We start from the raw sequence: 115,343 nt of genomic DNA on the forward strand, positions 1-115,343 counted from the left end.
CGGCGCTCATTACGGTGATCGGCATCTGCAGCCTCTACATCACCTATTATGGCGATACCAAAGAGCAGTATTTCCAGGCTGGGAACAAGCTGACGCAGTTGCTGGATCAGCTGAAGAGCATGTCTGCCCGGTGCAAATCCAACCACCAGTTCACCTCCGCCGATCAAGCCGAACTAGATCAAATCACCACCGATTTCCGCTCAGCCTGTCAGAGGAAGCACATCCTGTTCTCGGGCTGGCTTGCTCACAAGAAATTCTTCTGGGATCAACAGGTCGACTGGATCGCTGAGCACCGTGAGTTTTCGTTTTTCAGGGACAAGATCCCGTTTTCAGTTTACGCGCTAATCGTGGTGATTCTGATCGCTTTTGCCGGCGGGTCATGGCTTGCAGCGCATCCAGATCTTCTGCTCTCCCTAAAGGACGTCTGCACCCATGAGTAAAGAGCTTTTCGAGCAGTTTCGTAGAAACCTGGCGGTTAAGAATGCCGACGAGATCTCCAAAAGCTACCGGCAGATCACCGAGAAGCTGAACGGGAAATACTACGATAGCACCTCAGACATCCTCCACTGCCGCCAGGTAGGTTCGTACGGTCGCCATACCGCCGTCCACGGCGTAAGCGATCTGGACATGGCATTCGTGCTGCCGTGGTCGGAGTATGATCGCTTTCAGCGTTACGAAAACAACAAACAGTCGGCATTGCTCGGTGAGATACGCCTCGCCCTGAAGGAGCGCTTTCCGAACCATGAGGTCAGGGCTCAGCAGCAGGTAGTGTCGATCAACTTCACGGACTACGTGGTCGAGGTGCTACCTGCATTCGAGCATGAGGATGGCAGCTACACCTATCCGGATGCGAATGACGGAGGCAGCTGGGAAACCTGCAACCCGGTCGCTGAAATCGATGAGATCAACACGCTAAACCAGGCCAAAAACCATAACCTCAAGCGTCTGTGCAAAATGGTGCGGGCCTGGAAGAACGACCATGGCGTGCCGCTAAAAGGGATGATGATCGACACCCTCTGCTACCAATTCCTCAAGAGCACCGCGGACTACGACGCCAAGTCCTATTCCGCTTACGGCGAAATGACTCGGGATTTCTTCGCATACCTGGTGGATATTGACGAGGTCAAGGAGCAATGGCGTGCTCCTGGAAGCGGCTCGATCATCACGAAGTCAGGTAACTTCCACCCCAAAGCCAAGAAGGCCCTGAGGCGTTTACAGGAGGCTTTGGACGATGCTGAGGTAGCCCATGAGCGATGGAGTACCGTCTTTGGCGAACATTTCCCAGAGTATGTCGAGCAGGAAAAGAAGCAGGCAATAGCGGAAAATCGGGTCAAAAATGGCGAACAGTTCATTGGCCGCAAATTCAGTCTCGACATCCAGTACACCCTTCGTATCGATTGTTCGGTCAAAAATGAGGGTGACCGGCTTCGCAACCTCATGTCACGCGTTATTACCTACCGGATCCCGAAACAGCGTGAGCTGACATTCTGGGTAGCCGAGATCGATGTGCCGCCACCTTATAAAATCTACTGGAAGGTGAAGAATCTCGGCCCGGAGGCCATCGAGCGGAACATGATTCGCGGGGAAATCCGTATCGACAGCGGCCACCATCAAATCACCGAGCACTCCACCTTCCAAGGCGATCATTACGTGGAATGCTATGCGGTGAAAGACAACGTGTGCGTTGCCCGCAGCCGAATCATCGTGCCGATATGAGTACTGTCGAAGTGTTTCAGGAGATAGTCCGCACTTACGCAACTTTTTGCGACGAAGCTACAAAGCATCGGTAAAAAACAATGCCATACGCTATAGGCGAGGGAGGCAGCTTTGAAGCAATATGCAGCGAATAGCGTCGACGAGTTAAACCAGCTCATTGGGAGCTTCGGTGAGGATATTTTGTTTCGTGGCCAGACCTCCCATTACGGTGAGGTGGGAGCCCCCTCCATAGGAACGTCCTTCGACAGGAAGGGGTGCATACCGAGCGAAATGCTCAAGTGGTGTCGCTACTCCCAAGGCGTGTTGGATGCCTACATCGCCCAGCACCGATCAGACTTTGCCTACCAGCAGGCCCTCCTTCAGCACTACGGGTGGCATTCGTTTTACGTCGATTGCACTTCAAGTGCAGCCGTAGCTGCATGGTTCGCCAGCCACAAATACAGTGAAGCAACCACGCTGGAGCTGTGCGAGGACTGTGACGAGGTGGCGGTGATGGTCAGAAAGCGCATGGCCCGCTATGCACCTGTGATCGGCACTGGCCATCTGTATGTGCTCAGTAAGCAGGCCGCTAATCATGTAGGCCTGGTCAACTTGGCTACGTTGACGGTTGAGGGCTACAGGCCGCGCACCGTGGCTCAGTCAGCTTGGCTTCTCGGCCCTCTGCACAATCCGATTCCACAGAATTGCTATCTCGCACAAATCACTGTCCCGAGCGACGTTCTGCAGGCGTATGCCGCTGCCCGTGGCTTAACCGACACGAACACGCTCTTTCCCTCTCCCGCAGACGATCCGATCTTAAGATCACTGCTGGGCTTACCGTGGGAGGAGATCAAGTTTGAAGCAAGCCTCAAAAATCTGCCTGCGTTCAAGCGAGCACTGGAGCTTCCGGAATACCATCCAAGCTCAGTGAAAATCGCAAGTGCGCAAACGGCGTTCTATCGTGGTGCAAGGATTCTGGATACCCAGGGTTCGATTGATGGTAACCCTCACAGTGGAATCTTCGTCGAAATCCCGGACATGGTGCTCTATGGCTCAGCCGACCCGAGCACCCCCCTTCGCTTCCCTGAGATCGAGAAGCTAATCAACGAGAATGGCACGATAGCATTCGAAGCAGACACGTTGATCAAGCATCCAACCCTCGATCACCTGACGCTCTACCAGAAGGGCGTCGGCGTCATACCTCGCGGGCCCGACCTATTTGAGGTTTGTGAACTCACCGTCAACCACCCAGGGCTCCGACTGAGCGGCGCCGGCTTCATCACGGGCTGGACATATCGGAGGCAGGCAAGCGGAGTGTGGACACGGGAAGCTCAGACCACAGATTGCTCATGCGGCAATCCCATCGTCCATGCACAGCACATCAGCGCACTGCACATCGCCGAAGAGTTCCTGAAAGATCCCAAAGGCTTCGATTGACGAAGCTCGCGCACTCAGCCGTGCCGATCACTTAGGAGCACGGACGGCTAGCCTCGACGAATGTCGAGATGAATCTCGACTCATCGCTGTAACCGACTCACTACGCTATCCTGATCGAACTCGCAGCCGCTTCCAAGATCCTCAATCAGATGGGTTTGAGGTTCATCTTGGCTTCAAAAATCAGCAGATCGCTTTCCTCGTTGTTGATCATCATGTTGACTAGGCGAGGGCTCACTTCGATCTCGCCGCCAAGCGTCGCACGCACAGTTTCGGGGTACCGTTCGAGCATCAGATCCGCTAGGCCATGGCTGTAGCCATCGCGGATGAGCTTGATCTTCGTGTCATCCGCAGTACCGTATTTGATGAGTTTGTAGAAGCCTGGATCCAGGGCACCTACCCCATTCAGCACCTCGACGAACTTGAAAATCTTGTTGTCGAAGAAATCGTCCTCGTCCTTGAGACGGACGATTGCCAGGTTAATACGCTCGCCGTCATCCTTTTGGGAGATTCTTACCCAGTTCTCGTACTTGCTGTCGCGATATTTGGTATCACCCCATTTACCCACGAATACGTGATCGCTATGGCTAGTCTCGACCAGCTTTTTCCAGTACGCGAGCGTCTGTCGGATCGTCTGCTTGACGCTGAGTTTCTTCAGCTTCCAATCCAGGATCATGGCGTAGAAATTCCGGGCAGGCTCTTGCTTGAGACGCACCAGGTCGCTGTACTCTCGGCTGTCGTCGAAGTGATCGACGAACGATTTGGAGATCGCAAGCATCAGCCTGTCAACGGTATTGATGACGCCGTTCGCCTCGATGCCTCGTCTGATCTTCCGTTCAATAGCCTCCTCCTCTGAGAACACGTCAATTTCACTGACACTGTTCGCGATGAGGAGCTTGCCCACCTGAGTGGTAACGTACCGACACTCTCGATCTTTAACCACGCCAGGATGCAGATTCTCAAGACGAGCCACGGCGTCGTCGTAGAGAACCGACACCTTCCCATCGATGATCTTGGTGGCTTCAAGCAGAACGTTGCTGACAGTGTCCTTGACCACCTTTGAGACGTTGACGGATTTATCGTAGAAAGTCTCAAGCGCTGCATTGTCGCGTGTGTAGCCATTTACGCCCAACAGGTAGATGCTGGACTCCAGCTTTCTCAACGCAGCCTTAGCTCCAGGCGCAAAGACCTCACTGAACCGGTTGACGCGTCCGACCAGGTTCTTGAATTGAGATGGCGTCAGCTTTTGCTTCCCTTTGAAAAAATCAAAAACGAAGAGTCGTTCGATCGGCAGGTTCACCCCTTCCAGAAGCGTGGAGTTGCAGACCAGAAACCTCATCTGCTTGGAGCTACTGAAGAGGTTCTCCAAGTAAAGACGGATGGTGTCAGGGATCGAACCATGGTGGTACATAACCCCTTTGCGCAGGCAGCCGATCAGTTTGTAGCGTCGGTCAAAAAGCTCTCCTAGCTCGGCACAGGCCGTCTGGATCAGCGGACAATCTACGGGCGGCAGCACGGCTGCCAGTTCAACCGCAAATGACTCAATGCTTTTCTTCCTGTTGCCGTAAACGATGTTTTTGGACAGTGCTTCGCCTTTGATGAGCTCGAAGCAGTTGGCATACCTCCGATCGAACTCCATCCAGTCATTCAGGAAATGGTCATAGAGCTTGAGCTTCGTCTGGCCCCTCCCTGCCCTAAAATCCCTGATGTAGAAGCGCTCAGACTTGATGTACTCGTCGATCTTGAATCCGCTCGGGATCATGTCCAGGAAGCGCACACGGACGTTGAGTTCATCGCATAGGAAGGGAGTCAGGAACTTGAATGATGTTTCCGGATTACGAGCCCCCAGGATGCACAGCATGGCAGCCAGTAACTCACTTCTGCGGTCGCTCTGCAGCAGGTTGTGGGCCTCGTCGACGAAGACCATATCGAAGCTCAGCCCGGCGTTCTCGTTCAAGAGCCTGTTGAGCCGCTCCTGGGTCAGGACAAATGCCCTGTTCTTTCGCTCAACCGAATACATCTCGGGGTGGGTCACCACCTTGCCCAACCCCTCAATGTCCGCGTAGATCAACCGTTTTTTCGTCTGGGCCAGCAGAGCCTTAGAAGGCACGAGGATCAGGATCCGCTGCCCTGGATTTTCCCTCACCGATTGGATGATGAGCTCAGATTTACCGTAACTGGTCGGAGCAACCACGACTGACGACTTACGGTACTCCGACTGAACGAATGTCCGCAGGGCATCTTGTTGCTCAGTCAGCACGATGCCTTGATCACGGAAGGTATCGATGTAGCTGCCCACGATGTTTCGGATGAACGACTCGCTGCGGTGATCATCCTCCGGAAAGTAGCTGCTGATTACTGCTGAGACAGGGTGCAGACCACTGTTGAGTGCTACATCGTACAGCGCCTGGTACTGACCCGAAGCGTTACCGTAAAACAGGATAATGCGGTAGCCGAGACGCCGAATTTCGAGGCTCTTGTGGTTAAGGAGCAGCACGGCGATCGCCAAAAGTTTCACAATCTCTGTGTTACCCAGTTCGTCTCCCTTGAGGAGTTGGAAATACAGATCCTTGAACTTGGTGTTGCCCAGTTTCCTGATAGTCAGCTCTTCCATGCTACTGCTCCGCCTCCTGCCTCAAAAACTCTTCCAGCTTTTCCATGGTGCCTTTGTGGAGGGACAGCACCCACACCGTTTTGAACACAGCTTCAGCTACCAGCTTGGTGGTGAAATTTGACACAGTATTTTCGGCGATAGCCTGGGACACTTCGCTGAACAGGGCAGAGACCAGAAACACATTGTTGTCCGAAGCACTCGCCCCGTCTTCTTCAGCCAAATCACCTTCCATCTCCAAGATCTCAATAACCGAGTCCCGGTAATTAGCTTTGTTGTGGATCGCATTTTTCGCAGCATTGATCGCGTTGAGCCAGTGATTGAGCTCCGGCTCAGCCAAACGCCTCTTGAGGTCATCCCGAGCCAAACGCAATTGCGCACTTGTGGCCGAGCAAGAAGTCTTGTCTGCCCCTCTGCCGCCCGACTTGACCTCGGTGATCCAGACGTTGTTGGTTGAGGTCTCGTATAGGAGGAGATCGAAGCCCTTCCGGATACTCTTCTCTTCCATATTGAAGAACGGGGAGACCACATCGAAGTTGGGGAAGAGCTTCAGAATGATGACGTGAGACAGGAGCTCACCCAGCATACCAATCCGGGTTTCCCAAGTTTTCTTGGAATAGCGCTCGTTCCAGAAGTGCTTAATCGTCGCAGGGTATTTGTAGATCGCCCTGTCCTTGCTGGCCTGATCAGCACCATGGCAGATACGGGTGAGGTTTTCCCTCAGCGCGAGCTTAAGCTCATCAGAAAAATTCTCGACACAACACAGCGCATACTGGTCTACCTGCTTGAAGCTCACGCCATCCATAACACTTCCTACAAACACTAAACCGCAGAATCCTCTTGCGGTTGCTGCGCGCGATCAATGATCCCGCCCTGAATAAGGGTAGGCACCAGCTGAGCAGCCGTGCGCGCGAGTGAGATCTAGTCAGGGATGACCGATAGCGGCACTGTGCCAGCGTTACCGCAAGTTAGCGTGATTGACGGGACCGGTAAACAAGATCGGAGACTATTTTTGGTGCAAATCGTCGGAGTTTGCGTAACAGCTGTATAAATATCCAATTGTTCGTAGGTCAATCAGCGTCGGACTGAAAGATACGCAGCACTGTAGACAGCCCCATCCAACGCCGCTGGTCATTCCCGACTGAGAGGTAGGCAGCGTGAGCCACTCCCCCGCACTTATGAACTACTGAAAGCCATCTGAATCCATCTGGCTCTGTCGGAAATCGCCACTCGCGAACCTGATGCACTGGGGCAAAATTGGGGGCACATTTGAATTTTTTCCGCCTGAAAATACCTTCCTAGAGCCAAGTCAAAATGTTTTTCGGATATAACGACCTTGACTGTATTTACAGGCTTGGGATTCATCAAGCTTTCCGACGGGCTCAGCATCAACCTCAATCACGTAAGGACGGCATCCATAGCTCTAGCAATTAGGTTAATGCGTGTGATCGCGGCCCGAGCTTCCATCACCAGGAAGTTGATAGCCCCCATCGAAAAGAACCTCCGCCGTGGGAAGCATGTGCTATCCGATGACTCTACCGGAGTCTGAGCGACTGTCCGGATCACCTCACCAGCAATAGAAAGCTCCGCGCTCCCTACAGCCGTAACCCTAAGCTTGCCTTGCGGAATGTCCAGATAGGCAACCCACTGATGAATGTCTTCGCATCTTCAGACTCTCGAACGCCATCTGAGACGGCATACCGAGATCCACGATATCCGTGGGAGTAAATGTGGGAGTAATTTTCAGATATGAAAAAGCCGAACTGATTAGAGTTCGGCTAAGTCATTGAATTAAATGGTCGGGACGGAGTGATTCGAACACTCGACCTCTAGCACCCCATGCGAGGGGTAGATTAATTCCATGTTTATCCGCCGGCCGTATCTGCCGAACGCATAAAAAACCCGGCACGAAGCCGGGTGATTACCCGCCCCTCAAAAACACAGCCCCCAAATGAGAGGGATGGAGAGCTGATAAGAGAACGCGGGAACGGAATATTGCCAAATGGTGTCTTCCTGCGCAATAGAATCCTCTAGCCGACCAACTCCGAAACATCAGGCGACGTGTGTAGTCCACGCATTCAGGAGTAGCGCTAGATGACCCCAAGGAAGCAGCCACATTCGTTATCACCGCACGAGACAGCACCTCAGCTTGAGCCTAGGGCACTGCAAACGATCCGCGCGGTTACATCGAAATTCTCCTTAGTAAGCACATCGATTGGCGCGCGACCTTTTAATCGCTCATGAGGTTTACAAAGAGCGCCATAAAGCCTCCACCCATCAACATCCGGAAACCGCGCTAACGCAGCAAGTACCAACTTGTGCCGCAGTGGATCAAGCTGCCAATCAGGAATGCGCTGACCGCGATTCCCAAGGCTCAGAGACAGCAGGTGCCGAGCCTTGATATCGCGGTTGATCTGATCTCGGGATTTGCCTGCCAGCTTGGCGAAGACAAGCAGCGGCAGACTACTCGAAGCTTCATAAGTGGCGAGCATCTCGGCGCGCTGACGTTGTATGTCTGATACCTGGGGTTCGCGCAGCTGTCCAGTCTGCGTTGGAGCAGGTAGGACAGGTGGATGCTGAGCCGCATTAAGGACCGGTTCGTTGCTGATGGACATTGTGGAGACTGGGACGGTCGTCGCGGGGGAGCCGCTGTTGTACAGAACGGCGTTTGCGTTCGCGTTTTCCAACGAAGGTAACGAAGCTGCCCCCTCTAAACGAATAGTCAGCGGAGAACTTGCCGCTTTTAGCTGGCCCTGCCCCCATAGATCCAGACGGTTCGCCCAATCCTGCATCATGGTCCGGCGCTGCTCGACGTACTCCGCGTGGTTGTAAGCCGCACTCACCTTATCCGGATCAGCATGAGAAAGCTGAGCATCCACCCACACCTTCGGGTAGCCGATCTCGTTCAGCGCCGTCGAGATCGTCGCCCTCATCCCATGACCCGTGAGTTGATCGGCGTACCCCATCCGGCGTAACGCGCCGTTCAGCGTGTTTTCGCTGATGCGCTTGCTCAGGTCGCTTCGATGCGCAAACAAGTAGCGCTGTGCGGGGACAACCTGGTCCAGCAAGTGACGCACGATCTCCAGCGCCTGAACCGACAGCGGGACAATGTACGGCGGCACATTTTGAATCTGCTTACCTGGCTTCCGCATCGCTAGCTGGAGTTGTTTCACCACTTCCGCCGGTATGACCCACAAGCGCTTCTCCAGATCGAACTGGTCTGGTGTCGCCAACCGCAACTCGCCCGTGCGGACACCGGTCAGCAGCAACAACCGAAGGCCAAGCCGCGTTTGGCTGGCGCCACCGTAATTTCGAAGAGCAACCATCAATCCTGGGAGCTCGTCCATTCGGAGAAATGGATTGTGCGTAACAGGAGGTTTGGGAAGTGCGACCACATCAAGGTCTGAAGCCGGGTTGTGTTCCAGTCCCTCGATTTTCACCAGCGCATAGCGGAACAATTGGTTGAACCAGGTCCGGCATTTTTCGGCGGTCGTTAAGGCCTTGCGCTGTTCGATCCTGCTCAGTAAATCTAGCAGATCGTGACGATTGATATCGTAGATAGACCGCCCGCCCAGGCTGGGCAGGACGTCTTTATTGAAGATTCTCAATATCTGCGAGAGCGTGCTTTGACGCCCTTCCTTCAGGCTCAGCCTGCGGAACTCCACCCACTGATTGAACACCGCCTCGAAGGTGTGCTCCTTCGCAGCATGAACAGCAAGCCGCTGTTGTTTGCGATGCTCATAGGGATTGATGCCTTGGGCAACCAAGGTACGGGCTTCATCACGACGGGTACGGGCTTCTTTAAGCCCAATTTGGGGATAACTACCGAGGGACATGCGCTTCTGCTTGCCCGCCCAGTAGTAGCGGAAGAGCCAGACTTTGCCGCCTCTGGCCGTCACATTGAGTGTGAGACCATCACTGTCGCCGAGGGTGTAGTCATTACCGGTGATTCGGGCGTGCCGAACTGTCATTTCTGAGAGTGCCATCGCGAGCTCCTGAACAGAGTCAGGGCCAGATGCTCGTCTCGTTGCGCAAACTGCTCCAGCAACAAACCGATTCAGTGCTCGTCAGAATTCTGGACTCAATTCTGGACTTAAACGCACCGGATAGTGCTGGATTTCAGTGGTTCCCGCTGGAACGAAAAAAGGGCCTAAAGGCCCTGATTTCAATCACTTACAGAATTCAGTGGAACTCTGTAGCGCAATATTTGGAGCGGGAAACGAGACTCGAACTCGCGACCCCGACCTTGGCAAGGTCGTGCTCTACCAACTGAGCTATTCCCGCGTCTTGGTGTGGCGCATTCTATAGATTCAGATTACGCCGTCAACCCTTTGATTCAAAAAAGTTTTATTTCGGGTCCACGTCAGTCCGCAGATGCGGCCAGGCGGCGCGCAGGTATTGGACCATCGACCACAACGTCAGCCCAGCGGAAACCAGCAGCAGTGCGTAACCCAGCAGCACCCAGAAGCTGAAGTCCGACGGGTTGGCCAGCAGGATCACCAGCGCGAGCATCTGCGCGGCGGTTTTCCATTTGCCGAGGTTCGACACGGCGACCTGGGCACGGGCGCCCAGCTCGGCCATCCATTCCCGGAGTGCCGAGACGACGATTTCGCGGCCAATGATCACCGCCGCCGGCAAGGTCAGCCAGAGGTTGCCATGTTCCTGCACCAGCAGCACCAGGGCCACCGCGACCATCAGCTTGTCGGCCACCGGATCGAGGAACGCGCCGAAGGGCGTGCTCTGCTCCAGGCGTCGGGCCAGGTAACCATCCAGCCAGTCCGTCGCGGCGGCGAAGGCGAAGACCGAGGCGGAGGCCACGTAGCTCCAGTGGTACGGCAAATAGAACAGCAATATGAAGATCGGGATGAGCAGGACGCGTAGAACGGTAATCAGGTTTGGGATATTCATCGGCACAACTGGCTACGAGGTTGACGGGCATTCTACTCGCTATGCAGGTTTGCATAAATCGACTCTGCGAGCTTTTTACTGATACCGGGTGCTTTGGCTATCTCCTCGATGCTGGCACGAGACAGTTCCTGCAATCCACCAAAATGTTTCAACAAGTCGCGACGGCGCGTCGGGCCGACGCCTGCCACACCTTCAAGTGTAGACGTACGGCGCGTCTTGCCACGGCGGGCACGGTGTCCGGTGATGGCGAAACGGTGGGCTTCGTCGCGAATCTGTTGGATCAGGTGCAGCGCTGGCGAATCGCCCTTGAGGGTGAATTCATGGGCGGCATCGTTCAGGTACAAGGTCTCGAAACCGGCCTTGCGTGTCGCGCCCTTGGCCACGCCGAGCAGGATCAGGTCGGGAACCATCAACTCATTGAGCACATCGCGGGCCATGGACAACTGGCCCTTGCCGCCGTCCACCAGGAGGATATCCGGCAACTTGCCCTCCCCGTCCTTCAGCTTGCCGAAGCGCCGCATCAGCGCCTGGTGCATCGCCGCGTAGTCATCGCCCGGTGTGACGCCTTCGATGTTGTAACGGCGGTAGTCGGACTTGATCGGGCCTTCGGGACCGAACACCACGCAGGAGGCCACGGTCGCCTCGCCGCTGGAATGGCTGATGTCGTAGCACTCCAGGCGTTGCGGTGGCTCATCCAGATTGAGGACATCGGCCAGGGCATCGAACCGCGCGGCCACGTGTTGACGGTTGGCCAGGCGCGCGCCCAGGGCCTGTTCGGCGTTGGTCACGGCCAGTTGCTGCCAACGGGCACGGGTGCCGCGAACGCGGTGGCTGATGGTCAGTTCACGACCGCGGAGCTTGTCGATGGCTTCGATCAGGGCCGGGAAATCTTCATGGACCACGTTGACGATCAACTCGGCCGGCAAGTCCCGTTCCGGACTGCTGATGTAGTACTGGCCCAGGAAAGCCGCCATGACCTCGGCCACGTCTTCCTCGATACCCACTTGGGGAAAGAAGTTCTTGCTGCCCAGCACACGACCACCGCGCACGCTGATCAAATGCACGCAGGCGCCGCCCGGGTTGATGAACGCCGCGATCACATCGACATCGCCGCTGCCGCCTTCCATGCTTTGCTGGTCCTGCACACGGCGCAACAGGCCAATCTGGTCGCGCAGCTCGGCGGCGCGTTCGAATTCAAGGTTGACCGCCGCGTCCTCCATGGCTGCCGACAGCTCGTCGGTCAGTGCATTGCTGCGACCCTCCAGGAACATCACCGAGTGACGCACGTCCTCGGCGTAGACCTGGGGCTCGACAAACCCCACGCAAGGCGCCTTGCAGCGCTTGATCTGATACTGCAGGCAGGGCCGGGTGCGGTTCTTGTAGTAGCTGTCTTCACACTGGCGAACGAAGAAGGTCTTCTGCAGCAGGCTGAGGCTTTCACGAATCGCCCCGGCGCTGGGATAAGGGCCGAAATACCTGCCCTTGGCCTTCTTGGCACCCCGATGAATGCTCAGGCGCGGAAACGCCCCGTCGGACAGAAACACGTAGGGGTAGGATTTGTCGTCGCGCAGCAGGATGTTGTACGGCGGGCGCCATTCCTTGATCAGCGTCTGTTCGAGCAGCAGGGCCTCGGTTTCATTGGCGGTGATCGTCGTTTCGATTTGCGCGATGCGCCCCACCAGGGCAGAGGTCTTCGGGGCCAGGCCGGTCTTGCGAAAGTAGCTGGCCAGGCGTTTCTTGAGGTTCTTGGCCTTGCCGACATAAAGCAGGCGCGCCTCGCTGTCGAACATGCGGTACACGCCGGGACGACCGCTGCAGGTGGAGAGGAACGCGCCGGGATCAAACAATTCAGTCATTTTCAGGCGCTGGCATCGACCATGCCGTGGCGCACCGCCAACAGTGTCAATTCGACGTCACTGCTGATCGAAAGCTTCTCGAAGATACGGTAACGGTAGGTGTTGACGGTCTTGGGGGACAGGCACAGCTTGTCGGAGATGATCTGTACCTTCTGGCAACCGACAATCATCAGGGCAATCTGGATTTCCCGTTCCGACAGCGCATCGAAAGGCGAATCGTTGGTCGGCTGGAACGACTTGATCGCCAACTGCTGGGCGATTTGCGGGCTGATGTAGCGTTGCCCGGCAAAAACCAGACGAATGGCCTGGACCATTTCGTTCAAGCCAGCGCCCTTGGTGAGGTAGCCCGCCGCGCCCGCTTGCAACAGCCGGGTGGGGAATGGGTCCTCTTCGCAGACGGTTACCGCGACCACCTTGATGTCCGGGTGACTGCGCAGCAGCTTGCGCGTGGCTTCAAGGCCGCCGATGCCAGGCATCTTGACGTCCATCAATACCACGTCGGGTTTCAATTCACGTGCCTTGATCAGGGACTCTTCCCCGGATTCAGCCTGACCAACTACCTGCAGGCCGTCGATGTCAGCCAGCATTCGTGTAATGCCCGTACGGACGAGATCATGGTCATCGACCACTAACACCCTAATCAAGCAGACACCTCACGATTTGGTCTTATTTGGGTTGCACAACACCTTAGCAAAAAGCATCCGGCAGACCTAGCGCAAAGGGACAGATAAAAGTTACAACGCATCTTTAATCGGCACGACATCCGAGGCGTCAAGCACCGATGTCTCGCTGCATCCTCAGGAAACACTCGTCCTCGCCCACGACACGCAGGCCCATGCGTTCGTATAACGCCCTGGCGGGATTGTCCTTGAACACCGTCAGGCGCAGCGCCGGGCGCCGTTCCAGCGCCACCAGGCCCCAAACCTGTCCGATCGTCCAGGTACCGGCGCCCTGCCCGCGGAACGCCTCGTTTATCTGCAGCTCACGGATATACAACGCCCGGGCATCCCGACTGAGGCTGACAAAGCCCAGCGCCTGGCCTTCACGACTGATTATCCAGTTCTGGCGAATGATCCAGGCCAGGTCGAACGCTTCGTCCTGCCAGAGCAAATCATGCCTGAGGTAATAAGGAAGCATGTTGTCGCAGGTCAGTTGCCGGGCGAAGTCGATGTCCCCGTTCGTTGCAGCACGCCACTCGAAGCTCATGAAGACCTCATTGAAGCGCTGTCACCGGCACGACTTGCCCGGCCCAGCCGTTGACGGCGCGGCGGGCAATCACCAACGACTCGCCCGTACCCGGCGCCGCCGCGAGCAGCGAACCGTCCGGGCCCCAGATGGCACTGCGGCCAGCCGACTCCCAGCCTCCGGTGACGCCGCCATGATTAGCCATCAGCACGGTCATGGCATGCTCCCGGGCATAGCCTTGCAGCAACGTCGTATCGGGCACGTAGCCACCCTCGGTGATCAACACCCCTGCTGCATAGAGCGTAGCGCCCTGCCCGGCTGCCGCAGCCGCATGACTGGCGTGGGAAAAATCGGCACACACCGCCAGCGCGATGCGATCCTGCCCCATTGTCAGCGTCGAGCCACCGTGACCTGGGGCGAAGGCGACTTCTTCCCCCGGGTGCAGATGCTGCTTGCTGTAGACCCCGAGGGAGCCGTCGGCACCGAGGACCAACGCGCCGATCAACACCGGAGCGTCGGCCGACAGCCGAATGGGCATGCCCACCACGGCGGTCAGGCCGAGCGCTTGCGCCAGGTCACGCAGCGGTTGCAGTACGGCATCCTCCGGCAGGATCGCCAGCTCCGCCGCCAGGCTGCGTTCGTAGCCGGTGAGCGACAGTTCAGGGAATACCAGCAACTGCACCCCCTGCTCAGCGGCAGCCTGCATGAAACGCTGATGACGCGCGAGGTTGGCGCGAAGGTCTCCCGCGACGGAAATCGACTGGGCGGCGGCGAAGACTGGAGCGGTCATGGGTCATCCCTGGGAGGCGTTGCAAACCTGAAGTTTGTCATAAAGCCCAGCGGACTCAAGCCAAGGCGAACAATTGCATACCCTCGATAGAATTTTCTGATTGAACCGCCGCCCTGCCCTCTAGTAAGCTCAGGGCCATTCATCGGAGACAGACCATGTTCAACGCCCTCTCACCGCTAGACACCGCCAGCGCCCCGCGCTCGGTTGCGGCTGCCCGGGCGAACAGCGTTCAAACTCCGGTCAGCTTTTATTTTGGGTATTGGTTTAGCCACTGGCGCGCCTGATACCCAACCGGCGCCCACTTTAAAACGGGTCGCCTGCCAGAGTTTTCCAAACCCCCGGTCGGCCTCCCGACCGGGGGTTTTGTTTTTCCGGCCCCATACATTTGCAGCACCAGACAACTTGAGGATTGAGCCATGAACTACGCCACTTATTACCGTTACGACAGTTTTTCCGCCTGGCGATTTACCAGCCACCGCTCGGGACAGCCTGCCGCCTCCGATCGGTCACCTACCGGTGGCAAGCCTCAATTGCGGGCCCATACGGCCAATTGTCGAACACCCCACTAGGACCGGCGCGGGAACGAACCCGCTGCCCGTCCAGGAAGCCAGATCATGAATTCGTCCGTCTCTGCTTTGCCGCTGTCCACGCTCAACCCTGCCAACGAAGCCCTGACCCTGCGTCTGCCGAGTTCGTTGCAACTCAAGCATCAATTGCCGCTCAGCACCGCGTTGAGCCACCAAGTGAGCGCCCATCGCCAGGCCATCCGCGCGATCCTCAACGGCGAAGATGCCCGCCTGCTGGTCATCGTCGGCCCCTGCTCGATCCATGACCCCAAATCCGCCCTCGAATATGCCGCCAACCTGGCTCGCGTAGCCCACGAAGTGAGCGACAGCATGTTCTTGGTCATGCGCGCCTACGTGGAAAAGCCCCGCACGACTGTGGGTTGGAAAGGCCTGGCCTACGATCCCGGCCTGGATGGCAGCGACGACATGGCCGCCGGCCTGACCTTGTCCCGGGAGTTGATGCGCGAAATGCTGCAACTGGGCCTGCCCGTCGCCACCGAACTGCTGCAACCCATGGCCGCCAGTTACTTCGATGACCTGCTCAGTTGGGTCGCCATTGGCGCTCGCACCACCGAATCGCAGATCCACCGGGAGATGGCCAGCGGGCTGGGCATGCCGGTGGGGTTCAAGAACGGCACGGACGGCGGGGTCGGCATTGCCTGCGACGCCATGCGCTCCGCCGCCCACCCCCATCGGCATTTCGGTGTCGATAGCCAGGGCCATCCGGCGATCATCCAGACCCCAGGCAACCCCGACACCCACCTGGTGCTGCGCGGCGGCCATCGCGGACCGAACTATGACCGCCAGAGCGTCACGCAGATACACAGCGACCTGACCCGCCTCAAGATACCCGCCCGGATCATGGTGGACTGCAGCCACGCCAACAGCGGCAAGGACCCGCTGCGTCAGCCGCAGGTGTTCGATGACGTGCTGGAACAACGGCTGCAAGGGAACCGCTCCCTGATCGGCATGATGCTCGAAAGCCACCTGTTCGAAGGCTGCCAGCCACTGGGCCCGTCGATGCGCTACGGCGTCTCGGTCACCGATGGCTGCCTGGGCTGGGAGTCCACCGAGCAGCTGTTGCGCGAGGCTCATCGCCGGTTGCAATTGCCCGCCTGAGGTCCCGAACCCACCTGCCCCTGGAACCAGGGGCAAGTGGAGCTCTTTGTGGGAGCGAGCTTGCTCGCGATGGCGTCAGTTCAGCCAGCCTTGGGTTGCCTGACACACTGTCATCGCGAGCAAGCTCACTCCCACCAGGGTTGCCCGGGACTGGCCTCAGCCTGACGCGCTGGAACGCACCCGGACCGTCACCCACTCGGAGCGCTGGCTGACGTCCTCCAGGCGTTCGACCTGATAGAACACGCTCACCGACCTGTCGCGCTGGTCCTGCCAGTAACTTGCGGGAATCACGAACATGAGCGGTTTACCTGCCGTGGCCTCGGTGATTTCGCGCTCAAGCACATAAGCGGAGTTGCCATTGCACTGCAACCAGACCAACTCGCCCGCCTCAAGCCCGGGATCATCGATGACAATCGTCACCCCCTCTTGCAGGTCGTCGACCTCCAGCCAGCCGTCGTTCATCTCCCGAATCTGAAGGGCCTTCAAGGCCAGGCGCTGCAACGGGCCGATGTGCAACGACAAGGGCTCAGCCCGACGCACCGAGTGTCCACGCCTGACGACATAGGTCAGGGCCAGGTCGTGTCCAGAATGGGGCGCGATCAGCGAATGATCGATCCAGAGCGATACCTCACGACCCACCGCATGGGCTTCTATGTCCAGCACATCGCGCCACAGCGCTTTGAAATCCTTGCTGGCAGTCAGGATCAACCGATCGCCGACCGCCATCCTGGCGTAGGGCCGAATGCTCACCCACGTTCCTTCGGACACCCGACTCGGATCGAGGCTGCCCCTCACCGCATCGTTGGCAACGGCTGGCAGCAGTTGCGGCGATGCATCGCCGATCTCCAGTTGCAGGTGTTCCGAAAACAGTGTGGCCGGCAACCGCTTGCCCGTCACCTGATAGGAGATCTCCAGCGAGCCGCCGTCCAACTCGGCGATATGCGGTTCGCGCACGACGAACACGACGTCTCGCCCCACTTGCCGCTCCGTGACGAACCCGGCCACTTCATACCGGTAGGGTTCGCCATCGTTGTTGAGGCCGTGCCAACGCAGCACCACTTCATCCCCGCAGGTCATCATGGGATAAGGCTTGACGGTCACCACGGCGTTGCGCCAGGCGGGGTTGATCACCCCGTCCCTGGCCGCTGCCAGGACCGGTGGCGGCAGCCTTGTTGCTGGGGTTGAACGGGATCGTTGAAGCGATGGATAGGTGATCATGTACAGGCTCCAGTCCTTGGATGAAGGCACCGTTTGAATAACGGCGCCCGGCGGAACCATTAAAACCCGCTCGCACCAACCCCGCAGCCAGACAACACGACAGCGCGAGTGGTCCTTGGCGCTCAAACCTGTAGCCGCAAACGACAGCGGTTATAGGAGGCCTCCTACATCCTCAAGTACCGCCGGGTTAGCTCCCATTCTTCCCACTTTTTTTATTCCGGTTTCTCTGGATCAGGGCGGTTTCTTCCTACACCGCACACGATGAGCCTGCATTAGAGTGAAGTCGCAAATTAAAGGTGAACCTCTTCGAAAAAGGTACGAACATGCAACGGAATGCAACCACTCAATTTCCCATCCTCTTGGTTCATGGGTTGTTCGGGTTTGACCAGATCGGCGGCTTCGAACTTTTCCATGGCATCAAACAGGCCCTGCGCGCAGGCGGTGCCCGGGTGTTCATCCCGCACTTGTCGGCCACCCACTCCAACGAAGCCAGGGGCGAACAACTGCTGGTTCAGATCGATCGGGTCCTGGCCGGCACCGGCACCACCCGGGTCAATCTGATCGGCCACAGCCAGGGTGCGCTGGCCGCCCGGTATGCCGCCGCGCTGGCACCCGACAGCGTGGCTTCGGTCACCTCGGTCAGCGGCCCCAACCATGGTTCCGAACTGGCCGACTTCCTGCGCAAGGCCCTCACGCCCGGACGGCTGCCAGGGCACGTGGCAAGGGGCGTCGCCACGCTGTTCGCCGATTTCATCTCGCTGCTGGACGCCCAGGCGCAGCTATCGCCGGCCGCTGTCGCCGCGCTGTCGGCGCTGACCACTGAGGGCGTGGGCGCCTTTAATGACAAGTATCCACAGGGCCTGCCGAAGCACTGGGGCGGGAACGGTCCGGACCGGGTCAACGGCGTGCGCTACTACTCATGGAGCGGCACGTTGCCAGAGGCGACGGATAAAGAACGGGAGCCTTTGCAGGTTTTCTGCCGCGCCTTTTCCGAATACTTCATCACCGAAGCCGGGCAGAACGATGGCCTGGTCGGGCGTTTCAGCTCGCACCTGGGCAAGGTCATCCGCTCCGACTACCCCATGGACCACCTGGAGGCGATCAGCCCGGGAGGCGGCAAGGCATGCAAGGGAACGGACCCCACAGAGCTTTACCTGCGCCACGCCGAGCGCCTGCGCAAAGCCGGCCTTTGATCGCCAGGTCCAAGGTTTTGACGCAATTTTGACAACACCCCGTCAGTGAATCCGGTAGGCTCAACACCTTTAAACACATCGAAAGGAATTTGCCCCATGGCCAAAGCCACTGCCCGCCACATCCTGGTTGCCACCGAAGACAAGTGCAACGAACTCAAGGCCCAGATCGAAGCCGGTGCCGACTTCGCCGAAGTGGCCAAGGCCAACTCCTCCTGCCCATCCAGCCGTCAAGGCGGCGACCTGGGTTCGTTCGGCCCGGGCCAGATGGTCAAGGAATTCGACACCGTGGTGTTCAGCGCACCGATCAATACCGTCCAAGGCCCGGTCAAGACCCAGTTCGGCTACCACCTGCTGGAAGTCACCAGCCGCCAGGACTGATGGCCCCTTGTGGGAGCAAGGCTTGCCCGCGATGAAACGATAACGCGGTTTAGCTGTTGGACCGCGGCGCGGCCATCGCGGGCAAGCCTTGCTCCCACAGACCTTGTTTCCCACAGGTTTTGTTCCCACCTGGCAGGAACAATCCCCTCGCTACAGGGGACTGGCGATTAAGGCGCCGCTCGCGTACAAATCGTGTCATCGATCACCCGGCTCTAAGGCTGACAATGCGACTGGCGTTCCCTTCACTGCTATTGATTGCCGTGGTCCTGCTGACAGGCGCCGCCGGCGTCGATGCAGCACCGCAACATGCCCTGACCGTCTATGGCGAACCCGCCAAATATGCCGAAGGCTTCGGCCACTTCGCCTACGCCAACCCCCAGGCTCCAAAAGGTGGGACCATGCGCCGCTCGGCCGTGGAGATTGGCCACTTCGACCACATCCTGCCCTACATCGACAAAGGCATCGGCGTCAGCCAGATCGATGGGATGCTCTACTCGCCACTGGCCCAGCGCTCGCTGGATGAACCCTATACCGTCTATGGCCTGGTGGCGCAGAAGATGGAGCGTGCCGACGATGGCCTGTCCCTGCGCTTCTACCTCAACCCCAAGGCCCGCTTCGCCGATGGCAAGCCCATCACCGCACAAGACGTGCGCTACAGCTTCGAGCTGTTGATGACCCAAGGCAGCCTGCGCTATCGCACCCAGTTCGCGGCGGTCAAGGACGTCGTGGTCGAGGACGAGCGCACCGTACGCTTCAACTTCAAGAACAACGAAAGCCGTACCCTGCCCCTGGACATCGCCACCCTGCCGGTCTTTCCCGAACATTGGTGGAAGACGCGCGACTTCGCCAACGGCGGCGGCTACGAGGCGCCACTGGGCAGTGGCCCCTACCGGGTGAGCAAAGTCGATTCCGGGCGCAGCATCACGTTCGAGCGCAATGCCGATTGGTGGGGCAAGGATTTGCCGGTCAGTCGCGGGCTCTACAATTTCGACCATTTCAGCATCGAGTATTTTGGCGACACTGACGTCGCCCGCCAGGTGCTGCGCGGCGGCGCCTATGACTACAATCGCGAATTCTCCGCCACCGGCTATTCCATCGGCTACGACGGCCCGGCCCTGCAGGACGGCCGCCTGCAAAAGGCCCACCTGGCCAAAGAGGCGCCCCAGAGCGCCCAGGGCTTTGTCTTCAACCTGCAAAAACCGCAGTTCCAGGACCGCCGCGTGCGCCAGGCCCTGGCCATGCTCTGGGATTTCGAATGGAGCAACCGCCAGATGATGCGCAACGTCTATGTGCGTCAGCAGAGTTACTTCTCCAACACTGACCTCGCCGCCCGAAAACTGCCCGATGCCGGCGAGCTGGCGATCCTGGAGCCGCTGCGCGGGCAGATTCCCGACGAAGTCTTCACCCAGGTCTTCCAGGCCCCGAAAACCGATGGCAGCGGCGTGATCCGCGACAAACAATTGCAAGCCCTGGCCCTGTTGGAACAGGCCGGCTGGAAACCCGACGGCGACCGCCTGGTGAACGCCGAGGGCGAACCGCTGAGCTTCACGTTCCTGAACAGCCAGAACGGTATCGACCGCCTGCTGCTGCCCTACAAACGTACCCTGGCGCAAATCGGCATCGACATGAGCATTCGCCGCATCGACGCCTCCCAGTACGTCAATCGCCTGATGAGTCGCGACTACGACATGATCATCACCGGCTACCCCGTCAGCACCTCGCCGGGCATGGAACTCTACAACTACTTCGGTTCGGCGGCCGCCAACGATCCGGGGGCCAACAACTACATGGCCTTGAAGAACCCGGCGGTGGACGCGCTGATCGACGGCCTGGTCAAGGCCAGCACCCAAGCCGACATGCTGCGCCATGCCCACGCCCTGGACCGGGTGCTGCAATGGAATTACTACTGGATCCCCAACTATTACCCGCCGGGCAGCTCGACCGTGTGGTGGAACCGCTTCGGCATGCCCAAGGTTCAGGCCAGCAATGACGAAGCCATCGAAAGCTGGTGGGAAGTGAGCACCACACCGTTGACCAACGAACAAATGCGCGCCGAACGCATCAGGCGCGGCACACCTGGAGGGCCGCATTGATGTGGGCTTATATCGCGCGGCGCCTGCTGCTGATCATTCCCACACTGGTGATTATCCTGCTGGTGAACTTCGTCATCGTGCAGGCCGCACCCGGCGGGCCGGTGGAACAGGCCATCGCCCACCTGCAAGGCATCGGCGGCAGCAGCGTCGGCGGTTCGGGCAGTGAGATGAGCGGCAGTTCCCGCGCCAGTCGCGGCCTGGACCCGCAACTGATCAAGGACATCGAGAAACAATACGGCTTCGATAAACCGGCCCACGAGCGCCTGTGGCTGATGCTCAGCAGCTATGCACGCCTCGACTTCGGCAAGAGCTTCTTCCGCGGCGCCACGGTCACCGACCTGATCCTGGAAAAGATGCCGGTGACCATTTCCCTCGGACTCTGGGCGACCTTGATCACCTACCTGGTGTCGATTCCCCTGGGCATTCGCAAGGCCGTGCGCCACGGCTCGGCATTCGACGTGTGGAGCAGCACCGCGATCATCATTGGCTACGCCATGCCGGCGTTCCTCTTCGCGATGTTCCTGATCGTGGTATTCGCCGGCGGCACCTCGCTGAACTGGTTTCCGGTGCGCGGGCTGGTGTCGGACAACTTCGAGTCGCTGTCGACGCTGGGCAAGATCGCCGATTATTTCTGGCACCTGGTGCTGCCGGTCACCTCGCTGGTGATCGGCGGCTTCGCCACCCTGACGATCCTGACCAAGAACTCGTTCCTCAATGAAATCACCCGCCAGTACGTGGTCACGGCGCGGGCCAAGGGCATGAGCGAACGGCGGGTGCTCTACGGTCACGTGTTCCGCAATGCGATGCTGCTGGTGGTCTCCGGTATTCCCCAGGCGTTCATCAGCGTGTTCTTTGCCGGCTCCTTGCTGATCGAGGTGATCTTTTCCCTCGACGGGCTGGGCCGCATGAGCTACGAGGCCGCGGTGTCCCGGGATTATCCGGTGGTGTTCGGCTCGTTGTTCATCTTCACGCTGTTCGGCCTGCTGATCAAACTCATCGGCGACCTCTGCTACACCCTGGTGGACCCGCGCATCGACTTCGCCGCGAGGAACGCCTGATGTTCAAGCTTTCCCCCTTGGGCCGCCGACGCTTCGAGCGCTTCAGGAAAAACCGCCGGGGCTGGTGGTCGTTGTGGCTGTTCATCGGCCTGTTCATCCTGAGCCTGGGCGGCGAGTTGATCGCCAATGACAAGCCACTGGTGGTGAGCTACCAGGGCTCGCTGTATTTCCCGGTATTCAAGCGCCACACCGAGCAGGAATTTGGCGGGCAACTGCCGTTCCAGGCCGACTACCGCAGCAGCTACGTGCAGAACCTGATCCACAAGGACGGCGGCTGGCTGTGGTTTCCACCGATCCCGTTCAGCGACGACACCCCCAACTACGACCTCAACCAGCCGGCCCCGAGCCCTCCCTCGGCGGTGAACTGGCTGGGCACCGATGACCAGTCTCGGGACGTGCTGGCCCGGGTGATCTTCGGCGCCCGGGTGTCGATCCTGTTCGCCCTGGCCCTGACCGCCATCAGTGCGCTGATCGGTATCGCCGCCGGTGCGTTACAGGGGTATTACGGCGGCTGGGTGGATCTGCTCGGGCAGCGCCTGCTGGAAGTCTGGTCCGGCCTGCCAGTGCTCTACCTGTTGATCATCCTGTCCGGCTTCGTCGAGCCGAACTTCTGGTGGCTGCTGGGGATCATGGCGCTGTTTTCCTGGCTGGCCCTGGTGGACGTGGTCCGCGCCGAGTTCCTGCGCGGGCGCAACCTGGAGTACGTCAAGGCGGCCAGGGCCCTGGGGCTCAGTGATCGCAAGGTGATCGTGCGGCATATCCTGCCCAACGCGATGAACGCCACCTTGAGCTACCTGCCCTTCATCCTCACCGGGGCGATCTCCACCCTCACCGCCCTGGATTTTCTTGGCTTCGGCATGCCGGCCGGCAGCGCCTCCCTGGGCGAGTTGATCGCCCAGGGCAAACAGAACCTGCAAGCGCCATGGCTGGGGCTGACGGCGTTTTTCACCCTGGCCCTGATTCTTTCCCTGTTGGTGTTTATCGGCGAAGCGTTGCGAGACGCGTTCGACCCACGCTCTTGAAAACAACCATGAAGCGGAACCTTGAGATGAGCGACAACCTGATCGAAATCCGCGACCTGAGCGTGGCCTTCAACGACCAAACGGTGGTGCGCAACCTGTGCCTGGACATCCGCCCCGGCGAATGCCTGGCCCTGGTGGGCGAGTCGGGCTCCGGCAAGTCGGTGACGGCCCATTCGATCCTGCAATTGCTGCCCGAGACCGGCACCCGCACCACCGGCAGCATTCGCTATCGCGGCCAGGAACTGCTGGGCGCCGAGGCCAAGACCCTGCGGGAGTTGCGCGGCAACCGCATCGCCATGATCTTCCAGGAACCGATGACCTCGCTGAACCCGCTGCACAGCGTCGAAAAGCAGATCGGTGAAACCCTGATGCTGCACCGGGGCCAGGGCGGCAAGGCGGCGCGCCAGCGCATTCTGGAGCTGCTGGCCCTGGTGGGCATTCAGAAACCCGCCGAGCGGCTCAAGGCCTACCCCCATCAACTGTCCGGGGGCCAGCGGCAACGGGTGATGATCGCCATGGCCCTGGCCTGCGAGCCGGAGCTGTTGATCGCCGACGAACCGACCACCGCGCTGGACGTGACCGTGCAACGAAAGATCCTGCTGTTGCTCAAGTCCTTGCAGCAACGGCTCGGCATGTCCTTGCTGCTGATCAGTCACGACCTCAACCTGGTGCGCAGCATCGCCCAACGGGTGTGTGTGATGAAGGCCGGGGAAATCGTCGAGCAGGCGCCTTGCGAAACCCTGTTCAGCGCACCGAAACATCCCTACAGCTGCGAGCTGCTGCACGCCGAACCGGAAGGCGAAGCCCTGCCCCGGGACGAGCGCGAAGACGTGCTGCAGGTGCGGGACCTGCGCGTCAGCTTTGCCCTGGGCGGCGGGCTGTTCCGGCGCAAGGAATACCTGCGCGCCGTGGACGGTATCAGCCTGAGCATCCAGCGCGGCAAGACCCTGGGCATCGTCGGCGAATCCGGCTCAGGCAAGTCCACCCTCGGCCAGGCGATCCTGCGGCTGATCGAGTCCGAAGGCAGCATCCACTTCCAGGGCCAGGCCCTCGAGCAGTTATCCCACAAGGCATTGCGGCCATGGCGCAGGAAGATGCAGGTGGTGTTCCAGGACCCGTTCGGCAGCCTCAGCCCGCGAATGTCGGTGCAGCAGATCATCAGCGAAGGCCTGGAGGTGCACAGCCCGTCCAGCCCTGAAGAATGCGAAGCCCAGGTGATCCAGGCGCTCAAGGAAGTCGGCCTCGATCCACAGAGCCGCCACCGCTACCCCCATGAGTTTTCCGGCGGCCAGCGCCAACGCATCGCCATCGCCCGGGCCCTGGTGCTCAAGCCGGCCCTGATCCTGTTGGACGAACCGACCTCGGCCCTGGACCGTACCGTGCAGAAGCAAGTGGTCGCGCTGCTGCGTCAGCTCCAGGAAAAACACGGCCTGACCTACCTGTTCATCAGCCATGACCTCGCGGTGGTCCGCGCCCTGGCTCACGACATGATCGTGATCAAGGATGGCAAGGTGGTCGAGCAAGGCGCCAGTCATGACGTGTTCGACTCGCCCCGGCATCCCTATACCAAGGAGTTGTTGGCGGCGGCGCATCCGGGGTGGGCATAATGCAGTGCATGACCTGGCTCCGTATCGCGCCCATCGCGAGCAAGCTCGCTCCCACAGTGGTCTGCATCGCGCCGAATATAGAGTCCGGGCGGCATTTCGACGATGACGGCCTGACAGGCACTACCTAATCCGGACCCGACCATGAACCCCACGGAAAGCCTCAAGGATTACAAGCGCGTGCGCACGCTGGCGATCCGTTCGTTGTTCGAGATCATCGAGCAGTCCAGCGAAGGCACGGTGATTGTCGACCGTGACGCGAATATCGTCTGGATGAACGAACGCTACGCCCGCCGTTTCGGCCTGAACTCGGCGCAGGAAGCCATTGGCCGGGCGTGCGAGAGCGTGATTCCCAGCAGCCTGTTGCGCGAAGTGGTGCGCACCGGGCGCCCGATCCTGCTGGACATGCAGGACACGCCCAAGGAGCCGCTGGTGGTGATGCGCCTGCCGATCCACGACAGCGCGGGCGCGGTGATCGGTGCCATCGGCTTTGCCTTGTTCGATGAATTGCACAGCCTGTCGCCGATGCTCAAGCGCTACCTGAGCATGCAGGAAGAACTGGCCTCCACCCGCTCATTGCTACGGGCGCGGCAAACCAAGTACAACTTCGCCCATTTCATTGGCACCAGCAGCGCCGGCCTTGAGGTCAAGCGCCGTGCCCGACGCAGCGCCAGCGCCGATTCGCCGGTGCTGCTGCTGGGCGAAACCGGCACCGGCAAGGAACTGCTGGCCCAGGCCATCCACAGCGCTTCGCCGCGGGCGCACAAGGCGTTCGTCAGCATCAACAGCGCGGCGATTCCTGAATCGCTGCTGGAGGCCGAGTTCTTCGGCACCGCCCCCGGGGCCTTTACCGGGGCCGACCGCAAAGGCCGTGCCGGCAAACTGCAGATTGCCCAGGGCGGCACGCTGTTCCTCGACGAGATCGGCGACATGCCGCTGCCGCTGCAAAGCAAACTGCTGCGTGTGCTCCAGGAAAAAGAGTACGAACCGGTGGGCTCCAACGAGGTGTTGCAAAGCGACGTGCGAATCATCGCCGCCACCTCCATGGACCTGGAAGCGGCGATCAAGCGCGGAGAGTTCCGCGCCGACCTGTATTACCGCCTCAACGTATTGCCGATCCAGGTCCCACCGTTGCGCGAACGCCTCGATGACCTGCCAGCCCTGAGCGAGGCGATCCTGGAAGAGTTGCGCAGCCAGCACGAACTGAACCCCGCCGCCCTCGACCTGCTGCGGCAACACGCCTGGCCGGGCAACATCCGCGAGCTGCGCAATGTGCTGGAACGGGCCGCGCTGCTCAGCGATGACCTGATGCTCACGGCGGCGGACATCCGCGCCGCCATCGGGACCTTCATGCCGGTGACGCGCCCGGCGGACGTGAGCTACGAACCCCTGCCCCAGGAAACCTTCAGCCAGGCCCGGGCGCGCTTCGACCGACAATTGATCGAAACCACCCTCGCGCAATGCGGCGGCAAAGTGGTGGAAGCGGCCGAGCGGTTGGGGCTGGGGAGATCGACGTTGTACAAGAAGATGGTGGCGTTGGGGATTGCCGAGTCTCAATAGAGAGACTTCATTCTCAAAATATAGACTGCCGGTTTTGGAGCGCTTTGCGCTCCATCGCGAGCAAGCTCGCTCCCACAGTTGACCGCGTAACTCAAGAACCTGTGGGAGCGAGCTCGCTCGCGATGAGGCCAGCCCATCCCCTAAAAATCTCAAAACAGAGACAAAACCCTCACTCCCGCCCTACAAAATAAAACAATTTCCTTATATTTCAGCCAGTTACACACCTGGCACAAAACTCGCTAAAGCCTCTCCCACAGCGTCACCACAACAATAACAATCCAGGAGACACACCATGAGTGTGATCATTGCCTTGGCAGCTCTCGCGCTGCTGATGGTTGCCGCCTACCGTGGCTACAGCGTTATCCTCTTTGCCCCCATCGCCGCCCTCGGTGCCGTCCTGCTCACCGACCCTTCCGCCGTCGCCCCCGCATTCACCGGGGTGTTCATGGAGAAAATGGTCGGCTTCATCAAACTGTATTTCCCGGTGTTCCTGCTCGGCGCGGTGTTCGGCAAGCTGATCGAGCTGTCGGGGTTCTCCCGCTCCATCGTCGCCGCGGCGATTCGCTTGCTGGGGACGCGCCAGGCCATGCTGGTGATCGTGCTGGTCTGCGCCTTGCTGACCTATGGCGGCGTGTCGCTGTTTGTCGTGGTGTTCGCGGTGTACCCGTTCGCCGCCGAGATGTTCCGCCAGAGCAATATCCCCAAGCGTCTGATCCCGGCCACCATCGCCCTCGGCGCATTCTCCTTCACCATGGACGCCCTGCCCGGCACGCCGCAGATCCAGAACATCATCCCCAGCACGTTCTTCAACACCACCGCCTGGGCCGCACCGTGGCTGGGGGTGATCGGTACAATCTTCGTGTTCAGCCTCGGCATGCTGTTTTTGCAACGCCAGCGCAACAAGGCCCAGAGTGTGGGCGAAGGCTACGGCACCGAGTTGCGCAACGAGCCGGAAACCGCCGAAGACATCAAGCTGCCGAACCCGTGGATCGCCGTTTCGCCACTGCTGGCGGTGGGCATCATGAACCTGCTGTTTACCCAGTGGATCCCACAGTGGTACGGCAAGACCCACAGCCTGGCGCTGCCGGGCATGGCCACACCGGTGACCAGCGACATCGCCAAGCTCACCGCGATCTGGGCAGTGCAGGCGGCGTTGCTGGTGGGCATCATCATGGTCTTGCTGTTCGGCTTCCGGGCCATTCGCAGCAAACTGGCCGAAGGCAGCAAGAGTGCCGTGGGCGGTGCGTTGCTGGCGGCGATGAACACCGCTTCGGAATACGGCTTCGGCGCGGTCATCGCCTCCTTGCCGGGCTTCCTGGTGCTGGCCGACTGGCTCAAGAACATTCCCAACCCGCTGGTCAACGAAGCGGTGACGGTCACGCTGCTGGCGGGCATCACCGGCTCCGCCTCGGGCGGCATGAGCATCGCCTTGGCGGCGATGTCTGAAAGCTTTATCAGCGCCGCCCACGCCGCCAACATTCCCCTGGAAGTACTGCACCGGGTGGCCGCCATGGCCAGCGGCGGCATGGACACCCTGCCCCACAATGGCGCGGTGATTACCCTGCTGGCGGTGACCGGGCTGACCCACCGCGAAGCCTACAAAGACATTTTCTGCATTACGCTGATCAAGACCCTCGCGGTGTTCTTCGTGATCGCTGTGTTCTACGCCACTGGCATTGTGTGAGGTTCCCATGACAACTGCTCTTTCGGGCAAGACCGCCCTGGTCACCGGTTCTACCAGCGGCATCGGCCTGGGCATCGCCCTGAGCCTGGCCAAGGCCGGCGCCAACCTGATCCTCAACGGCTTCGGCGATGCCTCGGCGGTGATCGCCGAGGTCAAACAATTCGGCGGCAAGGTCGGTCATCATCCGGCCGATGTCAGCGACCCGGCGCAAATCGCCGACATGCTCGCCTACGCCGAGCGCGAGTTCGGCGGCGTGGACATCCTGGTGAACAACGCCGGGATCCAGCACGTGGCCGCCGTGGAGGACTTTCCGGTGGAGCGCTGGGACTCGATCATTGCCATCAACCTGTCCTCGGTGTTCCACGCCACGCGCCTGAGCCTGCCAGGCATGCGGGCCAAGGGCTGGGGCCGGATCGTCAACATCGCCTCGGTGCATGGCCAGGTTGGCTCGGTGGGCAAGGCGGCGTATGTCGCGGCCAAGCATGGGGTGATCGGCCTGACCAAGGTGGTCGGCCTGGAAACCGCCACCAGCAACGTGACCTGCAACGCCATCTGCCCGGGCTGGGTGCTGACACCACTGGTGCAAAAACAGATCGACGACCGCATCGCCGCCGGCGTTGACCCGCAACAGGCGCAGCATGATCTGCTGGCCGAGAAACAACCGTCCCTGGAATTCGTCACCCCGCCGCAACTGGGGGAGCTGGTGCTGTTCCTGTGCAGCGAAGCCGGCAGCCAGGTGCGGGGCGCGGCGTGGAATATCGATGGTGGGTGGTTGGCCCAGTAACACCACCTTCCTCTGGCGAACGCGTTTCGTGTGGCGAGGGAGCTTGCTCCCGCTGGACTGCGAAGCAGGCCCAACAGGCGGCCGCTACGCAGCCGAGCGGGAGCAAGCTCCCTCGCCACAGAAGCTGTTCTCGCCATAAGTAACGCCTTGTGCTGCAATGTTTACAAGCCCGAAAAAACAAGAGGCCCCCCATGTCCGACCTCCTCTGGCAACCCAGCCCCGAACGCATCGCCCAGTCGCGCATGAACGCCTTTCGCCGGTTCGTCAACGCGCGGCATCACCTGCAACTGAACGACTACCCCACCCTGCACGCCTGGAGCATCGACCAGCGCGAGGCCTTCTGGCAGGCCATCGTCGACTTCTTCGAGATCCGCTTTCACCACGCTCCCGACGCGGTACTGGTGGAAGGTGCGCAAATGCCCAGCGCCCAGTGGTTCCCTGGCGCCACGCTGAACTTCGCCGAACACCTGCTGCGCCGCCGCGATGACGCCGTCGCGGTGGTGGCACTGGGCGAAAACGGCGGCCAGGAACAACTGACCTGGGCCGAACTCGCCGCCCATGTCGCCGGCCTGCAGAAAAGCCTGCAAGCCGCTGGCGTCACCCGGGGCGACCGGGTCGCCGCCTGCATGCCCAACACCTGGCAGACGTTGGTGGGCATGCTCGCCAGCACCAGCCTGGGCGCCATCTGGTCGTGCTCGTCACCGGACTTCGGCACCCAGGGCGTCATCGACCGGTTCGGCCAGATCGAGCCCAAGGTGCTGATCACCTGCGCCGGTTATCGCTACGCCGGCAAGGTCATCGACCAGCGGGCCAAGGTCAATGAAATCCTCGAACGGCTGCCGTCGCTGCAACAACTGATCGTGTTGCCTTATGCCCAGCCTGACGCCCGCCTCGAGGACTTCAAGACCCCGGCCGCGATCGCGTTGTGGAACGACTTTTATCAACGCGGTGGCGAACCGGCATTCGTCAGCGTTCCGTTCGACCACCCGCTGTACATCCTGTACTCCAGCGGCACCACCGGCGTGCCGAAGTGCATCGTCCACGGCACCGGTGGCGTGTTGCTGCAACACGTCAAGGAACATGGCCTGCACGTCGACCTCGGCCCCGAGGATCGGCTGTTCTACTACACGACCTGCGGCTGGATGATGTGGAACTGGCTGGTATCGGCCCTCGCCGTGGGTAGCGCGGTGGTGCTCTACGATGGCTCGCCGTTCCACCCCGGCCCCGAGCGCTTGCTGGACCTGATCGATCAGCAGCGCATCAGCGTCTTCGGCACCAGCCCCAAATTCCTCGCCGCCCTGGAAAGCGAAGGCCTCAAGCCCCGGCAGACGCACCGCTTGGACAGCCTGAAAACCCTCCTGTCCACCGGTTCGGCGCTGGCCCCCCATAGCTACGACTACGTGTACCGGGACGTCAAACCCGACGTCTGCCTCGCCTCGATGTCCGGCGGCACCGACATCGTCTCCTGCTTCGTCAACGGCAACCCACTGTCCCCGGTGCGCCGGGGCGAAATGCAGGGCAAGAGCCTGGGCATGGCCGTGCAGGTCTGGAACGAGGCCGGCAACCCGGTCATCGGGGAAAAAGGCGAGCTGGTGTGCACTCGGCATTTCCCGGCGATGCCCATTGGTTTATGGAACGACCCTCGGCAGGAAAAACTCCGCGCGTCCTACTTCGCCCAGTTCCCCGGGGTGTGGGCCCAAGGCGACTACGCCGAGGAACTGCCCCACGGTGGCCTGTTGATCCATGGGCGCTCCGACGCCGTGCTCAACCCTGGCGGCGTGCGCATCGGCACGGCAGAGATCTATCGGCAGGTGGAAAAGGTCGAGCAGGTGCTGGACAGCATTGCCATCGGCCAGCAATGGCAGGGCGATGTCCGGGTGGTGCTGTTCGTGCGCCTGCGCGATGGCGTGACGCTGGATCAAGCCCTGGAACAACGGATTCGCCAGGTCATCCGGACCCACACCACACCACGGCATGTGCCGGCGAAGATCCTCGCGGTCAGTGATATTCCGCGGACCATCAGCGGCAAGGTGGTGGAGTTGGCGGTGCGCAACGTGGTGCATGGCGAGGTGGTGAAGAACACCGATGCCTTGGCCAACCCCGAGGCGTTGGAGCAGTTTAGGGACCGGCCGGAGCTTGCGAGCTGACCGTGAGGGCCTCATCGCGAGCAAGCTCGCTCCCACAGTGGATCTCCGGTGACTGGCAGACCCCATGTGGGAACGAGTTCGCTCGCGATGAACGATAACCCGATCAATCCATAAGCCCCCACTCACCCGCTGCCGGATCGGCCGGTGGCGCCACCGCCCCCGACTCGGTATGCAGCTTCAAACGCAACCGCAGGTTGTTCGCCGAATCGGCATTTTTCAGCGCCTCCTCCTCGTCGATGGCGCCTTCGACCACCAGGTTGAACAAGGCCTGGTCAAAGGTTTGCATGCCCAGTTCCTCTGACTTTTCCATGATGCCCTTGAGCTCGCCAAGCTCGTTGCGCCGGATCAGGTCGGCCACCGTGGGCGAACCCAGCATGACTTCCACCGCCGCCCGCCGCTGGCCGGTACGGGTGCGCACCAGGCGTTGGGAAACGAACGCCTTGAGGTTGTTGCCCAGGTCGTTCAACAACTGCGGCCGGCGCTCTTCCGGAAAGAAATTGATCACCCGGTCCAGGGCCTGGTTGGCGTTATGGGCATGCAAGGTGGAAATCACCAAGTGCCCGGTGTCGGCAAACGACAGGGCATGCTCCATGGTTTCCCGATCGCGGATTTCGCCGATCAGCACCACGTCCGGCGCCTGGCGCAAAGTGTTTTTCAGGGCCGCATGAAAACTGCGGGTGTCGACACCGACTTCCCGTTGGTTGATGATGGATTTCTTGTGCCGATGGATATACTCCACCGGGTCCTCGATGGTGATGATGTGGCCGCTGCTGTTGCGATTGCGGTAATCGATCAGCGCCGCCAGGGAAGTCGACTTGCCCGAACCTGTCGCGCCGACGAACAGCATCAACCCCTGTTTCTGCATGATGCTGTCCAACAGCACCCGGGGCAGTTTCAGGTCTTCGAAGCGCGGGATGTCCAGCTTGACGTTGCGGATCACCATGGAGACGTCATTGCGCTGCTTGAAGACATTGACCCGGAACCGCCCGACGCCGGCCAGGGAGATCGCCAGGTTCATTTCCAGTTCCCGATCGAACTCAAGGCGCTGTTCGGCGTCCATCAAAGACTCGGCGAGCCGGGCAATGTCGCCGACCTTGAAGGCCTCGTTACCCAAGGGCTTGAGCACGCCCTCGAAACGCGCGCACGGCGGTGCCCCCGTAGACATGTAAAGATCGGAACCATTCTGGCTCGCCAGGATTCGCAACAACGGATCGATTTCCATGGACTGAAACTTCCGCGAGACATCAATGAAACAAGTTGAGCCGAACATGAAACCCTTCAGACCCGCCCGCACTTACTTTCCTCAAAGGATAGTAGACGCCGTGGTACAGACACGACAGCCAGGGATTGCGTGATGAACGCGACACCCGCCGGCAATGATGCCCAGCGCCTGGTCAGCCAGGTGGACTGGGCCCAGACCCCATTGGGCACTGCCCGAAACTGGCCCCAGAGTCTGCGCACCGCCGTGGACATCGTGCTCCATTCGCCGATGCCGATGGCCTTGCTGTGGGGCGCGCAGCTGACCCATCTCTACAACGACGCCTTCGGCCGACTGAGCGGTGACAAGCACCCCCGGGCGTTCGGCCAGCCGACCCATGCAGCATGGCCCGAACTCAAAGGGGCAACCCAAGGGATTTACCACCGCGTGTTGCAAGGCCAGACGCACACCTGCCGCGACCAGCACTGGCACGTGCCCTTCGCTGGTCGCCTCTGCGATGTCTGGCTGGATCTGACCTACAGCCCGGTGCATGACGAAAGCGGCAGCGTCGCCGGCATCCTGGTCACCGCCATCGAGACCAGCGAACGCCGCCGCCTGGCCATGGAATTCGAACGGCGCTCCGAGGCCAGCCTCAAGGCCCAGCACGAAAGCGAAGAGCGCCTGCAACTGGCCCTGGCCGCCGCCGACGCGCTGGGCACCTGGGATTGGGACATCAGCGAAGACCGCTTCATTGCCGACGCCCATTTCGCCCTGCTGCATGGCGTCGACCCGAACCTGTCGCGCCAGCTGCCCATCAGCGCCTACCTCGAAGGCGTGCATCCCGAAGACCGGGCGATGGTTGCCCGCAGCATCAAGCACTGCATTACCCATGGCACCGAATACGCCGAAGAGTACCGGCTGTTGCAGCCCAACGATGAATTACGCTGGGTGTACGTGCGCGGCCGTTGCTACAAGGACCGCCACGGCCGACCCAAGCGTTTTCTGGGCGCGGCCCTGGACCTGACCGAACGCAAGCGCACCGAGCAAGCCCTGCGCCAGAGCCAGACCGAGCTGCAGTTGATCATCAACGCCATGCCGATCCTCATCAGCTACGCGGACCGCGAAGAGCGCTTCCGGCTTAACAACAGCGCCTACCTGGACTGGTACGGCCTGACCCCGCAGGAGCTCTACGGCAAGACCATCCGCGAAGTGCTCGGCGAAGAGGCCTATGCCGCCCGCGCCCAACAGATCGCCGATGCCCTGGCCGGCAAGCCGTGCAGCTTCACCTTGCAGATGGACCATCGCGACGGTCGCCCGCGCCATGCACTGATCAACTACTTGCCTCGCCACGGGACGGACGGGGCGGTGAACGGTTTCTACATCTTCGTGATCGACGAGACCGAGAGCCGGAAAACCGAGGAAGCCCTGCGCAACCTCAACGAAACACTGGAGGAACGGGTCATCGCCCGGACCCGGCAACTGGCCGAAGCCAACCATCGCCTGCAAAGCGAGATGTTCGAACGCGAGCGCGCCGAAGAAGCCCTGCGCCATGCGCAGAAAATGGAGGCCGTGGGCCAACTCACCGGCGGCATTGCCCATGACTTCAACAACATGCTCACCGGCATCCTCGGCAGCCTCGACCTGATGCAACGCTACATCGCCGCCGGCCGCACCGCCGAGATCGGGCGCTTCACCGAAGCGGCGGTGTCCTCGGCCAACCGCGCCGCGGCCCTGACTCATCGGCTGCTGGCGTTTTCCCGCCGCCAGTCCCTGGACCGCAAGCCGCTGGACGCCAACGAGCTGGTGCGTTCGCTCGAAGACCTGCTGAGCCGGACCACCGGCGATCACATCGTGCTGCGGCTGCAACTGACCCCCGAGCTGTGGCCGGTCAGCACCGATGCCAGCCAGTTGGAAAACGCCCTGCTCAACCTGGTGATCAACGCCCGGGATGCCATGCCCGACGGCGGCGAATTGATCGTCGAAACCGCCAACGTCTATCTGGACGGCACTGACATCAATACCCTCGAACCGGTCAAGGTCGGCGACTACGTGATGATCGCGGTCAGCGACAACGGCAGCGGCATGACCCCCGCCGTGCTGGCCAAGGCCTTCGACCCGTTCTTCACCACCAAGCCCATCGGCCAGGGCACCGGCCTGGGCTTGTCGATGATCTACGGGTTTGCCCAACAGTCGGGTGGACACCTCAACCTGGACAGCGTGCCGGGCCAGGGCACACGGGTGCAGTTGTACCTGCCGCGCTTGCACGTTGCGCCGGCCCAACAACCCGCCACCGCGGAGACGGTCGACGTACCGCCGGCCATCGCCGGGGAAACCGTGTTGCTGGTGGAAGATGAACCGGCGGTGCGCATGCTGGTGCTCGACCTGTTGAAGACCTTGGGCTACACCGCCCTGGAAGCCCAGGACGCCATGACGGCCCTGCCCCTGCTGGAATCGGAGCAGCGCATCGACCTGCTGGTGACCGACGTCGGGCTGCCGGGCATGAATGGCCGGCAACTGGCGGAAATCGCCCGCCAGCACCGCCCAGGGCTGAAAGTGCTGTTCATGACCGGTTACGCGCAGAAAGCCGCCGAGCGCCAGGGGTTCCTCGACCAGGGCATGGACATGGTCGCCAAGCCCTTCACCCTCGATCTGCTGGCCAACAAGATTCGGACGATGATCAACCATGACAGCTGACTTGAGGCATAATCGCCGCCCCGTCGCACCGTTCAGGTCACCGCTGCAATGAAAGCCCAAGCCCGCCATATCCTGGTGAAAACCGCCGAAGAAGCCGAACAGCTCAAGCAACGCATCGCCAAGGGCGAAGCCTTCGATGTGCTGGCCAAGAAATACTCCACCTGCCCCTCGGGCAAACGCGGCGGCGACCTGGGCGAAGTGCGGCCGGGGCAGATGGTCGGTGCGATCGATGCGGTGATCTTCAAGAAGCCTTTGCGGGTGGTACATGGGCCGATCAAGAGCAAGTTCGGCTATCACCTGGTGCAGGTGTTCTACCGGGATTGAAACCGAGCCTGTGGGAGCGAGCTTGCTCGCGATGGCGACGACACAGTCAACATTTCTGCAAGCTGACCCAGCGCTATCGCGAGCAAGCTCGCTCCCACAGGTTTTGTGCCCACTTATTATTTTGGCATCAACGCCCCCGGCACCTGGATCACCCGGCTCGCCAACAGATGCCCCGACTCGGCCGCCTCCGCCGGAGTACCCCCCAGCAAGCGGCTCGCCAGGTACGCGGCACTGAATGAATCCCCCGCCGCCGTGGTGTCCACCACACGCTCGACCCGTTGGGCGGGAATCTCATAAGACTCGCCATCGCAACGAATCAGGCAGGCCTCGGCACCGCGCTTGAGCACCACCTCGGGCGTGCCGAGCTGCCCATAGGCGGCGAATACCGCGTCAGTGTCCGCATATCCGAACAGTGCCTGCTCGTCTTCCACCGTCAACAGCGCCAATTCCACGTAAGGCAGGACGCTGCGATACGCCGCCCGCGCCGCCTCGATCGAGGCCCAGAGTCTTGGCCGGTAATTATTGTCGAACACCACCTGGGCCCCGCGTCGACGGGCTTCGACCAGGGTTTCGATGAGCCTGGCGCGCCCCTGCTCACCGAGCACCGCCAGGGTCACGCCGCTGAAATACAGCACATCGTAATCCGGCAATGCCGCCAGGATCGGCGCGGCGGCCGGGGTGGTAAAACACTCGCGCACCGCCGCCTCGTTGCGCCAGTAGAGGAATCGCCGCTCGCCCGCCGCATCGGTCTGGATGCAATACAGACCCGGCAGGCGTCCAGGCAAGCGCTGGACCCGTTGCAGACCGATGTTTTCTTCGGCCCAGCACTCACACATGGCATCGCTGAAACTGTCGTCGCCCAAGGCGGTGACGTAATCCACCGCGCCTCTGTTGCCCAAGGCGCGGGACAGGTACACCGCAGTGTTCAGGGTATCGCCGCCGAAGCTTTGCAGCAGGCTGCCGTCGGCGCGTTGTTGCAGTTCGATCATGCATTCGCCGATCAGGGCGATGCGGGGTTTCTGGGTGGGATTGCTCATAGGTGATCCTGATATTTTGGTGGTGTCTGGAAGGTCGCTAATCGCGGGCAAGCCTTGCTCCCACAGGGGATCTTGGGCAAACACCAACTTTGTGTTCACAGTCGATCCGTGTGGGAGCAAGGCTTGCCCGCGATGGCCACAACCTGGTCCAACGACTAGAAGCAAGTCTCCATGCTCTCGACCACCCGCAACTGCTCATCCACCAGGCACCCCACCCGCCACTTGTCGAACGTCAGGCACGGGTGTGAAGTACCAAACGCAATGATGTCGCCCACACGCAGCTCAACCCCGGCCGCCACACTCATGAACGCATGCTGGTCCATCACCGCCGTCACCTTGCAACCGCTGACATCGTCACCCGGTACCGAATCCGATCCGGGCGTGTAGCGCTTGAGCGGCACCGGCAATCCGGCGTCGTAGGCCACGTCGCGCTTGCCCAGGGCGATCACCGCGAAGCCCGGCTCCGGCAGCGATTGCACATGAGCCCAGACTTCCAGGGCCGGACGCAGGCCTTCGTGCAGGTCGCTGCGGCGCTCCAGCACGCAGCACTGGGCTTCCTTGTAGATGCCATGGTCATGGGCCACGTAACTGCCGGGACGCAGCACGCTGAGGAAACGCCCGTGGGCATTCTGGGCTTCGAAGGATTCGGCGATCAGGTCGTACCAGGCCGAACCCGAGGCGGTGATGATCGGCTTGTCGATGGCAAAGGCATCGTCGTCCTGCAACTGCACCGCCAGCCGTACCAACGATGCCGCGAATGCGCGGATGCCACTGATGGCGTGGTCGCCATGGATCACCCCTTCGTAGCCTTCGATACCGGTCAACGCCAGCGCCGGTTGACTGCGAATCGCCTCGGCCAGGGCCAACACCTCGGCCTCGGTCCGGCAGCCGCACCGACCACCGACCACGCCGTACTCGATCATCACGTTCAGCTTCATACCGCGCGAGGCGAAGAACGCCCCCAGGTCCGCGACGTTGTCCGGATGATCGACCATGCAATGGAATTCGAACGCCGGGTCGGCCAGCAGATCGGCGATCAGCGCCATGTTTGGCGTGCCCACCAGTTGGTTGGCCATCAGCACTCGACGAACGCCGTGGGCGTAAGCGGCACGGGTCTGCACGGCGGTGGCGAGGGTCAGGCCCCAGGCACCGGCATCGAGCTGGCGTCGAAACAGCGCCGGGGTCATGCTGGTCTTGCCGTGGGGCGCCAGTTCGGCACCACTGTCGGTGACGAACGCTTGCATCCAGCGAATGTTGTGCTCCAGCGCCGCGCGGTGCAGCACCAACGCCGGCAGGCTGACGTCCTTGAGCAGATGAGCACCGACGGTGGCCGCACCCTTCTCTACGCCAGCATTGGGAATGACAGAAGACATGTTCGTACTCCTCGCACGCGGCCGCTCGCAGCCGCAGTTATCTATTCATTGATGCGCCGGGCCAGGTTGTTGGCGCTTTCGATCAGCACCCGGCGGTAGTCGGCGTAATTGTTCTTGGCGTCGGCCCGAGGGGCGACGATGCACAGGGTGGCGATGGCCACGCCGCCGGGGTCTTTGACCGGTGCGGCGAAGCAGTGGGTGAAGGTGTCGGCGACGCTGTCGAAAGAGAAGAACCCATCGAGGCCGGCCTGGCGGATTTCCCCGAGGAATTGCTCCAGGGGCAAGCGCTCGCCGTCCGGCAAAATGAAGTCGTCGGGGTCGATCAGGTCGACGATCTGTTGGTCGCTCAAATGCGCCAGCAACAGGCGCCCGGACGCCGTCCACGGGATTGGCGCGTTTTCACCGATGTCCGATGAAATGCGGAAATGCCGCTCGCCTTCCTTCATCAGCGCGACGGTGTATTTACGCCCGTTGAGCAGGCACATCTGCGCCGTTTCGCGGGTCTGGCGCACGATCTCCTGCAAGGCCTGGTCAGCCTCGCGGCTCAGGTCGAAATGCCGCAGGTGCGCCTGCCCGAGGAAATACAACTGGCGCCCCAGGTAGACGTGACCGTCCTTGCCCACCGGCTCGAGGATGCGGCGCTCCAGCAGCGACGCCACCAGTTCATAGACCGTGGACTTGGGGCTGCCGATGCCGCTGGCGATATCGTTCGGGCGCAGCGGCTGGCCGATTTCCTTGAGGAAATCGAGGATATCGAACGCCCGATCCAGTCCCCGGGCCCGGCGTTTGATGGTGTCTTCGGTCATGTCTCTGGTTCCTGAATTCAATCGTAGGTGCATGTTTTTCATTGTGACGAAAATGCTTTTGTGGCGAGGGAGCTTGCTCCCGCTCGGCTGCGCAGCAGTCGCTTGTCACTTATCGGGCCTGCTTCGCAGGCCAGCGGGAGCAAGCTCCCTCGCCACGATAGGCGTGCTCATCAAGATGAATCAAACAGGCCTTGAAGGACAGTCCTACACCGAATCAGGCCTTTTTCTTGTAGGCCACACAATCGATCTCGACCTTGCAATCGACCATCATGCTCGCCTGCACGCAGGCCCTGGCCGGGGCGTGTTCAGGACTGAAGTACTCGCCGAACACCTTGTTGAAACTCCAGAAATCCCGCGGGTCATCCAACCACACGCCGCAGCGCACCACGTCCTTGAGCTCATAACCGGCCTCTTCGAGAATGGCGACCAGGTTCTTCATGGTCTGGTGGGTCTGCTCGACGATCCCGCCGACAATGATCTCGCCATTCACCGCCGGTACCTGGCCGGACACATGCAGCCAGCCATCGGCCTCCACGGCGCGGGCGAATGGCCGTGGCTGGCCGCCGCCTGCGGAGCTGCCGGTGCCGTAGCGCGTAATGCTCATGGGTGTTTCTCCTTACTGAATAAAATTAAAAACGGGTGTTCTTGAGGAATTCCGCCAACCGCGGCGATTGCGGCCGCTCGAACAGTTCCTTCGGTGGACCCTGCTCTTCGATGCGCCCTTGGTTCATGAACACGATCTTGTCGGAGACCTCGAAGGCAAAGCGCATTTCGTGGGTCACCAGCAGCATGGTCATGCCGTCCTCGGCCAGGCCCTTGATCACGTTCAACACCTCGCCGACCAGCTCCGGGTCCAGGGCCGAAGTCACTTCGTCGAACAGCATCAGGCTGGGGTTCATGGCAATCGCCCGGGCAATCGCCACGCGCTGCTGCTGGCCACCGGACAACTGGCCGGGAAAGTGATCGCGCCGTTCCAGCAGACCGACCCGCTCCAGCCATTTCTCGGCCAGGGCCACCGCTTCGTCCTTGGGCAGTTTTTTCACTTTCAGCAAGCCCAGGGTGACGTTCTGCAACGCGGTCAGGTGGGGAAACAGGTTGAATTGCTGGAAGGCCATTCCGGTCATGGCACGGTGCCGGGCGATGAGCTTCTCGGGGTGGCGCACACGCTTGCCGTCGATGTCGTCATAGCCAATGGACTCGCCGTCGAGCACAATCTGCCCGCCCTGGAATTCTTCGAGCATGTTGACGCAGCGCAGCAGCGTGGTCTTGCCCGAACCGCTGGAGCCGATCAGCGTGACCACGTTGCCGCGCTGCATGCTCAGGTCCACGCCCTTGAGCACTTCCAGCGGGCCGTATTGTTTGCGCAGGCCGCGAATGTCCAACAGCGGTTGAGTGTTGGAAGGAGTCGAAATATCAGTCATGGCAAGGCCACCCGCTTTTCAATGTGTCGCCCGAGCAATTCGATGGCGTAATTGATGATGAAAAAGAGAAACCCGGCGAACAGGTAAAACTCCAGGGTCATGAAGGTCCGGGCGATGATCTGCTGGGTGCTGAGCAGCAGTTCGGCGACGCCGATCACCGACAACAGGGTCGAGGCCTTGACAATCTCGGTAGAGGAATTGACCCAGGTCGGCAGGATCTGCCGCAACGCCTGGGGCAACAGCACATAGCCCAGCGACTGGTAGAACGTCAGGCCGATGGCCTGGCTCGCTTCCATCTGCCCACGGGGCAGCGCCTGCAAGGCACCACGCACGATCTCGGCCACATGGGAGCCGCAGAACAGCGTCAGGCCCAGCACGCCGGCCTGGAATGCGCCGATCTGCCAGCCCAGGGCCGGGGCCATGTAGAAGCAGGCCAGCACCAGCACGAACACCGGCGTGCCGCGGATCAGGTCGACGTAAAAGCGAAACGGCGCGCGCATCCAGGTCCGGCCATAGGTCAGCACCAGGCCGGCGACCAGGCCGATCAGCGTGCCCAACACAATCGCCAACAGCGAACACTGCACACTGGTCAGGAAACCGGCCCACAGGGTGTCCCGGGCGACCCATAACTCATGCAACCAACTGGGTGATTCGTACATGGGAGACTCCTAACGGCGGATCGCCAGGCGCTGCTCGAAATACCGCAGCACCATGGCAATGAGGTAACAGGCCGCGACATACAGGGCCGTGGTCACCAGCCAGGTTTCGATCACCCGGTAGCTCTCCACGTTGATCTTGCGGGCGTAATAGGTCAGCTCCGGCACGGCGATCGCCGCCGCCAGGGAGGTGTCCTTGAACAGCGAAATGAAGTTGTTCGACAAGGCCGGCAACACGTTGCGCAGCATCACCGGCACGGTGACGTAGGCCTTCACCTGCCACTCGCCCAGGCCGATGGCCAGCCCCGCTTCCCGCTGCCCCTTGTGAATGCTCAACAGCCCGCCGCGGAACACTTCGGTCAGGTAGGCCCCGGCGTACAACGAGAGGGTGATGACGAACGACGGCAGCTTGTCCAGGCGGATGCCCAGGCTCGGCAAGGCGAAGTAGATCAACAGGATCAACACCAGGATCGGTGTATTGCGGATCACCGTGACATACACCGACGCCAGCACCCGCAGGACCCGATGTTTGCTGAGCAGCGCGAACGCCATGGCCAGGCCGATCACGCAACCGATGGCGATCGACACCAGCGCCAGGGAAAGCCCCAGGCCCAGTCCCGCCAGCAAGGTGTCGAAATCGCGCCAGACGGCGGCAAAGTTCAACTGATAATTCATGGTCGGCAGTACCTTCGACGAAGCGCCCGCAAGGGGCGCCCCGGGCTCACAGGGTCATTTGAATTCAACGGGGAAACCAATCGCCGGCGACGGCAGCTCGACGCCGAACCACTGCTTGAACGACGCCGCGTAGGTAGGGAATTCCACGCCGGTCATGGCTTCATGCAAGGTGGTGTTGACGAAGTTCAGCCAGTCCTGGTCGCCGCGCTTGACCGCACAGGCGTAGGTTTGCGGGCTCCAGGCATAGGCCGGGCTGCGGTAGCGCCCAGGGTTCTGCACCATCAGGTACTTGACCGAGGACTGGTCGGTGGCGGCAGCATCGGCGCGTCCGGAGTTCACCGCCTGGTACATCAAATCGACGCTGTCGTACTGGTCGACCTTGGCCTTGGGCAGCGCCTGGTGCACCAATTCTTCGGCGTAGACGTTCTGCAGCACCGCCACGGTGACGTCATCGCCCGCGGCCTTGAGGTCTTCGATTTCCTTGTACTTGCTGTTGGCCGGCAGCAGCAGGCCGACGCCTTCGCGGTAGTACGGCAGGGTGAACGCCACTTGCTGGGCGCGACTGGCAGTGACGGTGATGAACTGGCAGCTCATGTCGACCTTGTCGGTCAGCAGGTTGGGAATCCGCGCATCGGACGACTGCACCACGAACTCGACCTTCTCCGGGTCATTGAACAGGCCCTTGGCAACCATGCGCGCGATATCGATATCAAAGCCCTGCAACTTGCCATCCGCTCCCTGGAAGTGCCACGGCGCATTGGTACTGCCCGTGCCCACGATCAATTTCCCCCGCTGCAGCACGCTGTCCAGCTTGCTGTCGGCCGCCTGGGCGACACCCATGGCAGCCGTCGTGGCCGCGAAGAGAAAAACACACGCTTTGAACAAGGAAGGTCGGCGTTGCATGGCAAGCACTCCAGAATGAGTTTATTCCGCTATACCGGAACATGGTATGTAACAACGGAATAGACAGCAGAAAGTGTGCCACAGGCTTGGAGCGCATGGGTGAGAAAAATGGAAAGTCAGGGAAATCAGGGAGATGGGAAAAACAGAGGCAATGGATGGGGGCTTGGAACCGTGCCGAGATTGCTACCGTTGGCCACGGCGAGCGGGTAACAAGGCCCCATGCCGGGTACTCGGCGCACCTGGCGCACTGAAACGGAGCCACCTGGAGTTATAAATGGATACCCGTGGGAGCGAGCTTGCTCGCGATAGCGGTGTATCAGTCAATGTTGATGTTGACTGACCTGACGCTATCGCGAGCAAGCTCGCTCCCACTGTTCGGCGGTGTGCCTGGTCTATTTGCGCTTGTAGCTCTTGCTGCCGCCAGGTGTGAGGCAATAGACCCCGCCCCGGGGGCCGACGCAGTAATTGCCACTGCCGCATTGGCAACCGTCGGCGGACTTGAGCAGCGACTGCGGGCGCGCCTCGTTCCGAAGCCCCAGCACAGCGGAACAGGACTTCTTCGAAGCACTGATGGAGCCGTCGTTGCAGAGGAAGGTATCGCCGTCACATCCGGCAATACCGCCCTTGCGCCCGGAACACGGTTGATTGGCAGCAAAGGTCGAAGTGCCCAGGGCCAACAACAGGATCGCGACACAGGTGCGAAGTAAAGCGGACGTTCCGTGATAGCGTTTCATGACAGCTTCCTGGCTGATAGATGGCCCTATGCTAGCACCTGATCATCTGCTGCGCCTAACGCCCGCAAAACCTCACCCTGGACAACATCCGCAAATCGCCCTCGCGGTAATAGTCATCACTCCAGCTGTCATCCACTGCCAGTGGCCTGACCTGCTTGAGGGCGAGTTTTTTCGCGAAGTAACGAAAGCGGTAATGCTCATAGAAACGCAGCAGTTCCAGCCCGTAGCGGTCGGCCAGGTCGGTATTGCCCTGAATGATCAGGTAGTTCTCGTCGTTGCCGCTGCTGGCGGCGGCACTGAGGTTGTGGCTGCCGCTGAGGATGGTCGGCGTGTCACTGGTGAAGTCGGTGACGATGGCTTTGGTGTGCACCAGTAGATTGCCCTTCTGGCCTTTCATGTTTTCCCGCAGCCAGCCTTCCAGACCGGTGTTGAGCAACGCGGTGGCGGCGAATTCGGCGGTGCGGTCGGCATGAAAGCCGGTGATGCGGCTCTTGGTGTTTTGCAGGCCGTAGCGCAACACGTCGTCATTGGGCTGGCCGAGCAAGGCGTCGAGGATGCGGTCGGGCAACACAAAGGCGGTGACGAACAACAGGTCCTTTCGCGCCCCCTTGATGATGTCGACGAAGCGATCCAGATCGCCCTCCCCGGTGCGTGGCGAGAACCCGGCGAACAACGCTTCTTGCGGGGCCATGGCATTGTTCAGGGTCAGCCACTGGCGAGTGGCATCGACGTCCTGGGGCGTTGCCCAGATTTGCTCGAATACCTGGGAATAGCTGCTGCTGATCCGCGGGTCGTCCAGCACATGCACGACGTTGGCCTGGCGGTAGACACCGTTGGCGGTGAAGTTGGTGCTGCCGCACAGCACGGCTTCAGGTTGCAATGAGCCGCTGGCCTCCACCTTGCTCAGCACCATGAACTTGTTATGGAAAATGTTGTGGGTGATCCGCCCACGTTTGTTGGCCGCCGGCATGTTCTCGAGGCTGGCTTCGTTGCGCGCCGTGGTGTCGTCTCCCGGCTCGGCGTGATACAGCACCCGCACCCGGGCGCCGCGAGCGTGAGCGGCAGTCACCGCGTCGACGATCACCGGCAATTCGTATTCATAGATGGCGACGTCCAAGGCCCAGCGGGCATCCAGCGCCCGGTCGATGAAACCGGTCAAGCGACCCAGCAAGCCGTTTTCCAACCAGCGACGTGGTGCGTCGGGCCAGTCATCGATGGACAGGTGCTTGTTGGCATTGAGCAACGCGTCCACTTCGGGAAACTTGCGCTGGAACGCCTGGCTGGCGGCCACGGCACGGTTGAAGATGACCCGCTGGTCGACCGGCTGCCCGTCGTCGCTGGTGACGGTGACGGCCAGGGATTCGCCCAATTGCGGCGAATCGGGGCTGCCATAGGCCAGGTGCACGCGATAGTGGATCGTCACGCCGGGGTTGACGGCGTAGTCGGCCCAGCGAAATTTCTGCAGGGGCGCCTTGTCGCTGGGGGTGGCGTGGAACTGGGGAAAGGTGTGGGCCTTGTCGGGGAACGTCAGGCTGTTGAACAGGAACAGCCAGGGCTTGTCCCCCTGCTGTTTCTCGATGGCAAAACCCAGCAAGCCCTTGCGCCGGGGTTCGGCCAGGTCCATGGCGAGCAGCACGCCGTTGGTGCCGGCATAGGCCTTGACCCGAAAATCGTCCTGGGCGTTGGTGACGAGTACGCGCATGGTTCACTCCTGTGAGGGGCTGCTTGAGCATAGTGCAGTGATGCGGGTCAGGTGGGCAGGTCATGGGAACCGAGGGGATGCCATCGCGAGCAAGCTCGCTCCCACAGGGGGCCGGGTGTTCATCATTCATGTGTTCACAAAACAGTGTGGGAGCGAGCTTGCTCGCGATGGGGCCCTGACAGTCACAGAACCTTTCAATCAGCCTCATCGATATGCCGATACTCAGCCCCCAACCGCCCCGCCAACTGCCGGGCCCGGCCCAGGCGAATCGGGCCTCTTTCGATGTCGATCAACAGGCACGGGCAATCCAGGGAGGGCAGTGACAGTCCCTCCTTGACACGCCCATCGGTCATCACCAACACCCGCTGCTGCTCCGCCGGATAACGCCTGCGCCGCGCCACCAGCCAGCGCCCGGCCTCGTTCAGCGCCGCCAGCAACGGCGTTCCACCACCGGCGCCCAGGCCATCGAGCCAGTCGCGCAGGCCCGCCGAGGCCTTGAGCCCTTGCACCTGCCAGTTCGGCTGCGTGCCGCTGGCCGTCAACAGCGCCAGGCGGGCCCGCTGCCGGTAGGCGTCATCGAACAGTTGCGCCAACAAGCCTTTGCCGTCACTCAAGGCGCGATGACGACGGGTCGAGGCCGACGCATCGACGATGACCAGCCACAGCTCATGGGGCGCCCGATGCCGAGCGTGCCAGCGCAAGTCTGCATGCCGCTGTGGCCGGCCATTGAGCAACGTTCCCGGCCAGTTCACCGCACCGCTGGCCGCCGCTTTACTGCGGCCCTGGCGTCCCTGCGCCAACGTTCCTGCACGGGGTCTGGCATTCGCCCCCGCCGTTGAACGAGGGCGAATGCCTAGGGCTTTTTTGGCCAGCTCGGCACATCGCGCCGGGCCCCGGTTGGCAACGCCCGGGCAGGCAGGTCGCCCCATTGGCCTTGGCCTTCATTGGGTTCAGTGGTTTTTCCCGCCCCCGTCCCGGTCGGCGCCTGGGACGGTGCCGAATGCCCGCGGCGCCGATGACGCAAGGCAAACTCGGCGACCGCATCGATGTCTTCATCGCTAATGGCATCCGCCCCACGCCAGGCGGCGTGGGCCCGGGCCGCCCGCAGCCAGACCAGGTCGGCGCGCAAGCCATCGACCCCGGCGGCAAAACAGCGCTCGGTGATCTGCGCCAGCGTCGCATCATCCAAGGCGATCCCAGCCAAACGGTCGCGCGCCCGCTGGCAACGTTCGCGCAACTGCCGCTGGGCCGTCTCCCACTCCGCGCAGAAGACCGCCGGATCACTGTCGAAATCCAACCGCCGCCGGATGATCTGGCCGCGTTCAGCCGGTGCGGTGTGACCGTCGAGGGCAACGTTCAGGCCGAAACGGTCGAGCAACTGCGGGCGCAGCTCGCCCTCTTCCGGGTTCATGGTGCCGATCAGCACAAAGCGCGCCGGATGCCGATGGGAAATGCCGTCGCGCTCGATCAGGTTGGTGCCACTGGCGGCCACATCGAGCAGCAGGTCCACCAGGTGATCGGGCAGCAGGTTCACTTCATCGACATACAGCACACCACCATCGGCCTTGGCCAGCACGCCGGGAGAAAATTGCGCGCGCCCCTCTCCCAGGGCCACATCCAGATCGAGGGTGCCCACCAGCCGCTCTTCGGTGGCACCGAGGGGCAAGGTGACGAACTGACCGCTGGCCAGCAGGTCCGCCAGGCCCCGGGCCAAGGTGGACTTGGCCATGCCCCGTGGGCCCTCGATCAGCACACCGCCGATTTTCGGGTCGATCGCGGCCAGGCACAGGGCCAGTTTCAGGTCATCAGCGCCGACCACGGCGGAGAGTGGGAAATGGGAGGTATGGGTCATGCTGAAGGCCTCATGGATGTGCGGGGTTGCCCTGTGGCGAGGGAGCTTGCTCCCGCTGGGGCGCGCAGCGGCCCCCAGAACCTGAGGTCCCAGTGCCCTTCCAGAACGACGACTGCTGCGCAGCCGAGCGGGAGCAAGCTCCCTCGCCACAAGTGCGCGTCTGTTGTGCTCATTTCAGCCATCCTCCTCGATGTCCAACAACAAATTCTCCAACGCCTCGCGATACTCCCCCGGGTCCTGCCACATCCCCCGCTGCTGCGCTTCGAGCATGCGCTCGGTCATGTCCCGCAGGGCGTCGGGGTTGTGCTGGCGGACGAAATCCCGGGTGTCCGGATCGAGCAGGTAGGCATCGGCCAGCAAAGCGTACTGGTGATCGTCGATCAGCTGCGTGGTGGCGTCGAAGGCGAACAGGTTGTCCACCGTCGCCGCCAGTTCGAACGCGCCTTTATAGCCGTGGCGCTTGACCCCGTCGATCCACTTCGGATTGGCCGCGCGGGAACGGATGACGCGGTTGAGTTCTTCTTTCAGGGTACGGATCCTGGGCAGGTCCGGCTGACTGTGATCGCCGTGATAGCTGGCCGCGGCTTCCCCGCTGAGGGTCTCCACCGCTGCCAGCATGCCGCCCTGGAACTGGTAGTAATCATTGGAATCGAGCAGGTCGTGCTCGCGGTTGTCCTGGTTCTGCAGCACCGCTTGCACCTGGCTCAGGCGTTGGGAGAACTGCTCCCGGGCCGCGGTGCCTTCATCGCTGCCGCCGTAAGCGTAGCCACCCCAGTTCAGGTACACCTCGGCCAAGTCTTCGCGGCTCTGCCACAAGCGACCGTCGATCGCACCCTGCACACCCGCGCCATAGGCACCGGGCTTGGCACCGAAAATCCGCCAGCCGGCCTGGCGCGCCGCGTCTTGAGGCTCAAGGCCCGATGCCAGCAACGCTTCGCGCTCACCACGCACCTTGGCCGCCAAGGGGTTCAGGTCGTCCGGTTCATCGAGGGCGGCGACAGCCTGCACGGCGGCATCGAACAGGCGGATCAGGTTGGCGAAGGCGTCCCGGAAGAACCCGGACACCCGCAGCGTCACATCGACCCGCGGCCGGTCCAGCAGGCTCAGCGGCAGGATCTCGAAGTCATCGACTCGCTGGCTGCCGGTGGCCCACACCGGACGCACACCCATCAGCGCCATGGCCTGGGCAATATCATCACCGCCAGTACGCATGGTGGCGGTGCCCCACACCGACAGGCCGAGCTGGCGCAGGTGATCACCGTGGTCCTGCAAGTGACGTTCAAGGATCAGGTTCGCCGACTGGAAACCGATGCGCCACGCCGTGGTGGTGGGCAGGTTGCGCACGTCCACCGAGAAGAAATTGCGCCCGGTGGGCAACACATCCAGGCGCCCGCGACTCGGCGCACCGCTGGGGCCGGCCGGCACGAAGCGCCCGCTCAAGGCATCGAGCAGGCCATGCATTTCCGCCGGACCGCAGGCGTCCAGGCGTGGCGCCACGACGGCTCGCAGGTTTTCAATGATGCCGCCCACCACCTCCCAACCCGGCGCGTCGAGCTGCTCAACCGCGCCGTCCAACGCCTGCTCGATCAACTGCGCGGCGAACAGCTCCAGGCGCTCGCGGGTATCGCCGGCGCTGCGCCAGGGCTCGGCGCTGATCCGGCGCAATGCCTCGGGACAGTCGCCCATCCAGGGTTCGGCCAGGGCGCAATCCAGCGGATCGAAGCCCAGCCCGAACGCCTTCGCCAGCGCCCGCAGCAGGCTCGACTGCGCACCCTTGCCGTCGCCCCGGGGAATGCGCAGCAACGCCAGCAGGGTGTCGATGCGCAGTCGTCCGCTGGGCGATTCGCCAAAAATGTGCAGGCCGTCGCGGATCTGCGACTCCTTCAAGTCGCACAGGTACGTGTCCAGGCGTGGCAGCCAGATCGCGGCGTCAGCATCGCTGTCGAGGCCGGCATCCAGTTGCAGCTCGCGGTCGATGTGGGTCTCGCGCACCAGGTTGAGGATGTCCCGTTGCAGTTCCCGGGCGCGGCGCGGATCGAGCAATTGCGCCTCGTAGTATTCGTCGGCCAGCAGCTCGAGGTTACGCAGCGGTCCGTAGGTTTCGGCCCGGGTCAGCGGCGGCATCAAGTGGTCGATGATCACCGCCTGGGTGCGACGCTTGGCCTGGGCGCCCTCGCCCGGGTCGTTGACGATGAACGGGTAGATGTTCGGCAATGGCCCCAACAGCACGTCCGGCCAGCAATTTTCCGAGAGCCCGACACCTTTGCCCGGCAGCCATTCGAGGTTGCCGTGCTTGCCGACGTGGATCACCCCGTGGACGCCGTAGGTGTGGCGCAACCAGAAATAAAACGCCAGGTAACCGTGGGGCGGCACCAGGTCCGGGTCGTGGTACACCGCACTCGGGTCGACCTGATAACCACGGGCCGGCTGGATGCCGACGAAGGTCAGGCCCAAGCGCAGGCCGGCGACCATCAGGCGGCCATCGCGGAACATCGGATCCTGCTCGGGCGAGCCCCAGCGCGCCAGCACCGCTTGGCGATTGGCCTCGGGCAGCGCGTCGAACATGGCCAGGTAGGCATCCAGGGCCAGGCTCTGGTGACACGGACGCAGGTCGAGGCTGTCCAGGTCGTTACTGACCCCGCCGAGCAATTGCTGGATCAACGCAGTGCCGCTCGCCGGCAGTTCGGCCGGCAGTGGATAGCCCTCGGCCTGCATGGCCCGCAGGATATTCAAGGCCGCCGCTGGCGTATCCAGGCCGACGCCATTGCCGATGCGTCCGTCCCGGGTCGGGTAGTTGGCGAGGATCAGCGCCACACGCTTCTGCCCATTGGGCAGGCGCGCCAGGGTGGTCCAACGTTGGGCCAGCTCGGCGACAAAATCCATGCGTTCGGGTACGGCGCGGTAGCAGACCACGTCGCTCTGGCTGCGCTCACTGCGCCAGGCCAGGTCCTTGAAACTGATGGGGCGGCTGATGATCCGCCCGTCCAGCTCCGGCAAGGCAATGTGCATCGCCAGATCCCGTGGCCCCAGGCCCTGCTCGCTGGCGCGCCAGCCCGGTTCGTTGTCCTGGGCGCAAATGGCCTGGATCACCGGGATATTGCGGCGAAACGGTCGCAAGTGCGGGGCTTCGGGGCTGGATTGAGCGAAGCCGGTGGTATTGAGGATCACCCCCGCTTCCACTTCATCCAACCAGTCCTCCACCCGCGCCAGGCAACCGGGCTCCTTGAGGCTCGCCACGGCAATCGGCAACGGATTGAGCCCCGCCGCTTGCAGGCGCTGGCAAAACACGTCGATGAACGCGGTGTTCGCCGCTTGCAAGTGGGAACGATAAAACAGCACCGCCGCCACCGGTTGCCCGGCGTTCCACTCGGCTTGCCAATCGCCGAGGCTGGCGCTGGTTTTCTTCGGGTGATAGATCGCCGTGCGCGGCAGGGTCTGCGGCTCGGCCCACGGATAATCGCGGCCGAACCATTGACTGCCGAGGTTGTGAAACAGGTCCAGGGCATTGCCCAGGCCGCCCTGGCGCAAAAACTGCCAGAGCCGGTCGCGGTCCTCGACGGCCACGTTGCTCAGGTCACTGAGCTCCGGGTCCGGTCGATCATCCCCCGGCACCAGGATCAGCTTCACCCCGCGCCCGGCCAGGTCCATCAGGCGCTCGATGCCGTAGCGCCAATAGCCAATGCCGCCGTGCAGCGACAGCAGGATAACCTTGGCGTGGCGCAGCACGTCTTCGAAATACAGATCCACCGAGGCGTGGTTCTGCACCTGCATCGGGTTGGCGAGGCGAAACTCCGGATAATCGCCCGGCAATTGCTTCGCCGCTTCGGCCAGCAGCGCCAGGCTGGAGTCGCCGCTGCACAGGATCACCAGTTCGGCGGGGGTTTGCCCCAGGTCGGCAATGTTGTCATCCGACACGAAACCGCCGGGCTGGGTCCTGAGCAGGTGCATGGCTTAGGCGCTGAGGGCGGCGCGCAACTGCGCTTCAAGCAGCGCAGCGTCCAGCGCCTGGCCGATCAGCACCAGACGGGTGACCCGCGCTTCCTCGGCGCCCCACTGGCGGTCGAAATGTTTGTCGAAACGCGTGCCAACGCCCTGGATCAGCAGGCGCATCGGCTTGTTCGGGATCGCCGCGAAACCCTTGACCCGCAGCACACCGTGCTGGACCACCAGTTGCGTCAGCGCGTCCAGCAACAGGCTTTCGTCGGCCTGGGGCAGCTCGATGGAGATGGAATCGAAGGCGTCGTGATCGTGGTCGTCATCGTCGCCATCGTGGTGATGGTCGTGATGGCTGTGGCGGCCGTCGATGTGCTCTTCGGAACCGGCGCCCAGGCCGATCAACACGTCCAGCGGCAGGCGACCGCTGCTGGCTTCGATGACCTTGACCGCCGGCGGCAACTCTTCGGCGACTTCCAGGCGAACCTTGGCCAGGTCTTCAGGGCTGATCAGGTCGGCTTTGTTGAGGATCACCAGGTCAGCGCTGGCCAGTTGGTCGGCGAACAGTTCGTGCAGCGGCGATTCGTGGTCCAGGTTCGGATCGAGTTTGCGCTGGGCATCGACCTGGTCGGGGAAGGCGGCGAAGGTGCCGGCGGCCACGGCCGGGCTGTCGACCACAGTGATCACCGCATCGACGGTGCAGGCGCTGCGGATTTCCGGCCATTGAAAGGCCTGGACCAACGGCTTGGGCAAAGCCAGGCCGGAGGTTTCGATCAGGATATGGTCGAGGTCGCCACGCCGGGCCACCAGCTCGCGCATCACCGGGAAGAATTCTTCCTGCACCGTGCAGCACAGGCAGCCGTTGGCCAGTTCGTAGACGCGGCCGTTGGCTTCTTCTTCGGTGCAACCGATGGCGCACTGCTTGAGGATCTCGCCGTCGATACCCAGCTCGCCAAACTCGTTGACGATCACGGCGATGCGCCGGCCTTGGGCGTTGTCGAGCATGTGCCGCAGCAAAGTGGTCTTACCCGAGCCGAGAAAGCCGGTGACGATGGTGACGGGGAGTTTGGCCAGTGTTTTCATCGGATGCCCTTTGGCAAGGTGGCGGGCAAACGGGACGACAACCGCAGGCACAGGTGTGCACGGAAGATTTCGCCACCGGATCACCCCGCCCGGTTGTAGTGAGAATCTGTCTCGAGGCAGGTCTCCTGGCTGACGGCGGGCCAGTCTTTCGACTGGCAATGGCTGCGCCTTCCCGTGCGCCTTTGGTAAAAGGGCATGCACAGTGGCCTTGCAGAAACCTCACCGTTCACAGTTGCGGGGGCAGCCGCGGCTTGGACCGCGTTCCCTTCTTAGCTTCGGCGCAGGCCGAAGAACCTCGAAGGCGCAAGGCTACGCAGGGTGTGGGGGCGGGTCAATCTCCGCAAGTGAGTTCTGCGGTGTCTTTGCCGCCGCCATCGCGAGCAAGCTCGCTCCCACAGGGGGCTGTGGGATCCAATGTGGGAGCGAGCTTGCTCGCGATGGGCTGCGCAGCGGCCCCCTGTGCATTGACGGCCCCGCCCCACCCATGCTCTCCTGTGCGCCTAGTTACGGGTGCCCTTCACAGGGTGAAACGGGAAACCGGTGAATCGTGTGCTTTACTCCAAAGCCACGTCAGTCCGGTGCTGCCCCCGCAACGGTAAGCGAGCGAAGCGTCTGAACCACTGTGTCTGCCCTGCTACAAGGGCGCATGGGAAGGTGACGCTTGCAGGCAAGGCCCAGCCCCTGCCCCTCGCGAGCCCGGAGACCGGCCCATGACTCAAGCATCAACAAACCCGCGGTGGGCGGGCGCTGTTCGAACCTTGGCGATCTTTCGCCCGGGGTCTCATTGCGCTCGCATCCCCACGGAACAAAAACAGAGGGAAGCGCCATGTCGACCATCAGCAGCACCGCCCGCACCGCCAGCAGCACCACCACCCTGAGCCAACGCCTGAGCGCCGCGATCCTGGCTTCGATCCTGGGCGCGGGGCTGGTCTATTTCGCCGGTTTCTCCCACATCGAAGCGGTGCACAACGCCGCCCACGATACCCGCCACAGCGCCGCCTTCCCCTGCCATTGAGAACTGACGACATGATCAAGCGTATCGCGCAGACCGCCGGTTTCAGCGGCTTGCTGGCCGCCCTGCTGCTGACCCTGTTGCAGAGTTTCTGGGTATCGCCGCTGATTCTCCAGGCGGAAACCTTCGAGAAGGCCCCGGCGACCGAGGTCCATGAGCACACCGACGGTGTGGCCCACACCCATGATGCCGAGGCCTGGGAACCGGAAGATGGCTGGCAGCGCGTGCTGTCCACCACCGGCGGCAACCTGGTGGTCGCCGTGGGTTTTGCCCTGATGCTAGCGGGCCTGTACACCTTGCGCACACCGACTCGCACCTCCCAGGGTCTGCTCTGGGGCCTGGCCGGTTATGCCACTTTCGTCCTGGCACCCACCCTCGGCCTGCCCCCGGAATTGCCCGGCACCGCAGCGGCCGACCTGGCCCAGCGGCAGATGTGGTGGATCGGCACCGCGGCCTCGACGGCGGTGGGCATTGCCCTGATTGCCTTCGGCCGGCATTGGCTGCTCAAGCTGCTGGGCGTGGCGACGTTGCTGGTGCCCCACGTTATCGGTGCGCCGCAGCCCGAAGTCCACTCGATGCTGGCGCCCGAAGCGCTGGAAAGCCAGTTCAAGATCGCCTCGCAGGTGACCAACGTCGCCTTCTGGCTGGCCCTGGGCCTGATCAGCGCCTGGCTGTTTCGCCGTGACGGCCAAGCCCACCACGACGCATGAGCACCGGGTCGATCCTGGTGATCGGCTTGGGCTGCCAGCGCGGATGCCCCGCCAGCACGCTGCGGGCCTTGCTCGAACAGACGTTGCTGGCCCACGGCATCGAACTTCAACAGGTACGGGCCCTGGCCAGTATCGACCTCAAGCGTGACGAGCCCGGGCTGCTGGAGCTGGCCGGGCAACTGGCCTTGCCGCTGACCTGCTTCAGTGCCGAACAGTTGGCCGGTTACGAGCGGCGGCTCAGCCATCGTTCCGAGATCGCCTTCGCGCAAACCGGTTGCTACGGCATCGCCGAAAGCGCCGCCCTGGCCTTGGCCGATCAATTGGGCACGACGCCCGCAACCCTGCTGATTCCCCGTCAAACAGGCCCCATGAGCACGTTGGCATTGGCGGTCGTGGCGTAAATCCCGATAATCGCCGCCCAGGATCATGAGCGATCTTCATCTGGGCGACGCTCACCCACCTTTCACAGGAGCCGGTCATGACCGTGTACTTCATCGGCGCCGGCCCCGGCGACCCGGACCTCATCACGGTCAAAGGCCAGCGACTGATCCGCCAGTGCGCGGTGATCATCTACGCCGGCTCGCTGGTGCCAACCGCCGTCCTCGAAGGCCATTGTGCCGAACAGGTGATCAACAGCGCCGAGCTGCATCTGGAACAGATCATCGAATTGATCAGCAGCGCCCATCTCAAGGGCCAGGACGTGGCCCGGGTGCACTCCGGCGACCCGAGCCTGTACGGCGCCATCGGCGAACAGATTCGTTGCCTGCGGGAACTGGACATCCCTTTCGAAATCATCCCGGGCGTGACCGCGACCTCAGCCTGCGCCGCCCTGCTGGGTGCCGAACTGACCTTGCCGGACATCTCCCAGAGCCTGATCCTCACCCGTTACGCCGATAAATCCCCGATGCCCGCTGGGGAAGAACTGGGCAACCTGGCACAGCACGGGACGACCATGGCGATTCACCTGGGGGTCAATCACCTGGAAAAGATCGTCGACGAACTGCGGCCCCACTACGGCGCGGATTGCCCGATTGCGGTGATCCACCGGGCGACATGGCCGGATCAGGACTGGGTGCTGGGGACGCTGGCAGATATTGCCGAAAAGGTGCAAGCCAAGGGTTTCCGCCGAACGGCGCTGATCCTGGTGGGGCGTGTGCTGGGCAATGACGTGTTCAGCGAATCGTCGCTGTACCGCGCCGGACATGCGCATCTCTACCGGCCCTGACTCGCCAGAGAATCCACCTGGATCCCCCTATAGGGGCGAACCAGTGGGAGCAAGGCTTGCCCGCGAAGGCGTCGCCTCGGTCTATCAACTACACCGAGGTGTTTGCATCGCGGGCAAGCCTTGCTCCCACAAGCTCGCTCCTACAGGTTACAAACTGATCGCAAGATGGTATCGCCACAATCAGTAGTAGGCGTTTTCTTTCTGCGTATGGTCGGTCACGTCGCGCACGCCCTTGAGCTCTGGAATACGCTCGAGCAAGGTGCGCTCGATGCCTTCCTTCAAGGTCACGTCAGCCTGGCCGCAGCCCTGGCAGCCGCCGCCGAACTGGAGCACGGCGATGCCGTCTTCCACCACGTCGATCAGCGAAACCTGGCCGCCGTGGCTGGCCAGCCCCGGGTTGATCTCGGTTTGCAGGTAGTAATTGATGCGCTCGTTGACCGGGCTGTCGGCGTTGACCATCGGCACCTTGGCGTTCGGTGCCTTGATGGTCAGCTGGCCGCCCATGCGGTCGGTGGCGTAGTCGACTACCGCATCGTCCAGGAAGGCTTCGCTGAACGAGTCGATGTACGCGGTGAAGCTCTTGAGCCCCAACGCGGTGTCTTCGGGTTTTTCTTCTCCCGGCTTGCAGTAGGCAATGCACGTCTCTGCGTACTGGGTGCCGGGCTGGGTGATGAAGATGCGGATCCCGATACCCGGGGTGTTCTGCTTGGACAGCAGGTCGGCCAGGTAATCGTGGGCGGCATCGGTAATGGTAATGGCGGTCATGGAAACTCCTCGCAGGCTTGACGGCAGTTTACGCCAATCATCGCGCCGGACAAAGTCCTAGTATTTTTGTCAGGAAAGCGTCCGACGGCACGGGGTTTGCCGCCGGACAGGCCGATCAGAGGTTCTGGTAGCGATTCATGTCCAGCACACCGCTTTCCACGGGCTCCGTTTCCTGGATGTACTGGCTCAGGTCATGGAAGTAATACCAGAACTGCGGGTGACTGCGGCGAATCCCCCAGCGCTCGACAATCCGCTCGAACGCCGGCTCATCCTGGGCACGTTCCATGGCCTCGACGAATGCCGGCACTTGCCCGGCCGGAATGTTGAACATGAAGTTCGGATAGCTGCTGAGCACGCCCGGGTAGACCGTCAGCGTGTCCAGCCCCGGCTGATAGCGCGTTTCCTCGCCCAGCAGGAACGCCACGTTGCTGTGGGCCCGGTTGCGCAGCAGGCTGTAGACCTCACGTTGGCCGCTGGCGGTTTCGATGCGCAACAGGGTCGCTTCCGGCAGTTGGTCGATCACCTTGAGCCCCGCCGCTGGGCGCGACACCAGCCGACTGAGGGCCTGCTCGGCGTTTTGCAGCGCCGGGTCGATGTTCGGGCGCGAGCAGTAGGCACCGTCGCAGCGGTTGATCGGATCGGGATGCGCGTTCAGATCGCCATAACGGACCAGCAGTTGCTGGGCGAAATCAGCCTTGGGGTCGCGTTCGTCAAGCTTGAGGGCGGTCGGCTTGTCATCGTCGATGGCCTCATAATCGAGCCACATCTTGAATTTGCCACCGGCCTGGTACCAGTCGTCGAGGTAGCCTTCCCGGGAGTCGGCCGGCATCAGGCGCAGGAAGTTCTGCTCCGCACCGTTGCGGATCAAATCGAAATACAACCGGGTCTGGGCCTGGTGGGAGACGTTGCCGAACACGTCGAAATTCACCGCCAACTGATAATAGGTACGCTCCAGCAACGGGAAGTCGAACAGCCACATCGTCTGCGGCACCTCCCCGATCAGCCCCTTGGTGACCGAAGCGCTGTCGAAATGCCGGAAAATGCTCAGCAACGCGTTGTCGTTGCCGGCCCATAGCGTCGACCAGCTCGGTGCCGGCAGCTCGGCATAGTTGTCGCGGCGCAAGGCTTCGTACTCGTTGCGCTTGTCACGGTAATCGAGCCACAGGCTGAGGACGCTGCCCACATCGTCGTTCTGCCCCGGCATCGCCAACAGCGGTGTGGCCTGGCCGCGGTAGTTCGGGTCGGTGATGTACAGATCGTGTTCAGGGGCCTGGAACAGCGCCCAGAAATTGTCGCGGATCACGTCCGTGGCGATCTGGCCCCGGCACACCGGCCCGCGGATGAACGTCCGCACGAAATACTCGGCGTTATCGAGCATGAATTGGTAACGGGCCTGGGCCGGAATCGCTTCGAAGGTGGAAAACGGGTTGGCCCGGCGCTCCGGACCGTAGCCCGGCAACGCGGTGACCTGCCACTTGCCGCTGTAGAACAGGCTCTTGATCCGCGCCATCTTCGCCGCGCTCAAGCCGTAGGTGATGTGGGTCTTGTGCACGATCACCCCTTGCACCGGCCAGAGCCGATAATAGACGCGGGTGCCAGGATCGTCGTTCGGACGGCGGGTGTTGATCAGGTCAATGGGCTGGCCGGTGGGCGTACGCGAACGCACCCATTGGAAGAAATGCCCCGGCTCGCCGTCCTTGAAATAGATATGCGCCAGGAACCAGTGTTCGAACAACCAGCGCCCCACCAGGCTTTCCCGGGCGCCGGGGGCGTTGAGCAGGTTTTCCCACTGCACCACTTGCAAGGCTTCGGCGGCGCTCGGGGCCAAGGCCTGCTGGTCGATCGGGGCGCCGGCGGCCAGCCAGCGCTGCAGGGTCTGGTATTGCTGGTCGGTCAGGCCGGTGACCGCCAGCGGCATGCCTTCGCGGGGATGCGCAGCGGCGTATTCGTCGAACTGCCCCGGCATCGGGCAGGTGTTGTCACGGTTGAGCCCAAGCACGATGTCTTCCGGCAATTTGGCGTTGGGCTGCAATGGCGTACGGTGCCCCAGTTCCAGCATCCGCGCCATCAACGCCGCCTGGCTGCCCTGGGCATCGAGCACCGAATAGAAACCTTTGCGCTGCCAGGCCCGCTGGCCGGAGGCATCGTAGAACAGACGGGTCGGTTCGGCCGCCTGGCGTCGCTCGCCGTCATACACCGACAGCTTGCTCGCCCCCCGTGCCGCCCCTTCGCCGCTGCCCAGGTTCAATTGGCAGGCGGAGTCGTAGCAGGCATGACAGGCCACGCATTTTTCCGTGAAGATCGGCTGGATGTCGCGGGTGTAGGAGATCGCCGGAACGGGATCCCCGGCGGCTGCGCTAAAAGACAACGACAGCAGCAGACTGCCGAATAAGACGCGGTACGGCATGTCTCGGGTCCCTAAGAGATAGTCCGGCGATTCTACCGGGCCAACATCGCCTTGCAAACATGAGCGATATTCATGCAAAAGCCCCTCATGATCAAATCCTGCGCAGGTTTGCTATCATCCCGGCCTTCGTAATGGTCTTTTTTTCCAGGTAGTCCTATGTCCGATCGCAGCGCTCGCCTTTATCTTCTCCAGCAAGCCCTCAAGGAACGCATCCTGATCCTCGACGGCGGCATGGGCACGATGATCCAGAGCTACAAGCTGGAAGAACAGGACTACCGCGGCAAGCGTTTTGCCGACTGGCCGAGCGACGTCAAGGGCAACAACGATTTGCTGGTGCTCAGCCGTCCCGACGTGATCGGTGCCATTGAAAAAGCCTACCTGGATGCCGGCGCCGATATCCTGGAAACCAATACCTTCAACGCCACCCAGGTGTCCCAGGCCGACTACGGCATGCAGGGCCTGGCCTACGAGCTGAACCTGGAAGGCGCACGCCTGGCCCGCCAGGTGGCTGACGCCAAGACCCTGGAAACCCCGGACAAGCCGCGCTTCGTCGCCGGCGTGCTCGGCCCGACCAGCCGCACCTGCTCGCTGTCGCCGGACGTGAACAACCCCGGCTACCGCAACGTGACCTTCGACGAACTGGTGGAGAACTACACCGAAGCCACCAAGGGCCTGATTGAAGGCGGCGCGGACCTGATCCTGATCGAGACCATCTTCGACACGCTGAACGCCAAGGCGGCGATCTTTGCCGTGCAAGGGGTCTACGAAGAACTGGGCGTCGAACTGCCGATCATGATCTCCGGCACCATCACTGACGCCTCCGGCCGCACCCTCTCCGGCCAGACCACCGAAGCCTTCTGGAACTCGGTGGCCCACGCCAAGCCGATCTCCGTGGGCCTGAACTGCGCCCTCGGTGCCAGCGAACTGCGCCCGTACCTGGAAGAGCTGTCGAACAAGGCCAGCACCCACGTATCGGCCCACCCCAACGCCGGCCTGCCCAACGAGTTCGGCGAATACGACGAACTCCCGGCCGAGACGGCCAAGGTCATCGAAGAGTTCGCCCAGAGCGGCTTCCTGAACATTGTCGGCGGTTGCTGCGGCACCACCCCGGCGCACATCGAAGCCATCGCCAAGGCCGTGGCCGGCTACGCGCCGCGACCGATTCCAGAGATCCCGCGGGCTTGCCGCCTGTCGGGCCTGGAACCGTTCACCATCGATCGCAGCTCCTTGTTCGTCAACGTCGGCGAGCGGACCAACATCACCGGCTCCGCCAAGTTCGCCCGGTTGATCCGCGAGGACAACTACACCGAAGCGTTGGAAGTGGCCCTGCAGCAGGTCGAGGCCGGCGCCCAGGTGATCGACATCAACATGGACGAGGGCATGCTCGATTCGAAGAAGGCCATGGTGACCTTCCTCAATCTGATTGCCGGCGAACCGGACATTTCCCGCGTGCCGATCATGATCGACTCCTCCAAGTGGGAAGTGATCGAAGCCGGCCTCAAGTGCATCCAGGGCAAGGGCATCGTCAACTCCATCAGCATGAAGGAAGGCGTCGAGCAGTTCATCCACCACGCCAAGCTGTGCAAGCGCTACGGTGCCGCCGTGGTAGTGATGGCGTTCGACGAAGCCGGCCAGGCCGACACCGAGGCGCGCAAGAAGGAAATCTGCAAGCGTTCCTACGACATCCTGGTCAATGAAGTCGGCTTCCCGCCGGAAGACATCATCTTCGACCCGAACATCTTCGCCGTCGCCACCGGTATCGAAGAACACAACAACTATGCCGTGGACTTCATCAACGCCTGCGCCTACATCCGCGACGAACTGCCGTACGCGCTGACCTCGGGCGGCGTGTCCAACGTGTCGTTCTCGTTCCGTGGCAACAACCCGGTGCGCGAGGCGATCCACTCGGTGTTCCTGCTGTATGCGATCCGCGCGGGCCTGACCATGGGCATCGTCAACGCCGGCCAACTGGAGATCTACGACCAGATCCCGGCGGAACTGCGTGACGCAGTGGAAGACGTGATCCTCAACCGCACCCCCGAAGGCACCGACGCCCTGCTCGCCATCGCCGACAAGTACAAGGGCGACGGCAGCGTCAAGGAAGCGGAAACCGAAGAATGGCGCGGCTGGGAAGTGAACAAGCGCCTGGAGCATGCGCTGGTCAAGGGCATCACCACCCACATCGTCGAAGACACCGAAGAGTCGCGACTGTCGTTCACCCGGCCGATCGAGGTCATTGAAGGCCCGCTGATGGCTGGCATGAACATCGTCGGCGACCTGTTTGGTGCCGGCAAAATGTTCCTGCCCCAAGTGGTCAAGTCCGCCCGTGTGATGAAGCAGGCCGTGGCCCACCTGATTCCGTTCATCGAGGCGGAAAAAGGCGACAAGCCGGAAGCCAAGGGCAAGATCCTGATGGCCACGGTCAAGGGCGACGTCCATGACATCGGCAAGAACATCGTCGGCGTGGTGCTCGGTTGCAACGGCTATGACATCGTCGACCTGGGCGTGATGGTGCCAGCGGAGAAGATCCTGCAGGTGGCCAAGGAGCAGAAATGCGACATCATCGGCCTGTCCGGCCTGATCACCCCGTCCCTGGATGAGATGGTGCATGTGGCGCGAGAGATGCAGCGCCAGGACTTCCATCTGCCGCTGATGATCGGTGGCGCCACCACCTCCAAGGCCCACACGGCGGTGAAGATCGAACCCAAGTACAGCAATGACGCGGTGATCTACGTCACCGACGCCTCCCGCGCCGTGGGCGTGGCGACCCAGTTGCTGTCCAAGGAACTCAAGCCGGCGTTCGTCGAGAAAACCCGCCAGGACTACATCGAGGTACGCGAGCGCACGGCCAACCGCAGCGCCCGCACCGAGCGCCTGAGCTACCCCGCGGCCGTGGCCAAGAAGCCACAGTTCGACTGGAGCAGCTACCAGCCGGTCAAGCCGACCTTCACCGGCGCCAAGGTGCTGGACAACATCGACTTGAACGTCCTGGCCGAATACATCGACTGGACACCGTTCTTCATCTCCTGGGACCTGGCCGGCAAATACCCGCGCATCCTCACCGACGAAGTGGTCGGCGAAGCCGCCACCGCGCTGTATGCCGATGCCCGGGCGATGCTGCGCAAGCTGATCGACGAGAAACTCATCAGCGCCCGCGCCGTGTTCGGCTTCTGGCCGGCCAACCAGGTGCATGACGACGACCTGGAAGTCTACGGCGACGATGGCAAGCCACTGGCGCGCCTGCATCACTTGCGCCAGCAGATCATCAAGACCGACGGCAAGCCGAACTTTTCCCTGGCCGACTTCGTCGCGCCCAAGGACAGCGGCGTGACCGACTACGTGGGCGGCTTCATCACCACCGCCGGCATCGGCGCCGAAGAAGTCGCCAAGGCCTACCAGGAGGCCGGTGACGACTACAACTCGATCATGGTCAAGGCCCTGGCCGACCGCCTGGCCGAAGCCTGCGCCGAATGGCTGCACCAGCAGGTGCGCAAGGAGCATTGGGGTTATGCCCGGGACGAGAGCCTGGACAACGAGGCGCTGATCAAGGAGCAGTACACCGGCATCCGCCCTGCCCCCGGCTACCCGGCCTGCCCGGATCACACCGAGAAGGCTACCTTGTTCCGCCTGCTCGATCCCGAGGCCAGCGAACTGAAAGCCGGCCGCAGTGGCGTGTTCCTCACCGAACACTACGCCATGTTCCCGGCGGCAGCGGTCAGCGGCTGGTATTTCGCCCATCCCCAGGCGCAATACTTCGCCGTGGGCAAGATCGACAAGGACCAGGTCCAGAGCTACACCGCGCGCAAGGGCCAGGATTTGAGCGTGACTGAGCGTTGGCTGGCGCCGAACCTGGGCTACGACAACTAAGCGCCCTCAAAAGATCGCAGGCTTCGCCAGTTCCTACAGGGTTTTGTGTGTTCCCGTAGGCGCTGGCGAAGCCTGCGATCTTTTTTTGTCTATGCTTGTCCCACACACATGGCAGACGAGGGATTTATGGACGATCCAGTCGACAACAAGCCGCCGACCCTGTTGCAGATGATGCACAGCGTGCTGGCCGCCGCCTTCGGCGTGCAGAGTGGCAAAAACCGCGCCCGGGATTTCACCCACGGCAAGCCGAGTCACTTCGTGATATTGGGGATCGCGTTCACGGTGATTTTCGCCTTGACGCTGTTTGGCATCGTCAAGCTGGTGGTGCACCTGGCGGGGTTGTAACGTTCTCCAACACAACACATGACCCTGTGGGAGCGAGCTTGCTCGCGATGACGGTGCACCAGTCGACATCAATCCGACTGAACCACCGCTATCGCGAGCAAGCTCGCTCCCACAGGTTTTTCATCGCCAGGGATAAACCGTTTATTGGTGACTGACCCAGAACACTGCAGTGCCCACCACCAGGATAATCAGGAACAAAATGGCCCAGGCATCAACAGTACTGTCGCTTTTCCTTGCTTTGGTCGGATTGCTCATTGCATCGCCTCTTGTCGGTTTTGTAGGTGATTGCATAGGGACTCGACCACAGTTAAGACGATGATTGCCCGTACGACAAATGTGGGTTAGGCAATAATGAATCTCATTAGTCGATTTGGTTCTTTACATATACTCAAACATCACTTTTGCGCATAACTCAAAACAGGTATCTTGCACCGGCTCCTCTAGGAGTGCGCGGCCGTGCGCGCAGAATTGCCGAGGCAGAACCCGATTTCAGCGAGCCAACATGCAGCTGTTTCTGATCGGCCCAAGCCTGAGACCGAGACTTATATGTACGTATATGACGAGTACGATCAGCGAATCATCGAGGACCGCGTCAAGCAGTTCCGTGATCAGACCCGACGCTATCTGGCAGGCGAGCTGAGCGAAGAAGAATTCCGCCCTCTGCGCTTGCAGAATGGCCTGTATATCCAGCGCTTCGCCCCGATGCTGCGCGTGGCTGTGCCTTATGGCCAGCTGACTTCGCGCCAGGTGCGCAAGCTGGCGCAAATTGCCCGTGACTATGACAAGGGCTATGCCCACATCAGTACGCGGCAGAACGTCCAGTACAACTGGCCGGCCCTGGAAGATGTGCCCGAGATCCTGGCCGAGCTGGCCACCGTGCAGATGCACGCGATCCAGACCAGCGGCAACTGCCTGCGCAACGTCACCACCGACCAGTTCGCCGGTGTCGCGGCCGACGAGTTGATCGACCCGCGGCCATGGTGCGAAATCGTTCGCCAGTGGACGACGTTCCACCCGGAGTTCGCCTACCTGCCGCGCAAGTTCAAGATCGCCATCAACGGCTCGAGTTCGGACCGTGCGGCTATCGAAGTCCACGACATCGGCCTGGAGACGGTCTACAACGCAGCCGGCGAACTGGGCTTCCGTGTGCTCGTGGGCGGCGGCCTGGGGCGTACCCCGGTGGTTGGCGCGTTCATCAACGAGTTCCTGCCGTGGCAGGACCTGCTGAGCTACCTCGACGCCATCCTGCGGGTGTACAACCGCTACGGCCGTCGTGACAACAAGTACAAGGCGCGGATCAAGATCCTGGTCAAGGCCCTGACGCCTGAAGTGTTCGCCGAGAAGGTCGAAGCCGAGATGGCTCACCTGCGTGGCGGCCAGACGACCCTGACCGAAGCCGAAGTCCACCGTGTGGCCAAGCATTTCGTCGATCCAGACTACAAGGCCCTGAGCAATCAGGACGCCGAACTGGCAGCCCTGGACAAGGAACACCCGGGCTTCGCCCGCTGGCGCACCCGCAACACCCTGGCCCACAAGAAGCCGGGTTATGTCGCGGTGACCCTGTCCCTGAAACCCACCGGTGTGGCACCGGGCGACATCACCGACAAGCAACTGGACGCCGTGGCCGACCTGGCCGAGCGCTACAGCTTCGGCCAGCTGCGCACCTCCCACGAGCAGAACATCATCCTGGCGGACGTTGAACAGAGCCAGTTGTTCACCCTGTGGGGCGAGCTGCGCGAACAAGGTTTCGCCACCCCGAACATCGGCCTGCTGACCGACATGATCTGCTGCCCGGGCGGCGACTTCTGCTCCCTGGCCAACGCCAAGTCGATCCCTATCGCCGAATCGATCCAGCGCCGTTTCGATGACCTGGACTACCTGTTCGACATCGGCGAGCTGGACCTGAACATTTCCGGCTGCATGAACGCCTGTGGTCACCACCACGTCGGCCACATCGGCATCCTGGGCGTGGACAAGAAAGGCGAAGAGTTCTATCAGGTCTCCCTGGGCGGCAGCGGCAGCCGCGACGCCAGCCTGGGCAAGATCCTCGGCCCGTCGTTTGCCCAGGATGACATGCCTGACGTGATCGAGAAGCTGATCGACGTGTACATCGAACAACGTACCGCGGACGAGCGCTTCATCGACACTTACCAACGTATTGGCATCGACCTCTTCAAGGAACGCGTCTATGCAGCGAATCATTAAGAACAACGAGGTCATCGACGAAACCTGGCACCTGTTGCCCAAGGACGCGACCCTCGATGGCATCTCCAACTGCGACGACCTGATCGTGCCACTGGCCCTGTGGCGCGATCATGCCCATGCCCTCAAGGCCCGCGACGGCGGCCTGGGTGTGTGGCTGGACGCCGACGAGGAAGCGGAAGAAATCGGTGATGACGCCAACCAGTTGCAAGTCATCGCCCTGAACTTCCCGGCCTTCACCGACGGGCGCAGCTACTCCAACGCCCGCCTGCTGCGTGACCGTTATGGTTTCAAGGGTGAATTGCGGGCGATTGGCGACGTGCTGCGCGACCAGCTGTTCTACATGCGCCGCTGCGGTTTCGACGCCTTTGCCTTGCGCGCCGACAAAGACCCGTACGAAGCCCTCGAAAGCCTCAAGGACTTCTCGGTGACCTACCAGGCTGCCACTGACGAACCGCTGCCACTGTTCCGTCGTCGCTGAAGCAGCCCCATGAAAAAGCCCTGATCCGGGTGTGCCGGTTCAGGGCTTTTTTTGTTTTCGGTGCCTTGATCCACCTCACTCCCACAAAGGGATAGCGGTGAACCCGAAGCTTCAGCCCGCCTCAGAACCCCTGTGGGAGCGAGCTTGCTCGCGATAGCGCTGGGTCAGCTTGCATCCATGTTGAATGTGCCGCCGCTATCGCGAGCAAGCTCGCTCCCACAGGGGGTAGGCATTATTCCTGCGATTACCAGAACCGCTGCTGGGTCAGGCGGCTCCACCAACTGAGCAGCACGCGATCCACCGAACCGCTGGCCGCCATGCCAATGCGCTCCTGCAGGCTTTTGCGTTCAGCGTAGTGCAGGTGGTACAGCTCGGCACCCTTGGCCCGTTCGGCCAGGTACTCGTCGCTGGTTTTCAGCTCGTCCACCAGATGCTTGCTCAACGCCGCGACACCCAGCCAGACTTCACCCGTAGCCACTTCATCGATGGCCAGTTGCGGGCGATAGTTGGACACGAAGTTCTTGAACAGTTCATGGGTGATGTCCAGGTCTTCCTGGAACTTCTCCCGGCCCTTCTCGGTATTTTCGCCGAACACCGTCAACGTGCGTTTGTATTCGCCGGCCGTCAACACTTCGAAATCGATGTCATGTTTCTTCAGCAGACGGTTGACGTTGGGCAATTGCGCGACGACGCCAATGGAGCCCAGGATCGCAAAGGGGGCGCTGATGATCTTCTCGCCGATGCACGCCATCATGTAGCCGCCGCTGGCCGCCACCTTGTCGATGCAGACGGTCAGCGGCACGCCGGCCTGACGGATCCGCGCCAGTTGCGACGAGGCCAGGCCATAGCTGTGGACCATGCCGCCGCCACTTTCCAGGCGCAGCACCACTTCATCCTTCGGCGTTGCCAGGGTCAGCAGCGCGGTGATTTCATGACGCAGGCTCTCGGTGGCCGAGGCCTTGATGTCACCGTCGAAGTCCAGCACGAACACCCGGGGCTTGGCCGCCGGTTTGTCCTTGTTTTTCTTCCCGGCCTTTTCAGCCTTGCCTTCGGCCTTGCGCAAGGCCTTGAGCTGATCCTTGTCCAGCAACGTCTGTTCCAGGCGCTCGCGCAACCCCTTGTAGAAATCGTTGAGTTTGCTCACCTGCAACTGGCCGGCCGACTTGCGCCGCCCCTTGCTGCGCAGCGCAGCAAAACTGGCCAGCACCACCAGGATGGCGATCACCAGCGTCACGGTCTTGGCCAGGAAACCGGCGTACTCGATGAAAAACTCCACAGCAACTCCTTAAATGCAATGCGCCACTGAACGCAGGCGCGTGACAGCCCCAGCATACCCATGCGCCTGCGTCGCGACCAGCCAAGAAACCTATGGTTACCTTGACGCGAGCCAGGCAGGACAGGGCTGCAACGGGCATTTCAAACAAGCGTATGTTTTTTCATTGACAGCTCACCGCCATCCCCATAACCTCGCCAAACCTTCAACGTACCGGGATGACGCGGACGTGGGCAGTATCTATCTAATTCGACATGGCCAGGCCTCCTTTGGTGCGGACGACTACGATGTCCTTTCGCCCAATGGCGTACGCCAGGCGCAAGTGCTCGGCGACCACCTCGCCGAGCTCGGTGTCGTATTCGACCGCTGCCTCTCGGGTGACCTGCGGCGCCAACAGGATACCGCCGCCGGTGCGCTGGGCCAGATGTCCGCCGCCGGCATGCCGGTCCCCGAATTGGAAATCGACCCGGCGTTCAACGAGTTCGATGCCGACGCGGTCATTCGCGCCCTGTTGCCGGACATGCTCCCCCAGGAACCCGAGGCGTTGCATATCCTGCGCAACGCCGCGCAGAACCGCGCCGAATTCCAGCGTATCTTCGTGCTGATCGTCGAGCGCTGGCTGAGCGGCCAGTATGACCCGCCCGGTCTCGAAAGCTGGCTGGGTTTCGTCGAGCGGGTCCAGGCCGGCCTGCAGCGCATCCTGGAGCAAGCCGACAACACCCACAAGATCGCCGTGTTCACCTCCGGCGGCACCATCACCGCCCTGCTCCACCTGATCACCCGGATACCGGCCCGACAGGCCTTCGAACTGAACTGGCAAATCGTCAACACCTCGCTCAACCACCTGAAATTCAGGGGCCGCGAGGTGGCCCTGGCTTCCTTCAACAGCCATGCCCACCTGCAACTGTTGAAGGCCCCGGACCTCATCACCTTTCGCTGAGTCCGGATTACTGTAGACCCTTGCTGTACCACCCAAATAAGGATCGAAACCATGACCTCCGTAGCCGACGCCGTACAAGCCATGAAAGCCAAGTTCAACCCAGCCGCCGCTGCCGGCCTGGACCTGGTATTCGGTTTCCGCATCGATGAATCCAAGCATTTCTCGCTGATCGTCAAGGACAGCACCTGCGAACTGCAGGAAGGTGAAAACCCGGACGCCCAGGTGACCCTGGTGATGGATGGCGAAACCCTGCAAGGCATCGTCGACGGCAGCACCGACGGCATGCAAGCGTTCATGGGCGGCAAGCTGCGCGCCGAAGGCGACATGATGCTGGCCATGAAACTGTCCGAGCTGTTCCCAGCCTGAGATTGAGTTCGCCTTCCTCGCGAGCCTTTTGATTGCCAACGAATCCCGCCCCCATGGCGGGATTCGTGTTTTTGCCCCTTCTTGATTTCCCACCACACACAACCTTGACCCCTGTCAGTTCCCGCGCGTCCTTCAACCGCTAACGTAGCGCTTCCATCAAGGCCAGGGACGGCTCATCGGGAGCCTGTGCCTGCTCATCTCAAGGAAGAGAGACTCATGCCCTCACTGAAGATCGTTCTGCTGTCCAGCGCATTCAACGGCTTGACCCAACGCGCCTGGCTGGACCTGCGCGAGGCCGGTTATCGCCCCAGCGTGGTGCTGTTCACCGATGCGGCTTCGGTCTGCCGGCAAATCGAAGAAAGCGGCGCCGATCTGGTGATCTGCCCGTTTCTCAAGGACCGCGTACCCGAGCAGTTGTGGCGCAACCCACGGCGCCCCGTGGTGATCATTCATCCGGGGATTGTCGGCGATCGCGGTGCCAGTGCCCTGGACTGGGCGATCACCCGGCAGCCCGAACGCTGGGGTGTCACCGCATTGCAGGCGGTGGAGGAAATGGATGCCGGGCCCGTGTGGGCCACGTGGGAATTCGACCTGCCCAAAGGCCTGCGTAAATCGGAGCTGTATAACGGTCCGGTCAGCGACGCGGCCATTCGTTGCATCCGCGAGGTCGTGGAAAAATACCATGACGGTTTCGTCCCGGTGCCACTGGACTATGGCCGCCATGACGTGATCGGGCGCCTGCAACCGAACATGACCCAGGACGATCGCAGCTTCAGCTGGCACGACAGCAGCGGTTTCATCAAGCGTTGCATCGACGCCGCGGACGGTCAGCCCGGTGTGCTCGCAAGCCTGGCCGGCGAACAGTTTTACCTGTACGACGCCCATCCGGACGTTCGCCGCGGCCTGCCCGGCGAGCTATTGGCCATGCGTGACGATGCGGTGCTGGTGGCGACAGGGGATGCCAGCCTGTGGATCGGCGCACTGCGCCGCAAACCGCAACCCGGCGAACAGACCTTCAAGCGCCCGGCGCGCCATGTACTGTCGAACCACCTCGAAGGTATCCCGGTGCTCGACAGTTCCCTGGGCCGGCAGCCGTTCAGCGACGAACCCTATCAACCCATTCGTTACCGCGAATGCGGCCATGTCGGGGAGCTGACGTTCGAGTTCTATAACGGCGCGATGAGCACTGAGCAATGCCAGCGCCTGGTGGCGGCATTGCGCTGGGCCAAGTCCCGGGACACCCAGGTGCTGTTGATCCGTGGTGGGCGCGGCAGCTTTTCCAACGGCGTGCACCTGAACGTGATCCAGGCCGCCGCCGAGCCGGGCCTGGAAGCCTGGGCCAACATACAAGCCATCGACGACGTTTGCCTGGAGCTGTTCAGCGCCCGGCAACTGGTGGTCAGCGGCCTGACAGGGAACGCCGGGGCCGGCGGTGTGATGCTCGCCCTGGCCGCCGATATCGTGCTGGCACGCCGTGACATTGTGCTCAACCCGCACTACGCGACCATGGGCCTGTACGGCTCTGAATACTGGACCTACAGCCTGCCCCGCGCGGTCGGTCCGGACATGGCCTGGAAGCTCACCCAGGACTGCCTGCCCATCAGCGCCTTGCAGGCGTTGCGCTACGGCATGGTCCAGGAAATCGGCCCGCGTTGCCCCGACGAGTTCGGCCTGTGGCTGCTGCAGCGAGCCAACCGCGCGCTGCTCGATCCGACCTATGAAAGCATCCGGATGCGCAAGGCCGAACGGAGCCTGTCGGCGATCCAGGCGTGTCGCGATGATGAACTCGCACAGATGCGCCGCGACATGGTCGACGATCGCCACGGCTTCGCCGACAAATGCCGTCGTTTCGTCTTCAAGCACAAGGCCTGCCGTACGCCAGAACGCCTGGTTGCACCTTGGGCGCGGACAAGACAGGCCCAAGCCGTCCAGTAACTCCCGGTATCGGGGAAGGCTTGGCAGCTCTTACAATGCCCGCTTCCCCCGCATCGGCCTGAACATGGACATCGACCTCGCCCGCACTTTCCTGGAAATCGTCCGTCACGGCAGCCTCGCCGCAGCCGCCGAAAAGCTGCACGTGACCCAGACGGCGATCACCGCCCGGGTCCAGAAGCTCGAAAGCCAGCTTGGCTGCGCGCTGTTCGTGCGCAACCGTGCCGGCGCGCGCTTGACCGCCGACGGCGAGGCCTTTGTGGTCTACGCCAACCAACTGGTGCAAACCTGGGAAGCGGCCCGCCGGGACCTGCCGCTGCCCGAGGGCTATCGAAACGTCCTGCACCTGGGAGGCGAGGTCAGCCTGTGCAACCCCTTGATGCTCGCCTGGGCCGGAGAACTGCGCCAGAAGATCCCCGGTCACGCCCTGCGCATGGACATCCGCGACGGCGAGAAGCTGCTGCAACAGTTGGAACTGGGCCTGCTGGATGCGGCGGTGGTCTATCAGCCCGAATACTGGCCGCGCCTGCAGGTAGAACAACTGCTGGAAGAAAAACTCATCCTGGTGCGCCTGGCCGCCCGTCCCGAACCCTATGTGTATATCGACTGGAGCGCGGACTTCCGGCGCCAACACGACACCGCGCTGCCAGACAAGGCCAAGGCCGCCGTGACCTTCAACCTAGGCCCCCTGGCCCTGCAATACATCCTGGAAAACGGCGGCAGCGGTTACTTTCGCACGCGAGTCGTGCAGAGCTACCTGGACAGTGGAATCCTGGAACGGGTGCCCAAGGCACCGGAATTCAATTATCCGACTTACCTGGTCTATTCCCGCGATCGGGACTCAGCGGCGTTGCAGCAGGCATTCGAAGTGCTGCGAGAGATCGTCAAGACCGGCAGCGACTGGTCACAGCGCTGGGATCCATTGACCTGACGGCTGCTCAAGCAAGATTTGCCCGGGATGAGGACCTGACATGGCCTGGGATTGCTCCCGCTTTTCAGGCGCTGGCGAAGCCGGCGATCTTTCTCTTGCGGCTCAATCGCCAGTGGAAAGATCGCAGCCTCGTTGCACTCGGCAGCTCCTACAGTCGCAACCCAGCGGGAGCAATCCCTGGCCACAAAAGCCCTTCGCGATACGAAGGGTCGGGTTCTATGGCTCGCTCTGCATGTGATCCACGATCTCGTCCTTGATCAGCAATCGCTTCTTCTTGAGCGTCTCCAAAACGTCGGCGGGCAGCGCGGCGGAGGATGGCTTCTCGGCATCGACCACCTTGGCATCAAGTTGGGAGTATTGTTGAAGTAACGAGTCGAGCCTTGGATTCTCGCTGCGTTTTTGCTGGATTTGATCTTTTGTGTAGTTGAGATCCTGGCACAAATCGTGAGACACCGGCATGGAACACCTCCTTTGATGGATCGGTGGCAGGCGTCCTTTCAACGCCCGTCGATTATCAGGATGGCCTCTTGAACGGGGTTCTGTCGACCGCCAATCCGACCAGCGGTGACCGTTCGTCGTACCGGATCGCTTGGCGATCAAACCTTTGCCCGGGCACAACCCTCCATTGATCAGAGACGACAAGAATCGCTCGTTCAACCTGTATGGAGACTCACTTATGGACAAATTCATCCTGCGTCAACTTGGCCTGGCAGTCGCCCTGAGCACCAGCATGGGCATGGCCTGGGCCGCGACTTCCAACGACTTTGTCGACGAGGCGGCGGTCGGTGGCATCGCGGAAATCGAAACCAGCAAACTGGCCTTGGAAAAAAGCCAATCGGCGGACATCAAGGCGTTCGCCAACAAGATGATCACCGACCACACCAAGGCCAACGAAGAGCTGAAGACGCTGGCGAAAAAACATGACATCGAAGTGCCCGACGACACCACGTTGATGAAGAAAGCCAAGGCGAAGATTCTCGAGGTGCGCGATGAGTCCTTTGATGCGGCCTTCGCCAACAACCAGGTCAAGGCCCACGAAGAAACCATCGCCCTGTTCAAGAAAGAAGCCAATACCGTGACCGACGACAAGAAAGCCGGCAACACCGAACTCAAGGCGTTCGCCCAGAAGATGCTGCCGGACCTGCAACATCACTTGGATGAAGCCAAGAAACTCCAGGCGGCCCATCCAAGCAAGTAACGGTAGACCCGCTACTTGAGGCTCGTTCAAGGAAAAACGGCGCTTCTCCCAAGACGGGAAGGCGCCGTTTTCGTACCCCGGACTTTTATCAGGCCTCAAGCCCCTTGCGCGCAACCGCAGCGCCCGCCTGCAACGCCCTTCCCAGCTGTACTTCGAAATCCCCCCGGCTCATCACCTGCAAGGCGGCGGCCGTGACACCCCGGTAAGCCACCAAGGCGTCGATCATCTGCTGGGCGTCACGACTCGCCAGCAACTGGCTGCTGTCGACCACGACACTTTTCGCCGCCAACTGTGCGATGTCGCCAGGTATACCGGCCAGCATCGCCTGATGGGCCAGCGCCGTCATCAACAAGGCCGGAAAGGCCGGGCCAGTGCCCGAGAGCGCGGAAAGGTAATCGATGAAATCTTCTTTTTCGACCTCAGCCGCAGTGCCCACGCACTCGAACAACTGCTGCACGAGGCTTTTCGTCGCCGGCGCTATCGCGCTAAAGCCATACCAAGGCGTAAAGGACTGTCCGATTTCCACCGCCGCGTTGGGCATCGCCCGCACGACCGCTGAAGCCGAAGTCTGCGCTGCAATCGCCTGCGCGGTGATCCCGGCCATCAAGGAGATCACCGTCTTACCCGTCGCATTGATGCCCAGGCTGGCGAAATGCTCGGGACGAACCGCAATGATCACCACGGCGCTGCGATTCACCAAGTCCTGGTTGTCCGTGACCAGGCAAGCACCTTGTTGAGCCAACGGATGATTGCCCGAGCGATTGGAAATGATCAGGTTGCCCGCCGGCACCAGCTCCTTCGCCAGGACTGCCTTGGCAATCGCGCCGCCCAACCAACCGGTACCGCCAATGATCCCAAGGGTCTCATTGATCATCGCCGTGACCTTCGAACGTGTCGGTCAAGGGCACAAAGACCCCAGGCTCTTTTTCGGCATAACCGAACTTCCCGTAGAAACGATCCAGCTCACGCTGCTTGGGGACTTTGCCGGTGAAGATGCTCACGTAATGCGGGATGCGCTGGAAGCGCACGGTGATCAACTCTGTCGTGTTCATGGTGATGTAGCCGATCTGCGTCAGATAGATCGTTCGGGCCCGTGCATCAGCCCCCTGGCTGTCGTAGCCAAAGCGCTTGAACATGTTCGCCAGGGCGTTCATGCGCTGCTCGTCCACCACCGCCACCTCTTGGGCCACTTCAGCAGACTGAAGCGCCCAGCTGCGCACGGCGAACTCGAATTGCGAGTCGAACAATTGCGGGTTGAGCCAGCACTCGAACACATTCAGGATCGCCTCGGAAATGCTTTCGGCATAGCTTTCACTTTGCCGGATCAGCCCCCCCGTGTTGGTCTCCCGCCAACGCGACAGCAAAGCAGCCAGCAGTTGCTCACGGTCCTCGAAAAACCAGTAGAAGCTGGTGCGTGACAAACCCAGGCGCTTGGCCAGTGGCATGACCCGGACCGCATCGATGCCCGACTCTTTCAGGGCCACGTAGGCCGCTTCCAGCCAGCCCTCCGGCGAGCCTCGCCAGCCTGCGTCCTGGGCCTTGCTACGGGCCTTCCCTACCTGCGGCATCGTGCGCCTCCTTCTTCAAATACGTGATAGAAATGTACTCTCATGATCCCTTAATGTACACATGAGTACATTTTGTTGACTTGACCGTCTCGAGCACTTAAAGTCCAGCATCATGGAGATCCAACCACCGCTCTCATCAAACAAGCCGGGCCCAGGCATGAAACAACATGTCCGTGAGGCGCGCCTGGTTGTATCTCCAAGAGGCAAGGACTCTAAAACAACAACAACGAGCCGCCATTATGATTTTTTTGCTGAACGCCGCTGAAAGAACTTCGCCATCCGGCCAAAGAATGCCGGAACGACTGCCTTCGTCATACCCTTCATCTGTCACCCACTGCCCAAATCCAGATAACTGCCAACGCGAGTTCAGCGCGCAGGCGCTCTGTGCTGCCCGAACGCTTGGGCCACAGATATCAACCATTTGAAGCGAGGTCATCGATGCTCCAGCCAGGACAGAACCTAGCCCCCGCCAGGTAACGCATCGCCCAGCGATAACAGAATTTCAACCCCGCCGTGCGATTGGATCAGCCGTACACGCCTGTGCCCGGGTGGTTGCGTTCGCGAGTCATTTCTTCCATCAGCCGGATTAGTGATATGTGGATTACACAAGAGAAACTTCCCTTGGGCGAGATCATTGCCCGGTATGTCGATTGGTTGACGCAGCATGGCGCAGACGTATTCGACGCTATATCCCTGGCGTTGTCCGGGACCATCACTGCGCTGACGCACGCCCTTCTGTGGTTCAACCCCCTGGCTTTGATCGCGATATTTGCGTTCCTCGCTTATTACATCCAACGCAAGGTCAGCCTGACACTTTTCGTCGCCTTTTCATTCTTGCTGATATTCAACCTCGGCTACTGGCAGGAAACCATGGAAACCCTGGCCCAGGTGACGTTCGCCACACTCGTGTGCGTGATCATCGGCGTACCGCTGGGCATTGTCGCCGCGCACAGGCCGATGTTCTACACCTTGATGCGTCCGGTGCTCGATCTGATGCAGACCGTACCGACCTTCGTCTACCTCATTCCTACCCTGACCCTTTTCGGTCTGGGTGTGGTCCCGGGCCTGATCTCCACGGTGGTGTTCGCGATTGCCGCGCCCATCCGCCTGACCTACCTGGGCATCCGCGACGTTCCGGACGAACTCATGGACGCCGGCAAAGCCTTCGGCTGCTCCCGTCGCCAACTCCTGTCGCGTATCGAACTGCCCCATGCGATGCCCAGCATCGCGGCCGGTATCACCCAGTGCATCATGCTGTCGTTGTCGATGGTGGTGATCGCCGCGCTGGTGGGTGCCGATGGCCTGGGCAAACCGGTGGTCAATGCACTGAACACCGCCGATATCGCCATGGGCTTCGAAGCCGGCCTGGCGATCGTGCTGCTGGCCATCATCCTCGATCGAATCTGCAAACAACGGGAAACTGTGAAAAGAGGTGACGTATGAGCATCATCCGTTTCGAAGACGTCGACGTCATCTTCGCCGCCCGTCCGAAGCCCGCCCTGGAACTACTCGACCAAGGCTTTTCGCGGCCGGAGATTCTTCAGAAAACCGGTTTGATCGTCGGTGTGGAGAAAGCCAACCTGGAAATCAACAAAGGTGAGATCTGCGTGCTCATGGGCCTGTCCGGCTCTGGCAAATCCAGCCTGCTGCGTTGCATCAACGGCTTGAACACCGTCAGCCGTGGCAAGTTGTTCGTCGAGCACGAAGGCCGGCAGATCGACATCGCTTCCTGCACCCCCGCCGAACTGAAGATGATGCGCACCCAGCGCATCGCCATGGTGTTCCAGAAATTCGCCCTGATGCCTTGGCTGACGGTGCGCGAGAACATCAGCTTCGGCCTGGAAATGCAGGGCCGCTCGGAAAAGGAATGCCGCAAGCTGGTGGATGAGAAGCTCGAGCTGGTGGGCCTGACCCAATGGCGCAACAAGAAGCCCGACGAACTGTCCGGCGGCATGCAACAACGGGTCGGCCTGGCCCGCGCCCTGGCGATGGACGCCGACATCCTGCTGATGGACGAACCGTTCTCGGCCCTCGACCCGCTGATCCGCCAAGGCCTGCAGGATGAGTTGCTTGATCTGCAGCGCAAGCTGCACAAGACCATCGTGTTCGTCAGCCATGACCTGGACGAAGCCCTGAAACTGGGCACGCGGATCGCCATCATGAAGGACGGCAAGATCATCCAGTACAGCACGCCCGAAGAGATCGTACTCAACCCGGCCGACGACTACGTGCGCAACTTCGTCGCCCACACCAACCCGTTGAATGTGCTGTGCGCGAAAAGCTTGATGACCCCACTGGACCAATGCGTTTTGGCCCGCGACGAATATTGCCTGGATACGGCTCAAAACCTGTGGATGGTGGTGAACCCGCAGCGTCATCTGACCAGCGTTCGAAAAGGTGCCACCACCGCACACGTCCAATCATGGAATCCGACCGAGAGAATCGACACCTTGGCGCGACAACCGACTTGCGTGCCGCCGATCACCACCATGCGCGATGCCCTGCAGATTCGCTACGAAACGGGCCATCCCTTGATCGTGCGGGATGAGGCCGATACTGTCCTGGGCATCCTGGGCGACGGTGAACTGTATCGGGCACTGTTGGGGCACAACCTGTCGCACCCTGTGCTTGCTGAACCTGCAAGAGCATCTTCGGTGGCTTGAATCACCCGGCACGGCGTTGGAACACACCTATGCAACCCAGCGATATCGATAAAAAGGTCAAGGGCTATCGGCGGTTGATACCGTCGATGACGGCGTTGCTGGAATTCGAAGCCGTGGCGCGGCTGGCCAGTTTCACCCTCGCCGCCCAAGAGCTGGGCGTCACGCAGGCCGCCGTCAGCAAGCAGATCCGGTTATTGGAAGATACCCTGGAGACCAAGCTGTTCCATCGCCTTCATCGGTCGATCAAGCTGACGCACGAAGGCTATGTCCTGCATCTGGTCGTCGCGGAGTCCATTCATCGCATGGCCAGTGTCTTCGACAAAATTGCCGAGGGCATTGGTGAGCAGGAGATCACCATCGCCTGCACGGAAGCGTTTTCTCACTTGAGAATACTCCCCCGGTTGATTGCACTGCGCACCCTGCAACCGAAGTTGAAGTTGCGCTTGCTGACGCAACAGGTCTCGCCCAGTTCATACCGCGATGACGTCGACCTGGCCATCCGTTTCGGCAATGGGAAATGGGAGGATGGCAGTTCGGTTTTCCTGTTCGATGAAGAAGTGTTTCCCGTTTGCGCGCCGGTCTGGCTTGCCGCCAACGCAGCCCCTTCATCCGTTACCGATTTCCTGGACACGGCGCTGATTGATTCGGACTCCACCCTGGAAGGCTGGATGACCTGGAACCGTTGGTGTCGGGAACTGGGCGATATGCGCCCCAAGCTCAACTATTCCTTTCGCTGCAGTTCCTATAACGATGCGATCGAAGCGGCTATTCAAGGCCACGGCATTGCGCTGGGGTGGAGTCGGCTGATCGCGCACCGGCTCAACAGTGGTGAACTGATCAGAATTACGCCCTACGTGGTCAAGCCAAAAGACGCTTATTACCTGGTTATTCCGAGCGGTCGGAAACGTGAGCCCATCACCCAGGCACTGATCGATTGGCTGCGCGATGACAGCCATCTAAACCATTGATTACAAAGATGTTAAAGACCACTTTTACGCATAACGCAAAGTTATGCGAGCGTGAAAATAAAGCGCGTTGACGGTCTTATCCCACCTTTCCAAACTGTACTCGCCGCCTGATCAACTTTGCGTTTGAGCGAGACCCATAATGACAATCAATACCGTGAAGACCCACCGTGAACTTCTGACCGACCGCACGCCGGGCCACGGCATGCCGGGCGGTTTGTTTGGTCGCCAGGATATTTTTGAAACCGATGTCGATATCTTCTTCACCCAGCATTGGATTCTGGTGGGGGTCACCAGCGACGTCCCCGAACCCGGTGATGTCTCCACCCTCGATATCGGCAAATCCTCCATCCTCCTGGTGCGCGACGATGATGAGCATGTGCAGGCGTTTCGCAACGTTTGCCGGCACCGCGGGGCGCGCTTGAAACAGGCCGGCAAGTCAACGGTGGGCATGCTGGTCTGCCCCTATCACCAGTGGACCTACGACCTGGATGGCAGCCTGAAACATGCGGCACACATGGGCCAGGACTTCGACCCTAAATGCAAAAGCCTGATCCCGGTGCACACTCGGGTCGTCGGCACCCATGTCTTCGTCTGCCTGGGCGACGAACCGCCGGAAGACATCCTGTACCTTGACCAGGTCATGACACCGCGTTTCGCCCAATATGACCTCGCCCATTCCAAGATCGCCTACGAATCGGAAATCATCGAGAACGGCAATTGGAAACTGGTGATCGAGAACAATCGCGAGTGTTATCACTGCGCCGCCACCCACCCGGAATTGACCGCCTCTTTCCTGCCCGAGGATTTCGGTTTCTGCACCGACGGGCTGGGGGAGGATTCACTCCAGGCGCTGGCCGAATATCACCGCCGCAATGCTGACACCAAGGCCAACTGGGAGAGCGAAGGCTACATCTGCGATGCCGTCGAACACCTGGGTGAAGACGCCGTGACCCAGTTCCGCTCGCAGCGACTGGCCATTGCCGGCAACGGCGAATCCCAGACCCTGGACACCCGCGTGGCGTGCACCCGGCTGTTTGGCGAGCTCACGCGCCGCGACTTGGGCGACGTGCATCTTTGGACGCACAACTCGTGGACCCACATCATGAGCGACCATGCCGTGGTCTCCTACATCATCCCTCTGGCGCCCGATAAAACCCTGGTGCGCACCAAGTGGCTGGTCCATGCCGATGCCGTCGAAGGCGTCGATTACCAGGTGGATAAGCTGACCGAAGTCTGGGTCGCGACCAACCTGCAGGACGCCAGCCTCGTCGGCATCACCCACAGCGGTACCCAGGATCCTGCCTACACGCCCGGGCCGTTCTCGGCCTTCACCGAAACCTATGTCGACCAGTTCTCTCGCTGGTACGCGGCGCGTCTGGCCGCCCATGGCGTGTGAGGAATGAACATGACGACTTACGAAAACCTGACGCGCCCTGGAAACGCCAGCGCGCTCCAGCGTTTTACCAACCCGGCCACCTGGGGCACGTTCGGCGCGCAATGGCACAGTGGTGAACAGAAAACCCTGCAATGCTGCGCTGTGCGCCAGGAAACCCATGACGTCAAAACCTTCATTTTTCGCTGTGCGGACTTCAGCGCCCTGAGCTTCGAGCCCGGTCAATTCATCACGATCTCACCGGTCATTGGCGGGCAGACCATTGCCCGCTGCTACACCCTGTCGTCCTCCCCGACCCGGCCGTTTGCGTTTTCCATTACCGTCAAGCGCGTACCGGGGGGCGCAGTGTCGAACTGGCTGCATGACCACCTCAAGCCCGGCGACAGCCTGAAGGCCTCCGGCCCGGCGGGCAGCTTCACACCGGTCGGCCATCCGGCGACCAAGTTGTTGTACCTGTCCGCCGGTTCCGGCGTAACGCCGCTGATGTCGATGACCCGGGCCGCGTGCGACATGGCCGGCAACCTCGACATCGTTTTCGTGCACAGCGCCCGCACGCCCACCGACATCATCTTCCACACGGAACTGACGCGCATGCAGGCCGCCATGCCGGGGTTGCGGGTCATCAGTGTTTGCGAAGGTCTCGGCGACACCGCTCAATGGCAGCAACCGATAGGCCGGCTCGACTTGTCGTTGTTGAGCCAGCACGTGCCGGACTACCAGGAGCGGGAAATCTTTACCTGCGGCCCCCAGGGTTACATGGAAGCGGTCAAGTCGCTGCTCAGGGAAGCAGCATTCGATTTCGCCCACTACCACCAGGAAAGCTTCGACATCGCCGCACTGAATGAAGAACCGTTGATCGAGCAGGCGGCTTCGCTCAATCAACAGGACGTCTTCACCGTGACCCTGTCGCGGTCAGGCAAGACGTTCAGCATGCCGGGCCATCAGACCGTGCTGTCTGCCGCCAGGAAAGCCGGCGCGATCGTGCCCTCCTCCTGCAGCCAGGGTGTTTGTGGCACCTGCAAGACGGCCCTGCTCCAGGGCACGGTGGACATGCATCACAACGGCGGTATCAGGCAGCGGGAAATCGACAAAGGCCTGCGCTTGCTGTGCTGCAGCAAACCCACTTCTGATCTGGTCCTTGATCTTTAGCCTTGCCTCAAGCATCAGCCGTTTCCGCCAGTGGCTGATGGCGCCTCTGGCGGAAACGGTCGATGCCTGATGGGCCAGGTGACCTAACCGAGTTTTACATTCATGGTGATGCGTGCCGTGAAGACTTTCACGCCGCCCTCGTCGAAGATCTCGACCGGGACAATCTTGTCCCCCGAGGTCTGCCAGTCGATGTCGCTACCGTCGGCAATGGCGTGGATGGACGTCTTGGCCTTGGCCAGGTATTCGACGGTCATGCCTTTGGGAATCCAACGAGCCCCGCCAGGGATGGACACCTCGGTCATCATGCCGCCCGCCAGTTCTGCCGCGTTGCACAACGCGATCGCATGAACGGACGCCAGGTGATTGGTGATTTCCTTGCGGAACGGCACCTTCACCTCACTGCGGCCGGGGGCCAACAGCGAAATCTCCGGGTTGATGGTGCCGAAGTACGGTGCCATCTGGCAGGCCATATTGCTGAAAGCGGACGGACCAACGCTTTGGTACATGCTGAGAGTCTGGCTCATGGGGTATCTCTGGTCAGGTGGGCTGGAGTCATGAACAGAACATTACTCTTTTACAGAATATCGCTCTGTTACAGAACAATATTCTGTAAATGTCCACCCTGTCAATCGCTCGTGCCGAGCCTTTGTTTCAATTACCATGGCCACTTTTTGCCTGGGCCGAAAAATGGAACCTGTCGATCTCCTCGAGCGCTGCTACCCAGGGCGTCGTGCCGAGTCCAAGCGGCACATCCTTCGATGTGCCCTGGCGCTGTTCAACCAACAGGGCATAGAAGCGACCACCATCGATATCATCCGTGCCGAAAGCCAGATGAGCGTGGGGGCCATTTATCACCATTTCGACAACAAGGAAGGCTTGGTCGCGGCGTTGTACATGACCGCCCTGGACGATCAGGCGCGGCTGCGGGACAGCTACCTTGGCGCTGTCACCTCGACCCAGGAGTGGGTGCATGCCCTGGTGTTCAGCTACGTCGATTGGGTGGTCAGCCAACCCGATTGGGCGCGGTTCCAGTACCAGGCGCGCTTTGCGGTCGCGCGCAGCGGCTTCAACGAACGGCTCGCCGAGGCGAATCTGGCCAGGAACGCCGAGCTCAAGAAATGGTTCAGCGACCCGGCCCACCAGCAGGATTTGCAGGACCTGCCTTTCGAACTGATCCCGTCACTGATCATCGGTTCGGCGGAGAGCTACTGCCGCGCCTGGCTCTCGGCCCGCGTCAAACGCAGCCCTGAAGACTACCGGCAGCAGTTGGCCGAGGCCGCCTGGCGCGCCGTTGGCGCTGGCGGCTGAGCAGCTCGCTCCCGTTTCTCCCGGTCAATGGCGCTCCCAGTCAACTCTGGCCGTTGCGCTCAAGCATCACCCACCACCGGGACTTAAAGTCGAAGTGCCAGGGGACATTCCCCCGCTCACAATTCCAAGAATAGAGCCACTTCAATGAGCCCGACCAAATCCCTGCCAGCGTGCCTGGCACTCAGCTTCGCGTCATTTGCCGCCCATGCCGCCGATGGCCCTCCACCACCTTCCGTAAGCCAACCCAGCGGTATCAACCTGGGCGGCACCAGCTTCTACGACGGGTTTGCGGGGCCACCCGGGCTGACTCACCAGACCTACCTGAAGTTCAGCACCGCCAGCAGCATCAGGACCAACGGCGGCAAGAAAAACGGCGCCTTCGATGACCCGAAGATCAACGTCATCACGATGATCAATCAGTTGAGCTACTACTCACCCGACACCTTCGCGGGAGGGGCACACCTGGGTTGGAGCCTGTTGGTACCCGTCGTTTCCCTGGATGGCGACTTCGGCGACAACGGGGCCAAGCTCAAGGACAACGCTACCGGCCTGGGCGATGTCACGGTCGGGCCACAGATCCAGTTCGATCCGATCGTCGACGCCAGCGGCCGGCCGGTTTTCGTGCAGCGCATGGCCTTCGACACCCTCCTGCCAACAGGCAAGTACGACAAAGACAAAGACCTGAACCCTGGCTCCAACCACTTCTCCCTGAACCCCTACTGGGCAGCGACCTGGATGCCGGCACCCCGTTGGGAAGTGAGTTGGAGGCTGAATTATCTGTACAACTTCAAGAACGACGATCCGGCGAGCAGTTCGCAGCAGTTCTTTGAAGGGCAAACGGTGCACGACACCCAGTCAGGACAGTCGGCATGGGCCAACTTCACCGCCTCGTACGAAGTGTTTCCGAAGGTCTCGGTCGGCATCAACGGTTACTACTTCCGGCAGATTTCGGATGACAAGGTCAACGGCAACACCCTGACCGACTCCCGGGAAAAGGTGCTGGGCTTTGGCCCGGGCCTGTTCTGGAAAATCACCGAAGACAAAGCCTTCTGGCTCAACACCTATAAAGAAACCGGCGTCGAGAATCGCTCCCGAGCGGATTACCAGGTGCAGGTTCGCTACGTTCACAAGTTCTGATTGACGTGTAGGCGGCTCACGTATGAGCAGGCTCTTTACCTGAGGTGATGCTTCATGAACGCACTCGACTCCATCGATAGCAAAAAATCACTGGGCGCCATCTGCCTGATGATGGTCATTTCCCTGGGGACGCTACAGATCCAGCCGATCCTGGGCGGTGCCCTGATCGACCAGCTCGGCCTGCCGCTCAATGCAATCGGCGCTATCTTCGCCGCGGAACTCATGGCGATGGCCATCGCTTGCGGAGCCTGCGCCCTGTTCATGGCGAGCGTCGACCGGCGCCGCTTCGCCCTGCTGGCCTTGTTGATCCTGGCATTGGGTAACCTGGCCAGCACACAACTGCACAGCCAGACCGGACTGGTCATTTCCAGGATGATCTGCGGCGCCAGCGGCGGCGCGGTCATGGCGGTGGTCTATGCCACCGCAGCGCTGCGCACCTCCAAGGATGCGACCTTCGCGGTCATCAACATCGGCAACCTGCTGTGGGGCATGCTGCTGGTGACATCCATGCCGCGGGTCCTCCAAACATTTGGCGTGAATGGCGCGTTTTCCCTGTTGGCGATCACCAGCGTGCTCGCAGCGCTGGGTTGCTGGAGAGTGCCCAAGCACTACCCGCAAGCACATCGCGCGGCCAATGGCTCGATCCAGCCATTCGGTCTCACCGCCATGCTGTTGATCCTGCTGTTTGCCCTGCTGTTCTTCGGCCACTCGGCACTGTGGGTGTACCAGGAACGCATCGGCAAGAGCATCGGCCTGGAGCCCCAGCAGATTGGCGGCATCCTCGGCGGCAGCATCCTTGCCGGAGCCCTTGGCGCCGGGCTGGCCGGGCTGATCGGACGGCGTCTGGGCCTGCTGTTTCCGCAACTGTTGAGCTTCGGCACGGCATTGCTGGCGACCTTGATCATGGTCTATGGCACCAGCCCCGTTGCCTTTATCACCACGGCCTGCCTGATCCATATGGTCTGGTTTTTCAGCCTGCCCTACCTGCTTTCCATGGCGGCGGAACTGGACCCTTCCGGCCGATTGGCAGGCCTGGGTAACGCTGCGATTTTCATCGGCCAGGGACTCGGCCCGTTTGGCGCCGCACTGGTCGTGGGCGAGGGACACTTCCGCGCGGTCGGATGGCTGGCCGCCTCAGCCTATCTGCTAGCCTTGGTGATCTCGTGCTTGGTAGTTGCACGCTTTCGCCGCGGCGTGAAGCCTTCCGGACCGGCGATGTCCCCGCAATCGGCCTGAACCTGAACGAACCCGCACATTGACGAGATTGCCTGATGAGTATTCCATTCCCTCAAACCCCTGAATTTTCCGGTGCTCTCTACACGCCCAGCCGCGTGGAAGCAGAGGTGTTCGATCTTGAGATCGAAGGCATCCTGCCTGCTTCGATCTGTGGGACGTTTTATCAGGTGGCGCCAGACCCGCAGTACCCACCCATGCTGGGTAACGACATTTTTTTCAACGGCGACGGCATGGTTAGCCGCTTCAACTTTGCCAATGGCAAAGTCTCGATGCGACGCCGCTACGTGAAGACCGATCGCCTGCTGGCCCAGCGCCGTGAAGGTCGTTCGCTCAACGGCGTCTATCGAAACGTCTACACCAATGACCCCTTAGCGGCAGAAAACAACACCACCGCCAACACCACCGTTATCCCTCACAACGGCGTCCTGTTGGCACTCAAGGAAGATGCCCTGCCTTGGGCGATGGATCTCGAAACCCTGGAGACCCTCGGCGAATGGACCTTTGATGGGCAGATCAAAGCCGCGACGTTCACCGCCCACCCCAAGCTCGATCCGGTGACAGGCAACCTGCTGGCCTGCAGTTATGAGGCCAAAGGCGACGGTACGCCCGACCTGGCCTACTTCGAAATCTCGCCGGACGGAAAGCTGCTGCACGAGATCTGGTTCCAGGCCCCTTATGCGGCGATGGTGCATGATTTCGCGGTGACCGAACGGTACGTGGTGTTCCCATTGATTCCGTTGACGGTTGACGTCGAGCGCATGAAAAACGGCGGGCCGCATTTCCAGTGGCAACCCGACCTGCCTCAGCTGTTCGCCATCGTGCCGCGCAACGGGCGCGGGCAAGATGTGCGTTGGTTCAAGGGGCCCAAGGACGGTTTCCAGGGGCATACGCTCAATGCGTTCGATGAGGGCGGCAAGGTGTACGTGGACATGCCGGTCACCGGCGGGAATATCTTCTACTTCTTCCCCCAGGCCGACGGCTACGTACCACCGCCTGAAACCCTGGCCGCCAGCCTGATGCGCTGGACCTTCGACCTGAATGGCACGCAGGAGGACGTTCAACCGCAGCCACTGACGGAATATCCCTGCGAGTTTCCACGGTGTGATGATCGCTACATCGGTCGAAAATACCGGCATGGGTTCCTGCTCGCCTTTGATCCTGAGCGGCCTTACAACCCGGCGAATGGGCCGATGCCCTTCCAGTTTTTCAACCTGCTGGCGCACCTGGACCTGCAGACAGGCCGCACCGACGCCTGGTTTCCCGGCGACAGCGGATGCTTCCAGGAACCCATCTTCATACCGCGCTCGGCGGATGCAGAGGAAGCCGATGGCTACGTGGTTGCCATGCTCAACCTCATTGCCGAAGGGCGCAGTGAACTGGTGGTGCTGGACACCCGTGACATGGCCAGCGGCCCCATTGCCCGGATCAGGATTCCCTTCCGGATGCGCATGTCGCTGCATGGCTGCTGGGCACCAAGCGATTGATTGGCATCGGGCCCTGATGCCCGTCAATTAAGCACAATCCCTGTGGGAGCGAGCTTGCTCGCGATGGCGGCGGTTCAGTTACATGAGTATTGAACTTGGCTGGCCTCATCGCGAGCAAGCTCGCTCCCACACGTTCAGAGCCTTTTGTGCACCTCTCGCGGCCGCTGCCATCTGCGGTGACTGCCTGCCTCCCCCTCCCCCTGCTCCCCAGGTCCGCCAAAGGTACAGCCTCGCCTAAAAACACATAAATTCCATATTTTAGGATTTTTGCATAAATCCTACTTTACAGGATTTTATCGCAAGACTAGATTAACCCTCATTGCACCCTCCCTCTCTCCAGGAGCCCCTATGAAACTCGCAAGCTTTATTGTCCAAGGCCGTCGCAGCTACGGTGTGATCGAAGGTGATCAAGTCATCGACCTGGAATCGCTCAAACCAACCCTTGGCAGCGATCTCAAACAGGCCATCGGCCACAACCGCCTGAACGAACTGAGCCCTGCGCGCCTGGCAGGCCTGCCGCGTATCCCCTTGGCTGAAGTGACGTTCCTGCCCGTGATCCCGAACCCGGGCAAAGTGCTGTGCATCGGCATCAACTACGCCACCCACGTGCGCGAAACCGGTCGGGAAATGCCGACCTATCCGATGATCTTTACCCGCTTCGCCGACAGCCAGACCGCCCACCTGCAACCCATCGTTCGCCCGACCGCGTCCCACAAGCTTGATTTCGAGGGCGAGCTGGCGGTGGTGATCGGTAAAGCGGCCCGCCACGTCAAACCTGCCGACGCGCTGGACTACGTCGCCGGTTATGCCTGCTACAACGACGGCAGTGTCCGCGACTGGCAGAAGCACACCATTCAGTTCGTCCCCGGCAAGAACTTCCCGAACACCGGCGGTTTCGGCCCCTGGCTGGTGACCGGCGACGAGATCGGCGACCCGCAGGACCTGGAATTGACCACCCGCCTGAATGGCGAAGTGATGCAGCACACCCGCACCAGCGACATGATTTTCGATGTGCGCCAGCTGATCGAGTACTGCTCCACCTTCACCGAACTGGCCCCCGGTGACGTGATTGTCACCGGCACCACCGGCGGCGTCGGAGCGTTCCGCGAGCCGCCGGTGTGGATGAAGCCAGGCGATCAGGTGGAGGTCGAGATTGCTCGAATCGGCACCCTGCGCAACAGCATCGTGGATGAGCAGTAAACATGGAAAACCTACACACCCCTGACGCCCTGCCCGAGCAGGATGGCGACAGCAAAGGTTCGAGCCTGGAGCGCATGTTGCGGGTACTCGACCTGTTCACCGAACAGAGCCCGATCTGGGCGGTGGACGACATGGGCGGCGCCCTGGGTTTTACCCGTTCGACGATCTACCGCTACGTGCGCGAATTGGCCGAAGCCAACCTGTTGTTCCAGGTCGAAGCCGGGCGTTATGCCCTGGGCGCGCGAATCATTACCTGGGACCGCCAACTGCGCCTGAGCGACCCCCTCGTACGCGCCGCGCAATCGCTTGAGCCCAGCTTCCCGCAGTGGAGCGAACAACAGGTGTGGCTGATCTGCCGGCTGTTCAAGGACCAGGTTGTGTGCATTCACCAGCACGGGGACCTGTTCAGTGAGGTCAGCTACTCCCGTGGCTCACCCAGGCCCTTGTTCCTGGGAGCGACGTCCAAGGCGATCCTCGCCAACATGACCTCGCGCCAACACAGCCAACTGTTTCTCGACCACCCCGATGAAGTGCGCGCCAGTCAACTTGGCCAGACCTGGGAAGCGTTTCGTCGCTCGTTGCAGCAACTGCGTCGCCAAGGCTATGTGGCCAGCGCAGGTGAAGTCGACGCGGGCGTCTATGGCCTGGCCGCGCCGATCTTCGACGGCGATGGCAAGGTCGTCGGCAGCATCAGTTGCGTGCGCCCGGTACGAGAACGCGACAGCGCCCAGGAAGAGACACAAGGGCAACAGATCCTTGCCCTGGCGCAGGAACTGTCGCAACGCATGGCTGCGCTCGCCAACCGCGCCAAGCCACTGGGCTGAGCCATCCGGAAGGGAATAACAATGACAACCCTCAAACGCATCAACACCCAGGTCCTGGTCATCGGTGCCGGCCCTACCGGGCTGACCCTGGCCAACCTGCTCGGCCAAGCCGATGTGGACACCCTGATCATCGATCGCAAGCCGGGCACCGTGACCGAGCCGCGGGCGGTTTCAATCGACGACGAGTCCTTGCGCACCATACAGGCCATCGGGCTCGATGCCGCTGTGCTGCGTGATGTCGTGCCCGGCTACGGCGTGCATTACTTCACCCGGCCCGGCGGTCGCTGCTTCGGCAAGGTCGAGCCGACCGGCAAGCTGTATGGCTTCCCCAAGCGCAACGCGTTTCGCCAACCGCTGTTTGAAAACACCCTCAGGCGAGGCCTCGAACGTTTTGCCAGCCTGACGGCTCGGTTCAGCCACGAGCTGGTGGAGTTCACCCAGGACCAACACGGCGTATGCGCGCTGGTGCGTGACGCCGAAGGGCAACTGATGGAAGTCCACGCAGCTTACCTGGTGGCCTGCGACGGTGGCCGTAGCCCGGTGCGCAAGCAACTCGGGATCGAGATGGTCGGTTCGAGCTTCTCCTCGCGCTGGCTGGTGGTCGATACCGACCAGGACGACGACCCCTTCTGGCAGACCCGCGTGTATTGCGACGCCAGGCGTCCGGTGGTGGAAGTGCCCGGCCCTCACCGTACGCGCCGATTCGAGTTCCTGCTCAAGCCTGGAGAAACGGACGAACAGGTGCTCGACGAAACCTGCCTGCAAGCATTGCTGCGCCCCTTCAAGGGTGACGCGCCGGTTTCCATCGTGCGCAAGACGGTCTACACCTTCCATGCCCGGGTCGCCGAGCGGTGGCAGGTGCAGCGGGTGTTTCTCGCCGGCGACGCCGCTCACCTGACCCCGCCCTATGCCGGGCAAGGCATGAACAGCGGCGTTCGCGATGCCCACAACCTGGGCTGGAAGCTGGTCGGCGTGCTGAAGGGGAAAATGGCGGAAAGCGCCCTGCTGTCCTACGAAAGCGAGCGTCGTGATCATGCATGGGCCTTGATCAAGTTGGCCTTGAACCTCGGCGTGGTCATGGCTCCGGCCACCGTCCTGCGTGCTCGCCTGATCAGTGGCGCATTCGCCTTGGTCGGCCTGTTGCCGCCGTTGCGCGATTACTTCCTGCAAATGCGCTTCAAGCCCAAACCCCGCTTCACCCGGGGCCTGGTGCTGACCGAAGGGCAAGCAGGCACGTTGTCCTGCGGACAGATGTTCCCGCAACCGATGCTCACCGACGCCCACGGCCAAGAACGCCTGCTCGATGACACCATCGGCGCCGGCTTCGCCTTGATTCAATACGGCGACCCGACCCGCCAGCGTATCGATGAACTCAAGCATGGCCTCTGGAGCCACCTTGAAGCCAGACGCATCCTGATCCTGCCCGCGTCCGTCCAGGCCGTGCCGTCGATCCCCGGCTGCACGGTGCTCCAGGACCGTGAGGGCCAGCTCAAAACCCTGCTGGGCGATTCACGCCCGTTCCTGCTGCTGCGCCCGGATCGCTATATCGCCGCGATTTTCGACAAGGCCACCGAAACCCCGGCCGCCGAATCGTTGCAGTCGCTGTTCGGCATCGCCGCGGCCCACGGCAGCGCAATCGAGCCGAGCATCGCGCCCGTCTTTCATTAAACCTTCAAGCACAGAGGTGGTTATGCAAACACTCCAGACTTCCACACCTGCACGCCTGTGCTACCTGCACCTGGCGAGCAAGGACGCGCAACGGCAAATCGATTTCTATCGACGGATGCTGGACATGGACAGCCAGGCGCAAGCCGATGGCAGCTGGATGCTCAGCGGCCCGCAACGCGCCATGCTCGTGTCTCCCGCCGACCACAGTGGCCTGCTCGCGGCGGCGTTCGACCTGGGCAGTCAGCCTCGCCTGCAAGCACTGCGGGTTCGCCTGCTCGGCAATGGCTGTTTCATCGAAGAGCTCGACTCGCCATTGCTCGAAACGGGGGCTTTCCTGATCCGTGATCCCCAGGGCCGGCAAACGATATTTGGCGTCGCTCACCCCGCTCTCCAGAACTCGGGCCAGGGCATGCCCGGCCGCTTGCAACATGTGGTGTTCCAGACCACGGAGCTGGAAGCCATGATCGATTTCTACGTCAACACGGTGGGCTTCACGGTTTCGGACAACGTCGTGGACGAGCAGACCGGCCAACTCATGACGTGCTTCCTGCGCTCGGACGACGAGCACCACACCTTGGCGTTTTTCCGCGGTTCGAAAAACGAGTGGGACCACCACTGTTACGAAACCAACGAATGGAATGACATACGCGACTGGGGTGATCGCTTCGCCAAGGAACGCATCACCATTTTCTTCGGGCCCGGCCGACATGGGCCGGGCAACAACCTGTTTTTCATGGTGGTCGATGCCGATCGCAATCGCCTGGAGTTCTCGGCTGAGCTGGAAGTCACCGATGCCAGCCGCCAGCCCGGTGTCTGGGCACAAGAGGAATACACACTCAATTCCTGGGGCCGCGCCTGGATCAGGAGCTGAGCAGTTTCCCTCATCGGCGTTTGCACCCTTAATTTCTAAACGAGGCGATCACCTGCCTCCAAAGGTAAAAGACCATGACGACTCAACCGCTCGCGCCCTACGCCATCAACGGCGACCAATACATCAACGGCACCTGGCGTGCAGGGCGCTCCGCACGCCGCCTGGACGACCGCAACCCCTTCAACGGCGAACAGTTGCTGGAGATGCCCCTGGCCTCGATTGCCGATCTCGACGACGCCTATCAGGCGGCGCAAAAGGCGCAGGCACCGTGGGCACAACTGCACCCCACCCAGCGCGGCGCACAACTTGAAAAGCTCGCCAAGGTCATCCAGAACCGCCGCGAAGAAATCATCGACTGGCTGATCCACGAATCCGGCAGCACCCGGATCAAGGCGAGCATGGAATGGCAGTTCACGCTGAACCTGGTGCGCGAATGCACGACGATGCCGATGCAGGTCGAAGGTCGGATCCTGACCAGCTACAAGCCCGGCGAACAGAGCTTTGTCTTCCGTGAACCCTTGGGTGTGGTGGGTGTGATCAGTCCATGGAATTTCCCGCTGTACCTGAGCATGCGCTCGGTGGTGCCGGCACTCGCCCTGGGCAACACGATCGTGCTCAAGCCCGCCAGCGACACAGCGGTGACCGGCGGCCTGCTGATTGCCCACCTGTTCGAAGAGGCCGGCTTCCCCGAGGGCTCGCTCAACGTGGTGGTCGGCGCGGGCTCGGAAATCGGCGATGCCTTTGTCGAGCACCCGGTGCCGAGCCTGATTTCCTTCACCGGTTCGACGGATGTGGGACGCAATGTCGGCCGTATTGCCACCGGTGGCAAACACATCAAGCGCGTGGCCCTGGAACTGGGCGGTAACGCGCCGCTGGTGGTGCTGGATGACGCCGACATTGACGTTGCGGCGCACGCGGCGGTGGTCGGGCGTTTCCTGCACCAGGGCCAGATCTGCATGAGCGTCAACCGAGTAATCGTCGACCGCTCGCTGTATGCCGATTTCGCGTCGCTGGTGGTGGAGCGCGTGCGCAACCTCAAGACGGGTGATCCGACCAAGGCAGACACGGTGATCGGGCCAGTGGTCAATCAGAGCCAGCTCGATGGCCTGTTGCGCAAGCTCGACGGCGCCCGGAGTGCCGGCCTCAAGCAACTGTGCGGCGGCCCGGCATCCGGGCTGGTGCTGCCTGCCCATGTGTTCGGTGAAGTGGGAGCCGATCAGGAACTGGCCCGCGATGAAACGTTCGGCCCCCTGCTGCCGCTGCTGGTCGCAGAAAACCAAACCCATGCATTGGCGTTGGCCAACGCCAGCGAGTATGGCCTGTCCAGTGCCGTGTTCACCCGGGACATGGCCCGTGGCTTGAACTTCGCCCGTGGCATTGTGGCGGGCATGACCCATATCAACGACATCACCGTCGATGACCAACCCAATGCCCCGTTCGGTGGTGAAAAGAATTCCGGCCTCGGGCGCTTCAACGGTCACTATGCCCTGGATGAGTTTACCCGTGCCCATTGGGTGACCTGGCAGCCGGGAGGCCATCACTACCCGTTCTGAATCTGTGGCACCCTTGATCAGACCCGGATCGGGCAAATCGACCCCTTTGCCCGATCCGTCAGAAAACAATAATAAACAGAGGCGAAAAATGAACCATTTAGCCTGCGTGTCCACTGATCAGGTTGTTCGCTCCGACCGCCTGATGAAATGGAAAGAGTTCATGAGCGATCACCTGGGGCGTACGCCGGACTATATAAAACGGCTGGAATCGACGTTCATCGACCCATTGCATGACAGCAACTTCCAGGGCCGGCTGGAGTACGGGGACCTGGGCCAGTTGCGTTTCTGTCGAATGACCGCCAGCGCCCATCGATATTCACGCCACCTGAGCAAAGCGGTCGACGCCCTCGACACCCCGCGCATGTTGATCATGCAGGTGGCCGGCGTCAGTCATTTCGAGCAAGGCCAGCAAAGCAGCGTGCTGGCCCCTGACGAAATGCTCCTGGTCGACTGCGGCAAACCGTTCAACGTAACCAGCACGCAAGGCTGCGAACATTTCATCCTGCTGTTCCAGGGGGCATCCGGGCAGTTCGCGCAAACCGCCGACATGCACCTTAATGGTCGCAATGGACTGGGGCGGATGCTCATGCACCTGATCAGCGATGCCTATAACCAATATCCCTTGCTGAACAACCATTCGGCCGGGCTGATCGGTGACAGCATCACCGGGCTGCTGGATAACGCGCTGAAGAACAAGCAGGAAGAAAAGCAGCTCGAACACGACTTCCGCTTCTTCAAGCAGAACCGCCTCAAGGCGTACATCGAGCGCCACCTGGCCGACCGCGACCTGACCATCGAACGCATCGCCAACGCCGAACAGTGCTCGGTACGCAGCCTGCACCGCGCCTTCCAGGATGAACTGGGGTGCAGTGTCAGCGAATACATCTGGCAGCGGCGCCTGTCACGTTGTGCCGAGGACCTGCGTAACCGGGAACATGCCCACCGCTCGCTCACCGAGATCGCCTACGCCTGGGGCTATGGCAGCAGTTCCCACTTCAGCCGGCATTTCAAATCGACGTTCGGCATGTCGCCCCGGCTATTTCGTGACACCGCGAGTGACAGCCGGGAAAAATCGACGGCCGCTTGAGCCTGTTTCCAATTCATATGGGTTCACGATATCCCCTGTAGGAGCTGAGCTTGCTCACTGCCACAGGGCGGCTCGGGGGGCATGGATTCGGTGTTCACCACAAATCTCCTGTGGGAGCTGAGCTTGCTCGCGATGGCGGTGGGTCAGTTGGCAGGGATGGTGAATGTGCTGACGCTATCGCGAGCAAGCTCGGCTCCCACAAGGGGGCTTGGCTCTCACAGGACACTCCTCTCACAGGTACTCCTCCCACAGCGCTTCTTAATTCCAGCCGCCGCCCATCACCTTGTACAACGTCACGCGGTTGCTCTGCTCGGTCAGGCGCAGGGTGATCAGGTCCTGTTGCGCGCTGTACAGGGAACGCTGGGCGTCGAGGGCTTCGAGATAGCTCTGGGAACCGCCACGGTACAAAGCGTCGGAGAGCTCGAAGCTCTTGCGGCTGGCGTCGGTCAACGCCTGTTGGGCCTCGATACGGCGATCCAGCGTGCTGCGCTCCGCCAGGGCATCGGCCACTTCCTTGAAGGCGCTCTGCAGTGTTTGCTGGTAGGTCTGCACCTGGATCTCGCGCTCGGTCTTCGCCGAGTCCAGCGTCGCGCGGTTACTGCCGGCATCGAAGATCGGCAGGCTGATGCTCGGGGCAAACGTCCAGGCGCCACTGCCGGACTTGAACAGGCCGGACAGGGCCGAGCTTGAGGAACCGGCATTGGCCGTCAGGCTGATACTGGGAAAGAACGCCGCACGGGCGGCACCGATGTCGATATTGGCCGACTTGAGCGTGTGCTCGGCGGCCAGCACATCGGGGCGTCGTTGCAACAGGCTGGACGGCAGCTCTGCCGGCACCTGCACCAGCGCCGCGGCCGATTCCAGGTACGCACCCGGCAACAACTCTTCGGGAATGTCGCTGCCCACCAGCAGCCGCAGGGCGTTGCGATCCTGCAGGATCTGGCTTTCATACGCCGCTGCGTCGACCCGTGCCGACTCCACGGTGGTTTGCGCCTGGGCCACGGACAGACCGGAGGAGCCACCCAGGGCGTGGCTGCGTTGGGTCAGTTCGTAGGTCGCCTGCTGGCTGCGCAAGGTCTCCTGGGCCAGGTGCAAGCGCTCGTTATCGGCCGCCAGGGTCAGCCAGGCCGTCGCCACTTCGGCCACCAGGCTGATCTGCGTGCTGCGGCGGGTTTCGGTCAGGGACAGATAGTCCTCCAGGGCTTCGTCCTGAAGGTTCTGCACCCGTCCGAACAGATCCACTTCATAACTGCTCAAACCCAGTTGCGCACTGTAGTCATGGGTGGTGGCCGCCGAGCCCGTGCTGGACAACGTTCCGGGCGTGCGACTGTGAGTGCCACTGACACTGGCATCGATCGAAGGCAATGACTCGGCGCGCTGGATGCGGTATTGCGCCTGGGCCTTTTCAACGTTCAGGACCGCCAGGCGCAGGTCGCGGTTGTTGCTCAATGCCAGGGACTGCAAGCGCGCCAGGCGGCTGTCGGTGAAAAAGTGCTGCCACTCGATGTCGGCACTCACCTTGCCCTCGGGCGTACCGGCAGCCGGCAGCCATTGCTCGGGGACTGGCGCCTCAGGGCGTTCATACTGCGGCGCCAGATTCAGGCAGCCACCGAGCAGCGTGAAGATGGCCAGCAATGGCCAGCGGAACTTGATCATGCATCACCTGACTGGGCGGATGGAACAGAGGTCGAAGCCGTGGAAACGCGGGCGAAACGCCGGCGAATCTGCACGAAAAACAAAGGAACGAAGAAGATCCCCAACACCGTGGCGGACAACATGCCGCCCAGCACACCGGTACCAATGGCCTGACGTCCGGCGGAACCGGCGCCGCTACTCAGGGCCAGGGGCAATACACCGAACATGAAGGCCAGGGACGTCATGAGAATCGGCCTCAGGCGTTGGCGCACGGCGATCAGCGTCGCCTCGCGCAAGCTGTTGCCCTGCTCTTGCAGGTGCTTGGCGAACTCGACGATCAGAATCGCGTTCTTGGCGGCCAACCCCACGGTGGTCAATAACCCGACCTGAAAGTAGACATCGTTACTCAAGCCACTGACACGGGTAGCCAGCACCGCGCCCACCACCCCCAGCGGCACCACCAGCATCACCGAGAAAGGCACCGACCAACTCTCATAGAGCGCAGCGAGGCAGAGGAAAACGAACAGCACCGAAATCCCGTACAGCAACGGCGCCTGCGAACCGGAAAGGCGCAACTGATAGGACTGCCCGGTCCACTCGTAGCCGATGCCCTCCGGCAATTGCTTGATCAGCGCTTCCACCGCATCCATGGCGTCCCCGGAACTGATGCCGGGTGCCGGATCGCCAACCACCTCCATCGAGGCGTTGCCGTTGTAGCGTTCCAGCAACGGCGAGCCGTAGCTCCACGAACTGCTGGCGAACGAGGAAAACGGCACCATCTCATCGTTGCTGTTGCGCACGAACCAGTGCTCCAGGTCAGCCGCCTGCATCCGTGCCGCGGCCTCACCCTGGACGTAGACTTTCTTCACGCGCCCCTGGTTGAGGAAGTCATTGACGTAAGTGCCGCCCAACGCCGTGGACAGCGTGGTGTTGATGTCGCTGGTGCTCAGGCCCAAGGCCCCGGCCTTGCGATCATCGATGTTGACCTTGAGCTGCGGTGCATCGTCCAGGCCATTGCTGCGAACCCCCAGCAAGCGAGGGTCCTGGTTGGCCTGCCCGATGAGTTTTTCCCGCGCCGCCACCAGCGCGTCATGTCCCAGGCCGGCGAGGTCCTTGAGTTGCAGGTCGAAGCCGGACGTCTGCCCCAGGCCGCGCACGGCCGGCGGTTGCATGACGAACACATTGGCATCGCCGATGCTCGACAGTGCCATGGTCGCGCGTTGGGCGAAGGACGCCGCATCCTGCCCCGCCCCCGTGCGTTCGCTCCAGTCCTTGAGTCGAATGAATGCACGGGCGCTGTTCTGGCTGTTGCCGTTCATGCCCAGGCCGGAAATGCTGATCAGTGCTTCGACTTCCGGCTGTTCGAGCAGGTAGCTTTCGAACTGCTTGACCACCGCTTGCGTGCGGCTGTCCGTGGCCCCGACTGGCAACTGCACCTGGGCCATGAGAATGCCCTGGTCTTCGTCAGGCAGGAACGAAGTCGGCAGGCTGAAGTAACCGGCGGCCATCGCCAGCAGTACCAGCCCATACACCAGCCAGCCGACGCGCCCGCGCTGCAAAATGCCCCCCACCTGGCGTTTATAGGCCTCGGCAGCACGCTCGAACGTGCGGTTGAACCAGCCGAAGAATCCGCGTTGAGGACCATGGCCCTGGCTATCGGACGGCTTGAGCAGGGTCGCGCACAATGCCGGCGTCAGCGTCATGGCGACGAGTACCGAGAGCACCATGGCCGAGACGATGGTGACCGAAAACTGCCGGTAGATAACGCCCGTGGAGCCGCCAAAAAACGCCATGGGAATGAACACCGCACTGAGCACCAGGGCGATGCCGACCAGGGCGCTGGTGATTTCATCCATCGACTGGCGCGTGGCGTCCAGGGCCGACAGCCCCTGCTCGCCCATCACCCGCTCGACGTTTTCCACCACCACAATCGCGTCGTCCACCAACAGGCCGATGGCCAGGACCATGGCGAACATGGTCAGGGTGTTGATCGAATAACCGAACAGCGCCAGCACGCCGAATGTACCCAGCAGCACCACCGGCACCGTGATCGCGGGGATCAACGTGGCCCGCAGGTTCTGCAGGAAAAGGAACATGATCAGCACCACCAGGACAATCGCCTCGCCCAGTGACTTGACCACCTCTTCGATGGACAGGCTGACAAAAGGCGTGGTGTCGTAGGCAATCACGTTCTTGAGTTGCAGCTCCGTCGGATAGAACGCCTCCAGCTCCTTGAGCTTGGCCTTCACCGCCTCGCCCACGTTCAGGGCGTTGGCCCCGGCGGCGAGCTGGACGCCCATGGCGGCAGCGGGTTTGCCGTTGAGGGCAGAACTGACATCGTAGCTTTCACTGCCCAATTCAACCCGCGCCACATCCCCGAGCAGCACCACCGCACCGTCGCTGGTGGACTTGACCACCACGTTGCGAAACTCTTCGACGGTTTGCAGCTTGCTACGGGCGCTGATGGTGGCGTTCAACTGCTGACCTTTCACCGCCGGCATGGCGCCGAGTTGACCGGCAGAAACCTCGGTGTTCTGCGCCTCCAGGGCCGTGCTGACATCCGAAGGCATCAGCGCGTATTTTTCCAGCAGGGCCGGGTCCAGCCAGATGCGCATGGCATAGCCGGAACCCAATGTCTGCACGTCGCCGACGCCGTCGATGCGGCTGATGGAATCGAGCAGGGTGCTGGAAATGTAATCGCCGATCTGCGTGCCGGTGACGCCGGGATTGTCGGAGGCCAGGGCGGCAATCATCAGGAAGTCCGAACCGCCCTTGGTCACGGTCAGGCCCTCGCTCTGCACCGACTGCGGCAGCCTCGACTCGGCCTGTTGCAGCTTGTTCTGCACCTGCATCTGGGCCACGTCCGGGTTGGTACCGGCGGTGAAGGTCAGGCTGATGCTGGCGCTGCCATCCGAGCTGCTGGAGGCCGACATGTAGGTCAGGTTGTCCAGGCCCTTCATTTGCTGTTCGATGACCTGGGTCACCGAGTCTTCGACGGTCTTGGCCGAGGCGCCGGTGTAGGTCGCGGAAATACGCACCGTCGGCGGCGCGATGTCCGGGTACTGTTCCAAGGGCAACTGACTGATGGACAAGGCGCCAGCGAGCATGATGACGATGGCGATGACCCAGGCGAAAATCGGTCGATCGATAAAGAAGCGCGCCATGTTCAACCCTCCTGCGCAATGGCAACAGGCGTTGCTTTCTGCGTACGGCTGCGGGTACCGGCGTTCTGTACCACGACGCTTTCACCGACGCGGACTTTCTGCCCGCCCTCGACAATCACCTGGTCTCCCGCGTTCAACCCCGCCGTGACCCACCACTGGTTATCCACGGCGCGGTCGATGGTCAGCATGCGCTGCTCGACCTTGCCATTGACCACCACCAGGGCCGAAGTCGCACCGCTGGCACTGCGGGTCACCGCCTTCTGCGGAATCAGGATGGCCTGGTCATCCCGCGCCTGCTCCAGCACCGCCCGCACGTACATGCCCGGCAGCAACAGTCGGTCCGGGTTGGCGATTTGCGCCCGCAGGGTCACCGTGCCAGTGCCCTCATTGACGCTGACCCCACTGAACTTCAAACGGCCTTCATGGCCGTAGGTGCTGCCGTCATCGAGCTTGAGACTGATCCGCGCCTCACCTTCGCCATTGCTCCGGAGCACACCGCTGGCCAGGTCGCGCTTGAGACGCAACAGCTCGGTGGTCGATTGGGTGACGTCTACATACATCGGGTCCAACTGCTGCACCGTGGTCAGTGCGCTGTCCTGGTTGGCCACCACCAGCGCGCCAGGCGTGACCGTCGAGGTTTCGATGCGCCCACTGACGGGGGAACCGATGCGGGTATACGCCAGGTTGATGCGCGCGGTGTCGACATCGGCCTGGGCCACTTGCAATTCGGCTTCGGCAGTCAGCAGGCTGGCCTGGGCATCTTCGTTGTCCTGCTGGCTGATGGCATCGATCTTCGCCAACTGTGCGTCACGCTTGGCCGTGGCCTGGGCCGACTTCAACGTGGCGCGGGCCTTGGCCAGGTTCGCCTGGGCTTGCGCCAATGCGGCCTTGTAGGAGGCTGCGTCCAATTGGTACAGCGCCTGCCCGGCCTTGACCTCGGCCCCTTCGACAAACAAGCGCTGCTGGACGATACCGCCGACCTGCGGGCGTATCTCGGCGACCATGAACGCCTGGGTGCGTCCGGCCAGCTCAGTGGTCAGTGCCTGGCTTTGCGGCTGCACGGTGATCACCGACACCTTGGGCGGTTCGGGCGTGGGTGCCGATTCGCCGGAGCAACCGCCCAACAGGAACAAAACGATCAAGCACACCAGGATGGCGGCGGTCACCAGGGATTTGGCGAATAATTTGGTCGACATAAATGCCTCTGCAAGACGGATGGTTCAAGCCAGGCGCCATACTGCGAGGCAAATGTGCAGGAAAATTGAAGATTGCCCGCCGCCCTTGAATCTTCATCGCGCCAGGGCCTAAATGGTCGGGCCATTCATCGAACTGCCCGAGCCCATGAAACTGAGCATCTCCACCAAGCTGTTTATTGCCGTACTGGCCAGCGTGCTGTTCGTCATCCTGAGCATGGGGGTGACCAACGGCTGGAGCTTCGGCAAAGGCTTTCTGGACTACCTCAACGAACAGGCCCTGGTGCGCATGACGCCGGTACTGCCGCGCCTGGCCAGCGCCTACGAGCGCGAAGGCGACTGGGAATTCCTGCGCAACCAGCCGGATCGCTGGTTCGAGCTCCTGCGTCCGGAACCGGGCGAAAACACCACCCACCCAGAGCGCCCACCCATGTCGATGTCCGACCTGACCGGCGCGGTGTTTCGCATCGCTCTGCTGGATCAGCAGAAACAGTTGGTCATGGGCTACTCGGCGATTGCCGACGACGCCCTGATGCGCCCGATCGAGGTCGCCGGCAAAACCGTCGGCTGGCTGGCGGTGACGCCGTTCCAGAACGTGACCGAGGCTGGCGGTGAACGCTTTCGTCAGTATCTGGTGCGCACCAGCCTGGCCGTGGGCGTGCTCTCGTTGCTGTTGGCGATGCTGATTGCCTGGTGGATCGCCCGTACCCTGCTTGACCCGGTCAAGCGAGTGGCCGCCGCCACGCACCGGTTGGCCGCCGGGGAATACAGCAACCGCGTATCGGTGGCCTCCAATGACGAAGTCGGTCAGTTGGCCCGAGACTTCAACCAGCTGGCGCATACGCTGGAACGCAACGAGAAAATGCGCAGGGAATTCATGGCCGATGTGTCCCACGAACTGCGCACCCCGTTGTCGGTATTGCGCGGTGAGCTGGAAGCCATCGAAGACGGCGTGCGCACCCTCGACCCGTCCTCGATGAAATCGCTGCAAGGCGAAGTCAGCATGCTCAGCAAGCTGGTGGATGATCTCTACGAACTGTCCCTGGCCGATGTTGGCGCGCTGACCTACCGCAAGAGCGAATGCGATCTCAACGAACTGCTGGACAGTTGCGTGACGATGTTCCTGGAGCGTTGCAATGCCCGGCATCTGCGTTTGAAGCTGGAGCTGCCGACAACGCCGCTACGGTTGGAGGCCGACCCCAAACGCTTGCAGCAACTGTTCAGCAACCTGTTGGAAAATGCCGTGCGTTATACCGACGAGGGTGGCGTGCTGCGCATAAGTGCCGCCAACGAGGCCGATGTCGTGCGCATCGATTTTCTCGACTCCGGCCCCGGGGTCGATGCGGATCAATTGCCGCGACTGTTCGAGCGTTTTTACCGCGGCGAAACCTCACGCAATCGCGCCAGTGGCGGCGCCGGCCTGGGATTGGCCATCTGTCACAGCATCGCCCTGGCCCATGGCGGCAGCCTCAGCGCCGATCACTCGCCTTTGGGCGGCCTTTGGCTGACCCTGCGCCTGCCTCGGAACGCCTGAACCATGAGCAACGACAACCCGATCCTGATCGTCGAAGACGAACCCAAGCTGGCGGCGTTGATGCGCGACTACCTGATCGCCGCTGGCTACGCGACCCAATGCCTGGACAATGGCCTTCAAGTGGTGCCGGCGGTACGGGCCAGCGAGCCGCGGTTGATCCTGCTCGACCTGATGCTGCCGGGACGCGACGGCCTGCAAGTGTGCCAGGAGCTGCGCAGCTTCAGCGCCGTGCCGATCATCATGATCACCGCCCGCGTGGAGGAAGTGGATCGCCTGCTCGGGCTGGACCTGGGGGCTGACGACTACATCTGCAAACCCTTCAGCCCGCGTGAAGTGGTGGCCAGGGTCAAGGCGATCCTGCGGCGCAGCCCACAACTTGTCGCCGCAGCGCCAGCACGCCTGCTGATCGACGAAGACCGCTACCAGGCGTCACTCGATGGCATAGCCCTGGACCTGACGCCCTTGGAACTGCGCCTGCTCAGCACCCTGGCCCAGTCCCCGGGGCGGGTGTTTTCCCGGGATCAACTGCTCGACCGGATCTATTCCGATCATCGGGTGGTCACTGATCGCACCATCGATAGCCATATCCGTAATCTGCGGCGCAAGCTCGAACAGGCTTGCCCGGGAGAGCAGCCGATCGAGTCGTTGTATGGTGTGGGTTATCGGTTTCAGCTCGGCGAATCCTGAAGCGTCGCGTTGAAATCGAGCTTATTGTTCTGCCGAATAGATAACGGTTTGTGCCCTGTCACCCCCAGCAGGCCGACGAGTGAAGTAGGTGTCGCCTTCGTCGGTCTGGATCTCGTAGTCGGCCTTGCTGGCGACCCGACTCGATGCATCGCTGTGCTTGATGATTTTCAGCACCCGCTGGAACTTCACGCCTTGCGTGCCGTTCTGGGCGGGGCCGGTGAGCACATTGACCTTCTGGAACCAGCCTTCCTGCTTTTTGTTCGACACCAGGGTGCCGCTCAGCGCTTCAAAACGTTCGAGACGGGTAAACCCCCAGAGTGTCGGCTCCTCGACCACTTTGCCCGGGGTGGCGGAACCCGTGAAGACAAACAGGTTAAGGCTCGGATTGTCTTCGCAGAAGAAGTCATAAGGCACCAGACCGTCGACCATTCTCTTGCCGGGAACGAAACCCTTCTTATGAACCAGAAACATGAGCACCTCCACGCTGAAGCATCAGCAAACGCTGCGTAAATTTGAGCGCAAAGTCTACTGAGGCGGGGCGTACAGGGCCGTCAAGCCAATGTAATATCGTGTAAAGATCACGCCCTGCGAGGCAAGCTGATTTCCACCGTCAGCCCACCGGACGGCTCGTTGCGCGCCAGGATAGAGCCACCGTGGATCTCCACGGCCCTTGAGGCAATGGCCAGGCCCAGGCCGAAGCCGGCACTGACTTCGTTCAAGCCACGTTCGAACGGGTTGAAGATGCTCTGTAGCCGCGAATGCTCAACACCCGTGCCCTGATCGCTGATCTGTACCACCAGGCCATCTGCGGCGCCATTGACCTCGGCCACGACCATCACCGTGGTGTTTGGCCGGGTATGACGCACCGCGTTTCGAATGACGTTCTCGAAACACCGATACAACAGCTCACCGCTGACCCGACTGACAAACGCCGGGCACGCCTGCAAGGTGACCTGGCAGCCTTTCATTTGCGCTTCGAATCGAGCGTCCTCGACGATCACCGACAACAATTCGACGACATCGATTGGCTCGCGCTCGATACTCTCCGGTCGCCCCTGCAGGCGTGCCAGGGTCAACAACGCCTCGATCAGCGTGTCCATGCGCACCGACTCACGGTCGATGCGCTCCACCATTTCCAGGCGAGCCGGATCTTGCTGCAGCAGCCCGATGGCCACTTGCATGCGGGTCAGCGGTGAGCGCAATTCGTGGGAGATGTCGTGCAACAAGTGTTGCTGGGCGTCTACCAACAGTTTCAACTGGTTGGCCATTCGGTCGCAGTCTTCTGCCAGATCGACGATCTCATCACGTCGCGCGCCCATGATCGGCTTGACCCGGGTCTCGAAGCGCCCCTGGGCCACGTCACTCATGGCGCGTCGAAGATAGGCCAGCGGCCATGCCAGGTAGAACGCCATGTAACCGCTGAACAGCGCACTCATGACCGTGCCGATGATCAACGGCGTCCAGTGGCTCGGCCCCCTGTCGCCTTCTTTGCCCAGGGGATGGGTTGATTTGAGCGACAGCACGATGCCGTCCTTGCTGATGACCGATCGCTCATAGGCCGGTTGCGGCACTGGCGTGCCGGCCAACAGCTGACCCGCGCTGTCATAGACACCAACGGCCTGGTCATCCGGGTGTTCCCACACCGCCAGCAGTTGCCGGCCCGACTCGATGCCAAACTGTCGCAATAGCTGCTCTTCAGTGGCCAGGACCGTTTCCAGATGAGGATCACCCGGCCTGGAACTGCCCATGACCAGGAAGCCCAGCCCGACCAGAAACGTCAAGCTGGTGGCGAGCCAGAACGCCAGGAACAGTTTCCAGAACAGCCGGCTGGGCTTCATCATTCGGCGATCAACAGGTAACCGAGGCCCCGCACGCTCTGGATCCAGGCCTTGGCATCGGGGCGCGGTCCCAGCTTGTGGCGAATGCTGCTGATGTGCACATCGATGCGTCGGTCATAGCGAGTCAAGGGACAACCCAGGGCATTGAGCGACAGGTTCTGTTTGCTCACCACTTGCCCGGCACAGCGGGCCAGTTCCTCGAGCAAACTGAACTCGGTGCTGGTCACCCCCAGCTCGCGCCCCTGCCAGAGCGCCTGGCGCTTGCCGGGCCACAGGACCAGCGGCCCGGTCCTGATCACTTCGCTGGATGGCCGATCCGCTGGCTGCACCCGGCGCATGATCGCCCGCAAACGCGCCACCAGCTCCCCCGGCGAACTGGGCTTGGGCACATAGTCATCGGCGCCCAGCTCCAGGCCGGTGATCTTGTCGATGTTGTCGCCACGAGCTGTCAGCAACACCACCGGCACCTGGCTCACGGCCCGAATGCGCCTGAGCACCTCGATACCCGACAACCGCGGCAGCATCACGTCCAGCACCACGATGCTATAGCGACCGGACAGCGCTTGCACCTCGCCCTCCTCCCCTGTGTGCACGGCAGTCGCCTCAAAGCCTTCGCGCTCCAGGTATTGGCTGAGCATTCCCGTCAGTTCCTGGTCATCGTCGACTAGCAATACAGAGATCATGGGACGCTCTTGAGTAGGTGTCGGCCCATTATCGCCCGTGTGCCGCGTACCGTCATCGCCACGGGCCAACCTTTACCTAACTTGACATTGGGTTAACCGCACCAAACGCAGCGAACTTTTATGCTTGCTCGCCACCAGCCCGCTCGCTCCCGCGGTGACTCGTCTTGCGGTGAGATATCCGCGTCCACCTACACCACCTGTCGATGTGTTCTGGATAAGATCTTGATGAATTTTTCGCGCCTGCTCTGCTCGGCTGCACTGCTGCTCAATGTCACACTTGCCCACGCCCAAGGTTTCAAGATTTCCGATATTCGCATCAACGGCCTCCAGCGCATCTCCGCAGGCAGCGTCTTCGGTGCCTTGCCATTGAACGTCGGCGATAACGCGGATGAGCGGCGCCTGGTGGAGTCCACGCGTGCGCTGTTCAAGACCGGCTTTTTCCAGGACATCCAACTGGGACACGACGGTGATGTCCTGGTCATCACCGTCGTCGAGCGTCCCTCCATCGCCAGTATCGAGATCGAAGGCAACAAGGCGATCTCCACTGAAGACCTGATGAAGGGCCTGAAACAATCCGGCCTGGCCGAAGGCGAGATCTTCCAGCGCGCCACCCTCGAAGGTGTGCGTAACGAGCTACAGCGCCAGTACGTTGCCCAGGGCCGCTACTCGGCCACCGTCGACACCGAAGTGGTGCCGCAGCCGCGCAACCGCGTCGGCCTGAAGGTCAACATCAACGAAGGCACCGTGGCGGCCATCCAGCACATCAACGTGGTGGGCAACACGGTGTTCCCGGATGAAGACCTGATCGACCTGTTCGAGCTCAAGACCACCAACTGGCTGTCGTTCTTCAAGAACGACGACAAGTACGCCCGTGAAAAACTCTCCGGTGACCTGGAGCGTCTGCGTTCCTACTACCTGGACCGTGGCTACATCAACATGGACATCGCTTCGACCCAGGTGTCCATCACCCCGGACAAGAAGCACGTCTACATCACCGTCAACGTCAACGAAGGCGAGAAGTACACCGTTCGCGACGTCAAGCTCAGCGGTGACCTGAAGGTTCCCGAGGACCAGGTCAAGTCGCTGCTGCTGGTACAGAAGGGCCAAGTGTTCTCGCGCAAGCTGATGACCACCACCTCCGAGCTGATCACCCGCCGCCTGGGTAACGAGGGCTACACCTTCGCCAACGTCAACGGCGTGCCGCAGCCGCATGATGAAGACCATACCGTCGACATCACGTTCGCCGTGGACCCGGGCAAGCGCGCCTACGTCAACCGCATCAACTTCCGTGGCAACACCAAGTCCGAGGACGAAGTGCTGCGCCGTGAAATGCGCCAGATGGAAGGTGGCTGGGCGTCGACCTACCTGATCGACCAGTCCAAGACCCGCCTGGAGCGCCTGGGCTTCTTCAAGGAAGTCAACGTCGAGACACCGGCCGTGCCGGGCGTCGATGACCAGGTCGATGTGAACTACAGCGTCGAAGAGCAGGCTTCCGGCTCGATCAGCGCCAGCGTCGGCTTCTCGCAAAGCGCCGGCCTGATCCTTGGCGGCTCGATCACCCAGAACAACTTTCTCGGCACCGGCAACTACGCCAGCCTGGGCCTGACCCGCTCGTCCTACCAAAGCAAGTACAACATCGGCTTTACCGACCCCTACTTCACACCGGACGGCGTGAGCCTGGGTTACAACGCGTTCTACAACGCCACCGACTACAACGAATATTACGATGACGATAATTCGTACTATTCCATCAATAGCTATGGTGCCGGCACCTCCCTCGGCTATCCGATCAACGAAACCTCACGGTTGAATGTCGGCGTGACGGTGCAACATGACAGCATCGAACCGGGGACCTACAGCGCCGATGAGATCTACGATTTCATCGCGCGTGAAGGCAAGGACTTCACCAACTTCAAGGCCAATCTCGGCTGGTCCGAATCGACCCTGAACAAGGGCGTGCTGGCCACCCGCGGGCATTCGCAAAGCCTGAACCTGATGGCGACGGTGCCCGGCAGCGACCTGAGCTTCTACAAGATCGACTACACCGGGCAGACGTTCCTGCCGGTCAGCGACACGACCTCGCTGCGCTTGCACACCAAACTCGGCTACGGCAACAGCTACGGCTCCACTGACGGCCTGCCGTTCTATGAAAACTACACCGCCGGTGGCGAAGGCTCGGTGCGCGGCTTTGAAAGCGGCACCCTCGGCCCGCGCGATACACCGGCCACCGGCACCTATGCCAGTGCCGGCCAGGCGTACTACTCCGACCGGGACACCGAGTCACTGGGCGGCAACATACTGATCACCGGCGGCGTGGAGTACCTGTTCCCACTGCCCTTCATCAAAGACAACAAATCACTTCGTACCTCGGTGTTCTGGGACGTGGGCAGCGTCTATTCCGACAAGTGCTACCTGAGCACCACCCAGGGATGCGACGGGGTCGACCTCAGCCAGATGGCCAGCTCGGTGGGGGTCGGGGTGACCTGGTATAGCCCGCTGGGCCCGTTGAGCGCCAACATCGCCTTTCCGGTCCGAACCCCGGATAACGCTGATACGCAGGTATTCCAGTTTTCCTTGGGGCAGACGTTCTGAATGTGCTGGCCGGAACTGGTCGGAGGGCACGAACCTGCTATCTTGGATACAGACCTGAGTAGTTGCGATCCCATACGTATCCAGGTTTGAGCAATGGAGTGATGAAGTTGGAAGCAGTGGAACTGCTCGCTATGGATGAATGGGCCACCTCATCTCTGCGTGGCGAGTGTGATGTGATCATCGTCAATTACAACGCCGGTGAACTTTTGTTGGCGTGTGTAAGGTCGGCGTTTGCCGCCGGCGCTTCCAGCGTGATCGTGGTGGATAACGACTCCCATGACGATAGCCTGATGCTGGTGGAGCGAACCCACGCTGCCGGCGAAGCGCTTCAAATCGTACGCAATGCCGCCAACCTCGGCTTCGCCGTGGCGTGCAACCAAGGTGCCCGCCTGTCAGCGGCCCCCAACTTGTTTTTCCTGAACCCGGACACCGTGCTGGCCGCCAATGCCATAGACCACTTGCTGCTGGCGCTGCGCAGCGCGCCGGAGATCGGCATGGTCGGAGGGTTCCTGTGCAACCCGGACGGCAGTGAACAAGCCGGTGGACGCCGGGTATTCCCCACGCCCAGGCGCGCCTTCATGCGGGCCTTCGGGCTTTCACGGCTTTCAACCTTTTTCCCGTCGGTGTTGTCCGATTTTTTATTGCACAAGGAACCCCTGCCCGGCGCGCCCATTGCCGTTGAAGCCATCTCCGGGGCGTGCATGCTGGTCAAGCGCGAAGCGATCGAGAGTGTCGGATTGTGGGACGAAGACTATTTCCTTCATTGCGAAGACCTGGACTGGTGCATGCGCTTTCATCAGGCCGGCTGGCGCGTGCTGTTCGTACCAGATGCCCGGGTGATGCATGTATTCGGTGGTTGCAGTCGTCATCGTCCCTATTTCGTCGAATGGCACAAACACCTGGGATTCCTGCGTTTCTATCGCAAGTTCTTTCGCCGCAAGTACCCTACCGTCCTGTGGATCAGCGTGGTGATCGGGGTCTGGTTTCGATTCGGCCTGGTGGTCCTTCGCCACGCCACCACCCGGTTTAGAAATGCATGGAACCTACGATAAGAGCGCTCAATTGCGGATAGGAATATTGGGCGGCTCCAGCCTCCTGGGCGAGCGTGCCCTGCCATTGCTGGCACAAACCGGCCACCTGACGAGCGCCTTCACTCGAAGCCTGCCCAAGGTGCCCTGTCCCGGTGTGACCTGGCGAAAGGCGGACGACTGGCACGGATTGGCGCTGGACACGTTCCTGTCGTTCGCCCCCCTCTGGGTGCTGCCCGACTACCTGGAGCGCCTTGCCAGCACTCACGTCAAACGCGTTGTCGTGCTCTCCTCCACGAGCCGCTTTGCCAAGCACGCATCGCCTGACGCTCGGGAGAGGGACGTGGCGCAACGCTTGATACGTGCAGAAGAACAACTCGAGCAGTGGGCGAGCGAACGGCAAATCGAGTGGGTGATCCTGCGACCGACCCTGATCTATGGCTTTGGCCGCGACAAGAACATTTCACAAATCGCGCGTTTCATTCAGCGCTTCGGATTTTTCCCACTTATCGGTGGCGGTACCGGGTTGCGTCAGCCAGTGCATGGGGATGACGTGATCCAGGCATGCCTGTCCGCCGTGAGCACGCCTGGCCTGCCCAGTGGCGGCTACAACCTTTCGGGGGGAGAAGCCTTGCCTTATCACATGATGGTCAGGCGCATATTCCAGGCCCTGGGACGCCCGGAACGAACGCTGCCCCTCCCCGCCAAGGCCCTCAGCGCAGGCGTTTCGATTTTGCGCTGTCTGCCACGTTACCGACATCTTTCAAGCGCGCTGGTGGGGCGGATGAACCAGGACCTGGTGTTCGACCATTCGCACGCCTGTGACTGGCTTGGTTTTGCTCCCCGGGCGTTTCACCTGAGGGATGAAGATTTGCCTGGGCGCTGAAATAGCCTTGGCACTATGGCGATGATGTTGCACGTGTCGGTGTCGACGACATCGCGAGCAAGCTCGCTCCCACAGGGTTCTGCGGCGTGCATGGATTTTGTGGCTGCCGATCATCCATGTGGGAGCGAGCTTGCTCGCGATGGCGGTGTTACCGTCGAGGTGATGGCCTTATCGCGACCCAGCCTTCTCCCCCGTCTCCCCGCCAGGCTCGTCACGATGAAAGTGGGCCTGCCACGCCCCCCATTTGCTTTCGAAGTACGCCTGGTTTTTGTCCCAGAGAGCCTGATACTCGCCACTGGCGATCAGTTTCCTGAACGATGCCTGCCCATAATGATGGATAAACGCGTCTTCGGCGCAGACCGTCCGGTAGCCGGCCGCCTGCACGCGACGGCTGTAGTCGTCGTCCTCGAACATCCCGATGCCGAATGCTTCATCCAGATAACCCACCTCTTCGAGGATGCTGCGGCGAAAGGCGACACAAAACATCGCCAGCATCGAAATATCGAACGTCTGCCCCTTGCGGGCTTCGGTGTAGCGGTCTGCAAATGCTTGCATCTGTTGAATGTCGGTGTAGGAAACCGCGACTTTCGCTTCGTTGCCTACCGCATTCGTGACCGGCCCGACCAGGCCGATACTCGGGTCTCTCAGATGCCTGACCAGCGGATCCAGCCAGCCGCCAGGCACTACCGTGTCGTTGTTGAGCAGCAGCAACACGTCACCGTCGGCTTCTCGCAAGCCCTGGTTGTTCGCCGCGGCAAAACCCCGGTTGTCCGGGTTGAGAATGATCTTCGCGGTCGGCACTTCTTGGCGCAGGCGCTCAAGATATTCAGCCGTACCATCGTCCGAGCCATTGTCGACGACAATGAGCTGGTAACTGGGCCAGGTGGTATTCCGCAGAACGCTGTTGACACATTGAATCGTCAGGTTGAGGTTGTTGTACGTCACGAGCACGATGGAGACTTTCTCATACAGCCCGACGATAGCGAGCTGCATGCTATGGAATCGATCCTTCCAGTCGTTCGCTCGGGCGAGCTCCACGCGCCGCTTGTACAGGGCCAGGTCGCGTTCGGCCAAGGCCCGCTCGATCTGCTCGATGAACTCATCGACCCCGGTGGCGAAGTACAGCAGGTCCTTGTAAATGCTCATCTCCGCCAGTGGCGTGGAGATCACCGGTTTGCCTGCGCTGATGTACTCGTAGAACTTCACCGGATCGACCGCATGCGTCACGTTGTAGAGCCTGAAGGGAATCAGGCAGGCATCGAAATGATCCAGGTAAAGCGGCATCTGCGAGTACGGCTTGTGGCCCAGCAACTGCACATTGGGCTTGTGCTCGAGGCCTGCCAGATCCTCGACGAAAATGTCCCCCACCAGGATGAAGTTCCACCCTGGCCGCCGGTCCGCCAACGCCGCCAGCAAGGGATAATCGAGCCATTGCGCCAAGGCGCCGTAGTAGCCGATCACCGGGCCGGCAAGCCCGCTCAGCACATCGTTGGTAAAACAGTGCTGCCGGAAAAAAGCGAAATCCACCGCGTTTCGCACCAGCACACAGCGTGGGTTATGGGCGCACCACTTCTGGTAAAGCAACGCGGCGGAAACGGTCACCAGATCCGCTTGGGTGATCAGGGTCTTTTCCTCGCTCAGCAACTGCTCGCCGATGTTCGGAAAGCCATCCCAGTCGTCCATGCAGTCATAGTGAATACGCCAGCCATGCAGGGTGCGCAGGCTGAGTGCCACGGGGCTCCAGTAAGCGATATGCACCACCGAGAGGGCGGTTCTGATCTGCATGTCGGCGACCAATGCAGCCAGGGCACGCAGCAAAGCCTGATGATTTTCAGGCGTCACTATTTGTTCGTAATACGCCTCTTGCGCCTCGCGCTGCAGCACCACTTCAAAGACATTGGGCGCCACCAATGTCAATTCATAGAGCTGTCCCTGTTCCGGCACACGGGCGGGGACGATATAGAACACCCGATAACCATTGCTCGCAAACTGGCTCATCAACTGCTGCGGTCGCTGGAAGCGTGCGGCCCAATCGATGTTGGCGAAACAGAGAATATCCAGGCGTCCTTTCGTAGCGAAATCTGCGTCCACCTCAACGTTCGGCAACGGTTCCGGTGCGGCTGGGTAGACGATTGCAGCGGCGGTGTCGGGGAACTCCTGGGCGGCGGCAAACCCATAGCGCATCCATCGGAACAGCGAGCGCAGGGGGCGGGTGAAACGCCACGAACGGGTGTTTTGCAGGAAGTCGACTTTCGCCAAGGCAACATCGCGCTCGTTGATGGCCGCGTCTCTTTGGGCCAAGGCGGCGTCGCGGTCGATCAAGGCGCTGTCGAGCTTAAGCACGTGGGTACCCATGCAGCGGCGTGCTGTCACCCGGCGGCCACATGGAACTGAGGGAACCGGGCCGATAGAACGTTGCCGTCAGGCTGCGGCGGGAAGATTGGCAGCCGCTCACCACGGGGGTGACGGCGTGCCAGGAATTATCCGAGCGCACCAGGATCGCCGAATTGCCCACCCGTGGCTCGATCTCGGCCGCCACGGCGCTGGGATCGTTGCGGTGCAGGATGGTCAGGCAACCGCCGTCGTTGCGGTCCCAGGACTCATTGAAATACAGGATATGGGTGACCAGTTTATCTGGAAGGTCCGGATGGGCCCCCAGGCTCGCACCGGGACCGTAATGAAAGACGTTGACCTCCATCGGCACGCTGCGCAGGTCGATCCCGGTCAGCTCCGACATGGCCTCTCGATAGCCGGCCGAGCCAAGGTCCTGCGCCAGCCTCAACCATGCCTCGCTCAGTTCTTCAGGGAACGCGATCGTTTGGGTGCCCATGCTCACCAGGGCACGCGCCTCATAGTCATAATTTTTCTCACCGCCATAACCACTCACCGTCTTGAAATGATCATGAGGAAACGACGCCGCCAACGCGGCGGCATCCTCGGGCGAATACAGACTGCCGATTTCAGCCCAGGTATACGGATGGGACTTTAGCGCCGCTGGCGTGAGACGAGAGAGATCTAGCATTGTCTGTTCTTGTTCGCTGTCAGGTTTCTGATACCACGGGCAATGGAACGCAGTGGCGCGGTCATTCGGAATGAATTGGAGTTCTGCAACTCAAGCATCCTGGCGTCACTGAGGGCCAGTTGCTGGCTGAGCTGGACAATCCGTTGCTGCTGGGCAAGCTCCTGTGCTGCAAGGTTCTGTGCCGGTTCGATGATGCCCGGCTCCGGCACGACGGGGCTTGCCGGACATTCAGCCGGCAATGGCTCGCGACCCTGGGCGGCGGTTTCGAGCAGATTGGGCAGATGCTGTAGAAAAGCGCCCAACACCGGCCGGGACGACGTTTTGCCCTGGCGAATGATTGCCGCGACCCGGTCCCAATGCTCGACCAACTGATCCGCCGCCGCAAGCGCCGCGGGCGATGGGCCGGTCTTGCCCACCCGCGCGAGAAACCATTGCGGATCGACCGTCGCCACGTCCGGCAATGCGTGGAGTGTGTCGAACCCAGCCAACGCCGTGTATTTGCCCGTGGTCAGGTCCGCCGAGCAGAACACCGGGACGCCAAACGCCAGGGCGGTGATTGCCAGGTGGTAACTATGGCCGATCACCGCTTGGGCCTGGCTGAGAATTTCCGCCATGAGCAACGGTTCCGGCCAGAACGACAAGGTGATGGCCCCAGGCAAGCGCCCGGCAATGACCGACGGATCGTCCCCCAGGACAGGGCCAATCGGCACCACCAGGAACTGATAGCCCTGGAACGCCTCGGCATAGTCTTCGAACAGTTTTACAAAGGATTCCACCACGTGAATGGCGTGGATCACGATGTAGGGCCCGGTCAGCCCGGCCTGCTCGCGCAGGCGAATGAACGCGGCCGAGGGTCGCTGCTCATCGATCAGGCGGGGCAAGCCAAACGCGGTATCGGGCAGCACTTCGATCTCGGCCTGTGGAGTCAGCGCGCCGAGGGTATCGCGCGACAGTGCATCACGGACGCGCACGTACTGGCTTTGCTCAAGGGCCATCGTCAATAACGGCCTGGCCCAGTCGGGAATATCGTTGCAATGCATCCCGGGGGCATTCCACATGACCGGGACCGCGTGCTGCTGGGCGATGAGCGCAGGCGTCAGCCAATAACCGGTCGGATGATGGATATCGGCGGTTGTCGGACCATAGCCGTGGGCAACCACTTTATCGAAGCGGATCAGGAAACCGCCGCCGATCAAAACCCCATCCAGGCTCGCCGCTACATGGGGCAGCTCTGTCAGCGACGTCACCGCATAGGGCCATTGGGGTCGGCTTTTCCCGTGATAGGAAAACCGATGCAGATTGACTGAGCCCAAGCGCTGGATCAGCTCAGCCTCGGCGATGATCGGAAACAGCAGATCGCCATAGTTTTCTACGTCAAAGGTGCCGAATATAGCGACCTGCCACGTGCGCTCGACCGGGTGTTCCGTCACAACCTTAGCCCCTTGAGTCCCGCTGGCCTTGGCCAGCGACTCGACCGGTCGAGCGTCGATCCTCTGCAACCCCAGGTCAACCATGCCCAGAAAATCCTGGTGGTTCGGCAACATGTCGAACGCCAAGGGCGCGACTTGCTTCTCGACCAACTGCGAGGTGTCTTCCGTGGCGCCGTGCAACAGCTTGAGCGTGACATGATAACGCCCCTCGGCGAGGTGGGCCCGGAAGCGCACGGTGATCGCCGCGCGCCGCCAGCCATTTTCGACCGGGCCGGGTTGCAGTGCGAAGTTGCCTCCACCGATCACCAGCAGCCTGGCTTCCTGGATGGTGAAGCTGATGTTGGGTTGAGTGATCGACTCATGCAGCAACGCCTCGACGTGAATCTCGATATCGTCGCCATACAGATAGCTGGAGGACAGCTGCTGGGTGTTGGTGAAGCAGGCGGCGCTGATGTGCCCCTCTTCGGTCCCGAAGGCCATCCCCTCCTGCCCGCCCATGAAGGACTTGCGCGTCACCGGTGTGACCCCGCCACTGGCCCAGCGACGTTGCTCGTCACGCATGTCGAGCAAATGCAGCTCGGCCATTTCATCGGGCGAGCCACTGGCCACGACCCGGCCTGCGCGCAGATAGATGACCCGGTGGCAGAAGCGCTTGACCATGCTCATGTCATGGGAGACGAACAGCAGCGTGGTGCCTCTGGCAGCCAGTTCTTCCAGCCGATTCAGGCATTTGAACTGGAAGGAGGCATCGCCGACGGAGAGGGCCTCATCGACGATCAGGATTTCAGGCTCGACACAGACCGAAACGGCGAAGGCCAGCCGTACCAGCATCCCGCTGGAATAGATCTTGGTAGGCTGGTCGATGAAGTCGCCGATATTGGCGAAGGCAATGATGTCATCGAAACGAGCGTCGATTTCCGCACGACTCAAGCCCAGCACGGCTGCATTCACATAGACGTTTTCCCGGCCGGTGAACTCCGGATTGAAACCAGACCCCAGCTCGAGCAACGCCGCAATCCGGCCATGCCCCTGGACACTGCCCCGGGTCGGCATCAACGTTCCGCAGATCAGTTGCAACAAGGTGGATTTGCCGCTGCCATTACGGCCGATGATACCGACGGTCTCCCCCCTTGCGATGGTCAGGGAAACATCGTCCAGGGCCCAGAACTCGCGATAGAAACGCTTCTTGCCGCGCACCAGCATCTGCAATAGACGGTCTTTGGGCGCATCGTAGATCTGATAACACTTGCTCAGGTTTTCGGCGCGGATGGCCACTTCAAACGACATCGGCAAAACCCTTTCATGAATCACGGCCATTATTGCGGTGCCACTGAACCTGTCCTTCGTTGGGCGCTGCGGATGAGTTAAGCACAGATGGGATAAAAAACTTCGAATGAATCTACACTGGGGCCTACTCCATGAGGATGCGACTCAAGGAGCATCCGCTATTGCCTTGAGGATCAAGCACCGATGCAGTCGTTCAGCACGTCCCCCGTTGCCATGATCAAGAGTGTCCTGATCAATCGAATCCTGATCTACGTGTTGATCCGCAGAGAAGTCATCGGTCGCTACAAAGGCTCGATGCTCGGTATTCTATGGTCGTTCTTCACGCCGGTTTTCATGCTGGTGGTCTACACATTCGTGTTCAGCGTCGTTTTCAAGGCCCGCTGGTCTGGCGGCGGTGAATCCAAGAGCGAATTTGCCTTGGTGCTGTTCGCGGGCCTGCTGGTCTTCAACCTCTTCTCCGAATGCGTGAACCGTGCGCCGGGCCTGGTGCTGGCCAATACCAACTACGTCAAGAAGATCGTCTTTCCACTGGAAACCCTGCCCCTGGTGTCGCTCGGCGCAGCGCTGTTCCACATGGCGGTCAGCGTCCTGGCCTGGCTGATGTTCTATATCGCCCTGTTCGGAACCCCACCGATCACCGCCCTGCTGCTGCCATTGGTGCTGTTTCCATTGGTGTTGCTGACGCTGGGCATCTCCTGGTTTCTCGCCTCGATAAGCGTCTACCTGCGCGATATCGGCCAGTTCATCGGCGTCATCATCACTGCAATGCTGTTTCTCTCGCCGATTTTCTATCCGCTCTCGACGCTTCCGCAAAGCTATCAGGCTGCCTTGCAGGCAAATCCCCTGACACTGCCGGTGGAAATGGTTCGCGATGTCATGTTCTGGGGCCGGCCGCCGCACTGGGAGCACCTGGCGGCTTATTCGGCAGTCTCGGTGCTGATTGCCTGCGCCGGGTTTGCCTGGTTCCAGAGGACACGCAAAGGCTTCGCCGACGTCATATGACGTTTGTTGCATGGCACCCCGTCCAGCAACCGCTATGCTGACTCATTGCACGGCTGGAGGCCTGGCGGGTGATTGAAGCCAACATCGATCCTGAAAAAGACCGCGTGTGCGTTACCGTATTGACCAAAGGACCAGAAAACCGCATGGACCAGATCAACCGTCTTGTTGATTGCATTGACCAACTGACTCGCTCGACACAATCCAGATCCATTGAGGCCTTGCAGTTGGTCAAGGAAATCGAAAATCGAGATCGGCTTATCAAACAACTGAACCTTGATTCAAAAGCGCTTCGCACCCGCCTGTCACTTCAAGAAGGCAAGACCGGGCGGCTGCGTGAGCGACTGCGGCTGGCCGAACAGCACCTCAAGGACGCCGAGGCATTAATCCAGACAAAGGAAAAAGAGGCTGTCGTGTTTTCCGATTGGGCGGTGGATTTGCGCGCCCAACTGGCGGCCAAGCAAGCCGAGTTGTTCAAGCTTTCCGACTGGGGCAACGCCATCGAACGTGCACCGCTGCGTTATTCGATACGCAAGCAATTGTATAAATTATCGCGCCGGGTCTATGCCTGGTTGCCCCTCACCGCACAGCAGAAAAGCAAACTGGCGCGTCGGCTTCGAAATTGGCTGAAACCCGGCAAGGCAACACCAGGCGAATCATCGCCAGACGCTGGTTTTGCGCTGCAAACTCTGCCACCGCCCGTAAACGTTGCCGTACCGTCCAGCCTCGGGCAGCCCATGATCCTGATGTTCGGCGTGATTGACTGGCACTTTCGCATCCAACGCCCACAAAACCTGGCCAAGGAATTGGCCCGGGCCGGACAAACGACTTTTTATATCTCGAACAATTTCATCGACGACGAGGCCCCCGGCTTCCAAGCAGAACCTTTGGAAGGCTCCCACCGGCTGTTCCAGATCCGTTTCAAGGTACGCGGTGCACCGGCCATCTATCATGCCCCTCCGTCAGCGGCCGTGATCCGCCAGTTGTGCGAAGGCCTGGCCATGCTCCTGGAAGCGGCGAACGTCGATGCCGCGGATTGCATTGTCCAGCACGCCTTCTGGTTTCCGCTGGCAAGGCGTGTCCCCAACGCCACCCTGGTCTATGACTGCATGGATCATCACGAAGGTTTCGGCAACGTTGCCCAGGAACTGCTCGACCTGGAAGTCGCCCTGATGCGCAGGGCCGATCTGCTGGTGGCGACATCCGACTGGATCGAACAACACGGCAAGCGGGAAAACCGCAACGTCGAGGTGATCCGCAACGCCTGCGAGTTCAGTTTCTTCAGCCGACGTCCCGACAGGGTCTACCGGGACCCTGCCAACAGAAAGATCATCGGCTACTACGGCGTTATTGCCGAATGGTTCGACCTGGACCTGGTCAAGCGGGTCGCCCAATCCTTCCCGCAGCACCTGATTCTGTTGATCGGCAGTGATATCGTCCAGGCAAAAAAACACTTCAAGGCCTACCCGAATGTGATCCTGGAAGGTGAAGTCCCGTATACCGCCCTGCCTTACTACCTCCACGCCATGGACGTTTGCCTGCTACCGTTCAAGGTCATGCCGTTGACCCTCGCCACCAACCCGGTCAAGGTCTATGAATACCTGAGCGCGGGAAAACCGGTGGTGTCGGTGAAACTGCCGGAGTTGAGCCAGTTCGGCAAACTGGTCTGGGCGGTTGAAGAGCCGACTGAGTTCATCTCGACCCTGCGCGGTGTCCTGGGGGCACTGCCGGAGGCCAGCGCCGCATTGGAGGCTCGTCAATCGTTCGCCCGAGGCCAGACCTGGCAGCACCGGGCCGCCAGCCTGCGCGATGCCATCGCGGCATTGCCCCAGCCCAAAGTCAGCGTCGTGGTGCTGACCTACAACAACCTCGAACTGACCAAGGCCTGCCTCGACAGCCTGTTGACCCAGAGCCAATACCCGAACCTTGAAATCATCGTCGTCGACAACCACTCCAGCGACCAGACCCCGGCCTACCTCAGCGCCTGGGCCGACGGCCACCCCGACCGGATCGTCATCCTCAACCCGGACAACAAGGGCTTCGCCGCCGGCAACAACCTGGGCCTCGCCGCCGCCAGTGGCGACTATCTGGTCATCCTGAACAACGATACGGTGGTCACCGCCGGTTGGATCAAAGGCTTGATCCGTCACCTGCAGGACCACAAGGAAATCGGCATCATCGGCCCGATCACCAACAACATCGGCAATGAGGCCAAAGTCAGCACCTGCTATGAGCAGTTGGAAGACATGCCCGCCGAAGCCGCGCAAATGACCCGCGCCCGCATGGGCGAGTGGTTCGAAATCAAC

92 protein-coding genes, 1 tRNA gene, 1 pseudogene and 2 riboswitches (2 of these 96 cut by a window edge) are annotated in these 115,343 nt (G+C 61.3%); of the genes and pseudogenes, 51 read left to right on the top strand and 43 right to left on the bottom strand.

All coding sequences use genetic code 11. The features are described 5' to 3' along the window. From AO356_RS00310 to AO356_RS00320, 3 genes are all read left to right on the top strand, one after another. Window positions 1–440, top strand: the 3' portion of a protein-coding gene (locus AO356_RS00310) for an SLATT domain-containing protein (RefSeq protein ID WP_047703588.1). The gene continues 181 nt to the left of window position 1, outside the view; the window shows 440 of its 621 coding nt (coding positions 182–621); the start codon falls outside the window, past its left edge; its stop codon occupies window positions 438–440. After that, the gene (locus AO356_RS00315; protein WP_060738085.1) at window positions 433–1,716 is read left to right on the top strand and encodes an SMODS domain-containing nucleotidyltransferase; all 1,284 of its coding nucleotides are present in this window, start codon (window positions 433–435) and stop codon (window positions 1,714–1,716) included. Before AO356_RS00310 ends, AO356_RS00315 begins: the two co-directional genes overlap by 8 nt. A gap of 111 nt (window positions 1,717–1,827) precedes the next feature. Then, the gene (locus tag AO356_RS00320) at window positions 1,828–3,132 is read left to right on the top strand and encodes an FRG domain-containing protein (RefSeq protein WP_060738086.1); all 1,305 of its coding nucleotides are present in this window, start codon (window positions 1,828–1,830) and stop codon (window positions 3,130–3,132) included. Between the two features lie 145 nt (window positions 3,133–3,277). Here the strand turns inward: AO356_RS00320 and AO356_RS00325 are convergent, their stop codons facing one another. The 9 genes from AO356_RS00325 to AO356_RS00365 all read right to left on the bottom strand — a co-directional run bounded on the left by AO356_RS00325 (window position 3,278) and on the right by AO356_RS00365 (window position 14,479). Next, on the bottom strand, window positions 3,278–5,743 hold the full coding sequence (locus AO356_RS00325; protein ID WP_060738087.1) for a DEAD/DEAH box helicase: 2,466 nt from the start codon (window positions 5,741–5,743) through the stop codon (window positions 3,278–3,280). A 1-nt stretch (window position 5,744) separates the two neighbouring features. Further along, entirely contained in the window at window positions 5,745–6,545 is an 801-nt protein-coding gene (locus AO356_RS00330; RefSeq protein WP_032875176.1) for a hypothetical protein, read from the bottom strand. Window positions 6,546–7,884: 1,339 nt separating this feature from the next. After that, the gene (locus AO356_RS00335; RefSeq protein ID WP_048392768.1) at window positions 7,885–9,726 is read right to left on the bottom strand and encodes a tyrosine-type recombinase/integrase; all 1,842 of its coding nucleotides are present in this window, start codon (window positions 9,724–9,726) and stop codon (window positions 7,885–7,887) included. A gap of 222 nt (window positions 9,727–9,948) precedes the next feature. Beyond that, a tRNA-Gly gene (locus tag AO356_RS00340) sits at window positions 9,949–10,024 on the bottom strand. 63 nt (window positions 10,025–10,087) lie between these two features. Continuing rightward, the gene (gene pgsA / locus AO356_RS00345) at window positions 10,088–10,648 is read right to left on the bottom strand and encodes a CDP-diacylglycerol--glycerol-3-phosphate 3-phosphatidyltransferase (protein WP_030141409.1); all 561 of its coding nucleotides are present in this window, start codon (window positions 10,646–10,648) and stop codon (window positions 10,088–10,090) included. A gap of 32 nt (window positions 10,649–10,680) precedes the next feature. Further along, window positions 10,681–12,504 (bottom strand): excinuclease ABC subunit UvrC, encoded by a 1,824-nt coding sequence (uvrC, locus tag AO356_RS00350; protein ID WP_060738088.1) that lies wholly within the window; start codon window positions 12,502–12,504, stop codon window positions 10,681–10,683. A 2-nt stretch (window positions 12,505–12,506) separates the two neighbouring features. Continuing rightward, a complete protein-coding gene (gene uvrY / locus AO356_RS00355; RefSeq protein WP_003200277.1) occupies window positions 12,507–13,148 on the bottom strand; it encodes a UvrY/SirA/GacA family response regulator transcription factor in 642 nt (213 codons plus the stop codon). A 127-nt stretch (window positions 13,149–13,275) separates the two neighbouring features. After that, window positions 13,276–13,710 carry a GNAT family N-acetyltransferase gene (locus tag AO356_RS00360; RefSeq protein WP_060738089.1) on the bottom strand — a complete coding sequence of 145 codons (435 nt, stop codon included), beginning with the start codon at window positions 13,708–13,710 and terminating at the stop codon, window positions 13,276–13,278. A 7-nt stretch (window positions 13,711–13,717) separates the two neighbouring features. Beyond that, window positions 13,718–14,479, bottom strand: a complete 762-nt coding sequence (locus tag AO356_RS00365) for a carbon-nitrogen hydrolase family protein (protein ID WP_060738090.1) — start codon at window positions 14,477–14,479, stop codon at window positions 13,718–13,720. A gap of 614 nt (window positions 14,480–15,093) precedes the next feature. Between AO356_RS00365 and AO356_RS00370 the strand changes: the two genes are divergently transcribed. After that, window positions 15,094–16,164, top strand: coding sequence for a 3-deoxy-7-phosphoheptulonate synthase (locus AO356_RS00370; protein WP_060738091.1), 1,071 nt, complete (start codon window positions 15,094–15,096; stop codon window positions 16,162–16,164). Window positions 16,165–16,320: 156 nt separating this feature from the next. Here the strand turns inward: AO356_RS00370 and AO356_RS00375 are convergent, their stop codons facing one another. Beyond that, window positions 16,321–17,382, bottom strand: a complete 1,062-nt coding sequence (locus AO356_RS00375; RefSeq protein WP_237140789.1) for a hypothetical protein — start codon at window positions 17,380–17,382, stop codon at window positions 16,321–16,323. Window positions 17,383–17,705: 323 nt separating this feature from the next. Here AO356_RS00375 and AO356_RS00380 point away from each other — a divergent pair, with 323 nt between their 5' ends. The 10 genes from AO356_RS00380 to AO356_RS00425 all read left to right on the top strand — a co-directional run bounded on the left by AO356_RS00380 (window position 17,706) and on the right by AO356_RS00425 (window position 30,905). After that, window positions 17,706–18,575, top strand: a complete 870-nt coding sequence (locus AO356_RS00380; RefSeq protein ID WP_060738093.1) for a lipase family alpha/beta hydrolase — start codon at window positions 17,706–17,708, stop codon at window positions 18,573–18,575. A gap of 96 nt (window positions 18,576–18,671) precedes the next feature. Further along, window positions 18,672–18,953, top strand: a complete 282-nt coding sequence (locus tag AO356_RS00385) for a peptidylprolyl isomerase (RefSeq protein ID WP_060738094.1) — start codon at window positions 18,672–18,674, stop codon at window positions 18,951–18,953. 224 nt (window positions 18,954–19,177) lie between these two features. Then, window positions 19,178–21,046 carry an extracellular solute-binding protein gene (locus AO356_RS00390; protein ID WP_060738095.1) on the top strand — a complete coding sequence of 623 codons (1,869 nt, stop codon included), beginning with the start codon at window positions 19,178–19,180 and terminating at the stop codon, window positions 21,044–21,046. Next, window positions 21,046–22,104, top strand: coding sequence for a microcin C ABC transporter permease YejB (locus AO356_RS00395; protein ID WP_060738096.1), 1,059 nt, complete (start codon window positions 21,046–21,048; stop codon window positions 22,102–22,104). Before AO356_RS00390 ends, AO356_RS00395 begins: the two co-directional genes overlap by 1 nt. Continuing rightward, window positions 22,104–23,126, top strand: coding sequence for an ABC transporter permease (locus tag AO356_RS00400; protein WP_060738097.1), 1,023 nt, complete (start codon window positions 22,104–22,106; stop codon window positions 23,124–23,126). Before AO356_RS00395 ends, AO356_RS00400 begins: the two co-directional genes overlap by 1 nt. 26 nt (window positions 23,127–23,152) lie before the next feature. Further along, window positions 23,153–24,733 carry an ABC transporter ATP-binding protein gene (locus tag AO356_RS00405; RefSeq protein WP_060743039.1) on the top strand — a complete coding sequence of 527 codons (1,581 nt, stop codon included), beginning with the start codon at window positions 23,153–23,155 and terminating at the stop codon, window positions 24,731–24,733. 141 nt (window positions 24,734–24,874) lie between these two features. Beyond that, window positions 24,875–26,290: a sigma-54 interaction domain-containing protein gene (locus AO356_RS00410; RefSeq protein ID WP_060738098.1), complete on the top strand. Its 1,416-nt coding sequence runs from the start codon at window positions 24,875–24,877 to the stop codon at window positions 26,288–26,290. 292 nt (window positions 26,291–26,582) lie between these two features. After that, window positions 26,583–27,974 carry a GntP family permease gene (locus AO356_RS00415; RefSeq protein WP_060738099.1) on the top strand — a complete coding sequence of 464 codons (1,392 nt, stop codon included), beginning with the start codon at window positions 26,583–26,585 and terminating at the stop codon, window positions 27,972–27,974. 7 nt (window positions 27,975–27,981) lie between these two features. After that, window positions 27,982–28,758, top strand: coding sequence for a 3-hydroxybutyrate dehydrogenase (locus AO356_RS00420; RefSeq protein ID WP_060738100.1), 777 nt, complete (start codon window positions 27,982–27,984; stop codon window positions 28,756–28,758). A 191-nt stretch (window positions 28,759–28,949) separates the two neighbouring features. Further along, window positions 28,950–30,905, top strand: a complete 1,956-nt coding sequence (locus AO356_RS00425; RefSeq protein WP_060738101.1) for an acetoacetate--CoA ligase — start codon at window positions 28,950–28,952, stop codon at window positions 30,903–30,905. A gap of 103 nt (window positions 30,906–31,008) precedes the next feature. On the opposite strand, the gene AO356_RS00430 is transcribed toward AO356_RS00425, so the two are convergent. Continuing rightward, window positions 31,009–32,127, bottom strand: coding sequence for a PilT/PilU family type 4a pilus ATPase (locus tag AO356_RS00430; protein WP_060738102.1), 1,119 nt, complete (start codon window positions 32,125–32,127; stop codon window positions 31,009–31,011). 132 nt (window positions 32,128–32,259) lie between these two features. Here AO356_RS00430 and AO356_RS00435 point away from each other — a divergent pair, with 132 nt between their 5' ends. Together AO356_RS00435 and AO356_RS00440 are read left to right on the top strand one after the other, a co-directional pair. Continuing rightward, window positions 32,260–34,797, top strand: coding sequence for a hybrid sensor histidine kinase/response regulator (locus AO356_RS00435; RefSeq protein WP_060738103.1), 2,538 nt, complete (start codon window positions 32,260–32,262; stop codon window positions 34,795–34,797). Window positions 34,798–34,845: 48 nt separating this feature from the next. Next, window positions 34,846–35,121: a peptidylprolyl isomerase gene (locus AO356_RS00440; RefSeq protein WP_019690952.1), complete on the top strand. Its 276-nt coding sequence runs from the start codon at window positions 34,846–34,848 to the stop codon at window positions 35,119–35,121. A 116-nt stretch (window positions 35,122–35,237) separates the two neighbouring features. Here the strand turns inward: AO356_RS00440 and AO356_RS00445 are convergent, their stop codons facing one another. From AO356_RS00445 to cobW, 14 genes are all read right to left on the bottom strand, one after another. Further along, window positions 35,238–36,158 carry a sugar kinase gene (locus tag AO356_RS00445; protein WP_060738104.1) on the bottom strand — a complete coding sequence of 307 codons (921 nt, stop codon included), beginning with the start codon at window positions 36,156–36,158 and terminating at the stop codon, window positions 35,238–35,240. A 155-nt stretch (window positions 36,159–36,313) separates the two neighbouring features. After that, entirely contained in the window at window positions 36,314–37,531 is a 1,218-nt protein-coding gene (locus AO356_RS00450) for an amino acid deaminase (RefSeq protein ID WP_060738105.1), read from the bottom strand. 41 nt (window positions 37,532–37,572) lie between these two features. After that, complete coding sequence (locus AO356_RS00455; RefSeq protein WP_060738106.1) at window positions 37,573–38,337, bottom strand: IclR family transcriptional regulator; 765 nt, start codon at window positions 38,335–38,337, stop codon at window positions 37,573–37,575. 214 nt (window positions 38,338–38,551) lie between these two features. Continuing rightward, window positions 38,552–38,941, bottom strand: coding sequence for a RidA family protein (locus AO356_RS00460; protein ID WP_060738107.1), 390 nt, complete (start codon window positions 38,939–38,941; stop codon window positions 38,552–38,554). A 25-nt stretch (window positions 38,942–38,966) separates the two neighbouring features. Further along, the gene (locus AO356_RS00465; protein ID WP_060738108.1) at window positions 38,967–39,758 is read right to left on the bottom strand and encodes an amino acid ABC transporter ATP-binding protein; all 792 of its coding nucleotides are present in this window, start codon (window positions 39,756–39,758) and stop codon (window positions 38,967–38,969) included. Further along, window positions 39,755–40,417 (bottom strand): amino acid ABC transporter permease, encoded by a 663-nt coding sequence (locus AO356_RS00470; protein ID WP_028236639.1) that lies wholly within the window; start codon window positions 40,415–40,417, stop codon window positions 39,755–39,757. The genes AO356_RS00465 and AO356_RS00470 overlap by 4 nt, the downstream gene beginning before the upstream one ends. A gap of 9 nt (window positions 40,418–40,426) precedes the next feature. Next, a complete protein-coding gene (locus AO356_RS00475; RefSeq protein ID WP_018608019.1) occupies window positions 40,427–41,089 on the bottom strand; it encodes an amino acid ABC transporter permease in 663 nt (220 codons plus the stop codon). A 54-nt stretch (window positions 41,090–41,143) separates the two neighbouring features. Then, window positions 41,144–41,992, bottom strand: coding sequence for a transporter substrate-binding domain-containing protein (locus AO356_RS00480; protein WP_060738109.1), 849 nt, complete (start codon window positions 41,990–41,992; stop codon window positions 41,144–41,146). A 392-nt stretch (window positions 41,993–42,384) separates the two neighbouring features. Beyond that, window positions 42,385–42,726: a hypothetical protein gene (locus AO356_RS00485; RefSeq protein ID WP_060738110.1), complete on the bottom strand. Its 342-nt coding sequence runs from the start codon at window positions 42,724–42,726 to the stop codon at window positions 42,385–42,387. 55 nt (window positions 42,727–42,781) lie between these two features. Beyond that, the gene (locus AO356_RS00490) at window positions 42,782–44,428 is read right to left on the bottom strand and encodes a phospholipase D-like domain-containing protein (RefSeq protein ID WP_060738111.1); all 1,647 of its coding nucleotides are present in this window, start codon (window positions 44,426–44,428) and stop codon (window positions 42,782–42,784) included. A 194-nt stretch (window positions 44,429–44,622) separates the two neighbouring features. Beyond that, complete coding sequence (locus AO356_RS00495) at window positions 44,623–45,228, bottom strand: vWA domain-containing protein (RefSeq protein ID WP_219734524.1); 606 nt, start codon at window positions 45,226–45,228, stop codon at window positions 44,623–44,625. 53 nt (window positions 45,229–45,281) lie between these two features. After that, the gene (locus tag AO356_RS00500; RefSeq protein ID WP_060738112.1) at window positions 45,282–46,280 is read right to left on the bottom strand and encodes an ATP-binding protein; all 999 of its coding nucleotides are present in this window, start codon (window positions 46,278–46,280) and stop codon (window positions 45,282–45,284) included. 174 nt (window positions 46,281–46,454) lie between these two features. Beyond that, complete coding sequence (gene cobN, locus AO356_RS00505; RefSeq protein WP_060738113.1) at window positions 46,455–50,228, bottom strand: cobaltochelatase subunit CobN; 3,774 nt, start codon at window positions 50,226–50,228, stop codon at window positions 46,455–46,457. A 3-nt stretch (window positions 50,229–50,231) separates the two neighbouring features. Then, window positions 50,232–51,296, bottom strand: coding sequence for a cobalamin biosynthesis protein CobW (cobW, locus tag AO356_RS00510; protein ID WP_060738114.1), 1,065 nt, complete (start codon window positions 51,294–51,296; stop codon window positions 50,232–50,234). A gap of 97 nt (window positions 51,297–51,393) precedes the next feature. Beyond that, window positions 51,394–51,609, bottom strand: a riboswitch (cobalamin riboswitch). 178 nt (window positions 51,610–51,787) lie between these two features. Continuing rightward, window positions 51,788–52,023: riboswitch (cobalamin riboswitch) on the top strand. 99 nt (window positions 52,024–52,122) lie between these two features. Between cobW and AO356_RS00515 the strand changes: the two genes are divergently transcribed. The 4 genes from AO356_RS00515 to cobM all read left to right on the top strand — a co-directional run bounded on the left by AO356_RS00515 (window position 52,123) and on the right by cobM (window position 54,243). Then, complete coding sequence (locus AO356_RS00515; RefSeq protein ID WP_014338677.1) at window positions 52,123–52,311, top strand: CbtB domain-containing protein; 189 nt, start codon at window positions 52,123–52,125, stop codon at window positions 52,309–52,311. 11 nt (window positions 52,312–52,322) lie between these two features. Next, window positions 52,323–53,018 carry a CbtA family protein gene (locus AO356_RS00520; protein WP_060738115.1) on the top strand — a complete coding sequence of 232 codons (696 nt, stop codon included), beginning with the start codon at window positions 52,323–52,325 and terminating at the stop codon, window positions 53,016–53,018. Next, on the top strand, window positions 53,015–53,419 hold the full coding sequence (locus AO356_RS00525) for a cobalamin biosynthesis protein (protein WP_060738116.1): 405 nt from the start codon (window positions 53,015–53,017) through the stop codon (window positions 53,417–53,419). The genes AO356_RS00520 and AO356_RS00525 overlap by 4 nt, the downstream gene beginning before the upstream one ends. A 77-nt stretch (window positions 53,420–53,496) precedes the next feature. Further along, window positions 53,497–54,243, top strand: coding sequence for a precorrin-4 C(11)-methyltransferase (gene cobM / locus AO356_RS00530; protein ID WP_060738117.1), 747 nt, complete (start codon window positions 53,497–53,499; stop codon window positions 54,241–54,243). A 180-nt stretch (window positions 54,244–54,423) separates the two neighbouring features. Here cobM and nfuA read toward each other — a convergent pair whose 3' ends face one another. Further along, on the bottom strand, window positions 54,424–55,008 hold the full coding sequence (gene nfuA / locus AO356_RS00535) for a Fe-S biogenesis protein NfuA (protein ID WP_003182850.1): 585 nt from the start codon (window positions 55,006–55,008) through the stop codon (window positions 54,424–54,426). A 115-nt stretch (window positions 55,009–55,123) separates the two neighbouring features. Then, window positions 55,124–57,415 carry a fatty acid cis/trans isomerase gene (locus AO356_RS00540; RefSeq protein ID WP_060738118.1) on the bottom strand — a complete coding sequence of 764 codons (2,292 nt, stop codon included), beginning with the start codon at window positions 57,413–57,415 and terminating at the stop codon, window positions 55,124–55,126. Window positions 57,416–57,571: 156 nt separating this feature from the next. Between AO356_RS00540 and metH the strand changes: the two genes are divergently transcribed. The 4 genes from metH (at window position 57,572) to AO356_RS00560 (ending at window position 64,310) form a co-directional block, all read left to right on the top strand. Continuing rightward, on the top strand, window positions 57,572–61,282 hold the full coding sequence (gene metH, locus AO356_RS00545) for a methionine synthase (RefSeq protein ID WP_060738119.1): 3,711 nt from the start codon (window positions 57,572–57,574) through the stop codon (window positions 61,280–61,282). Window positions 61,283–61,408: 126 nt separating this feature from the next. Further along, complete coding sequence (locus AO356_RS00550) at window positions 61,409–61,627, top strand: DUF2970 domain-containing protein (protein WP_024781254.1); 219 nt, start codon at window positions 61,409–61,411, stop codon at window positions 61,625–61,627. Window positions 61,628–62,173: 546 nt separating this feature from the next. Further along, window positions 62,174–63,832: a nitrite/sulfite reductase gene (locus tag AO356_RS00555; protein ID WP_060738120.1), complete on the top strand. Its 1,659-nt coding sequence runs from the start codon at window positions 62,174–62,176 to the stop codon at window positions 63,830–63,832. Further along, window positions 63,816–64,310, top strand: a complete 495-nt coding sequence (locus tag AO356_RS00560) for a DUF934 domain-containing protein (protein ID WP_042728924.1) — start codon at window positions 63,816–63,818, stop codon at window positions 64,308–64,310. Before AO356_RS00555 ends, AO356_RS00560 begins: the two co-directional genes overlap by 17 nt. Window positions 64,311–64,554: 244 nt before the next feature. Here AO356_RS00560 and sohB read toward each other — a convergent pair whose 3' ends face one another. Next, window positions 64,555–65,586, bottom strand: a complete 1,032-nt coding sequence (sohB, locus tag AO356_RS00565) for a protease SohB (protein WP_060738121.1) — start codon at window positions 65,584–65,586, stop codon at window positions 64,555–64,557. A 226-nt stretch (window positions 65,587–65,812) separates the two neighbouring features. On the opposite strand from sohB, the gene AO356_RS00570 reads away from it, so the two are divergent. The 4 genes from AO356_RS00570 (at window position 65,813) to AO356_RS00585 (ending at window position 69,752) form a co-directional block, all read left to right on the top strand. Continuing rightward, window positions 65,813–66,523: a histidine phosphatase family protein gene (locus tag AO356_RS00570; RefSeq protein WP_060738122.1), complete on the top strand. Its 711-nt coding sequence runs from the start codon at window positions 65,813–65,815 to the stop codon at window positions 66,521–66,523. 51 nt (window positions 66,524–66,574) lie between these two features. Beyond that, window positions 66,575–66,889: an SCP2 sterol-binding domain-containing protein gene (locus tag AO356_RS00575; protein ID WP_060738123.1), complete on the top strand. Its 315-nt coding sequence runs from the start codon at window positions 66,575–66,577 to the stop codon at window positions 66,887–66,889. A 216-nt stretch (window positions 66,890–67,105) separates the two neighbouring features. After that, the gene (locus AO356_RS00580) at window positions 67,106–68,824 is read left to right on the top strand and encodes a hydrogenase maturation protein (protein ID WP_060738124.1); all 1,719 of its coding nucleotides are present in this window, start codon (window positions 67,106–67,108) and stop codon (window positions 68,822–68,824) included. 64 nt (window positions 68,825–68,888) lie between these two features. After that, window positions 68,889–69,752 carry a LysR family transcriptional regulator gene (locus AO356_RS00585; protein ID WP_014338666.1) on the top strand — a complete coding sequence of 288 codons (864 nt, stop codon included), beginning with the start codon at window positions 68,889–68,891 and terminating at the stop codon, window positions 69,750–69,752. A gap of 216 nt (window positions 69,753–69,968) precedes the next feature. Here AO356_RS00585 and AO356_RS00590 read toward each other — a convergent pair whose 3' ends face one another. After that, complete coding sequence (locus AO356_RS00590) at window positions 69,969–70,211, bottom strand: YdcH family protein (protein WP_060738125.1); 243 nt, start codon at window positions 70,209–70,211, stop codon at window positions 69,969–69,971. 217 nt (window positions 70,212–70,428) lie between these two features. Between AO356_RS00590 and AO356_RS00595 the strand changes: the two genes are divergently transcribed. After that, on the top strand, window positions 70,429–70,950 hold the full coding sequence (locus AO356_RS00595; RefSeq protein ID WP_060738126.1) for a DUF4142 domain-containing protein: 522 nt from the start codon (window positions 70,429–70,431) through the stop codon (window positions 70,948–70,950). Window positions 70,951–71,038: 88 nt separating this feature from the next. Here AO356_RS00595 and AO356_RS00600 read toward each other — a convergent pair whose 3' ends face one another. From AO356_RS00600 to AO356_RS32485, 3 genes are all read right to left on the bottom strand, one after another. Next, window positions 71,039–71,824 carry a pyrroline-5-carboxylate reductase family protein gene (locus AO356_RS00600; protein ID WP_060738127.1) on the bottom strand — a complete coding sequence of 262 codons (786 nt, stop codon included), beginning with the start codon at window positions 71,822–71,824 and terminating at the stop codon, window positions 71,039–71,041. Continuing rightward, on the bottom strand, window positions 71,814–72,518 hold the full coding sequence (locus AO356_RS00605; RefSeq protein WP_060738128.1) for a TetR/AcrR family transcriptional regulator: 705 nt from the start codon (window positions 72,516–72,518) through the stop codon (window positions 71,814–71,816). The genes AO356_RS00600 and AO356_RS00605 overlap by 11 nt, the downstream gene beginning before the upstream one ends. 136 nt (window positions 72,519–72,654) lie before the next feature. Further along, entirely contained in the window at window positions 72,655–72,954 is a 300-nt protein-coding gene (locus AO356_RS32485) for a hypothetical protein (protein WP_146042640.1), read from the bottom strand. 158 nt (window positions 72,955–73,112) lie between these two features. Between AO356_RS32485 and choW the strand changes: the two genes are divergently transcribed. From choW to AO356_RS00630, 5 genes are all read left to right on the top strand, one after another. Then, the gene (gene choW / locus AO356_RS00610; protein ID WP_060738129.1) at window positions 73,113–73,961 is read left to right on the top strand and encodes a choline ABC transporter permease subunit; all 849 of its coding nucleotides are present in this window, start codon (window positions 73,113–73,115) and stop codon (window positions 73,959–73,961) included. Beyond that, window positions 73,958–75,181, top strand: a complete 1,224-nt coding sequence (gene choV / locus AO356_RS00615; RefSeq protein WP_060738130.1) for a choline ABC transporter ATP-binding protein — start codon at window positions 73,958–73,960, stop codon at window positions 75,179–75,181. Before choW ends, choV begins: the two co-directional genes overlap by 4 nt. A gap of 29 nt (window positions 75,182–75,210) precedes the next feature. Beyond that, window positions 75,211–76,149 (top strand): LysR substrate-binding domain-containing protein, encoded by a 939-nt coding sequence (locus AO356_RS00620; protein WP_060738131.1) that lies wholly within the window; start codon window positions 75,211–75,213, stop codon window positions 76,147–76,149. Between the two features lie 139 nt (window positions 76,150–76,288). Then, window positions 76,289–77,545, top strand: coding sequence for an aromatic ring-hydroxylating oxygenase subunit alpha (locus AO356_RS00625; RefSeq protein WP_060738132.1), 1,257 nt, complete (start codon window positions 76,289–76,291; stop codon window positions 77,543–77,545). Window positions 77,546–77,554: 9 nt separating this feature from the next. Beyond that, window positions 77,555–78,691 carry a hybrid-cluster NAD(P)-dependent oxidoreductase gene (locus AO356_RS00630; protein ID WP_060743041.1) on the top strand — a complete coding sequence of 379 codons (1,137 nt, stop codon included), beginning with the start codon at window positions 77,555–77,557 and terminating at the stop codon, window positions 78,689–78,691. A gap of 83 nt (window positions 78,692–78,774) precedes the next feature. Here the strand turns inward: AO356_RS00630 and AO356_RS00635 are convergent, their stop codons facing one another. Continuing rightward, window positions 78,775–79,215: a hotdog fold domain-containing protein gene (locus tag AO356_RS00635; protein WP_060738133.1), complete on the bottom strand. Its 441-nt coding sequence runs from the start codon at window positions 79,213–79,215 to the stop codon at window positions 78,775–78,777. Window positions 79,216–79,378: 163 nt separating this feature from the next. Between AO356_RS00635 and AO356_RS00640 the strand changes: the two genes are divergently transcribed. The 10 genes from AO356_RS00640 (at window position 79,379) to AO356_RS00685 (ending at window position 91,059) form a co-directional block, all read left to right on the top strand. Further along, the gene (locus tag AO356_RS00640) at window positions 79,379–79,999 is read left to right on the top strand and encodes a TetR/AcrR family transcriptional regulator (protein ID WP_060738134.1); all 621 of its coding nucleotides are present in this window, start codon (window positions 79,379–79,381) and stop codon (window positions 79,997–79,999) included. A gap of 144 nt (window positions 80,000–80,143) precedes the next feature. Then, a complete protein-coding gene (locus AO356_RS00645) occupies window positions 80,144–81,136 on the top strand; it encodes a SphA family protein (RefSeq protein ID WP_060738135.1) in 993 nt (330 codons plus the stop codon). A gap of 54 nt (window positions 81,137–81,190) precedes the next feature. Beyond that, window positions 81,191–82,372 (top strand): MFS transporter, encoded by a 1,182-nt coding sequence (locus AO356_RS00650; protein WP_060738136.1) that lies wholly within the window; start codon window positions 81,191–81,193, stop codon window positions 82,370–82,372. A gap of 35 nt (window positions 82,373–82,407) precedes the next feature. Then, complete coding sequence (locus AO356_RS00655; RefSeq protein ID WP_060738137.1) at window positions 82,408–83,856, top strand: carotenoid oxygenase family protein; 1,449 nt, start codon at window positions 82,408–82,410, stop codon at window positions 83,854–83,856. A 348-nt stretch (window positions 83,857–84,204) separates the two neighbouring features. Beyond that, entirely contained in the window at window positions 84,205–85,056 is an 852-nt protein-coding gene (locus tag AO356_RS00660) for a fumarylacetoacetate hydrolase family protein (protein WP_060738138.1), read from the top strand. A 2-nt stretch (window positions 85,057–85,058) separates the two neighbouring features. Next, window positions 85,059–85,880, top strand: a complete 822-nt coding sequence (locus AO356_RS00665; protein WP_060738139.1) for an IclR family transcriptional regulator — start codon at window positions 85,059–85,061, stop codon at window positions 85,878–85,880. A 21-nt stretch (window positions 85,881–85,901) separates the two neighbouring features. Further along, window positions 85,902–87,548, top strand: coding sequence for a bifunctional 3-(3-hydroxy-phenyl)propionate/3-hydroxycinnamic acid hydroxylase (locus AO356_RS00670; protein ID WP_060738140.1), 1,647 nt, complete (start codon window positions 85,902–85,904; stop codon window positions 87,546–87,548). A gap of 22 nt (window positions 87,549–87,570) precedes the next feature. Next, window positions 87,571–88,419 (top strand): VOC family protein, encoded by an 849-nt coding sequence (locus tag AO356_RS00675; protein ID WP_060738141.1) that lies wholly within the window; start codon window positions 87,571–87,573, stop codon window positions 88,417–88,419. Between the two features lie 74 nt (window positions 88,420–88,493). Continuing rightward, window positions 88,494–89,972: an aldehyde dehydrogenase family protein gene (locus tag AO356_RS00680; RefSeq protein WP_060738142.1), complete on the top strand. Its 1,479-nt coding sequence runs from the start codon at window positions 88,494–88,496 to the stop codon at window positions 89,970–89,972. An 88-nt stretch (window positions 89,973–90,060) separates the two neighbouring features. Beyond that, window positions 90,061–91,059, top strand: a complete 999-nt coding sequence (locus AO356_RS00685) for a helix-turn-helix domain-containing protein (protein ID WP_060738143.1) — start codon at window positions 90,061–90,063, stop codon at window positions 91,057–91,059. A gap of 258 nt (window positions 91,060–91,317) precedes the next feature. Here the strand turns inward: AO356_RS00685 and AO356_RS00690 are convergent, their stop codons facing one another. The 3 genes from AO356_RS00690 to AO356_RS00700 are packed head-to-tail and all read right to left on the bottom strand — an operon-like array spanning window position 91,318 to window position 97,054. After that, complete coding sequence (locus tag AO356_RS00690; RefSeq protein ID WP_060738144.1) at window positions 91,318–92,715, bottom strand: efflux transporter outer membrane subunit; 1,398 nt, start codon at window positions 92,713–92,715, stop codon at window positions 91,318–91,320. Beyond that, a complete protein-coding gene (locus AO356_RS00695; protein WP_060738145.1) occupies window positions 92,712–95,858 on the bottom strand; it encodes an efflux RND transporter permease subunit in 3,147 nt (1,048 codons plus the stop codon). The genes AO356_RS00690 and AO356_RS00695 overlap by 4 nt, the downstream gene beginning before the upstream one ends. A 2-nt stretch (window positions 95,859–95,860) precedes the next feature. Beyond that, complete coding sequence (locus tag AO356_RS00700) at window positions 95,861–97,054, bottom strand: efflux RND transporter periplasmic adaptor subunit (RefSeq protein ID WP_060738146.1); 1,194 nt, start codon at window positions 97,052–97,054, stop codon at window positions 95,861–95,863. A 112-nt stretch (window positions 97,055–97,166) separates the two neighbouring features. Between AO356_RS00700 and baeS the strand changes: the two genes are divergently transcribed. Next, window positions 97,167–98,585, top strand: a complete 1,419-nt coding sequence (baeS, locus tag AO356_RS00705; protein WP_060738147.1) for a sensor histidine kinase efflux regulator BaeS — start codon at window positions 97,167–97,169, stop codon at window positions 98,583–98,585. A gap of 3 nt (window positions 98,586–98,588) precedes the next feature. Next, window positions 98,589–99,272 (top strand): response regulator, encoded by a 684-nt coding sequence (locus AO356_RS00710; RefSeq protein WP_060738148.1) that lies wholly within the window; start codon window positions 98,589–98,591, stop codon window positions 99,270–99,272. 21 nt (window positions 99,273–99,293) lie between these two features. Here the strand turns inward: AO356_RS00710 and AO356_RS00715 are convergent, their stop codons facing one another. The 3 genes from AO356_RS00715 to AO356_RS00725 all read right to left on the bottom strand — a co-directional run bounded on the left by AO356_RS00715 (window position 99,294) and on the right by AO356_RS00725 (window position 101,793). Then, window positions 99,294–99,743: a hypothetical protein gene (locus tag AO356_RS00715; RefSeq protein WP_060738149.1), complete on the bottom strand. Its 450-nt coding sequence runs from the start codon at window positions 99,741–99,743 to the stop codon at window positions 99,294–99,296. Window positions 99,744–99,850: 107 nt separating this feature from the next. After that, window positions 99,851–101,113: a HAMP domain-containing sensor histidine kinase gene (locus tag AO356_RS00720; protein ID WP_060738150.1), complete on the bottom strand. Its 1,263-nt coding sequence runs from the start codon at window positions 101,111–101,113 to the stop codon at window positions 99,851–99,853. Beyond that, on the bottom strand, window positions 101,110–101,793 hold the full coding sequence (locus tag AO356_RS00725; protein WP_060738151.1) for a response regulator transcription factor: 684 nt from the start codon (window positions 101,791–101,793) through the stop codon (window positions 101,110–101,112). Before AO356_RS00725 ends, AO356_RS00720 begins: the two co-directional genes overlap by 4 nt. A gap of 225 nt (window positions 101,794–102,018) precedes the next feature. On the opposite strand from AO356_RS00725, the gene bamA reads away from it, so the two are divergent. The 3 genes from bamA to AO356_RS00740 all read left to right on the top strand — a co-directional run bounded on the left by bamA (window position 102,019) and on the right by AO356_RS00740 (window position 106,299). Then, window positions 102,019–104,385 carry an outer membrane protein assembly factor BamA gene (gene bamA, locus AO356_RS00730; protein ID WP_060738152.1) on the top strand — a complete coding sequence of 789 codons (2,367 nt, stop codon included), beginning with the start codon at window positions 102,019–102,021 and terminating at the stop codon, window positions 104,383–104,385. 107 nt (window positions 104,386–104,492) lie between these two features. After that, a complete protein-coding gene (locus AO356_RS00735) occupies window positions 104,493–105,437 on the top strand; it encodes a glycosyltransferase family 2 protein (protein ID WP_081015456.1) in 945 nt (314 codons plus the stop codon). Window positions 105,438–105,501: 64 nt separating this feature from the next. Next, on the top strand, window positions 105,502–106,299 hold the full coding sequence (locus tag AO356_RS00740; RefSeq protein WP_203225772.1) for an NAD-dependent epimerase/dehydratase family protein: 798 nt from the start codon (window positions 105,502–105,504) through the stop codon (window positions 106,297–106,299). A gap of 168 nt (window positions 106,300–106,467) precedes the next feature. Here AO356_RS00740 and AO356_RS00745 read toward each other — a convergent pair whose 3' ends face one another. The 4 genes and pseudogenes from AO356_RS00745 to AO356_RS32915 all read right to left on the bottom strand — a co-directional run. Further along, window positions 106,468–108,642, bottom strand: a complete 2,175-nt coding sequence (locus AO356_RS00745; RefSeq protein ID WP_081015457.1) for a glycosyltransferase — start codon at window positions 108,640–108,642, stop codon at window positions 106,468–106,470. Continuing rightward, window positions 108,635–109,321 carry a 2OG-Fe(II) oxygenase gene (locus AO356_RS00750; protein ID WP_060738155.1) on the bottom strand — a complete coding sequence of 229 codons (687 nt, stop codon included), beginning with the start codon at window positions 109,319–109,321 and terminating at the stop codon, window positions 108,635–108,637. Before AO356_RS00750 ends, AO356_RS00745 begins: the two co-directional genes overlap by 8 nt. After that, complete coding sequence (locus AO356_RS32910) at window positions 109,315–110,751, bottom strand: polysaccharide pyruvyl transferase family protein (protein WP_420480617.1); 1,437 nt, start codon at window positions 110,749–110,751, stop codon at window positions 109,315–109,317. The genes AO356_RS00750 and AO356_RS32910 overlap by 7 nt, the downstream gene beginning before the upstream one ends. Window positions 110,752–110,784: 33 nt before the next feature. Continuing rightward, a pseudogene (locus tag AO356_RS32915) lies at window positions 110,785–112,038 on the bottom strand (ABC transporter ATP-binding protein); the annotation flags it as partial. 183 nt (window positions 112,039–112,221) lie between these two features. Here AO356_RS32915 and AO356_RS00760 point away from each other — a divergent pair. Together AO356_RS00760 and AO356_RS00765 are read left to right on the top strand one after the other, a co-directional pair. Continuing rightward, entirely contained in the window at window positions 112,222–113,040 is an 819-nt protein-coding gene (locus AO356_RS00760; protein ID WP_060738156.1) for an ABC transporter permease, read from the top strand. A gap of 143 nt (window positions 113,041–113,183) precedes the next feature. After that, window positions 113,184–115,343, top strand: the 5' portion of a protein-coding gene (locus AO356_RS00765) for a glycosyltransferase (RefSeq protein ID WP_060743044.1). It continues 288 nt past the right edge of the window; only the first 2,160 of its 2,448 coding nucleotides appear in the window; it begins with the start codon at window positions 113,184–113,186; its stop codon lies off the right edge, out of view.

Origin of the sequence: Pseudomonas fluorescens, from assembly GCF_001307275.1 — a bacterium.
In the GTDB taxonomy this organism is placed as follows: domain Bacteria; phylum Pseudomonadota; class Gammaproteobacteria; order Pseudomonadales; family Pseudomonadaceae; genus Aquipseudomonas; species Aquipseudomonas fluorescens_AA.

Excerpts from the sequence above, each read along its gene's own strand:
- AO356_RS00315 (WP_060738085.1), top strand. The coding sequence starts at position 433 with ATGAGTAAAGAGCTTTTCGAGCAGTTTCGTAGAAACCTGGCGGTTAAG.
- AO356_RS00325 (WP_060738087.1), bottom strand. The coding sequence starts at position 5,743 with ATGGAAGAGCTGACTATCAGGAAACTGGGCAACACCAAGTTCAAGGAT.
- AO356_RS00330 (WP_032875176.1), bottom strand. The coding sequence starts at position 6,545 with ATGGATGGCGTGAGCTTCAAGCAGGTAGACCAGTATGCGCTGTGTTGT.
- AO356_RS00335 (WP_048392768.1), bottom strand. The coding sequence starts at position 9,726 with ATGGCACTCTCAGAAATGACAGTTCGGCACGCCCGAATCACCGGTAAT.
- pgsA (WP_030141409.1), bottom strand. The coding sequence starts at position 10,648 with ATGAATATCCCAAACCTGATTACCGTTCTACGCGTCCTGCTCATCCCG.
- uvrC (WP_060738088.1), bottom strand. The coding sequence starts at position 12,504 with ATGACTGAATTGTTTGATCCCGGCGCGTTCCTCTCCACCTGCAGCGGT.
- AO356_RS00360 (WP_060738089.1), bottom strand. The coding sequence starts at position 13,710 with ATGAGCTTCGAGTGGCGTGCTGCAACGAACGGGGACATCGACTTCGCC.
- AO356_RS00365 (WP_060738090.1), bottom strand. The coding sequence starts at position 14,479 with ATGACCGCTCCAGTCTTCGCCGCCGCCCAGTCGATTTCCGTCGCGGGA.
- AO356_RS00370 (WP_060738091.1), top strand. The coding sequence starts at position 15,094 with ATGAATTCGTCCGTCTCTGCTTTGCCGCTGTCCACGCTCAACCCTGCC.
- AO356_RS00375 (WP_237140789.1), bottom strand. The coding sequence starts at position 17,382 with ATGATCACCTATCCATCGCTTCAACGATCCCGTTCAACCCCAGCAACA.
- AO356_RS00380 (WP_060738093.1), top strand. The coding sequence starts at position 17,706 with ATGCAACGGAATGCAACCACTCAATTTCCCATCCTCTTGGTTCATGGG.
- AO356_RS00385 (WP_060738094.1), top strand. The coding sequence starts at position 18,672 with ATGGCCAAAGCCACTGCCCGCCACATCCTGGTTGCCACCGAAGACAAG.
- AO356_RS00390 (WP_060738095.1), top strand. The coding sequence starts at position 19,178 with ATGCGACTGGCGTTCCCTTCACTGCTATTGATTGCCGTGGTCCTGCTG.
- AO356_RS00395 (WP_060738096.1), top strand. The coding sequence starts at position 21,046 with ATGTGGGCTTATATCGCGCGGCGCCTGCTGCTGATCATTCCCACACTG.
- AO356_RS00400 (WP_060738097.1), top strand. The coding sequence starts at position 22,104 with ATGTTCAAGCTTTCCCCCTTGGGCCGCCGACGCTTCGAGCGCTTCAGG.
- AO356_RS00405 (WP_060743039.1), top strand. The coding sequence starts at position 23,153 with ATGAGCGACAACCTGATCGAAATCCGCGACCTGAGCGTGGCCTTCAAC.
- AO356_RS00410 (WP_060738098.1), top strand. The coding sequence starts at position 24,875 with ATGAACCCCACGGAAAGCCTCAAGGATTACAAGCGCGTGCGCACGCTG.
- AO356_RS00415 (WP_060738099.1), top strand. The coding sequence starts at position 26,583 with ATGAGTGTGATCATTGCCTTGGCAGCTCTCGCGCTGCTGATGGTTGCC.
- AO356_RS00420 (WP_060738100.1), top strand. The coding sequence starts at position 27,982 with ATGACAACTGCTCTTTCGGGCAAGACCGCCCTGGTCACCGGTTCTACC.
- AO356_RS00425 (WP_060738101.1), top strand. The coding sequence starts at position 28,950 with ATGTCCGACCTCCTCTGGCAACCCAGCCCCGAACGCATCGCCCAGTCG.
- AO356_RS00430 (WP_060738102.1), bottom strand. The coding sequence starts at position 32,127 with ATGGAAATCGATCCGTTGTTGCGAATCCTGGCGAGCCAGAATGGTTCC.
- AO356_RS00435 (WP_060738103.1), top strand. The coding sequence starts at position 32,260 with ATGAACGCGACACCCGCCGGCAATGATGCCCAGCGCCTGGTCAGCCAG.
- AO356_RS00440 (WP_019690952.1), top strand. The coding sequence starts at position 34,846 with ATGAAAGCCCAAGCCCGCCATATCCTGGTGAAAACCGCCGAAGAAGCC.
- AO356_RS00445 (WP_060738104.1), bottom strand. The coding sequence starts at position 36,158 with ATGAGCAATCCCACCCAGAAACCCCGCATCGCCCTGATCGGCGAATGC.
- AO356_RS00450 (WP_060738105.1), bottom strand. The coding sequence starts at position 37,531 with ATGTCTTCTGTCATTCCCAATGCTGGCGTAGAGAAGGGTGCGGCCACC.
- AO356_RS00455 (WP_060738106.1), bottom strand. The coding sequence starts at position 38,337 with ATGACCGAAGACACCATCAAACGCCGGGCCCGGGGACTGGATCGGGCG.
- AO356_RS00460 (WP_060738107.1), bottom strand. The coding sequence starts at position 38,941 with ATGAGCATTACGCGCTACGGCACCGGCAGCTCCGCAGGCGGCGGCCAG.
- AO356_RS00465 (WP_060738108.1), bottom strand. The coding sequence starts at position 39,758 with ATGACTGATATTTCGACTCCTTCCAACACTCAACCGCTGTTGGACATT.
- AO356_RS00470 (WP_028236639.1), bottom strand. The coding sequence starts at position 40,417 with ATGTACGAATCACCCAGTTGGTTGCATGAGTTATGGGTCGCCCGGGAC.
- AO356_RS00475 (WP_018608019.1), bottom strand. The coding sequence starts at position 41,089 with ATGAATTATCAGTTGAACTTTGCCGCCGTCTGGCGCGATTTCGACACC.
- AO356_RS00480 (WP_060738109.1), bottom strand. The coding sequence starts at position 41,992 with ATGCAACGCCGACCTTCCTTGTTCAAAGCGTGTGTTTTTCTCTTCGCG.
- AO356_RS00485 (WP_060738110.1), bottom strand. The coding sequence starts at position 42,726 with ATGAAACGCTATCACGGAACGTCCGCTTTACTTCGCACCTGTGTCGCG.
- AO356_RS00490 (WP_060738111.1), bottom strand. The coding sequence starts at position 44,428 with ATGCGCGTACTCGTCACCAACGCCCAGGACGATTTTCGGGTCAAGGCC.
- AO356_RS00500 (WP_060738112.1), bottom strand. The coding sequence starts at position 46,280 with ATGACCCATACCTCCCATTTCCCACTCTCCGCCGTGGTCGGCGCTGAT.
- cobN (WP_060738113.1), bottom strand. The coding sequence starts at position 50,228 with ATGCACCTGCTCAGGACCCAGCCCGGCGGTTTCGTGTCGGATGACAAC.
- cobW (WP_060738114.1), bottom strand. The coding sequence starts at position 51,296 with ATGAAAACACTGGCCAAACTCCCCGTCACCATCGTCACCGGCTTTCTC.
- AO356_RS00515 (WP_014338677.1), top strand. The coding sequence starts at position 52,123 with ATGTCGACCATCAGCAGCACCGCCCGCACCGCCAGCAGCACCACCACC.
- AO356_RS00520 (WP_060738115.1), top strand. The coding sequence starts at position 52,323 with ATGATCAAGCGTATCGCGCAGACCGCCGGTTTCAGCGGCTTGCTGGCC.
- AO356_RS00525 (WP_060738116.1), top strand. The coding sequence starts at position 53,015 with ATGAGCACCGGGTCGATCCTGGTGATCGGCTTGGGCTGCCAGCGCGGA.
- cobM (WP_060738117.1), top strand. The coding sequence starts at position 53,497 with ATGACCGTGTACTTCATCGGCGCCGGCCCCGGCGACCCGGACCTCATC.
- nfuA (WP_003182850.1), bottom strand. The coding sequence starts at position 55,008 with ATGACCGCCATTACCATTACCGATGCCGCCCACGATTACCTGGCCGAC.
- AO356_RS00540 (WP_060738118.1), bottom strand. The coding sequence starts at position 57,415 with ATGCCGTACCGCGTCTTATTCGGCAGTCTGCTGCTGTCGTTGTCTTTT.
- metH (WP_060738119.1), top strand. The coding sequence starts at position 57,572 with ATGTCCGATCGCAGCGCTCGCCTTTATCTTCTCCAGCAAGCCCTCAAG.
- AO356_RS00550 (WP_024781254.1), top strand. The coding sequence starts at position 61,409 with ATGGACGATCCAGTCGACAACAAGCCGCCGACCCTGTTGCAGATGATG.
- AO356_RS00555 (WP_060738120.1), top strand. The coding sequence starts at position 62,174 with ATGTACGTATATGACGAGTACGATCAGCGAATCATCGAGGACCGCGTC.
- AO356_RS00560 (WP_042728924.1), top strand. The coding sequence starts at position 63,816 with ATGCAGCGAATCATTAAGAACAACGAGGTCATCGACGAAACCTGGCAC.
- AO356_RS00575 (WP_060738123.1), top strand. The coding sequence starts at position 66,575 with ATGACCTCCGTAGCCGACGCCGTACAAGCCATGAAAGCCAAGTTCAAC.
- AO356_RS00580 (WP_060738124.1), top strand. The coding sequence starts at position 67,106 with ATGCCCTCACTGAAGATCGTTCTGCTGTCCAGCGCATTCAACGGCTTG.
- AO356_RS00585 (WP_014338666.1), top strand. The coding sequence starts at position 68,889 with ATGGACATCGACCTCGCCCGCACTTTCCTGGAAATCGTCCGTCACGGC.
- AO356_RS00590 (WP_060738125.1), bottom strand. The coding sequence starts at position 70,211 with ATGCCGGTGTCTCACGATTTGTGCCAGGATCTCAACTACACAAAAGAT.
- AO356_RS00595 (WP_060738126.1), top strand. The coding sequence starts at position 70,429 with ATGGACAAATTCATCCTGCGTCAACTTGGCCTGGCAGTCGCCCTGAGC.
- AO356_RS00600 (WP_060738127.1), bottom strand. The coding sequence starts at position 71,824 with ATGATCAATGAGACCCTTGGGATCATTGGCGGTACCGGTTGGTTGGGC.
- AO356_RS00605 (WP_060738128.1), bottom strand. The coding sequence starts at position 72,518 with ATGCCGCAGGTAGGGAAGGCCCGTAGCAAGGCCCAGGACGCAGGCTGG.
- AO356_RS32485 (WP_146042640.1), bottom strand. The coding sequence starts at position 72,954 with ATGACCTCGCTTCAAATGGTTGATATCTGTGGCCCAAGCGTTCGGGCA.
- choW (WP_060738129.1), top strand. The coding sequence starts at position 73,113 with ATGTGGATTACACAAGAGAAACTTCCCTTGGGCGAGATCATTGCCCGG.
- choV (WP_060738130.1), top strand. The coding sequence starts at position 73,958 with ATGAGCATCATCCGTTTCGAAGACGTCGACGTCATCTTCGCCGCCCGT.
- AO356_RS00620 (WP_060738131.1), top strand. The coding sequence starts at position 75,211 with ATGCAACCCAGCGATATCGATAAAAAGGTCAAGGGCTATCGGCGGTTG.
- AO356_RS00625 (WP_060738132.1), top strand. The coding sequence starts at position 76,289 with ATGACAATCAATACCGTGAAGACCCACCGTGAACTTCTGACCGACCGC.
- AO356_RS00630 (WP_060743041.1), top strand. The coding sequence starts at position 77,555 with ATGACGACTTACGAAAACCTGACGCGCCCTGGAAACGCCAGCGCGCTC.
- AO356_RS00635 (WP_060738133.1), bottom strand. The coding sequence starts at position 79,215 with ATGAGCCAGACTCTCAGCATGTACCAAAGCGTTGGTCCGTCCGCTTTC.
- AO356_RS00640 (WP_060738134.1), top strand. The coding sequence starts at position 79,379 with ATGGAACCTGTCGATCTCCTCGAGCGCTGCTACCCAGGGCGTCGTGCC.
- AO356_RS00645 (WP_060738135.1), top strand. The coding sequence starts at position 80,144 with ATGAGCCCGACCAAATCCCTGCCAGCGTGCCTGGCACTCAGCTTCGCG.
- AO356_RS00650 (WP_060738136.1), top strand. The coding sequence starts at position 81,191 with ATGAACGCACTCGACTCCATCGATAGCAAAAAATCACTGGGCGCCATC.
- AO356_RS00655 (WP_060738137.1), top strand. The coding sequence starts at position 82,408 with ATGAGTATTCCATTCCCTCAAACCCCTGAATTTTCCGGTGCTCTCTAC.
- AO356_RS00660 (WP_060738138.1), top strand. The coding sequence starts at position 84,205 with ATGAAACTCGCAAGCTTTATTGTCCAAGGCCGTCGCAGCTACGGTGTG.
- AO356_RS00665 (WP_060738139.1), top strand. The coding sequence starts at position 85,059 with ATGGAAAACCTACACACCCCTGACGCCCTGCCCGAGCAGGATGGCGAC.
- AO356_RS00670 (WP_060738140.1), top strand. The coding sequence starts at position 85,902 with ATGACAACCCTCAAACGCATCAACACCCAGGTCCTGGTCATCGGTGCC.
- AO356_RS00675 (WP_060738141.1), top strand. The coding sequence starts at position 87,571 with ATGCAAACACTCCAGACTTCCACACCTGCACGCCTGTGCTACCTGCAC.
- AO356_RS00680 (WP_060738142.1), top strand. The coding sequence starts at position 88,494 with ATGACGACTCAACCGCTCGCGCCCTACGCCATCAACGGCGACCAATAC.
- AO356_RS00685 (WP_060738143.1), top strand. The coding sequence starts at position 90,061 with ATGAACCATTTAGCCTGCGTGTCCACTGATCAGGTTGTTCGCTCCGAC.
- AO356_RS00690 (WP_060738144.1), bottom strand. The coding sequence starts at position 92,715 with ATGATCAAGTTCCGCTGGCCATTGCTGGCCATCTTCACGCTGCTCGGT.
- AO356_RS00695 (WP_060738145.1), bottom strand. The coding sequence starts at position 95,858 with ATGGCGCGCTTCTTTATCGATCGACCGATTTTCGCCTGGGTCATCGCC.
- AO356_RS00700 (WP_060738146.1), bottom strand. The coding sequence starts at position 97,054 with ATGTCGACCAAATTATTCGCCAAATCCCTGGTGACCGCCGCCATCCTG.
- baeS (WP_060738147.1), top strand. The coding sequence starts at position 97,167 with ATGGTCGGGCCATTCATCGAACTGCCCGAGCCCATGAAACTGAGCATC.
- AO356_RS00710 (WP_060738148.1), top strand. The coding sequence starts at position 98,589 with ATGAGCAACGACAACCCGATCCTGATCGTCGAAGACGAACCCAAGCTG.
- AO356_RS00715 (WP_060738149.1), bottom strand. The coding sequence starts at position 99,743 with ATGTTTCTGGTTCATAAGAAGGGTTTCGTTCCCGGCAAGAGAATGGTC.
- AO356_RS00720 (WP_060738150.1), bottom strand. The coding sequence starts at position 101,113 with ATGATGAAGCCCAGCCGGCTGTTCTGGAAACTGTTCCTGGCGTTCTGG.
- AO356_RS00725 (WP_060738151.1), bottom strand. The coding sequence starts at position 101,793 with ATGATCTCTGTATTGCTAGTCGACGATGACCAGGAACTGACGGGAATG.
- bamA (WP_060738152.1), top strand. The coding sequence starts at position 102,019 with ATGAATTTTTCGCGCCTGCTCTGCTCGGCTGCACTGCTGCTCAATGTC.
- AO356_RS00750 (WP_060738155.1), bottom strand. The coding sequence starts at position 109,321 with ATGCTAGATCTCTCTCGTCTCACGCCAGCGGCGCTAAAGTCCCATCCG.
- AO356_RS00760 (WP_060738156.1), top strand. The coding sequence starts at position 112,222 with ATGCAGTCGTTCAGCACGTCCCCCGTTGCCATGATCAAGAGTGTCCTG.